At 53.1% G+C, this 109,745-nt stretch carries 128 protein-coding genes, 1 tRNA gene, 1 other RNA gene, 2 pseudogenes and 2 CRISPR repeat arrays (2 of these 134 only partly in view); of the genes and pseudogenes, 99 read left to right on the top strand and 33 right to left on the bottom strand.

Annotation, left to right across the window (positions count from 1 at the left end; genetic code table 11):
• Nucleotides 1–241 carry the beginning of an NAD-dependent epimerase/dehydratase family protein gene (locus GAH_RS02225; RefSeq protein WP_048094491.1) on the bottom strand. Its footprint begins 686 nt before the window's first position, so the window shows 241 of its 927 coding nt (coding positions 1–241); its start codon is at nt 239–241; its stop codon lies off the left edge, out of view.
• Between the two features lie 109 nt (nt 242–350).
• On the opposite strand from GAH_RS02225, the gene GAH_RS02220 reads away from it, so the two are divergent.
• The 3 genes from GAH_RS02220 (at nt 351) to rnpB (ending at nt 1,234) form a co-directional block, all read left to right on the top strand.
• Entirely contained in the window at nt 351–575 is a 225-nt protein-coding gene (locus GAH_RS02220) for an LSM domain-containing protein (RefSeq protein WP_048094490.1), read from the top strand.
• A 2-nt stretch (nt 576–577) separates the two neighbouring features.
• Nucleotides 578–937, top strand: a complete 360-nt coding sequence (locus GAH_RS02215; protein WP_048094489.1) for a helix-turn-helix transcriptional regulator — start codon at nt 578–580, stop codon at nt 935–937.
• A gap of 49 nt (nt 938–986) precedes the next feature.
• Nucleotides 987–1,234: RNase P RNA component (gene rnpB, locus GAH_RS10500), an RNA gene on the top strand.
• 340 nt (nt 1,235–1,574) lie between these two features.
• Here rnpB and GAH_RS10275 read toward each other — a convergent pair.
• Nucleotides 1,575–1,742: a type II toxin-antitoxin system HicB family antitoxin gene (locus tag GAH_RS10275; protein ID WP_179944076.1), complete on the bottom strand. Its 168-nt coding sequence runs from the start codon at nt 1,740–1,742 to the stop codon at nt 1,575–1,577.
• A 167-nt stretch (nt 1,743–1,909) separates the two neighbouring features.
• On the opposite strand from GAH_RS10275, the gene GAH_RS02210 reads away from it, so the two are divergent.
• The gene (locus GAH_RS02210) at nt 1,910–2,218 is read left to right on the top strand and encodes a hypothetical protein (RefSeq protein WP_048094488.1); all 309 of its coding nucleotides are present in this window, start codon (nt 1,910–1,912) and stop codon (nt 2,216–2,218) included.
• A 51-nt stretch (nt 2,219–2,269) separates the two neighbouring features.
• Nucleotides 2,270–2,812 carry a cysteine hydrolase family protein gene (locus GAH_RS02205; RefSeq protein ID WP_048094487.1) on the top strand — a complete coding sequence of 181 codons (543 nt, stop codon included), beginning with the start codon at nt 2,270–2,272 and terminating at the stop codon, nt 2,810–2,812.
• Here GAH_RS02205 and GAH_RS10640 read toward each other — a convergent pair.
• Both GAH_RS10640 and GAH_RS02200 read right to left on the bottom strand, forming a co-directional pair.
• A complete protein-coding gene (locus tag GAH_RS10640) occupies nt 2,778–2,969 on the bottom strand; it encodes a hypothetical protein (protein ID WP_156967364.1) in 192 nt (63 codons plus the stop codon). The genes GAH_RS02205 and GAH_RS10640 overlap by 35 nt on opposite strands.
• 72 nt (nt 2,970–3,041) lie before the next feature.
• Nucleotides 3,042–3,773, bottom strand: coding sequence for a hypothetical protein (locus tag GAH_RS02200; protein WP_156967363.1), 732 nt, complete (start codon nt 3,771–3,773; stop codon nt 3,042–3,044).
• Between the two features lie 177 nt (nt 3,774–3,950).
• Here GAH_RS02200 and GAH_RS02195 point away from each other — a divergent pair, with 177 nt between their 5' ends.
• From GAH_RS02195 to GAH_RS02175, 5 genes are all read left to right on the top strand, one after another.
• On the top strand, nt 3,951–4,409 hold the full coding sequence (locus GAH_RS02195; protein ID WP_156967362.1) for a hypothetical protein: 459 nt from the start codon (nt 3,951–3,953) through the stop codon (nt 4,407–4,409).
• Nucleotides 4,410–4,481: 72 nt separating this feature from the next.
• On the top strand, nt 4,482–4,703 hold the full coding sequence (locus tag GAH_RS02190) for an antitoxin VapB family protein (protein WP_048094484.1): 222 nt from the start codon (nt 4,482–4,484) through the stop codon (nt 4,701–4,703).
• Nucleotides 4,693–5,109: a type II toxin-antitoxin system VapC family toxin gene (locus tag GAH_RS02185; RefSeq protein ID WP_156967361.1), complete on the top strand. Its 417-nt coding sequence runs from the start codon at nt 4,693–4,695 to the stop codon at nt 5,107–5,109. Before GAH_RS02190 ends, GAH_RS02185 begins: the two co-directional genes overlap by 11 nt.
• Nucleotides 5,110–5,377: 268 nt before the next feature.
• Nucleotides 5,378–6,574, top strand: coding sequence for an ammonium transporter (locus tag GAH_RS02180; RefSeq protein ID WP_048094482.1), 1,197 nt, complete (start codon nt 5,378–5,380; stop codon nt 6,572–6,574).
• A 9-nt stretch (nt 6,575–6,583) separates the two neighbouring features.
• Nucleotides 6,584–6,913 carry a P-II family nitrogen regulator gene (locus tag GAH_RS02175; RefSeq protein WP_048094481.1) on the top strand — a complete coding sequence of 110 codons (330 nt, stop codon included), beginning with the start codon at nt 6,584–6,586 and terminating at the stop codon, nt 6,911–6,913.
• Here GAH_RS02175 and queD read toward each other — a convergent pair.
• From queD to queC, 3 genes are read right to left on the bottom strand one after another with little or no spacing between them, the layout of a single operon-like run.
• Nucleotides 6,903–7,238 (bottom strand): 6-carboxytetrahydropterin synthase QueD, encoded by a 336-nt coding sequence (gene queD, locus GAH_RS02170; protein WP_048094480.1) that lies wholly within the window; start codon nt 7,236–7,238, stop codon nt 6,903–6,905. The two genes, GAH_RS02175 and queD, sit on opposite strands and share 11 nt — an antisense overlap.
• A complete protein-coding gene (locus GAH_RS02165; protein ID WP_048094479.1) occupies nt 7,239–7,916 on the bottom strand; it encodes a 7-carboxy-7-deazaguanine synthase QueE in 678 nt (225 codons plus the stop codon). It abuts the gene before it with no gap.
• Nucleotides 7,900–8,628: a 7-cyano-7-deazaguanine synthase QueC gene (queC, locus tag GAH_RS02160; protein ID WP_048094478.1), complete on the bottom strand. Its 729-nt coding sequence runs from the start codon at nt 8,626–8,628 to the stop codon at nt 7,900–7,902. Before queC ends, GAH_RS02165 begins: the two co-directional genes overlap by 17 nt.
• A 145-nt stretch (nt 8,629–8,773) precedes the next feature.
• Here queC and cas6 point away from each other — a divergent pair, with 145 nt between their 5' ends.
• The 5 genes from cas6 to GAH_RS02135 are packed head-to-tail and all read left to right on the top strand — an operon-like array spanning nt 8,774 to nt 14,835.
• Nucleotides 8,774–9,499: a CRISPR-associated endoribonuclease Cas6 gene (cas6, locus tag GAH_RS02155; RefSeq protein ID WP_048094477.1), complete on the top strand. Its 726-nt coding sequence runs from the start codon at nt 8,774–8,776 to the stop codon at nt 9,497–9,499.
• Entirely contained in the window at nt 9,496–10,941 is a 1,446-nt protein-coding gene (gene cas8a1 / locus GAH_RS02150; protein ID WP_048094476.1) for a type I-B CRISPR-associated protein Cas8b1/Cst1, read from the top strand. The genes cas6 and cas8a1 overlap by 4 nt, the downstream gene beginning before the upstream one ends.
• On the top strand, nt 10,938–11,999 hold the full coding sequence (cas7i, locus tag GAH_RS02145) for a type I-B CRISPR-associated protein Cas7/Cst2/DevR (RefSeq protein ID WP_048094475.1): 1,062 nt from the start codon (nt 10,938–10,940) through the stop codon (nt 11,997–11,999). The genes cas8a1 and cas7i overlap by 4 nt, the downstream gene beginning before the upstream one ends.
• Before the next feature lie 3 nt (nt 12,000–12,002).
• Nucleotides 12,003–12,650 carry a type I-B CRISPR-associated protein Cas5b gene (gene cas5b / locus GAH_RS02140; RefSeq protein WP_048094474.1) on the top strand — a complete coding sequence of 216 codons (648 nt, stop codon included), beginning with the start codon at nt 12,003–12,005 and terminating at the stop codon, nt 12,648–12,650.
• Complete coding sequence (locus tag GAH_RS02135) at nt 12,625–14,835, top strand: CRISPR-associated helicase/endonuclease Cas3 (protein ID WP_048094473.1); 2,211 nt, start codon at nt 12,625–12,627, stop codon at nt 14,833–14,835. Before cas5b ends, GAH_RS02135 begins: the two co-directional genes overlap by 26 nt.
• A 234-nt stretch (nt 14,836–15,069) precedes the next feature.
• Here GAH_RS02135 and cas2 read toward each other — a convergent pair whose 3' ends face one another.
• From cas2 to GAH_RS02110, 5 genes are all read right to left on the bottom strand, one after another.
• On the bottom strand, nt 15,070–15,333 hold the full coding sequence (cas2, locus tag GAH_RS02130) for a CRISPR-associated endonuclease Cas2 (RefSeq protein ID WP_048094472.1): 264 nt from the start codon (nt 15,331–15,333) through the stop codon (nt 15,070–15,072).
• Between the two features lies 1 nt (nt 15,334).
• Entirely contained in the window at nt 15,335–16,303 is a 969-nt protein-coding gene (cas1b, locus tag GAH_RS02125; protein WP_048094471.1) for a type I-B CRISPR-associated endonuclease Cas1b, read from the bottom strand.
• Nucleotides 16,304–16,312: 9 nt separating this feature from the next.
• The gene (cas4, locus tag GAH_RS02120; protein WP_048094470.1) at nt 16,313–16,810 is read right to left on the bottom strand and encodes a CRISPR-associated protein Cas4; all 498 of its coding nucleotides are present in this window, start codon (nt 16,808–16,810) and stop codon (nt 16,313–16,315) included.
• 399 nt (nt 16,811–17,209) lie between these two features.
• Nucleotides 17,210–17,910: a CRISPR direct-repeat array (repeat unit 30 nt; unit sequence GTTAAAATCAGACTAAGATAGGATTGAAAG).
• A gap of 70 nt (nt 17,911–17,980) precedes the next feature.
• Nucleotides 17,981–18,367, bottom strand: a complete 387-nt coding sequence (locus tag GAH_RS02115; protein ID WP_048094469.1) for a type II toxin-antitoxin system VapC family toxin — start codon at nt 18,365–18,367, stop codon at nt 17,981–17,983.
• The gene (locus tag GAH_RS02110; RefSeq protein WP_048094468.1) at nt 18,364–18,573 is read right to left on the bottom strand and encodes an antitoxin VapB family protein; all 210 of its coding nucleotides are present in this window, start codon (nt 18,571–18,573) and stop codon (nt 18,364–18,366) included. The genes GAH_RS02115 and GAH_RS02110 overlap by 4 nt, the downstream gene beginning before the upstream one ends.
• A gap of 207 nt (nt 18,574–18,780) precedes the next feature.
• On the opposite strand from GAH_RS02110, the gene GAH_RS02105 reads away from it, so the two are divergent.
• Together GAH_RS02105 and GAH_RS02100 are read left to right on the top strand one after the other, a co-directional pair.
• Nucleotides 18,781–20,142: a pyridoxal phosphate-dependent decarboxylase family protein gene (locus tag GAH_RS02105; protein ID WP_048094467.1), complete on the top strand. Its 1,362-nt coding sequence runs from the start codon at nt 18,781–18,783 to the stop codon at nt 20,140–20,142.
• Complete coding sequence (locus GAH_RS02100; RefSeq protein WP_048094466.1) at nt 20,130–21,299, top strand: MFS transporter; 1,170 nt, start codon at nt 20,130–20,132, stop codon at nt 21,297–21,299. Before GAH_RS02105 ends, GAH_RS02100 begins: the two co-directional genes overlap by 13 nt.
• A 5-nt stretch (nt 21,300–21,304) precedes the next feature.
• Here the strand turns inward: GAH_RS02100 and GAH_RS02095 are convergent, their stop codons facing one another.
• Genes GAH_RS02095 through GAH_RS02085 form a run of 3 tightly spaced genes read right to left on the bottom strand, consistent with a single transcriptional unit; the run spans nt 21,305 to nt 26,164 of the window.
• A complete protein-coding gene (locus tag GAH_RS02095) occupies nt 21,305–22,552 on the bottom strand; it encodes an acyl-CoA dehydrogenase family protein (protein WP_048094465.1) in 1,248 nt (415 codons plus the stop codon).
• Nucleotides 22,553–22,554: 2 nt separating this feature from the next.
• Nucleotides 22,555–24,024, bottom strand: coding sequence for an AMP-binding protein (locus GAH_RS02090; protein WP_048094464.1), 1,470 nt, complete (start codon nt 24,022–24,024; stop codon nt 22,555–22,557).
• A gap of 52 nt (nt 24,025–24,076) precedes the next feature.
• Complete coding sequence (locus tag GAH_RS02085; protein ID WP_048094463.1) at nt 24,077–26,164, bottom strand: ATP-dependent DNA helicase; 2,088 nt, start codon at nt 26,162–26,164, stop codon at nt 24,077–24,079.
• A 78-nt stretch (nt 26,165–26,242) separates the two neighbouring features.
• On the opposite strand from GAH_RS02085, the gene GAH_RS10270 reads away from it, so the two are divergent.
• A complete protein-coding gene (locus tag GAH_RS10270; RefSeq protein WP_169745333.1) occupies nt 26,243–26,671 on the top strand; it encodes a thioredoxin family protein in 429 nt (142 codons plus the stop codon).
• 96 nt (nt 26,672–26,767) lie between these two features.
• Nucleotides 26,768–27,838 (top strand): sn-glycerol-1-phosphate dehydrogenase, encoded by a 1,071-nt coding sequence (locus GAH_RS02075; protein WP_394298885.1) that lies wholly within the window; start codon nt 26,768–26,770, stop codon nt 27,836–27,838.
• Here GAH_RS02075 and GAH_RS02070 read toward each other — a convergent pair.
• The 5 genes from GAH_RS02070 to GAH_RS02050 form a co-directional block, all read right to left on the bottom strand.
• Complete coding sequence (locus GAH_RS02070; RefSeq protein ID WP_048094462.1) at nt 27,835–28,320, bottom strand: cysteine-rich small domain-containing protein; 486 nt, start codon at nt 28,318–28,320, stop codon at nt 27,835–27,837. The two genes, GAH_RS02075 and GAH_RS02070, sit on opposite strands and share 4 nt — an antisense overlap.
• Nucleotides 28,317–29,177 carry a damage-control phosphatase gene (locus GAH_RS02065; protein WP_048096670.1) on the bottom strand — a complete coding sequence of 287 codons (861 nt, stop codon included), beginning with the start codon at nt 29,175–29,177 and terminating at the stop codon, nt 28,317–28,319. The genes GAH_RS02070 and GAH_RS02065 overlap by 4 nt, the downstream gene beginning before the upstream one ends.
• Before the next feature lie 2 nt (nt 29,178–29,179).
• Complete coding sequence (gyrB, locus tag GAH_RS02060) at nt 29,180–31,042, bottom strand: DNA topoisomerase (ATP-hydrolyzing) subunit B (protein ID WP_048094461.1); 1,863 nt, start codon at nt 31,040–31,042, stop codon at nt 29,180–29,182.
• A 69-nt stretch (nt 31,043–31,111) separates the two neighbouring features.
• The gene (locus tag GAH_RS02055; RefSeq protein WP_048094460.1) at nt 31,112–32,923 is read right to left on the bottom strand and encodes an aldehyde ferredoxin oxidoreductase N-terminal domain-containing protein; all 1,812 of its coding nucleotides are present in this window, start codon (nt 32,921–32,923) and stop codon (nt 31,112–31,114) included.
• A 27-nt stretch (nt 32,924–32,950) separates the two neighbouring features.
• Nucleotides 32,951–33,619, bottom strand: coding sequence for a DUF4350 domain-containing protein (locus tag GAH_RS02050; RefSeq protein ID WP_048094459.1), 669 nt, complete (start codon nt 33,617–33,619; stop codon nt 32,951–32,953).
• Between the two features lie 111 nt (nt 33,620–33,730).
• Here GAH_RS02050 and GAH_RS02045 point away from each other — a divergent pair, with 111 nt between their 5' ends.
• The 6 genes from GAH_RS02045 to speE are packed head-to-tail and all read left to right on the top strand — an operon-like array spanning nt 33,731 to nt 37,603.
• Nucleotides 33,731–34,360 carry a LolA family protein gene (locus GAH_RS02045; protein WP_156967360.1) on the top strand — a complete coding sequence of 210 codons (630 nt, stop codon included), beginning with the start codon at nt 33,731–33,733 and terminating at the stop codon, nt 34,358–34,360.
• 13 nt (nt 34,361–34,373) lie between these two features.
• Nucleotides 34,374–34,556, top strand: coding sequence for a hypothetical protein (locus tag GAH_RS02040; RefSeq protein ID WP_048094457.1), 183 nt, complete (start codon nt 34,374–34,376; stop codon nt 34,554–34,556).
• Between the two features lie 9 nt (nt 34,557–34,565).
• Nucleotides 34,566–35,285 carry a pyrroline-5-carboxylate reductase family protein gene (locus GAH_RS02035; protein ID WP_048094456.1) on the top strand — a complete coding sequence of 240 codons (720 nt, stop codon included), beginning with the start codon at nt 34,566–34,568 and terminating at the stop codon, nt 35,283–35,285.
• Nucleotides 35,282–35,821 (top strand): HDIG domain-containing metalloprotein, encoded by a 540-nt coding sequence (locus tag GAH_RS02030; RefSeq protein WP_048094455.1) that lies wholly within the window; start codon nt 35,282–35,284, stop codon nt 35,819–35,821. The genes GAH_RS02035 and GAH_RS02030 overlap by 4 nt, the downstream gene beginning before the upstream one ends.
• A 38-nt stretch (nt 35,822–35,859) precedes the next feature.
• A complete protein-coding gene (locus GAH_RS02025; protein ID WP_048094454.1) occupies nt 35,860–36,693 on the top strand; it encodes a DMT family transporter in 834 nt (277 codons plus the stop codon).
• Nucleotides 36,694–36,718: 25 nt separating this feature from the next.
• Nucleotides 36,719–37,603: a polyamine aminopropyltransferase gene (gene speE, locus GAH_RS02020; RefSeq protein ID WP_245604053.1), complete on the top strand. Its 885-nt coding sequence runs from the start codon at nt 36,719–36,721 to the stop codon at nt 37,601–37,603.
• Here speE and GAH_RS02015 read toward each other — a convergent pair.
• Both GAH_RS02015 and GAH_RS02010 read right to left on the bottom strand, forming a co-directional pair.
• The gene (locus tag GAH_RS02015; RefSeq protein WP_048094452.1) at nt 37,600–38,340 is read right to left on the bottom strand and encodes a tRNA (adenine-N1)-methyltransferase; all 741 of its coding nucleotides are present in this window, start codon (nt 38,338–38,340) and stop codon (nt 37,600–37,602) included. The two genes, speE and GAH_RS02015, sit on opposite strands and share 4 nt — an antisense overlap.
• Complete coding sequence (locus GAH_RS02010) at nt 38,337–38,666, bottom strand: nascent polypeptide-associated complex protein (protein ID WP_048094451.1); 330 nt, start codon at nt 38,664–38,666, stop codon at nt 38,337–38,339. The genes GAH_RS02015 and GAH_RS02010 overlap by 4 nt, the downstream gene beginning before the upstream one ends.
• 136 nt (nt 38,667–38,802) lie before the next feature.
• On the opposite strand from GAH_RS02010, the gene GAH_RS02005 reads away from it, so the two are divergent.
• From GAH_RS02005 to GAH_RS01985, 5 genes are all read left to right on the top strand, one after another.
• Nucleotides 38,803–40,923: an ABC transporter substrate-binding protein gene (locus GAH_RS02005; RefSeq protein ID WP_048094450.1), complete on the top strand. Its 2,121-nt coding sequence runs from the start codon at nt 38,803–38,805 to the stop codon at nt 40,921–40,923.
• Between the two features lie 113 nt (nt 40,924–41,036).
• Complete coding sequence (locus tag GAH_RS02000; protein ID WP_048094449.1) at nt 41,037–42,038, top strand: ABC transporter permease; 1,002 nt, start codon at nt 41,037–41,039, stop codon at nt 42,036–42,038.
• Between the two features lie 9 nt (nt 42,039–42,047).
• Nucleotides 42,048–43,154, top strand: a complete 1,107-nt coding sequence (locus tag GAH_RS01995; protein ID WP_048094448.1) for an ABC transporter permease — start codon at nt 42,048–42,050, stop codon at nt 43,152–43,154.
• Nucleotides 43,147–44,130, top strand: a complete 984-nt coding sequence (locus GAH_RS01990) for an ABC transporter ATP-binding protein (protein ID WP_048094447.1) — start codon at nt 43,147–43,149, stop codon at nt 44,128–44,130. Before GAH_RS01995 ends, GAH_RS01990 begins: the two co-directional genes overlap by 8 nt.
• A gap of 1 nt (nt 44,131) precedes the next feature.
• Nucleotides 44,132–45,091: an ABC transporter ATP-binding protein gene (locus GAH_RS01985; protein WP_048094446.1), complete on the top strand. Its 960-nt coding sequence runs from the start codon at nt 44,132–44,134 to the stop codon at nt 45,089–45,091.
• Here the strand turns inward: GAH_RS01985 and GAH_RS10265 are convergent.
• Complete coding sequence (locus GAH_RS10265) at nt 45,085–45,612, bottom strand: hypothetical protein (RefSeq protein ID WP_052747720.1); 528 nt, start codon at nt 45,610–45,612, stop codon at nt 45,085–45,087. The two genes, GAH_RS01985 and GAH_RS10265, sit on opposite strands and share 7 nt — an antisense overlap.
• 100 nt (nt 45,613–45,712) lie before the next feature.
• Between GAH_RS10265 and GAH_RS01975 the strand changes: the two genes are divergently transcribed.
• The 6 genes and pseudogenes from GAH_RS01975 to GAH_RS11100 form a co-directional block, all read left to right on the top strand.
• Nucleotides 45,713–45,784 (top strand) — tRNA-Arg (locus GAH_RS01975).
• Between the two features lie 284 nt (nt 45,785–46,068).
• Entirely contained in the window at nt 46,069–48,342 is a 2,274-nt protein-coding gene (locus GAH_RS01970; protein ID WP_156967359.1) for a C13 family peptidase, read from the top strand.
• A 5-nt stretch (nt 48,343–48,347) separates the two neighbouring features.
• On the top strand, nt 48,348–49,643 hold the full coding sequence (locus GAH_RS01965; protein WP_048094444.1) for a transglutaminase-like domain-containing protein: 1,296 nt from the start codon (nt 48,348–48,350) through the stop codon (nt 49,641–49,643).
• 88 nt (nt 49,644–49,731) lie between these two features.
• Nucleotides 49,732–49,935 (top strand): antitoxin family protein, encoded by a 204-nt coding sequence (locus tag GAH_RS01960; protein ID WP_048094443.1) that lies wholly within the window; start codon nt 49,732–49,734, stop codon nt 49,933–49,935.
• Nucleotides 49,898–50,230, top strand: a pseudogene (locus GAH_RS01955) (hypothetical protein); the annotation flags it as partial. The gene GAH_RS01960 and the pseudogene GAH_RS01955, both read left to right, overlap by 38 nt.
• A 6-nt stretch (nt 50,231–50,236) precedes the next feature.
• Nucleotides 50,237–50,384 (top strand): annotated as a pseudogene (locus GAH_RS11100) (PIN domain-containing protein); the annotation flags it as partial.
• A 15-nt stretch (nt 50,385–50,399) separates the two neighbouring features.
• Here the strand turns inward: GAH_RS11100 and hisB are convergent.
• Both hisB and hisA read right to left on the bottom strand, forming a co-directional pair.
• The gene (gene hisB, locus GAH_RS01950) at nt 50,400–50,954 is read right to left on the bottom strand and encodes an imidazoleglycerol-phosphate dehydratase HisB (RefSeq protein WP_048094441.1); all 555 of its coding nucleotides are present in this window, start codon (nt 50,952–50,954) and stop codon (nt 50,400–50,402) included.
• Between the two features lies 1 nt (nt 50,955).
• On the bottom strand, nt 50,956–51,666 hold the full coding sequence (gene hisA / locus GAH_RS01945; RefSeq protein WP_048094440.1) for a 1-(5-phosphoribosyl)-5-[(5-phosphoribosylamino)methylideneamino]imidazole-4-carboxamide isomerase: 711 nt from the start codon (nt 51,664–51,666) through the stop codon (nt 50,956–50,958).
• A 309-nt stretch (nt 51,667–51,975) separates the two neighbouring features.
• Between hisA and GAH_RS01940 the strand changes: the two genes are divergently transcribed.
• The 31 genes from GAH_RS01940 to GAH_RS01790 are packed head-to-tail and all read left to right on the top strand — an operon-like array spanning nt 51,976 to nt 70,462.
• Nucleotides 51,976–52,749 (top strand): putative RNA uridine N3 methyltransferase, encoded by a 774-nt coding sequence (locus GAH_RS01940; protein ID WP_048094439.1) that lies wholly within the window; start codon nt 51,976–51,978, stop codon nt 52,747–52,749.
• Nucleotides 52,746–53,735, top strand: coding sequence for a 50S ribosomal protein L3 (locus GAH_RS01935; RefSeq protein WP_048094438.1), 990 nt, complete (start codon nt 52,746–52,748; stop codon nt 53,733–53,735). The genes GAH_RS01940 and GAH_RS01935 overlap by 4 nt, the downstream gene beginning before the upstream one ends.
• 5 nt (nt 53,736–53,740) lie before the next feature.
• Complete coding sequence (rpl4p, locus tag GAH_RS01930) at nt 53,741–54,496, top strand: 50S ribosomal protein L4 (RefSeq protein ID WP_048096668.1); 756 nt, start codon at nt 53,741–53,743, stop codon at nt 54,494–54,496.
• Nucleotides 54,493–54,738 (top strand): 50S ribosomal protein L23, encoded by a 246-nt coding sequence (locus GAH_RS01925; RefSeq protein WP_048094437.1) that lies wholly within the window; start codon nt 54,493–54,495, stop codon nt 54,736–54,738. The genes rpl4p and GAH_RS01925 overlap by 4 nt, the downstream gene beginning before the upstream one ends.
• A gap of 10 nt (nt 54,739–54,748) precedes the next feature.
• On the top strand, nt 54,749–55,462 hold the full coding sequence (locus tag GAH_RS01920; RefSeq protein WP_048094436.1) for a 50S ribosomal protein L2: 714 nt from the start codon (nt 54,749–54,751) through the stop codon (nt 55,460–55,462).
• Between the two features lie 2 nt (nt 55,463–55,464).
• Nucleotides 55,465–55,866: a 30S ribosomal protein S19 gene (gene rpsS, locus GAH_RS01915; RefSeq protein ID WP_048094435.1), complete on the top strand. Its 402-nt coding sequence runs from the start codon at nt 55,465–55,467 to the stop codon at nt 55,864–55,866.
• A 5-nt stretch (nt 55,867–55,871) separates the two neighbouring features.
• Complete coding sequence (gene rplV, locus GAH_RS01910) at nt 55,872–56,333, top strand: 50S ribosomal protein L22 (RefSeq protein WP_048094434.1); 462 nt, start codon at nt 55,872–55,874, stop codon at nt 56,331–56,333.
• A complete protein-coding gene (locus tag GAH_RS01905) occupies nt 56,333–57,037 on the top strand; it encodes a 30S ribosomal protein S3 (RefSeq protein WP_048094433.1) in 705 nt (234 codons plus the stop codon). The genes rplV and GAH_RS01905 overlap by 1 nt, the downstream gene beginning before the upstream one ends.
• Complete coding sequence (gene rpmC, locus GAH_RS01900; RefSeq protein ID WP_048094432.1) at nt 57,012–57,203, top strand: 50S ribosomal protein L29; 192 nt, start codon at nt 57,012–57,014, stop codon at nt 57,201–57,203. The genes GAH_RS01905 and rpmC overlap by 26 nt, the downstream gene beginning before the upstream one ends.
• A gap of 2 nt (nt 57,204–57,205) precedes the next feature.
• Nucleotides 57,206–57,478, top strand: coding sequence for a ribonuclease P component 1 family protein (locus tag GAH_RS01895; RefSeq protein WP_052747719.1), 273 nt, complete (start codon nt 57,206–57,208; stop codon nt 57,476–57,478).
• Between the two features lie 5 nt (nt 57,479–57,483).
• Nucleotides 57,484–57,807 (top strand): 30S ribosomal protein S17, encoded by a 324-nt coding sequence (locus GAH_RS01890; RefSeq protein WP_048096666.1) that lies wholly within the window; start codon nt 57,484–57,486, stop codon nt 57,805–57,807.
• Complete coding sequence (locus GAH_RS01885) at nt 57,804–58,202, top strand: 50S ribosomal protein L14 (protein WP_048094431.1); 399 nt, start codon at nt 57,804–57,806, stop codon at nt 58,200–58,202. The genes GAH_RS01890 and GAH_RS01885 overlap by 4 nt, the downstream gene beginning before the upstream one ends.
• 10 nt (nt 58,203–58,212) lie before the next feature.
• Nucleotides 58,213–58,560, top strand: coding sequence for a 50S ribosomal protein L24 (gene rplX, locus GAH_RS01880; RefSeq protein WP_048096665.1), 348 nt, complete (start codon nt 58,213–58,215; stop codon nt 58,558–58,560).
• 4 nt (nt 58,561–58,564) lie between these two features.
• Nucleotides 58,565–59,263: a 30S ribosomal protein S4e gene (locus GAH_RS10635; protein ID WP_048094430.1), complete on the top strand. Its 699-nt coding sequence runs from the start codon at nt 58,565–58,567 to the stop codon at nt 59,261–59,263.
• 3 nt (nt 59,264–59,266) lie between these two features.
• Nucleotides 59,267–59,767, top strand: a complete 501-nt coding sequence (locus GAH_RS10630; protein WP_048094429.1) for a 50S ribosomal protein L5 — start codon at nt 59,267–59,269, stop codon at nt 59,765–59,767.
• Nucleotides 59,768–59,769: 2 nt separating this feature from the next.
• Nucleotides 59,770–59,925 (top strand): 30S ribosomal protein S14, encoded by a 156-nt coding sequence (locus tag GAH_RS01865; protein ID WP_048094428.1) that lies wholly within the window; start codon nt 59,770–59,772, stop codon nt 59,923–59,925.
• 10 nt (nt 59,926–59,935) lie between these two features.
• Nucleotides 59,936–60,325, top strand: coding sequence for a 30S ribosomal protein S8 (locus GAH_RS01860; protein WP_048094427.1), 390 nt, complete (start codon nt 59,936–59,938; stop codon nt 60,323–60,325).
• A 10-nt stretch (nt 60,326–60,335) separates the two neighbouring features.
• Entirely contained in the window at nt 60,336–60,872 is a 537-nt protein-coding gene (locus GAH_RS01855) for a 50S ribosomal protein L6 (RefSeq protein ID WP_048096664.1), read from the top strand.
• Between the two features lie 10 nt (nt 60,873–60,882).
• Complete coding sequence (locus GAH_RS01850) at nt 60,883–61,293, top strand: 50S ribosomal protein L32e (protein ID WP_048094426.1); 411 nt, start codon at nt 60,883–60,885, stop codon at nt 61,291–61,293.
• Between the two features lie 5 nt (nt 61,294–61,298).
• Entirely contained in the window at nt 61,299–61,745 is a 447-nt protein-coding gene (locus tag GAH_RS01845) for a 50S ribosomal protein L19e (RefSeq protein ID WP_048096663.1), read from the top strand.
• Between the two features lie 5 nt (nt 61,746–61,750).
• The gene (locus tag GAH_RS01840; protein ID WP_048096661.1) at nt 61,751–62,308 is read left to right on the top strand and encodes a 50S ribosomal protein L18; all 558 of its coding nucleotides are present in this window, start codon (nt 61,751–61,753) and stop codon (nt 62,306–62,308) included.
• A 4-nt stretch (nt 62,309–62,312) separates the two neighbouring features.
• A complete protein-coding gene (locus GAH_RS01835; protein WP_048094425.1) occupies nt 62,313–62,903 on the top strand; it encodes a 30S ribosomal protein S5 in 591 nt (196 codons plus the stop codon).
• Between the two features lie 5 nt (nt 62,904–62,908).
• On the top strand, nt 62,909–63,370 hold the full coding sequence (locus tag GAH_RS01830; RefSeq protein WP_048096659.1) for a 50S ribosomal protein L30: 462 nt from the start codon (nt 62,909–62,911) through the stop codon (nt 63,368–63,370).
• The gene (locus tag GAH_RS01825) at nt 63,370–63,909 is read left to right on the top strand and encodes an uL15 family ribosomal protein (protein WP_245604052.1); all 540 of its coding nucleotides are present in this window, start codon (nt 63,370–63,372) and stop codon (nt 63,907–63,909) included. Before GAH_RS01830 ends, GAH_RS01825 begins: the two co-directional genes overlap by 1 nt.
• A gap of 28 nt (nt 63,910–63,937) precedes the next feature.
• Nucleotides 63,938–65,416, top strand: a complete 1,479-nt coding sequence (secY, locus tag GAH_RS01820; protein ID WP_048094424.1) for a preprotein translocase subunit SecY — start codon at nt 63,938–63,940, stop codon at nt 65,414–65,416.
• Nucleotides 65,416–65,997, top strand: coding sequence for a DUF106 domain-containing protein (locus tag GAH_RS01815; RefSeq protein WP_048094423.1), 582 nt, complete (start codon nt 65,416–65,418; stop codon nt 65,995–65,997). The genes secY and GAH_RS01815 overlap by 1 nt, the downstream gene beginning before the upstream one ends.
• 11 nt (nt 65,998–66,008) lie before the next feature.
• The gene (gene cmk / locus GAH_RS01810) at nt 66,009–66,563 is read left to right on the top strand and encodes a (d)CMP kinase (protein ID WP_048094422.1); all 555 of its coding nucleotides are present in this window, start codon (nt 66,009–66,011) and stop codon (nt 66,561–66,563) included.
• Nucleotides 66,529–67,539, top strand: coding sequence for an RNA-guided pseudouridylation complex pseudouridine synthase subunit Cbf5 (locus GAH_RS01805; protein ID WP_048094421.1), 1,011 nt, complete (start codon nt 66,529–66,531; stop codon nt 67,537–67,539). The genes cmk and GAH_RS01805 overlap by 35 nt, the downstream gene beginning before the upstream one ends.
• A 49-nt stretch (nt 67,540–67,588) precedes the next feature.
• Nucleotides 67,589–68,326 (top strand): DNA polymerase sliding clamp, encoded by a 738-nt coding sequence (locus tag GAH_RS01800; RefSeq protein WP_048094420.1) that lies wholly within the window; start codon nt 67,589–67,591, stop codon nt 68,324–68,326.
• Nucleotides 68,323–69,462, top strand: a complete 1,140-nt coding sequence (locus GAH_RS01795; protein WP_084632236.1) for a DNA primase large subunit PriL — start codon at nt 68,323–68,325, stop codon at nt 69,460–69,462. The genes GAH_RS01800 and GAH_RS01795 overlap by 4 nt, the downstream gene beginning before the upstream one ends.
• On the top strand, nt 69,428–70,462 hold the full coding sequence (locus GAH_RS01790; protein WP_048094418.1) for an mRNA surveillance protein pelota: 1,035 nt from the start codon (nt 69,428–69,430) through the stop codon (nt 70,460–70,462). The genes GAH_RS01795 and GAH_RS01790 overlap by 35 nt, the downstream gene beginning before the upstream one ends.
• Nucleotides 70,463–70,493: 31 nt before the next feature.
• Here GAH_RS01790 and GAH_RS01785 read toward each other — a convergent pair whose 3' ends face one another.
• Both GAH_RS01785 and fbp read right to left on the bottom strand, forming a co-directional pair.
• Nucleotides 70,494–71,693 (bottom strand): hypothetical protein, encoded by a 1,200-nt coding sequence (locus GAH_RS01785; RefSeq protein ID WP_048094417.1) that lies wholly within the window; start codon nt 71,691–71,693, stop codon nt 70,494–70,496.
• Between the two features lie 85 nt (nt 71,694–71,778).
• On the bottom strand, nt 71,779–72,894 hold the full coding sequence (gene fbp / locus GAH_RS01780) for a fructose-1,6-bisphosphate aldolase/phosphatase (protein ID WP_048094416.1): 1,116 nt from the start codon (nt 72,892–72,894) through the stop codon (nt 71,779–71,781).
• 99 nt (nt 72,895–72,993) lie between these two features.
• Here fbp and GAH_RS01775 point away from each other — a divergent pair, with 99 nt between their 5' ends.
• Nucleotides 72,994–73,728, top strand: a complete 735-nt coding sequence (locus GAH_RS01775) for an ATPase domain-containing protein (RefSeq protein ID WP_048096655.1) — start codon at nt 72,994–72,996, stop codon at nt 73,726–73,728.
• Here GAH_RS01775 and pscS read toward each other — a convergent pair.
• Both pscS and GAH_RS01765 read right to left on the bottom strand, forming a co-directional pair.
• A complete protein-coding gene (gene pscS / locus GAH_RS01770; RefSeq protein WP_048094415.1) occupies nt 73,725–74,849 on the bottom strand; it encodes an O-phospho-L-seryl-tRNA:Cys-tRNA synthase in 1,125 nt (374 codons plus the stop codon). The genes GAH_RS01775 and pscS overlap by 4 nt on opposite strands.
• A gap of 12 nt (nt 74,850–74,861) precedes the next feature.
• Complete coding sequence (locus GAH_RS01765) at nt 74,862–75,152, bottom strand: hypothetical protein (RefSeq protein ID WP_048094414.1); 291 nt, start codon at nt 75,150–75,152, stop codon at nt 74,862–74,864.
• A gap of 48 nt (nt 75,153–75,200) precedes the next feature.
• On the opposite strand from GAH_RS01765, the gene GAH_RS01760 reads away from it, so the two are divergent.
• Nucleotides 75,201–76,340 (top strand): geranylgeranyl reductase family protein, encoded by a 1,140-nt coding sequence (locus GAH_RS01760; protein ID WP_048094413.1) that lies wholly within the window; start codon nt 75,201–75,203, stop codon nt 76,338–76,340.
• On the opposite strand, the gene GAH_RS01755 is transcribed toward GAH_RS01760, so the two are convergent.
• Nucleotides 76,341–77,072 carry a hypothetical protein gene (locus tag GAH_RS01755; RefSeq protein WP_156967357.1) on the bottom strand — a complete coding sequence of 244 codons (732 nt, stop codon included), beginning with the start codon at nt 77,070–77,072 and terminating at the stop codon, nt 76,341–76,343.
• A 129-nt stretch (nt 77,073–77,201) separates the two neighbouring features.
• Between GAH_RS01755 and GAH_RS11010 the strand changes: the two genes are divergently transcribed.
• From GAH_RS11010 to GAH_RS01685, 15 genes are all read left to right on the top strand, one after another.
• On the top strand, nt 77,202–77,333 hold the full coding sequence (locus GAH_RS11010; RefSeq protein WP_281173931.1) for a hypothetical protein: 132 nt from the start codon (nt 77,202–77,204) through the stop codon (nt 77,331–77,333).
• Between the two features lie 80 nt (nt 77,334–77,413).
• Nucleotides 77,414–77,875: an ArsR family transcriptional regulator gene (locus GAH_RS01750; RefSeq protein WP_245604050.1), complete on the top strand. Its 462-nt coding sequence runs from the start codon at nt 77,414–77,416 to the stop codon at nt 77,873–77,875.
• Nucleotides 77,868–79,079: a M20 family metallo-hydrolase gene (locus GAH_RS01745; protein WP_048094410.1), complete on the top strand. Its 1,212-nt coding sequence runs from the start codon at nt 77,868–77,870 to the stop codon at nt 79,077–79,079. The genes GAH_RS01750 and GAH_RS01745 overlap by 8 nt, the downstream gene beginning before the upstream one ends.
• 9 nt (nt 79,080–79,088) lie before the next feature.
• Nucleotides 79,089–80,249: a TIGR04053 family radical SAM/SPASM domain-containing protein gene (locus tag GAH_RS01740; protein ID WP_048094409.1), complete on the top strand. Its 1,161-nt coding sequence runs from the start codon at nt 79,089–79,091 to the stop codon at nt 80,247–80,249.
• A gap of 96 nt (nt 80,250–80,345) precedes the next feature.
• Entirely contained in the window at nt 80,346–80,798 is a 453-nt protein-coding gene (locus tag GAH_RS01735) for a hypothetical protein (protein WP_048094408.1), read from the top strand.
• A complete protein-coding gene (locus tag GAH_RS01730) occupies nt 80,795–81,094 on the top strand; it encodes an NADH-quinone oxidoreductase subunit K (protein WP_048094407.1) in 300 nt (99 codons plus the stop codon). The genes GAH_RS01735 and GAH_RS01730 overlap by 4 nt, the downstream gene beginning before the upstream one ends.
• The gene (locus tag GAH_RS01725; protein WP_048094406.1) at nt 81,091–82,512 is read left to right on the top strand and encodes a complex I subunit 5 family protein; all 1,422 of its coding nucleotides are present in this window, start codon (nt 81,091–81,093) and stop codon (nt 82,510–82,512) included. The genes GAH_RS01730 and GAH_RS01725 overlap by 4 nt, the downstream gene beginning before the upstream one ends.
• Nucleotides 82,512–84,449: an NADH-quinone oxidoreductase subunit 5 family protein gene (locus GAH_RS01720; RefSeq protein WP_084632234.1), complete on the top strand. Its 1,938-nt coding sequence runs from the start codon at nt 82,512–82,514 to the stop codon at nt 84,447–84,449. Before GAH_RS01725 ends, GAH_RS01720 begins: the two co-directional genes overlap by 1 nt.
• Entirely contained in the window at nt 84,450–85,673 is a 1,224-nt protein-coding gene (locus tag GAH_RS01715; RefSeq protein WP_048094405.1) for a proton-conducting transporter transmembrane domain-containing protein, read from the top strand.
• Nucleotide 85,674: 1 nt separating this feature from the next.
• Nucleotides 85,675–86,037: an NADH-quinone oxidoreductase subunit A gene (ndhC, locus tag GAH_RS01710; RefSeq protein WP_048094404.1), complete on the top strand. Its 363-nt coding sequence runs from the start codon at nt 85,675–85,677 to the stop codon at nt 86,035–86,037.
• Complete coding sequence (gene nuoB / locus GAH_RS01705; RefSeq protein WP_052747718.1) at nt 86,030–87,121, top strand: NADH-quinone oxidoreductase subunit NuoB; 1,092 nt, start codon at nt 86,030–86,032, stop codon at nt 87,119–87,121. Before ndhC ends, nuoB begins: the two co-directional genes overlap by 8 nt.
• A complete protein-coding gene (locus tag GAH_RS01700; protein ID WP_052747717.1) occupies nt 87,118–88,353 on the top strand; it encodes an NADH-quinone oxidoreductase subunit D in 1,236 nt (411 codons plus the stop codon). Before nuoB ends, GAH_RS01700 begins: the two co-directional genes overlap by 4 nt.
• A gap of 11 nt (nt 88,354–88,364) precedes the next feature.
• Nucleotides 88,365–89,480, top strand: coding sequence for an NADH-quinone oxidoreductase subunit NuoH (nuoH, locus tag GAH_RS01695; protein WP_048094403.1), 1,116 nt, complete (start codon nt 88,365–88,367; stop codon nt 89,478–89,480).
• The gene (locus GAH_RS01690) at nt 89,465–90,211 is read left to right on the top strand and encodes a 4Fe-4S binding protein (RefSeq protein ID WP_048094402.1); all 747 of its coding nucleotides are present in this window, start codon (nt 89,465–89,467) and stop codon (nt 90,209–90,211) included. Before nuoH ends, GAH_RS01690 begins: the two co-directional genes overlap by 16 nt.
• Nucleotides 90,208–91,311 (top strand): Coenzyme F420 hydrogenase/dehydrogenase, beta subunit C-terminal domain, encoded by a 1,104-nt coding sequence (locus tag GAH_RS01685; RefSeq protein WP_048094401.1) that lies wholly within the window; start codon nt 90,208–90,210, stop codon nt 91,309–91,311. The genes GAH_RS01690 and GAH_RS01685 overlap by 4 nt, the downstream gene beginning before the upstream one ends.
• 118 nt (nt 91,312–91,429) lie before the next feature.
• Here GAH_RS01685 and GAH_RS01680 read toward each other — a convergent pair whose 3' ends face one another.
• Entirely contained in the window at nt 91,430–92,173 is a 744-nt protein-coding gene (locus GAH_RS01680; protein ID WP_048094400.1) for a Nif3-like dinuclear metal center hexameric protein, read from the bottom strand.
• A gap of 102 nt (nt 92,174–92,275) precedes the next feature.
• On the opposite strand from GAH_RS01680, the gene GAH_RS01675 reads away from it, so the two are divergent.
• From GAH_RS01675 to GAH_RS01630, 10 genes are all read left to right on the top strand, one after another.
• Nucleotides 92,276–92,545 (top strand): iron-sulfur cluster assembly protein, encoded by a 270-nt coding sequence (locus GAH_RS01675; RefSeq protein ID WP_052747716.1) that lies wholly within the window; start codon nt 92,276–92,278, stop codon nt 92,543–92,545.
• Nucleotides 92,546–92,550: 5 nt separating this feature from the next.
• Nucleotides 92,551–92,754 (top strand): DUF2249 domain-containing protein, encoded by a 204-nt coding sequence (locus GAH_RS01670; RefSeq protein WP_156967356.1) that lies wholly within the window; start codon nt 92,551–92,553, stop codon nt 92,752–92,754.
• Entirely contained in the window at nt 92,755–93,903 is a 1,149-nt protein-coding gene (locus GAH_RS01665) for a heme-copper oxidase family protein (RefSeq protein ID WP_048094397.1), read from the top strand.
• A 43-nt stretch (nt 93,904–93,946) separates the two neighbouring features.
• Complete coding sequence (locus GAH_RS01660; protein ID WP_048094396.1) at nt 93,947–94,243, top strand: YkgJ family cysteine cluster protein; 297 nt, start codon at nt 93,947–93,949, stop codon at nt 94,241–94,243.
• A gap of 76 nt (nt 94,244–94,319) precedes the next feature.
• Nucleotides 94,320–95,549, top strand: a complete 1,230-nt coding sequence (locus GAH_RS01655; RefSeq protein ID WP_048094395.1) for an MFS transporter — start codon at nt 94,320–94,322, stop codon at nt 95,547–95,549.
• A gap of 13 nt (nt 95,550–95,562) precedes the next feature.
• Entirely contained in the window at nt 95,563–97,218 is a 1,656-nt protein-coding gene (locus GAH_RS01650; protein ID WP_048094394.1) for a thiamine pyrophosphate-binding protein, read from the top strand.
• Nucleotides 97,218–98,183, top strand: a complete 966-nt coding sequence (locus tag GAH_RS01645) for an NAD-dependent epimerase/dehydratase family protein (protein WP_048094393.1) — start codon at nt 97,218–97,220, stop codon at nt 98,181–98,183. Before GAH_RS01650 ends, GAH_RS01645 begins: the two co-directional genes overlap by 1 nt.
• Entirely contained in the window at nt 98,180–99,085 is a 906-nt protein-coding gene (locus GAH_RS01640; protein ID WP_048094392.1) for a 3-hydroxyacyl-CoA dehydrogenase family protein, read from the top strand. The genes GAH_RS01645 and GAH_RS01640 overlap by 4 nt, the downstream gene beginning before the upstream one ends.
• 7 nt (nt 99,086–99,092) lie before the next feature.
• Nucleotides 99,093–99,836, top strand: a complete 744-nt coding sequence (locus tag GAH_RS01635) for a TSUP family transporter (RefSeq protein ID WP_245604046.1) — start codon at nt 99,093–99,095, stop codon at nt 99,834–99,836.
• Nucleotides 99,833–101,002, top strand: a complete 1,170-nt coding sequence (locus tag GAH_RS01630) for an iron-containing alcohol dehydrogenase family protein (protein WP_048094391.1) — start codon at nt 99,833–99,835, stop codon at nt 101,000–101,002. Before GAH_RS01635 ends, GAH_RS01630 begins: the two co-directional genes overlap by 4 nt.
• Here GAH_RS01630 and GAH_RS01625 read toward each other — a convergent pair.
• The gene (locus GAH_RS01625; RefSeq protein WP_048094390.1) at nt 100,965–101,552 is read right to left on the bottom strand and encodes a hypothetical protein; all 588 of its coding nucleotides are present in this window, start codon (nt 101,550–101,552) and stop codon (nt 100,965–100,967) included. The two genes, GAH_RS01630 and GAH_RS01625, sit on opposite strands and share 38 nt — an antisense overlap.
• A gap of 93 nt (nt 101,553–101,645) precedes the next feature.
• Between GAH_RS01625 and GAH_RS01620 the strand changes: the two genes are divergently transcribed.
• Genes GAH_RS01620 through GAH_RS01605 form a run of 4 tightly spaced genes read left to right on the top strand, consistent with a single transcriptional unit; the run spans nt 101,646 to nt 106,699 of the window.
• Nucleotides 101,646–102,182: a TetR/AcrR family transcriptional regulator gene (locus GAH_RS01620; protein ID WP_048094389.1), complete on the top strand. Its 537-nt coding sequence runs from the start codon at nt 101,646–101,648 to the stop codon at nt 102,180–102,182.
• Nucleotides 102,179–103,657: a COG1361 S-layer family protein gene (locus GAH_RS01615; protein ID WP_048094388.1), complete on the top strand. Its 1,479-nt coding sequence runs from the start codon at nt 102,179–102,181 to the stop codon at nt 103,655–103,657. Before GAH_RS01620 ends, GAH_RS01615 begins: the two co-directional genes overlap by 4 nt.
• Complete coding sequence (locus GAH_RS01610; RefSeq protein WP_048096646.1) at nt 103,654–104,358, top strand: ABC transporter ATP-binding protein; 705 nt, start codon at nt 103,654–103,656, stop codon at nt 104,356–104,358. The genes GAH_RS01615 and GAH_RS01610 overlap by 4 nt, the downstream gene beginning before the upstream one ends.
• Nucleotide 104,359: 1 nt before the next feature.
• Entirely contained in the window at nt 104,360–106,699 is a 2,340-nt protein-coding gene (locus tag GAH_RS01605) for an ABC transporter permease (protein WP_048094387.1), read from the top strand.
• Between the two features lie 331 nt (nt 106,700–107,030).
• On the opposite strand, the gene GAH_RS01600 is transcribed toward GAH_RS01605, so the two are convergent.
• Entirely contained in the window at nt 107,031–107,459 is a 429-nt protein-coding gene (locus tag GAH_RS01600; RefSeq protein ID WP_048094386.1) for a hypothetical protein, read from the bottom strand.
• Between the two features lie 196 nt (nt 107,460–107,655).
• Between GAH_RS01600 and GAH_RS01595 the strand changes: the two genes are divergently transcribed.
• Nucleotides 107,656–108,843: a zinc ribbon domain-containing protein gene (locus GAH_RS01595; RefSeq protein WP_156967355.1), complete on the top strand. Its 1,188-nt coding sequence runs from the start codon at nt 107,656–107,658 to the stop codon at nt 108,841–108,843.
• 538 nt (nt 108,844–109,381) lie between these two features.
• Nucleotides 109,382–109,745: direct repeats of the CRISPR family, unit length 30 nt; unit sequence GTTCAGGGAGAAACAAGGAGAGGGTGGAGC; it runs 408 nt beyond the window's last position.

Genomic DNA, 109,745 nt, shown 5'->3' with positions numbered 1-109,745 from the left:
GGTATGACAGCCTGACATCCGGGTTGGCGGCTATGTGCCAGACCTCCTCAACACCTTTAACGGCGTTCAGGGCATCGTCCAAGCGCCTCAGATCACCCTCAACAAATTCCGCATCTTCGTTAACGAAAGAAGGATTTCCGGATGATAAATTGTCTATAATCCTGACCTCGTTACCTCTTTCGATGAGTGCGTCGACTATGTGGCTTCCTATGAATCCTGCTCCTCCCGTGACCAGTATCATGCTTCAAAATCTGGAAAGGTATATATACTATTTTTGATAAATGGTAGGTCTGCTTAGAGGCGTTATTTCGCTCTAAAATAAAAAATAATGACAGAAAGAGGTGATGCGGGTGCTTCCGAACCAGATGGTCAAGTCAATGGTCGGCAAAATGGTTAGAGTGGAGATGAAGGGTGAGGAGAACAGCCTTGTGGGCAAGCTGGAGAGTGTTGACGACTACATGAACCTCCACCTCTCCAACGCAATAGAGTACAAAGGCGAGGAGAAGGTGAGGGTTCTGGGAGACATAGTGCTCAGAGGAAACAACGTGATTCTCATCCAGCCGTTTGAGGATTGAAGATGGAGATTAGGGACCAGATCCTCAAGCTTCTCGAGGAAAAGGGAGCAATTCTTCAGAAGGATCTGTGGAAGGAGCTCAACATAGACAGCAGCAAGTGCTCAAGGATTCTCAGGAAGCTTGAGAAGGAGGGGCTCATAAAGAGACTGGAGATAGTCGTGGACGGCGTCAAGACATTCAAGATAGTCCCAGCCGACGCAGAGGAGGAAGAGGAGGAAGAGCTCACTCTGATGGAAATAATGCAGAGGTACGAGGACATCACCGGCCTGCCTCCATGCTTCGGCTGCAGGGTCTACGACTGTGAGCCATCGGACTGCATAAAAATCGAGGTCTGGTTCCTGAGAAAGGCGACGCTCGGCTGAGGTCGGGACAACTTTTTTATATTACTTCCGCTCAAGACTCTTTTTGGGGGAGCGGCGGAGGGCAGCTTCCCGCTGTGCGGGAGGAAAGTCCCCCCACCGCTGATGGCGGGACGCCGCAAGGCGTCGTGCCGAGAGGCACGGCAACGGAACAGAAACGTCACTCCTGCAGGGTAATGCGAGGAAGCCGGAAGGCCGAGATCACCTGCGGGAGTTGAAACGGCCGTCCCCGCCGGTGCAAGGCATGTGCCGCTCAGACGGATGCTGCCTGAAACAGAAGGGGGCTTACTACCGCCACTCCCCCGGTATCTCAATTTTTAATAAGCTGATTTTGCTTGGTTTGCGAGTCGATATTTCTGCAATTCTTTTATTTTTCCGGCTTCTCCGGATGTCTTAATGTCTAAGCTGCCAGTAGTGTCTTACAATGATGTCATAAGGGCTTTATCAAAAGCTGGATTCGTTTACGCACCAAAAAGAGGTAAGATAGCCACATTGCCATGTATAAAGTAGATAACGCAGGAAAAACGAGATTGATAATCATTCCGAGGAAATTAAACAAGGAGGAATTTCTGGAACTCCTCAGATAGTAACTTCAAATGTTGTTACAAACTTTTTACTGAAAACAGCTTCGAATTTGTCGTCAGGATATGCCAAGTTCTTTTGCATTCTCGATGTATAGCTCTACAGCTTCTTTTAGATTTTCCAGAGCCTCCTCTATCGTATCTCCACAGCTCGCAACCTCAAGCTCAGGGCATTTTGAAACGTACTGATATCCTTCCCTCCTTACCAGAGCTGTTAGTGTTGTCACGATAGATGTTCTGGTTTTGGTACTTTATAAACTGTTGTCTTCGGCAAAAGCTTCATGAAACGTGGAAAAGTTTTGCTGGGCAGTAGAGGATTTGGGATTACCTGTAGGTGCATGTCTTCGCTTCCTAAAGGAGGAAATTATTATATTTTCGCGTTTTGAATAGTATTATGGAATCGCTCAGATCCAGTTTTGCAGTCCTTCTGGAGAGCTTCGAGTTCTCGTCCGATGTTGAGGAGAGAATCCGGCTCCTCAGAGCGGCTGTTGGAAAGCTGGAGAACATCTTCTACGGGACGGAGAAGGAGGACGTTTACAGGGATGTCCTCAGGAGGCTAAAGCTCAGGCTCAAGGAGCTGAGAGCTCAGATGGGCTCCTTCAACCTTGACTTCGAGGAGTGGAGGGTGCTGATGGACACACTCGACGAGATGAGGGACGAGGTTGAGAGGATCGCCGTGAAGGAGGCAGTCGTGGAGAAGTAGATCGAACATGTGTTCGACAGATTTTTAATCTCCTCTCTCAATTCAGATAGTATGAGGTCTGCCCTCGTCGTTGTGGACATGCAGAAGGATTTCTGCTATCCAGATGGAAAGCTCTTTGGAGGAGAGCACCTCTCGAGCATATTCGAGCCAACCGCAAGGGCAGTCAGCGAGACGAGGAAGAAAATGCCGGTAATCTTCACCCAGGACTGGCACAGGAAGGACGATCCAGAGTTCGAGATATGGCCCGAGCACTGCGTCGCAAATACTGAAGGGGCTGAGATAATAGACGAGCTTGAGGTGAGGGAAGAGGATTACATCGTCAGGAAGCGCAGGTACTCGGCTTTCTTCGGCACCGACCTCGATCTAACACTCAGAGAGCTTGGCATTGAAAAGCTATACCTCACGGGAGTCCTGACGAACATCTGCGTCCTGCACACTGCTGGAGATGCTGTGCTCAGGGGCTACAAGGTTGCGGTGATAAAGGACTGCACCGCGGCACTGAACGACTACGATTACGAGTACGCTTTGAAGCACATGGAAAACGTCTTCAGCGCGGAGATCATAACCTTGAGCGACTTCTTGCAAGGGTTGTGATTGCTGCGAAGGCTGTGGAGATTAGGAGCGAGTAGGATATGCTGAGCCCTGCATAATGCAGCACGAGAAACGCGAGGGCAAAGCTCATTATTGCTGTTCCCGCAATTGATGAGCGCTGGAGGCTTGTGGTCAGTGCTTTTTTCTCTCTTTCATCCATGTCCATGCTTTTCGCTCGGGAGCATATAAGCCTGTCCTTTTGTGTTTCGCTTGGCATTCACTTGTCGACTCTTCACTTTCTTGAAAATCGCTTCCATGCGAGTGCTATCAGTGCGGCAACAGAAGCTGCGAACCTTGCTGCAAAGTATGCTGCAAAAACCCCTGCACCAAGTGGAGCGAGAATGCACCACCACAAGGGGACTTCGGAGATCAGGTAGGCGGATGCGAGGGCTCTGGGGTTTCTGTTCACCGAGTACGAGTATGAAAACGCAGCTCCAAAGAACAGGATGTCCCACAGGTTCCAGTATCCAGAAACGAGCGGTAAGTTGTAGTTGATCGTGAACAGCAGGAAGGATGCGGCGATACCGGTTTTTCCTCCAAACAGCTCGTATGCTGCTGAGTGGTAGATGTAGGCGACGATTATGCTGAAAATTCCCCAGTAGAGTACAGCAAAGGCTGGGATTACGGTGCTCCACTTGTCTATGAAGCTAGGCTTCGCATCGACAAACATCCGCTCCGGGCCGGAGGTCAGCATTATTGCCAGGGGAATTGCGTTTCCCACAGCGAGAAGGGTGAGGACGTGGATTAGGCTGCTCGCAAAATCCGATGAATCTGCATGGCTGAGCTGACTTTTCAGGAAAATCCTTGAGATCATCCAGAGTACTGCGAGCAGGAGCAGTGCCTCAATCAGCTTTGCTTCCACACCGGGGTTAGGTGTGAGGCTGTGAAGAGCAAGTGAGGTGGCGTAAGATGTGATCGTAATGGTTACGAGGTACCCACAGGCTCTCGGTTTTGTTACCTTCAAAAAGAACACCCCACTTGAAAAAGCTCAGTGGACGTAAAAATATGTTCTGGAGAGTGTGTTCAGGTTGCAGTTTCGCATTTCGCGGCTCTTTTGTGGTAATAGGGATTAAAATTTGAACTGTGTTTTAGAGCAAAAGTTAATATAATACGCTTGGTTGTATCTATCTAAGGTGTGTGGATGGAGCGAATCGCCGCACTGCTGCTTCTGGTGGTCGCTGGAGTCATCGCAGGCCTTGCCGTGCATGATATGGTAAGATCAGAGAAGGAACCTCCATCAATCAGTTCTGAAAACCTTTCTTGGGTGTGTAACAGTTCAGATGGGCAGATAATATATGGAGATCTTCCAAATTTCAGAAGCGAGGAAGACAGGCAGGAGTGGCTGGCGAAGCTTGATACTCTCGGAAAATCTATCAGGGAGAATGGACTGTTAGCCCAGCATTTCTACCCAAATGGGCCGGTAATTTCCTACGGTTTCGACTACAGAGGGTATTTTGTGGTCGCTTTGGAGAACTGTTCGAAAATTGAAAAACACGAACTGGATGCAATCTATGAAATAATCAACAGGGAGGCTGGGAAACTTGGGATAGAAAATATTCCCGTTCTTTTCAGGTTTGAAGGTGTTCCGGTTGCTGAATAGATGTTGGATTTGTTAGATTTTTATTTTTGCATGTTCGGAAATGTTAAGTACACGTAAGTGCATGTAAATAATATGGCCCACAAAACCCTTACGATATCGGAAGAGGCGTACAACACTCTCAAGAGACTCAAAAAGGAGGGAGAGTCCTTCAGTGACGTCATTCTTAGAATAACCAAGGGAGCAAGATTGCTGGAATATCTGGAGGCCAATGAGTTCTCTGAGGATCTGATAAAAAGCATAGAGGATGTTTACAAAGACAGAGAGCTAATCAGGGGCAGAGACATTGAAATCTGACGTGGGTGGTTTGATGGTGTGTCTCGAAACAGATTTTCTTGTTGCTCTGCTGAGAAAGGACCAAAGTGCCTTGGATAAGTTAAAAAGCTTGGTTGAGGGTGGAGAAAGGCTTTCTACTACTCCTGTAAATGCTGCTGAGCTGTTCAAGGGAGTATACATGTCCAAAAACGTTGAGGATAATCTCAGGAAAGTTCGCGGCTTGTTGGCGAGAATAGACATTCTTGAGTTCAATCTTGTGGCATCTGATATCTATGGCAGAATAGTTTCGGAACTTGGAAGAAGGGGTGAGCGTGTAGGTGAAATGGATGTTCTCATTGCCAGCATAGCTCTGGCCCATAATGAGAGAGTTTTGACAAGAAACACAAAACACTTTGGCAGAATACGGGAACTGGAAGTGGAGTCGTGATAAAATTAAGTTTTTAAAGGATGGGCAGCCTCAGCCTCTCCCCTCTCATCACCTGTCAGATCGCCCATCATTCATCATTGGCCTACTACTCTCATCCGGTGCGGAAATTAATACCTTTTGGAATGTCTGGGTTTAAGATGGTTCACAATTCTGCTGCACTTTTTAAAATTTTTTAGAAAATTTGGGATAATTTCTTAAATTTTCAGAAGATTTTCCGTTTTTTATTAAATATATTTTAATAGTGCGGCGAGAAACAAGCTTCGAGGTGATGCACGTGGACAGCGGAGATACTGCCTGGCTCCTCGTCTCAACGGCGATGGTCATGCTGATGGTGCCGGGAGTCGGGCTTTTCTATGCGGGAATGGTGAGGAGGAAGAACGCGGTTTCAATGCTCTCGCTGTCATTCGTGGCCTTGGCTGTTGTGAGCCTTCAGTGGGTGCTGCTGGGCTACACGCTCTCGTTTAGCAGCGATGTTCTGGGTTTTGTCGGAGATCTGAGCTGGCTTGGCCTGAGAGGGGTTTCCGGAGATTCCGGCAGCATACCCTCGCTGCTGTTCGTTGCCTTCCAGCTTACGTTTGCAGCGGTAACCCTCGCGATACTATCGAGCGGAGTGGCGGAGAGGGTGAAGCTCAGCTCGTTCATGGTTTTCGGGCTGCTGTGGACAACGCTCGTCTACGACCCGCTCGCCCACTGGGTGTGGGGCGGAGGGTGGCTTGCGAAGCTCGGAGCGCTGGACTTCGCTGGAGGAACTGTGGTGCACATAAGCTCCGGGTTCTCTGCACTGGCTCTTGCCTTCGTTGTCGGCAAGAGACTGGGCTACGAGGAGCACAGCATAACTCCTCACAACATACCGATGACCATGCTCGGCACCGCGCTGCTGTGGTTCGGGTGGTTCGGCTTCAACGCCGGAAGTGCTCTATCTGCTGGAGAGAGTGCGGCGAACGCACTGCTTGTGACAAATACGGCCGCAGCATCAGGAGCAATAGCATGGCTGATTGCGAGCTGGCTTCACGACAAGCCCAGCGCCCTCGGAATGGTGAGCGGCGCAATAGCGGGGCTGGTGGCGATAACTCCCGCCGCAGGCTATGTGGATTCCATTTCCGCGATGGCCATTGGCGGATTAGCAGGTGCGCTCTGCTACGGAGCAATGCTCTTCAGGGTGCGCATGAGGTGGGACGAAAGCCTCGATGCATGGGCGGTGCATGGAATTGGAGGAGTGTGGGGCGCTCTGGCAACGGGAATCTTCGCCATGGAGAGTGTTGGTGGATACAGCGGTCTGCTCTACGGGAATACCGACCAGTTCGTCGCGCAGGTCATCGCCACGGCATCAGCAATACTTTATGCGTTCGCTGTAACACTTGTTCTGGCGAAGGCCGTCGACATGGCGATGGGGCTGAGGGTAGCGCAGGAGGAGGAATACGTCGGGCTGGACATCTCCCAGCACGGTGAGCGAGCATACGCGTGAGGTGGTAGCATGAAGATGGTTGTGGCGGTAATACGACCGGAGAGAGTCGAGCACGTCCTTGATTCACTGGAAAGGCATGCCTTCGTTGCCCTGACTCTCACGGAGGTGAAGGGGAGGGGCGAGCAGAAGGGAATCCAGCTTCAGTTCCGTGGAAGGACTGTTGAGGTGGACATGCTGGAGAAGGTCAAGCTGGAGGTCGTTGTTGAGGACGATGAGGTGGAAAAGGCTATGGAAGCGATAACCTCTGCTGCGAGGACCGGAAAAATTGGAGACGGCAGGATATTCGTCGTTCCGGTTGAAAAGAGCGTGAGGATAAGGACGGGCGAGGTCAGGCAGTGAGCTCTGCCCACTTGTCCTCGCTCTCGTACACTCTGACCCTCACGACGTTCAAACTCCTTTCCCTCAATTTTTTGAAGATCTCCACGCAGATGTTCTCAGACGTCGGAACCTCTATTATCTCGTTCAGTATCCTGTGGTCGAACTCGCTCAGGATTTCTCTCAGCAGCTTTTTCAGGTCGTAGAAGTCCATCACCATTCCGTCCTCCTTGACCTCGCCCTCAATCTCCACCTCAACCATGAAGTTGTGCCCGTGCAGTCTCCCGCACTTCTCGTGCCCCGGAATTGAGTGGGCGGCGCTGAACTTCTCTTTAACTCCGATTCTCATTCATCTCACCCCTAAGTACTTGTGAACCTGAGGGATCACCCTCGTGTCGGCAAGCTCCAGCATCTTCTCCTGAAGCTTTAAAATGTTTCTCACATCCGAACCAAACACGGGCTGCAGGACGAAGCAGCGAACGTAGTCTGAGATTCCCTCAGCCCTTGCCATGACATCCTCAAAGTCGAATTGCTCTGGCAGGACGATCTTGGCGAAGGTCACTCTCTCCTTCGAGTCCCTCAGAATCCTGAACGTCTCGACTGTTCTCTCGTATATTTCCTCGTAGCCAGCTCTCAGCGCTTCTCTCACCTTAAGATCTCCCGCCACTATGTCAACGTGTTTCAGCTTTCTGGCCTCTTCGGGCAGGGACATGTTGGACTCGAGGTAGAACGTCCTCGTCTTTTCCAGCCCGGATATGAAATCCGCATAGAGCAGCGGCTCCCCTCCGGTGAACGAGACGGAGTGAATGCTCGTAGCAGAGTCTATGACCCTCTGAACGTAATCTATGCCAACAGGGTTCTCAAGCTCCCTTCCGCTCGCATAGTCCACACATTTTTCAGAGTACTGGGTGTCGCAGTAGTAGCAGTCGAGATTGCAGCCCGAGAACCTGACGAAGAGCTGTCTTACCCCGCAGAAAATGCCCTCTCCCTGTATCGAGTAGAAGATCTCGCTAATGTTTGCCCTCATGCTCCCTCTTCTTCTCCTCGTAGGCTTTAACGGCCCTACCCCACTCATCATCGCTGAGCAGCGGGTCTTTTGCGTTGTTCAGCAGAAACGCCTCAGTTCTTTCCAGACACGTTCCGCACTCGAGGCACGGCCTCTCTCCACCTTCGTAGCAGCTCCACGTGAGCTCGTAGGGAACTCCAAGCCTCAGCCCGAGCCCGACTATCTCGTCCTTGGTCATGTCCACGAATGGGGCCCTAATCTCGACAGGCGTCCAGAGGTTTGCGAGGTAAACTGCTGTATCCAGAGCTTTGACGAACTCCTTCCTGCAGTCCGGGTAGATGCTGTAGTCGCTTCTGTGGGCTGCGTAGTAAACCTCTCCCGCCCCAATCTTCACCGCATATCCAGCGGCTATGGACAGCATTATCATGTTCCTGTTGGGGACTATGGTCTGTCTTTGCACGTCCTCGCTGTAGAACGCCTTGGGCACCTCATCGCTCCCGGTTAGCGCTCCCGCGGAAATGAGGTCGTGAATTGTGGAGATGTCCACGACTCTGTGGCTCACAGTACCCCTTTCCCTTGCCTTTTCCGCTATCAGCCCAGCGTGTTCTATCTCCTTCGAGTGCTTCTGCCCGTAGTTGAACGTGAGAGCGTGAACCTCGTAACCCTTATCCAAGAGCCAGTAGAGGAGGGTTGAGCTGTCTATTCCCCCGCTGAGTATGAGGACGGCTTTCATTGCTTGGAGTTTTTGGAAAGTGCAAATTAATTTATCCCTGTTGTTTCATTCAGTGAAACGGGAAAGCACTTAACCTCCATATAGAAATATTTTACTTTCACACGTAGCAAAAAATTTTTATTAGTTTACTTTGGTAATTTGCTTAATGCGGATTAAGATCGGGCTGACCGCCCGCGAGAAAAACTTCACAATTGACCTGAACTACAACTATCATCTTGCCTCCGCAATTTACAGGGCGATCGAGAGGGCCAACCCAACCCTTTCACTCGAGCTCCACAGTCCATCCAGACCCAAGCTTTTCACCTTCAGCAGGCTCCTCGTTCCCGGCAGGAAGTTCCGGATTTCTGGAGAGAGGATGCATGTTTTCGGAGAGGAGCTTGCTTTCTTCTTCTCCACACCGAGGACGGATGTGGCCGAGGCGTTTGTAGAGGGAATTCTCTCGAAACCGGAATTCAGAATCTCGGGGGTGGATTTCGTAGTATCTGAGGTAAGGATCGTTCCGGAAAGGGAGATCGGCAGCAAAGCGAGGTTCATCACTCTAAGCCCGATAAACGTCTCGACAGTCGAGAGCAAGAACGGCAGAAAGAGAATTCTTGATCTATATCCGGATGATGAGAGGTTCTATGCAATTTTACAGCAGAACCTTGTGAAGAAGTACATTGAGTTCTACCGCAGAACTCCAGAAAACGTGGAGCTTGAAATAAAACCCCTGAATGTTAAGGCAAAAAGGATCAGGATAAAGAACACATTTCACCGCTGTGTTGAGATGGTTTTCGAGGCTAAAGGGAGCAAGGAGCTGCTGGAGATGGGATACTGGGCGGGATTCGGTGGTAAGAATTCAATGGGGCTCGGGATGGTGAAGGTGGTATGAGTGGCGTTAACTTAACTAGAGAGCAATCTGAAAAAAGAACTCAATCAGGTAGTTTATTTTATTGGACAGGCCATCCGTTTGTAGATGCAGGGTTGGTTGCGATTTTACTAATTGCTGGAAAAAAGAAGCCCGAAGACCTCACTGTAGAAGATGTAGAAAAAGCAATAAGCTTTGCTGCTGAACTTTATGCAACAAAAGAATGGAGTACGAAATACATTCATGGAATGATCTTCCCAAACAGTGGAATATTAATGGCAAATCCAAGTATGGGCAAAAAGAGGTCACCGACATCTATTGCTGAAAATTTACAGAGTATTTTTGAAGAGCTTAAGTCCAGCGATAATGATTCTCCTACATGCGTTCTGTGTGGGAGGCGACCAGCCTACTCAAAGAAGGATATTTATCTTTCAGTATTCCCATTACTTGGGACTGGTGGTGTTCCAAACTTTTTCCACTCTGCAAATCTCCGTGGAGCAGACATCTGTGCTCATTGTGTTTTTTTAGCGCAATTCATGCCACTTATATCTTACAGACTTTCGAGAGTTTTGGTAATACATGCTTACCCATATGAACTGATGCTAGAGCTCTCCAAAGAAGCTCTTGAAGATATAAAGAAAAGTAAACTTGCTTCTCAGGCGAGGGGATTTAGACGACCGGAAAACTTTCTTTTCCATCTTGTTGGAGAAGTAACAAGAAAAATGGAAAGTTCCGAGTTCTGGGAAAACGCTTCAGTAACTCTTTATTACTTTATATGCAACAACCAGAACCAAATTTTAGATTTAATTCACATTCCAACTCCTGTACTAAGATTTGTGGCTTATGCTAATTACATTGATCCAATGGGTTGGAAACGTATTGTTGCGATGGGTTGGAGAGTGCTGCCCGACGAAAACGACTTTGACAAATTCGAGCGTGAAAGACGAAATGTAGTGTATTCAAGGCTTTTAAACAACGAAAGCATCCTCTCATATTTTTACAATTCAAAAGAAAGAAAAGTAAATACAAACTGGAATCTTTTGGCTTTTTACTGTCAGGAGGTGTTGGGTTTGGATGAGAAAATTCTGGAATTTGTAAAAGATGTTGGTGATAGAATTGTAGAGACAATAGGGATGCTTCCAGACCACAAACTTGATGACGAAGTGAGGAGCTTAGAACGAGCTGAGAAGTTATACCAATTCGAGGCATTTTTCATTCGCATCGAGAAACTTCGACAAAATCTCGGTATTGATAAGCCATTGATGACATTCGATGAATTTGCGAGAATTCTCATGGCTTATGGGGAAGATGTAAGCATCTCTTGGAAGACTGTAAAGAATTTGCTGCTGTTCCGCATTTATGAGAAACTTCATGACAGGTTAATGAAATCTGCTGAGTTAGATAAAATCGAGGAGTTTGGAGCTGATGAAAGTGAATATTCAATCTATGGAGGTGGTAACGAATGAAGTTTGCTGTAGGTATGGTTTTGATTGATGCGCCGCATTCGGCTTTGAACATGCTCGGCATAGACGAGAGTCTCCCAGAGAGAACTGTGACTAGGGTTAAGAGGCTGAGGAAAGGTGGCCTATCTTATCCTTATGTTTCGCCACAAGCATGGCGTTACTGGTGGAGAAAGACGCTTTCAGAACACTTTGGCTGGACCCTCTCACCGTTGTTCAGAGAAGAGAAACAAGTATTCACTGCGGCAAATCCTATAGTGTTTCCTGATGATGATGTCTTTGGATACATGAGAGCTTTTAAGAAAGGAAATGTAAATATTACTGTAACAAGAATGTCTCCTTTGAAGAACACGCCGTTAATTTCCCTCTTTCCTGATAGAAGCTCGATTACTGCTGATGAAGGTTATGCATCAAGGCATGAAGGAGACCCGGTTCCGTACACACAGGAGTTTTACTCTACAGTCCTGAAAGGTGCTTTTTCACTGGATCTTGACGCTGTTGGAAGATTCACCATGGTTGATAAAGCCGGTTTCAAAAATCTGTTAAATGTAGGTGAAATTCCAAAAAGTCTGAGTGAAGTGAAGAGTGAGTATGAAGCACTCATATCTAAAGCAAAAGAAATCAAAGCTGAGATTAGTGAAAAAGAATTGATAATGCCAAAAGAAATCAGAAAGAAACGAGCAAGCGAGACGATCAAAGCCCTTCGTTATATTTTCGGTGGTGCTAAGCAGACTCAATATCTGACGGACATAACGCCAAAATTCATCATTATGGCAATGTTTGATGGTGGTATAAATCCGTTCATAAGCGACATAGTGTATGAAGAAAGAGGGGAGATAAAATTCGATTCTGAAGCTTTAATTTCAAGGATTCTCGAGTTCAATGACATCCTCAACCCGAAAAAACTGTTCATTGGGAAAGACAAAGGGTTTATGAGAGGGTGGGAAGACGAGTTGAAGAAAGTCAGAGACTCTCTTGATAAAAATGGAATTAAAGTAGTGATTGCGAGTGTTGGAGACGCAATTGAAAAGTTTGCCAAAGAAATTGAAGCTTACTATGGTTGATTTATGATACGCGTAAAAATAAAAAGCTGGACTGCAAGCTTCAGGTATCCGACGTTTCAGTCGGGCTATCAGCCCACATTGCCAGTTCCACCGCTATCAACGATTCAGGGCATATTGTCTGCTGCGAGAGGCGAAGTAGTGTCTTTCACCGAAATTCCTTTTGTTGGATACGTCTTCAAGAGTGGAGGCAGGGGGGTCGATCTGGAGAGAATATATGCATTGGGGAAAACCGAAACTGATGTAATAAAGCGAGAGGTGCTGTTTGACAACACACTATACCTCTACCTACCTGATGAGTGGGAAAACTACTTCAGACGGCCGAGATATCAGCTATTGCTTGGACGTTCAAGTGACATGGCCACGGTAGAAAGTGTAGAGAAAGTTAAACTTGAAGAAAAAACTAATGTTCCTGTTGGTGGAACTATTGTTCCAGCAACTTCTGGTTTACCGGGTTTGGTTCATGCACTCCCAGTAGAATTCGACTACTCAACAATTCCAAGGAGGGCAAGGATGGCGAGACCATTTACCGTTCTACCATTTCCAAGAAATAATGCTCAGAGGAAAAGACAAACATATGGTGGTAAGTTGCTTTACGACTCCGAGATAAACATTGGAGTATGGATCTATGAAGGTCTGCATGGCAAAGTTTAACCCAAATGATTTTCTTGAATGCCATATCAACGACGCTCTCAATGTGATGAAGAGTCTGAAAGAGGTATTTCCATGGATTTCTGATGTGCACGAAAACTTTTGGGAACTTCTTTTTTATTCCATTTTATTACACGATCTTGGAAAGTGTTCGATAGGATTTCAAAAAGCTGGAGCAAAAGGAAAAATCTGGGGATACAGACATGAAATTCTTTCAACGGCGTTTACTCAGTTTTTGGATTATTTTGAAAATGAAAGAAATTTGATTGCGCTGTCCATTTTAACTCACCATAAATATCTTTCTGAACTTCCTGTGCCAACCAAAGTTGAAAAATTTGTATGGAGAAGTTATCTCGAAAAAATTGATGAACTCCTTGTAAATTCCGACTATATTGACGAAGTCCTCGTGCCTAAAGTTCCCTATTGGGAAATCTACGTTTTTGGAAAACCTCTCGGAAAGCTTAGGCTCTCGGATAAATGGATTGAAGATATCAAGGAATATGATTTTGATGGATTGCTAAACTGGTATGATCAAAATTGGAAGAGATATAGGAAGGAATTAATTTTTCTCAAGGGTTTGCTGAATGCATGTGATCACCTTTCCTCCGCGGGCGAGAACTCAGTGAAACTTCTTCCGACCATATCCGAGACTTTGGCACTCACTATTCCAAGAGATGCATGGAGATCATTACAGAAACAGGCAATTCAAGTCAAAGGCAATCTTTTACTTAGGGCACCTACTGGATATGGGAAAACTGAAGCTGCTTTATTATGGGCAGATGCTAATGGCCATCACAGCGGAAATAGAATTTCAAATAGAATTTTTTATGTCCTGCCTTATAAAGCAAGCATTAATGCGATGTATGATCGTATGCTGGAGTATTTTAAGAACCCTGAATTAGTTGGAGTTTTACATAGTTCGTCTTCTTATTATCTTTATGCTTCGAATCTTGAATATCAGCGTCTTTCAAGCCTGTACAGAAAAATATTTACTCCTCTTAAAGTGACAACCCCATTTCAAATAATGAAGGCATTCTTTGGTGTTGGTTTCTTTGAAATGGCTTTGAGTGAGCTAAAAAACGCTTTGCTAATTTTTGATGAAATACATGCATATGAATCAAATATTCTGGGTATCATCTTGGCAATGTTGGAAATGCTGAGTGAGTACAAAACGAAAGCATTGGTTATGTCTGCTACCCTGCCAGACTTTGTCGAAGATCTCTTTATCGAACTTCTGAAACCCGAGAAGTTAAAAATTTCGAAGATGGAGGCTGATCGCTTCATAAGACATCGAATTAAAATTGTTGAAGGGAACATGGAGAGTAATATTCAAACCTTTGCTCAGGAATTTAAAGAGAACGGTCTTACGCCCGCGCTAATAGCATGCAATACTGTAGATAGGGCAGTTGAGACTTACAAATACCTCAAAAATCATGGTTATAAAGTTATGCTTCTTCACAGCCGGTTTACTTATGGGGATAGAGAGAGCCTTGAAAGACAGCTGAAAGGGGATTTGGGGAGTTATGATTTTGTAGTGGCAACGCAGGTGGTTGAAGTATCTTTAGATGTAAGTTTCAAGACCATTCTTTCAGAACCAGCCCCTCTCGATGCTCTTATTCAGCGATTTGGGAGAGTTAACCGACAGGGATGGAAAGAAAAGAGAATTGCTGATGTATTTGTTTTGACGAAGGGTTCTGAAAATGATAAGAAAATTTACGAACCTTATGATGTTGTGAAACATAGTGTTAAAATTTTAAAAAGTTTGGATGGAGAGGCTCTCAGGGAATCGCTTATCTCAGACCTTGTGAGTGAGGCTTATTCAGAAGTAACGGACAAACTCGTTGGCGAAATAAATAATTACAAACAAATTGCTCTTGAATTGTTTGAAGGTCTTCAACCTCTCAAAAAGACCGAAAGCGAGCAACAGTTTTACAGAATGTTTCAGGGTTTGGAAGTTGTTCCGATTAGATTTGCTAATAAAGCTATTGAATTGATCGAGCATGGAAGAGGTATTGAAGTTTATCGGTATCTGATACCCCTTCCCTATTGGAAGTATTATGCTCTCAAAAACAAATTCGGAGAGATTCTCAGCTATGACAGAAACCATCGAATACTGATTGCCGACCTAAAATATAGCCAAGATGTTGGACTTTTGGACGAAATTGAACAATCTGCAGAGGTAATTTAGTTTGTGGGCAACATCTTTGTGTTAAGGCTTTGTGAGGAACCCTATTCTACTAACTCGAGGGAAAGAGCGCTAAGCACAGCAAGCTGAAAATTCTAATTCCATAGCAGGTTTGTTGAAGTGTGTTTAGGTAAGAAGTAAAACGTTAAAGTTTCTATTTTCTCTTACTGTTGCCATAACCGTTAATATGATTTGTTGTGAGCTAGTATGTAGTTTACTAAGGTGCCGTTTTAGTTATCAGATCACCTCCTCCATGCTGCTCTTCTCCACACCAATAACCTCCCTCTTCATAGCATCAGCGCTCCTCAGCCTGTAAATCACGATCATGTCCTCGTCTTCATCTATGATCTTCTTCAGCCCCATCTTTATCTCCTCGAGGTCGGCGGGGGTAATCTCTCCCTCAAAAAGCGAGTTCTGGATCCAGTTTAGGTGCTGCCTCAGAAACTTCTTTACCCTGTTCACCCTCTCCACGTTCACGTCGTAGGCTATGATCACATACACGCTACCACCACATCACGAACGGCCTGTATTTCTCGGCGTTGAGGATGTGCTTCACGAGCTTGTAGCACTCCAGCCTTATCAGTCTCTGATAGGAAACGTTCCTCTTCAGCTTTCTGTGCTTTACCGTCTTTTCGAGCCTCTCGTTGAACGCCTTGACGAACTTCTTCCTGCCGTTCTCGTTGAGCAGAACCCCGTTAAAGCGATCGTCGAAGTCGCTTTCCGTCACCACCTTCCTGTTGACGAGGTTGAACACAAGCCTGTCAACTATCACGGGCTTGAACAGCTCCGCTATGTCCAGTGCGAGGCTGAACCTTCTCTCTAGGGGTTCGTGCAGGAAGCTTATTGCAGGGTGGAGCTGGGTGTGGTAGATTTCCGAAAGAACTGCAGAATACAGCAGCGAGTTGCCGAAGCTGATCATCGCGTTCGCCTCATTTTCCGGAGGCTGCCTGCTCCTCCTTTCAAACTTCATGTTCTTCAGGATGGTGTCGAATTTTGAATAGTAGGCGTTCCTCGCTATGGCCTCTGCACCCATCACCTCGTCAATCTTCTCAGCCTCGGAGAGTGCCTGTAGCGCTGAAATAACTTCTGTATCGTCCTCGCCGTTCTTTCTCAGCACCCTCGCCATGTTCATTATGCTTCCCTCAACGAAAGCCTTGGCCAGATAGAGTCTTTTGTCCCGATCGAGGTAATGCTCGGCCTGCCTCACCACGACCTCTCCAGAAACGAGGCTTTCCCGAGGGTAAAACGACCCCTCGTAAAAGCCATACCTGTTGAAGAAGTGGACGCAAACTCCTTCCTTTGCGAGGTAGGAGAGGGCCTTGGACGTGACGGTCAGGGAGCCAAGGGCGTAGATGGCATATATCGCGCTGATGGGGATCGGCCTTCTCCCCTCCTCATTTTCGAAGTATATCGTGTTCTCTTTCCTCTTGAGCTTGCCGTCCGAGACAATGTAGAAGTTCTTCCTCCTCATTCCAACCCCTCACGTGAAGCAGAACTCGAAATACGCGCACTTCCTGCAGTGCTTCTTATAAACAGGCCTTGGCATCTCCCCATTCACAACGCGTGGGATATCATCCAGAACGCTCTCCATCTCCCTCGCGGAACTCTCGTCGAGTATAACTTCCACGTTTTTCCTCTGCTTTGGATAGCTCAGCTTCCCAACAGCCCTTATCCCGAGCTTGGACAGGTAGTAGAGGTAGTACAGGAGCTGGTAGTAGCTGGCCTTCTCGAACGCTCTGCTCTTTTTCACCTCCCTTATCTCGACCACATCTCCCTTCCTCACCGCGTCTATCGCAATGGGCCCGATCCTGATCTCCTTCTCATCTCTGTCGAAAACACTCCTGTGAATGAGCTTTCCCAGCTTTACAGCATCGCTCTCGTTCTCCATGCCCACATTGTGGCTGAAAAGCCAGAGCTTGGTCTTGCAGACGAAGTAGTAGTTTACCTGCACTCCTCTTATGTACATTTCATCTATCATTTATCTGCAATGGTTTTTGAGAAGATAAAAGATTTTTGCTGTTAAAGAACAATTTGTGGGGTTTGGAAGAGAATGCTGCAGTTTTCAGGGTTCGGTGTCCATTTTACCATCTGCTTTTTCGTTTTACAGTCGTGCTCGTTTATGCAGCGCAGTTAATTATTTTTCGATTGGGGGATTTTTGGTTTGTTCTTAGTTCGCTTTTAGTAGTGTCTCAGAAAATTGTACAGACTCTCTGGGGCCATATAGAGCGTCATTTATTTGCGAAATACGATATAAACGCAAAGGTGCTTTCCGCAGATCTTTATATACTTCATACACCACTCAACTTTCGCTGCAGTATTTAAACTGAAAAAGGCGGGAGAAAGCGTTTTATAGGGATCGAGAGGAATATTAGCGGTAGTTAAAATCAGACTAAGATAGGATTGAAAGGAGTACAAGCAGGAGAACCAGAGCTACCTCGTCAACGGTTAAAATCAGACTAAGATAGGATTGAAAGCCGTTCACACCACTGGAGAAGCACGAGACGCTGAACATGTTAAAATCAGACTAAGATAGGATTGAAAGCAATACAGGCTTGAAGCTTAGTTTTAGCCTCTGAAAAGTTAAAATCAGACTAAGATAGGATTGAAAGGAGTTCAGGTTCCTTGACGAATTCGTGACCAAGCTGAGTTAAAATCAGACTAAGATAGGATTGAAAGCGACGATTCCTGATGAGACCACCGCACCAACTGGAGTGTTAAAATCAGACTAAGATAGGATTGAAAGACTTGACTCTGCGATGAAAAGGGTTGACACACTCGAGCGTTAAAATCAGACTAAGATAGGATTGAAAGATCTTTTAAAGGCTGCTGAAGTTCTCGGGTACGTTCGTTAAAATCAGACTAAGATAGGATTGAAAGCTCCCTGTCGAGGGAGTTTTCAGGAACGAAGACGTAGTTAAAATCAGACTAAGATAGGATTGAAAGATCACTCTGATTGGGGACGAATATGTCGCATCAGCTATGTTAAAATCAGACTAAGATAGGATTGAAAGGCGAGTCGTTGAGCAGATCCTCCCCAGCCGAGTACATGTTAAAATCAGACTAAGATAGGATTGAAAGACGCTCCAGCCCACTCTCCAAGCAGGGTATCAATATGTTAAACTCCACCCAGATTAAAATTTGGGAATTGTCAGAGAATAACAACCTCAAGCCCCTCTATTTTTGTGAAGTGCTTGTCTCTTGTCAGCAATCTGGCACCATGTCTTTTTGCTGTGCCTGCTATCAGAGCGTCTAAGGGCGGGATTTCAAATCCTTTTTTCTTTGATTCAGTGTAAATCTCCGCAGAGAGTCTTGCGGCTTTAGAGTCAAAGCTCAGAACTTCTACAGACTTTTCAAGTGCTTCAATAACTTTAATCTCCTTCTTTCTTTTGCCGCTGAGAAAAATCCCATGCCAGATCTCGAATAGAGATATTGAGGTTATGCAGATCTCTTCTCCCTCGATTTTGGACTCGATGTCTGATGAGCTCACATCCTCTCGGAGAATGTCAACAAGGATGTTGGTATCGAGGCATATCATTCGAGACTCCTCCTGATCTCCTCGTTAAGCTTCTTTCTTGATGCAATTATTGTTTCAGCTGTCTCTCTGCTGAGAGTTCCAGAGAACTCTCTGATGGACGATTTTTTGATCAACCTTCTGATAACTTCACTGAAACTTTCATCGTCTCTTTTCAGTGACTTGAGCATGTCATAAACATCATCTGAGATTGAAATTACCTTTGTCATAATATTTGTGTAGGCGTATGCATTTATTTAAGACTTGCCTTCAACCTTTACGGATTTACAGATAGTCACTTTAAAAGTAGGGTGCGATTAGGACATTGTACTGGCTCAGCAAGACTCAGAACAATCTCTTACTGTAACCCTCTTTTTTGTGCAAATATGCACAAGTTTCTGGACAAACCTTATATCCTGGATTTATCAGCATTTTTCATGACACATGTTCTCGAACTTCTTGCAGAGATTGAGAGGCAGGATTTGAACCCCTACACGGGGAGGCTGTTTGCTTACGTTTACGAAACCGGGGATGAGGAACTCAAGAGGGTTGCCAAGGAGGCGCTGCTCAGGTTCTACGACAAGAACATTCTGGACTTCACGGTTTTCAGGAGTGCGATTTACTTCGAAAAGGAGCTCGTCTCGTTCTGCAGGGGGTTGATGAACGCTGGAGAAGGTGTGGTCGGGAGCTACACCTACGGTGGGACTGAGAGCATAATGCTCGCAGTCAAGGCTGCGAGGGATCACTTCAGGAAAGAGCATGGGAGCTCTGAGGTTCCAGAGCTCGTGGTTCCGGTGACCATCCACCCCTCCTTCTACAAGGCCGCCCACTACCTCAGGCTGAGGGTGAGGAGGATTGGCATAGATGAGAGCAGGAAGGCTGACGTGGAGGAGCTGAAGGAGGCGGTTGGGGGGAAGACGGCTCTGATAGCGCTATCCGCACCAAACTGGCCTTACGGGACGGTGGATCCTGTAAGTGATGTGGCCGAAATTGCCTCAGACTCAGGCACCCTGCTTCACGTTGATGCGTGTCTCGGCGGGTTCGCACTGCCGTTCTTCGAGAAAATTGGGGAGAGCATCCCCAAATTCGACTTCAGGGTGGATGGAGTAACCTCGATATCGATGGACGCTCACAAGTACGGCTACTCTCCGAAGGGAGCTTCGGTGGTGCTCTTTAGAAATGAGGAGCTCAAGAAGCACTCGATGTACGTGGACGTGACGTCTCCGGGGTACATATTCGTGAACACGGCCGTGCTCTCCACGAGATCAGTGGGGCCGCTTGCCGCAGCATGGGCGGTGATGAAGTACCTCGGGGAGGATGGCTATGTCAGGCTCGCAAAGAAGATCCTGTCGGCAAGGAGGAAGATGCTGAGGGGCCTTGAGGAGCTCGGGTTCAGGCCAATAGCCCCGGTGGAGTCCATGGTTCTCACCATGTCCAGCGAGGAAGTCGATCTGCTCGGCTTTGTAACGGCGATGAGGGAGAGGGGGTGGCACTTCCACCTCCAGAAGGGGCTTGCTGAATACGGCGTCCCTCCAAACATCCACATGACCCTCTCACCCATACACGATCAGGTTGCTGATGAGTTTCTGGAGGATGCTGAGAGGTGTGTGGGCGAGAGGAGTGGGATAAGCCTCGAGAGCATGATAGAGCTCGCCCAGAGGGGAGACCTCTCCTCAATCCTCAGGGACTTCGAGGAGGGCAGGATTGACTCGAGCATAGTTCCCATGCTCCTCGAGGGCATACCTGCGGAGATAGCCGAGGAGATCGTGAAGCAGATTGTTGTAGGGTGGTACAGTTGAGGAAACCCGCCCTGATCGCGGGCTTCATTCTGACGGTCTTCGCCTCTCAGGCCATCTGGGTAACGTTCTCTCCGGTCGTGACCCACGTCGCGGAGGAGCTCGGCACTTCCGTGGAGTTCGTGGGCTATTTGGCCGTCACCTATCCCCTCTTTTTCCTTCTCCTAACAATGCCCTCCGGGATTCTGCTCGACAGGAACTTTAAGCTCTGGCTGATCTTCGGCGCAGCCCTTACCTTTCTTGCAGGAGCAGGGAGGCTCCTGAACCTGAGCTCGTACTACTGGCTCCTGATTTGCCAGCTCTTCGGAGCCGTAGGCCAGCCCTTCCTGCTGAACGCATTCGTACCGCTCGCCACGAGGATTGACGAGAGCAGGAGGGCCCTGCTCGTCTCAGTCTTCAGCCTGTCGATGTACCTCGGCACGATATTCGCCCTGATCGCGGGAGTCGAGCTTTACAGGGCTGGGGGGCTCGCGTTCCTCTCACTTCCGGCAGCGCTGATCTCCACCGCAGGCATCGCGCTGATGCTCTTCAGCATATCCACGGTTCCGGAGATTTCTGGGGTTGAGGTGAGGGCTAGCCTCGCATCCGTTCTCAGGAGGAGGGATCTGTGGGTCATCGGCATACTCCTCGGGCTTGGAGTGGCAGCTTTCGACAACCTCGCAACGTGGCTTCAGCCGGCTCTCAGGTCTGTGGGGCTCGAGGGCATAGCTGGGGATGCCGTGGCGGTGTCAATAATCGCGGGTCTCATTGGCGTGGCGTTCATCCCCGACAGGATCTCGAGGATGCAGGCGAGAACGAGGTACATGAGAACGATAATCCCCGTTATTGCAGTGCTCTTCATAATCCTGACGTTCTCTGTGAGCTCAATCCTCCTCTTCGCCTTCCTCGCCATAGCTGGCTTCCTGATGCTCCCCGCCTACCCCATAATAATGGACTGGATAGGCAGGTTCCATGAAAAGGCCGTCCACGGGAGTGCGGCGGGCTTCGTCGGCCTTGTAAGCAGGGCTATCTCTGTAGCGCTGATGTTCCTCGCGACATCGTTCATCTACAGCGCAAGGGCTTACTTCGCCTTCCTGACTGCAGTGATTCTGCTCGCGATGCTATTCGCCCTGATGCTGCCGAAGGATGAGGAGCTTGAAAAAAGGGATTTAGAGGTATGATAACCTCACTCATAAACTTTTTCGAACTCTTTGTACCAGTCCATCGCATCCTTCTCGTAGTCTCTGTCACTTGATGGAAGGTTCAGCATCTTGTATGCCTCGTGCTGGATGAGGAGCTTCATTATCTCGTTGCTCCCCGTCCATATCGGGGCGAGGCGCATGTCCCTGAGCATCCTCTCCACGGGGTAGACTTGAGTGTACCCTATCCCTCCGAGAATCTGCATCGCGTGATTGACGATCTCCCATCCAAACTCTGTTGCGAGGTACTTCGCCTCGCTCACGAGCCTTCTGGGGTCCATCTGGCTTTTTCCAGCGTCATATTCGTCAACAGCCCTCGCGGCCGTGTAAACCAGCGCCCTCGCAGCGTCAAGCTTCGCCACACTCTCGGCTACCCTGAAGCTCACGCCCTGAAACTCCCTTATCATCCTGCCAAACGCCTTCCTCTTGGCCGAGTACCTCATCGCCACCTCTATTGCGGCCCTCGCAAGCCCCACCGCACCTGCGGCTGAGGTGAGCCTCTCCGGAATCATCATCCTGTTGAATATCTTTCTGGCTCCATTCACCTCTCCGATCCTGTACTCATCCGGCACCTCGAGGTTGTTGAAGGCTATTCTTGCTGTCCCCATGCCCCTGAACCCCATGAGGTTGTGCAGATCCTCGATCTCGACTCCCATGTCCCCCTCAACCAGAAATGCTGTCAGGGCCTTGTGTCCTGGGGCGTTTGGATCAGTCCTCGCGTAGATGAGGTAAAAGTCGGCGACCTTTCCTCCGGCTATGAACCTCTTCACGCCGTTCAGTATCCACTTGTTCCCCTTCTTCTCCGCCCTCGTCGTCGTGCCGAAGAAGTCGCTTCCTCCCCTCGGCTCCGTGAGGCCCTCAGCGGATATCTTCTTGCCCTTAATTATCGGCTTTAGGAACTCCTCCTTCTGCCACTCCTGGCCGAAGCGGTATATCGCCTCGCCGACAATGCTCACCATGGAGTAAGAGCACGCAAGCCCGTTTCCCAGCACGCCAACCTCTTCAACGGCAACGCTCTCGGCAAGCCACGTCAAGCCTCTTCCTCCATACTCCTCCGGGAACCTCAGCCCGAGAAGTCCCCTCTTGCCCGCCTCTCTGACAAACTCGAAGGGGTAATCGATCTCATCTCTGTCCATCTTCCTCAGAAGCTCCGGATCCACGGAGTTGACGAACCTCTTTACCTCCTCCCTGAGTTCGGCTATCCCATCATCCAGCAGAAAGTTGTTCTCCAGCAACTTTACCACCCCAGTTTATTCTTGAGTTCGAGTTTACTTATTTTTCCCGTGCTCGTTAACGGCATATCCTCAACAAACACGATGTCGTCCGGAATCCACCACTTGGCAATCCTGCCCTCCTCAGCAGCTTTCCTCAGGTGCTCGAGCACCTCCTCCTTGCTCGCTCTCTGGGCATCAAACGGCTTTATCACCGCAACTGGCCTCTCATCCCACTTCTCGTTCTTCCTGCCTATCACCGCCACGAACTCAACCCACTGCACCTCGGAAATCACGCTCTCGAGGATGCTTGTCGGAATCCACTCCCCACCGCTCTTTATGGCATCCTTGAACCTGTCAAGTATCTTGATTCCCCCGTCCGGCATCTCCACTCCTATGTCGCCCGTGATGAACCACCCGTCCTCGGTGTAGCTTTGCCTCGTCTTCTCCTCATCCTTGTAGTATCCCATCGGGAGCCATGGTGCCTTGAACAGTATCTCGCCTATCTCAGAGCTCTCGAACCTCCTTATCCGGAACCTCGCGAAGGGTACCGGGTGGGTTATCTCCCTTATCATCTCCTCGCTTGTTGTGTACTCCGTGAACACGGCTATCGAGGCGGCGAGCATGTCAGTGGCACCGTATATCGTGGTGAATCGAATCCCCCTCTCCCTCATCTTGTCAGCAAGCCTCCGAGTAACCGCGCTGCCACCAACAAGCACCTTCACGCCTCCAAAGTTCTCGTCAGATTCGATGAGCATGTGGATCATGGTCGGCACGGCGTTTATCCACGTGGCCCCCTCCTCTTTGATCTTTCTGACAGCTTCGGCAGGCTCGAACCTCCCGCCGAGAACGAGCTTGAGGCCGAGGTAGGGTGCTATGAGAACCGAACCCCACGAGACTATGTGGTACATCGGTATCTGCGGAAACATCACGTCACTCCTCTCAAGCTTCGCCGGGGTCTCGTGCATTGCAAGCTGATGTGCTATGCTTAAGGCACCGTCTATGAACTTACCGTGGGTGTACTTGACCGCCTTTGGCAGCCCGGTGGTTCCGCTGGTGAACATTATCACCGCGTCATCGTCCTCGTTGACTTCCTCTTCAGCCTCCTCTCCCTTTCCAACCTCATCAATGCTCATCTTCACACCATCGAACTTCCCTGCGAGGGCGGAGAAGTCGTCGGAGTATATCAGATACCTGACATCGGCCTTCTCGAGTGTGTAGAATATCTGCTCAGGGGGCAGCCTTATGTTCACCGGGTAGATTATCCCTCCGGCCATGGGAATCGCGTAGACGAGCTCCATGAAGCGCAGAGTGTTCCAGTCCGCGACTGCAACAACCTCGCCCTTCTTCAGCCCAAGCTCGTCCTTAAGCCACCCTACCGTCCTCTTCACATCCTCAAAAAAGTCCCGGTAATTGGTCCTCCTCTCAGGACCGACAATCTCAGCGCTTGGATAGAGCTTCGAGGCTCTCTCCACAATGTATCCGAAGGTTCTCATGTATTCAGGCGATTTCCAACCTATTTATAATTTACTATAATGACAGATTTCCTCACCTGCGGTGCTCCGCGAGAACTCTCTCCACTATCCTCTTCCCTATCAGCCTCTCCGCCACACTCCTCTTCTCCACCAGATCGTCCAGGCTCTTTATCCCGGCGTTGTACAGCTTCCTCGCCCTCTTCCTTCCTATCCACTTGAGCTTCACGAGCTCGACGAGCTCCTCCCTCACTCCGTGCCTTATCCTCTCTCCGAGTCTCCCGACCTCCACAGAGAGCCCGTTTCCGTGGTGCTCCATAATTCTTTCGAGCGCGTGGAACAGCCATTCTGCGGTCTCAACAACCCTCCTCAGATCTCCGGGCGCGATGCCGTACTTTGAGCATATCACGTCCTCATCCCTCTCGTTCACCCAGTCGTGGAGGCACAGGGCGGTCTTGAACTCCCTCAGGAACCAGTCGTACTCGGAGGAGTAGTAGGAGGGGAAGTATGTGAGCTCGTCCCTGAACGCGTAGGCTTCCTCCTCCACCCACTCGTCGCTCTTTCTGAGGTAGAGGAGCTCCATGTCTGGAGTTCTGCAGATCAGGTGCAGCAGGGCCATTTCAGTCAGGTTGTCAAACCTCCTCGCGGCCTCCTTGAATATGTACCCGGTGAGCGGGTCAATGTACAGCCTTGAGATCAGGTCACCAATTTCGGTCGCCACGATCGTGCCGTCTGACCTCACGAACCCCCACTTCTCCAGCTGCAGGACGATCCTCTGGATCTCCCATCTCATCGTGAACTCGTTCTGGTAGGCGAAGAAGGTTGAGGAGAAGAAGTCCTCAATCCCCTCGAGCGTGTTGGCTATCCCCTCTGCTATCACAGAGAGGGTGTGGAACCTGAGGTGGTTCTCGCTGCCGAGCTTGGACGTGACCTTCTCCGGCTCTCCAAGAACGAACCTCTCCATCATCTCAACTGCCTCGTTCCTCGTTTTGGCGACTATCAGTGCCTCCCCGTAGCTGTCGAGGCCCGGTCTTCCAGCTCTGCCGGCCATCTGCTTGTACTCGCTCACCTTTATGAACACGCTGCCCATTCCAGACTCATACCTGCGAATACCCTTGACTATCACCCTCCTCGCCGGCAGGTTCACTCCTGCAGCAAGAGTCGGGGTGGCGCATATCACCTTCACCCTCCTCTCCCTGAACGCCCTCTCGATCAGCTCCCTCTGGTAGTTCAGCAGCCCCGCGTGGTGGAAGGCCGAGCCGTACCTCACACACCTCGCGAGCCTCTGGCTCATCTCCCCCTCGTTCTCGATCAGCACCTCCTCTGCGAGGTCCGAGCAATCTTCGGCGTAATCCCTGACGACCGAAGAGAGCTTTTCGGCAAGCGACTCAGCATTCCTCCTCGTGGACTCAAAGATGAGAACCTGTCCCCCCTCCTCGAGCGTCTCCTTCACAACGCTCTCCACGTTTCTGCCAGCCTTGACTTCGATCACACCTCCCTCATTCAGCTTCAGGATCTTTCCCGGGTAGAAAACCCCCTCATAGAGCGGTATGGGTCTCCACTCACTCTCAACAAGCTCCGCGTTCAACCACTCCGCGATCTCGTCCGCGTTGGGGATGGTTGCCGAGAGGGCGAGGATCCTGAGGGAGGGGTTGATTTTTCTTAGCTTGGCCACGAGAACCTCTATGACCGCACCCCTCTTGGCCGAGTCTATTAAATGGGCTTCGTCTATCACGAGCATGCTTATGTTCCTTATCCACCCGGCCTGATTCCTCACAAGCGAGTCTGCCTTCTCGCTGGTTGTGACGATTATGTCAGCATTGCCCAACCACTCGTCCCTGCTGTCGTAGTCTCCCGTTGATATCCCAACCTCAACGCCTATGTCGCTCCACTTCCTGAACTCCCTGTACTTCTCGCTTGCAAGGGCCTTGAGAGGGACGGTGTACAGGCACTTCCCGCCCCTGATCACCTCGTGGATCATGGCAAGCTCGGCGATGAGGGTTTTCCCGCTCGCAGTAGGTATGGCGATCACCATGTTCCTGCCCGAGAAAAGCCCCCTCCTGACTGCCTCCTCCTGAGGGGGATACAGCTTCGAGATTCCCCTTTCCTTCAGAAGCTCCACGGCATAGCTGGAAATGTGCTCCTTAAGCTCGTCCACCTGCATCTCTCACTACCTTCTGTGCTTTTTCAGGTGTTCTCCAAAACGCAAAAAAGCTTTATGCTGGTTAAATCATTCAGGCTCATGGACAACAGGCTCATCTACGGCGCTATAATTGCGGCCGGAGTTGTGCTCATTCTCTACGGTCTCCTCCCCAACTCAGGTGGCTTTGATGAGAGCAGGTGGTACTCATTCGACAAGGCTTTTGAGGTCGCGAAGAAGGAGAACAAGAGCGTTCTGGTCTTCGTGGCTTCTCCAACCTGCGTCTGGTGTGAGAGGATGAAGAGCGACGTGTTCAGCGACCCGGAGGTGATGGAGAGACTCGAGACCAAATACGTCCCCGCCTACGTTGACACCACGAAGGACAGGGAGGCTGTTATGCAGATAGCCGCGCTTTTTGGAGGGGACTTCGCCACGCCAGCGTTCATAATCTACTCACCTTCAGGAAAGCCCGTTGACGGGTGGGTTGGATACATGCCGAAGCAGGACTTTCTTAGGAGAATCGGTGTTTAGCAATTCCCCCAAAACTTTTTATTGAGCCGCACCGAATTTTTTACGTTAACCGTATTCTCACTGCGGTTCCCTTTCTCACTTCTGGAGGTGGGAGTGTTGAGAAGGTACAGGAGGAAATATCTCAAGCTCGCAGAGTTGCCAAGCCTTGTTGAGATTAGCGAAAATGCGAGAAAGAACGTTGAGAAGGTGATAATGGAGTTTGACCTGTCAAGCGTCATTCTGATTTCCGGAAGGACGAGCTACGAGATGGTGGGACAGAAGATTCACGAGAAAATCTCGGACTATGTTGTGGATGTTTTCTATGTCGAGAAGGCGAGGATGGAGGAGGTAAGGAGGATCGAGTTCAACTTGGGTTACACGGATGTGGACTCGGTGATAGGCATTGGCGGTGGGAAGGTCCTCGATGTTGGCAAGGTTCTCGCATCCGAGCTGAACGTGGCGTACATCAGCATCCCAACTGTGGCATCACACGACGGCATAGCCTCCCCAGTGGCGAGCTTCAAGGAGGAGAACAGGCCCATCTCCATCTCCACCAACCCCCCGACAGCAGTCCTCGCAGACCTGACGATTCTCAGGAAGAGTCCCGTCAGGTACCTCAGGTCGGGCTACGGCGATCTGATATCCAACATCACCGCCGTGAAGGACTGGATACTGGCGAAGGAGAAGGTCGACGAGGAGTACAACGAGGTAGCGGCATCAATGGCTGTGATGCCAGCAAACCTAATGCTCACAACAGCCAACCTCGACATAGGAAACATCAAGCACCTGGAGATGCTCATCAGGGGCCTCATCCTGAGCGGAGTGTCCATAAGCCTCGTTGGTTCGAGCAGGCCTGCAAGCGGGGCCGAGCACAAGTTCAGCCACGCCCTTGACTACCTCGGCCACGGAAATGGGCTTCACGGGGAGCAGGTCGGGATTGGAGCGATAATAATGGAGTACCTCCACCAAAAGCACTACGGAATCGGGGACTGGGAGAGGATAAAGCAGTCACTCGAGAAGGTTCAGGCCCCAACGACGGCGAAGGAGATTGGCCTTACGAGGGAGCAGGTTCTTGAGGCGCTGATGTTCGCCAAGAAGATAAGGAGGAAGAGGTACACGATACTCGAGGACGTTGATCCGTCCAAGGAGGAGTTCGAGCTCGTCCTCGAGAAAACTGGAGTGGCTTAGCGAACGGGAAGCAGGACTCCTCTCTTTCCCCTAAGCTCCCCGCACCTTCCCCTTTCAACCTGCTTTATCTCGAAGCCGTCCAGAACCACGAGGTAGCACTCCTCACCGTCGTCACTTCTGTAGATGGTGTAGCTCTCCCCGATTTCCCTTCCTCTAACATCCCCGAAAAGGAACTCCTGCAGTATCTCGTTGTAGAACCTCCAGTCTCCTTCTGCAAGAACCTGAAACGGGTAGCTTGACAGGATACCCTTCAGCTCCTCGGCGTTCTCCTTTTTGTGGATGAACTCGCACCTCAGGCAGCTCCAGACTCTATCGTCCTTCAGCATTCCACCAGTTTCGTGAATCAGGCAGGGGTAGAACGGGCAGAAGCAGAAGGAGCAGTCCTGTCCCTCAAAGTGGCACGGGTAGTACTCGCAGTCCCCCTTTTCAATGCCAGTGAGCGTCTGGAACAGCTCTTGGAGTGTTCTCTCCCTCAGGCTCATCTCAGCATCGCCACCATGTCTCCAACCCTGACACCCACATCCCTCGCCACCGGCTCGCACTTGGCCTTGAGCAGGAAGGCTATGCTGTCAAAGCTGCCCTCCGAGAGGCACTCGTAGTTCGCCATGCCCTTCGAGATTATGATGTCGGCGCTCTCCATCCTCTCCCTCGTATCTTCTGGAAGCTCCTCCTCGATTATCCCAATCGCCCCCTGCCCATTGGTCAGGATCTCGTCTGCCACCTCATCTATCCCGGCAAACCTCGCGTCCTCGATAGTCGCATCGCTCAGAACAGGCCTGCCTCTCACGACAAAGCTCACCCTGCCTTCCAGCCTCTTTATCTCCTCCACCAGCAGCCTGTCGAGGACGATCTCTCCGGCGTTGTCAGCGAGGTACACAACCCTCCCCCTGCAGAGGTGCCTTATCTCGTCGACATCATCAATCGCAAGCCCCCTCCTGAACTCCCTCTCGAAGTACTCCCTGAAGTTGCTGTCGTTCACCTCGTGCCCGAGAACCCCGTAGTCGAAGCTGTTGCCTATAATGCTTGCCACCACAGCGTTTCTGAACCTGTCCCCCCTCTCCACGTACCTCCTCGCGAGGGGCAGGATTCTCGCAGTCTCCTCATTCGCTCTCCTCTTCAGCTCCCTGTACGGGTCGTCATTGTCCAGCATCCTGTAGACCATCCTGTGAACTCTTGTAGAGGCGATGGCGTTCACCTCTCTCCTCCTGAACTCCTCGAGGATCATCTCCATGGCCCTCTCGATTATCCTGCCTATCTTCTCCTCATCATCGCTGACCATCCTGCACTCCTGGTATATCCTGTTGAGGAGGCACGCCGGACACTTTGCTGACATCCTCATGGTCACACGTCCAGATTCCTCACTTCCTTGGAGTGCTCGATTATGAACTTCCTCCTGTCCTCCACGTCCTCCCCCATGAGGACGGTTATCAGCTCCTCGGCCATCGAGGCGTCCTCGATCGTAACCTTGATGAGGATCCTGTTCTGGGGGTTCATGGTCGTCTCCCACAGCTGCTCCGGGTTCATCTCTCCCAGACCCTTGTACCTCTGCACCTCGGCATCGCCAATCCTCTTCAGCAGATCCTCAAGCTCGCTGTCGGAGTAGACGTAGTACGTCTTCTTCCCTTTCTTCACCCTGTAGAGGGGTGGCTGGGCTATGTAGAGGTGCCCGTACTCGATCAGTGGCTTCATGTAGCGGTAGAAGAACGTCAGGAGTAGGGTTCTTATGTGGGCGCCATCCACGTCCGCGTCGGTCATGATGATGACCTTCCCGTACCTTATCCTGTTGATGTCGAAGTCCTTGCCCATGCCAGCACCTATGGCCGAGATTATGGCCTTGACCTCCTCATTCTTGAGAACCTTCATCAGCCCGGCCTTCTCAACGTTGATTATCTTCCCCCTGATGGGGAGTATGGCCTGAAACCTCCTGTCCCTCGCCTGCTTCGCTGAGCCGCCAGCGGATTCTCCCTCAACGATGAACAGCTCCCTCTCAGCAGGATTTCTGGAGGAGCAGTCCGCCAGCTTTCCGGGGAGAGTTGCGACCTCGCTCTTCTTCTTCACGAGCTCCCTCGCCCTCTTTGCAGCCTCCCTCGCCCTCCTCGTAGTCTGGCACTTCTCGATGATCTTTGAGGCTGAATCGGGGTTCTCCTCCATCCACTCCAGAACCCTCCTGTAGACAACACTCTCGACTGCGGTTTTGACCTCACTGTTGCTCAGCTTGGTTTTGGTCTGCCCCTCGAACTGTGGCTCTGGAACCTTGACCGAGATTATGGCCGTGAGCCCCTCTCTGACGTCCAAACCTGTTATTGGCGTATACTTCTTGATGTGCTTCCTTCCATACTCGTTTATGGCCCTCGTCAGCCCTGCCCTGAACCCGACAACGTGCGTCCCGCCCTCGTCGTTGTGTATGTTGTTGGCATACCCCAAAACAACCTCGTGGTCGGTGTCGGTGAACTGCAGGGCGATCTCAATCTCAACGTCGTTCACCTTCTCGTGGATGTAAATCGGCTCGTGCAGCTTGGTCTTTCCCTTGTTCAGGAGCTTTATGTAGTCCAGAATGCCGTTCTCGGAGTAGAAGACCTCCCTCTTGTTCTTCCTCTCGTCAATGAGTTCTATCCTGACACCCTTTGTAAGGAACGCCAGCTCCTTGAGCCTGTGGGCGACTATGTCGTACCTGAACTCTGTGGTCTCGAATATCTCCTCGTCAGGCTTGAATCTGACGAGCGTCCCGGTCTCATTCGTCTCTCCAACGACTTTCAGCTCCGTTACAGGCTTTCCCCTCTCGTACCTCTGGTAGTACACCTTTCCGTTCCTCTTCACATACACTTCAAGCCACTCCGAGAGAGCGTTGACGACCGAGATTCCCACCCCGTGCAGACCTCCTGACACCTTGTAGGCCTTCTTGCTGAACTTTCCTCCTGCGTGGAGCTTCGTCATCACTATCTCGAGCGCCGACTTGCCGAGGCGGTGCCTTTCTGTTGGTATCCCTCTCCCGTTGTCCTCAACACTCGCACTCCCATCTTCGTGGAGCACGACCTTTATCCTGTCGCAGTATCCTGCGAGGGCCTCATCTATCGCGTTGTCCACGACCTCCCAGAGAAGGTGGTGAAGCCCGCGGATACCTATTCCGCCAATGTACATTCCGGGCCTCTTTCTCACAGCCTCGAGATCGCTAAGAACCTCTATATGCTCCGCTGAGTACTCCATACCGTCACCTCAGGTTGAGAGAAGCATGATGGAGAAAATAGGGCGGAAGGCTTTAAAAACTTACTTGAGCTAAGGGCAGCCTCCCTCTCCCCATCCCCTCATCCTGTAGTACTGCCTGAGCATCTCCACGACGTCCTCGTAGCTGTAAACCCTGCCCGTGAGGTAGTCTCTCCACACCTTTTCGCCCTCCCACGTTCTGAGCGGCTCGAAGAACTTTTTGGGGGGCAAGTCGTCTTCAAAGCTGTAGCCCTCCGAGCAGTTGAGCTTCCTTGCGAGGGTGAAGGCCCTCCCTCCCGCCTCGACTATCTCCTGCCCGCTCGCCTCTATTCCGGTGGCATTGGAGAAGAGTTTGGAGAGCATGTCCACGTTCAGGCTCCTCGCTATGCTCTCCCTCCTGCAAAGGGCAAGGCCGTTCAGGGCCCAGAGCCAGTTCTCAGCAGCGAGCGTGAAGAGGGCAGGGTTGAAGCCGTCTCTGAACGTCTCGGCTATCAGCTCCTCGCTCGCGCCTATGCTCCTCATGTACCTCTCGATGCTCTCCTTCCTTCTCCCCGGGAGCACGGTGATGGTGACAGGCCCCTCCTGAGCCCCTCGCGGGTTGGTCAGAAGGCCGAATGCCTCGCTCCCGGAAGCCACCCTCGGGTCGAACAGGGGCTCCATCTTCTTTATGAAGTAGTCCTCGAACTCGTACCTCTCCTTCAGACCGTCAATCCCCTTGGCGAGCAGCTCTCCAATGCCCTCCTGCTTAGTAGTCTTCTCCATGAGCTCGATAACGGATTTTGCGCTCCTTTCGATGTCCACGTCAGCTTTGCCCTCCTCCTTCAGGGTGGCGAGGATGTCGAAGAGCTCCGCGAACATCATCGCATCTATTCCCAGCCTGTTGGCGACATCGTGGCAGAGAACAGCCTTCTCCGCGCTCTCAACCCCGCACTTGACTCCGAACTCGTAGGCAACGCCGAGGTAGAGGGATGCGGGGGTGACCACCTCTCTTCCATCCACCTCGGCCTTCAGAATCGCCTTGCATGGTGACGGACAGCCATGGCAGCCGGTGCTCCTGAGCTTAATCTCCTTCAAATACTTCTCCACTCCAAACTCCTTCGCTGTGCCCTCGTCAACGGCCTCGCTCTTCATCCTCCTTGCCAGATACCCGTGCTTCGCCCAGCTGTCCCACGCGGCCATTATACCCATCTCCGCGTAGATCTTGGTCACCTTGTCCCTCATCACGCTCTCCCTGAACTCCTTCACGGCCTCTCTGAAGCCATCTTCGTTCGCTATCTCTGCTTTTCCGGTCCCTCCAACCCTTATCGCCTTCAGGTTCTTGCTGCCCATCACAGCCCCGAGTCCAGCTTTGCCGAGGTGGTGTATGCCGTCTATCAGCGCGAGAGCGTATCTGACGAGGTTCTCTCCAGCCTGCCCTATTGTGAGAACGCTCCTTCCCTTCTCCTTCAGCAGCTCGTAGCTCTCAAGCGCATCCTTCCCCCAGAAGCCGGCATCTCTGATCTCCACCTCTCCGTCGAAAACGTCTATCCACACAGGCTTATCCGCTCTGCCCCTTATCACGATGAAGTCGAACCCTGCCCTCTTCATGTCCCTCGCGAACGCCCCTCCCCCGACGGAAGGGCCATACGTGCGGTTCAGTGGATTCTTCGTGACCGCAACAACCTTCGTCGCACCCGGAACGGGCGTGTTGGCGAGAATTCCTGCCGAGAAAACTATGAAGTTGTCCTCGCTTAGCGGGTCGAAATCTCCCGAGAGGGAGTCTGCGATTTCGTATGCGATTCCTATGGTTCCGAGCCACCTCTCGTATCTCTCCGGTTCGATTTCGTGAACCTCATGTCTCCTTTCAGCGAGATCTATTTCGAGCATCCTGCCAGTAAAGCTCATAATTTAAAATTTGAAAAGCGGGAAAATTTAACCTTTGCCATTCTTCAGTATGAACTCGGCGAGGTTCTCAACGAATTTCAGGTTGTCTGCGCTGTCTATGTATGTGTCCATGAAAGCAGCGTCATCGCCTATGAGTATCACGTAGCCTTCTCCAAACCTCTTCATCCCCACCACTCCCTTCTCTTCGCCCGAGAGCCTGATGACGCTCTTATCCTCAACGAAAACTGGATTGCTAACTCTGAACGCCCCGTAAAGAACTATGCTCTCCACATCTCTGGATAGCTCGGTTTCAACAGAAGGGATGGCCTTAACGACGTTGTGCTCTATCGGGCTCGTGTCAGCGCTCATGCCGAACGCCTTAAGCAGCGGCATCAGGTTGGTGGGAGGGATGTGGATCATGATCACCAGCACCCCGCCACCCTTCACAAAGTCCACAATCTCCCTCTCGTAAACCCTGTGCGCCGGCCCTGTGAGGATGTATGCCCTCGCATCTCCGAGATCGTCAATACCTCCTTCAACAACCTCCAGCCCCTTTTCTGTGAACACGCCCTTCATCTTCTCGAAGCTCGAGAATATTGGTCTGTGCTGCGTGTCGAAAACAACCTTGGCCTCCTGTTTGTCCGCGCATCCGGACGAGAGCAGGGCGGGGATTGTGAGAGCGATCAGGATCACGAAAGCGAGCGTTCTTGAACCCATGGCTTCGGTTTGAATTCTGTGAATTTAAGTTTTTTTCTCGTAAGCTATGGTTAAGAAACCTAACCTAAGCTAAGGCGAAAAGATTTTTATCTTTCAATCCATGACTTATGTATGCGAAAAACTTTGCCCATCCTGCTCGTCACCTCCCTGCTCCTCCTCATGTGCGCTCAGGAGGATGAGAGAGCGATTATCGAGAACGTGGAGAAGAGGCTCGAGTCCGTTAATTCTTACAGGATCGTGGGGAGGATTAACTGGAGCGTGGGGAATGAGAGCGGCAGCTTCGAGTTCAGGATGTACTTCGTGAAGCCGGACAGGATGAGGCTGGAGCAGAACTCGTCCGTTATTGTCGTAAACGGCTCCGAGAGGTGGATGTGCGACGACAGGCACGTTTTTCACTCAAACAGGGGTGAAGATGAGGCGGTGGACTTCTTCACCCACTACCTCGAGCTGATGAAGCGGCAGGAGGGCAGGGTGTCTGGGTACGAGACCGTGCTCGGCAGAAACTGTGTTGTGATCGAGTTTGAAAAAGAAAATACTGCCGAATGGGTTGAGAGGGTCTGGGTGGACAGGAATGAGTGGTACATCGTGAGGGCTGAGGTGGGGGCGGTGCTTGAAACTCCTGAGGGCAACGTCACGGCCAAACAGACGGTCGAGGTGCTTGAGGTTGAGTTCAATCCCGATCTCAGCCCATCCCTCTTCATGCCGTGCGGCGATGCAAGGAAAGCGATATATCTCTCCTGAGACCAGTTTCGTTATGGTGATTTTCAGGTTCGTGGAGGATGGGAAAGAGGTTGAGGTTGATGCTGAGAGGGCGGTTGAATACGCCAGTAAGCTTTATGAAAGCGGAATGGTTCTTCTCTATGATAACTCGGCCATCAGGCCTGAGGAAGCTGCGGATAAGGAAGTGGTCGAGGTTATGGGTTTCGTGTGCGATTGAGGTGAAAGCATGAAGGTTGCGGTAATAGGTGCTGGAAATCTGGGCACTGCCATTATCAGAAACGCTGTGAGGAACGCTGAAGTAATAGCGGTCAGGAGGAGGAAGGATCTGTTTCCCGAGATTGAGGGTGTTGAGGTGGTCTCTGAGATTGAGGCTGCGAAAGACGCGAACATATTCGTCGTCACCCTCAAGCCCTCCGTCTTCAGGAAGAACATGGAGCTAATCGGGAGCGTGGCGAAGGGCAAGCCGCTCATAAGCTTCGCTGCAGGGGTGAAGCTGGAGGAGATGCTCAGGCACATAGACAACCCCTTCAGGGCGATGACGAACCTTGCAATCGAGAGGAGAGGGGTGGTCGCCTGCTATCCTCCCGAAACCGCGGAGCACCTCAGGTTCCTTGAGGCTGACTTCATATTCTGCGAGGATGAGAGGGAGCTGGAGGCCATGACCTCCTTCCTCGGAAGCTCCCCGGCAATACTGGCCAAGCTGATAAACGCGTTTGTGCTTTCCGCGATTCATCAGGGGGTTGGCTACGACAACGCCAGAAAAGCAGCCATCTCAGCCTTCGAGGCAGCATCCTACCTCTACGAGAAGTACGGGCTTGAGGAGGTTGTGAGGAAGGTCGCTACGCCGGGTGGCACGACCGCTGAGGGTCTCAGGAAGGTTGTTGATGCTGAAAAGGCATTGATTGACTCTCTCATAGCTGCGAGCAGGAGGGCTGATGAACTTTGAGCGAACTCGAGCTTCTGAAGAAGTACGTTAAGGACGAGAAGCTGATAAAGCACTGCCTCGCCACTGCGGCGGTGATGAGGGGCATAGCGAGGGAGCTTGGGGAGGACGAAGACTTGTGGTGGAGGATCGGGATTCTGCACGACATCGACTACGAGCTTGTTGGGGAGGACATGGAGAGGCACGGCGAGGTTGGGGCTGAGATACTCAGGAAGGAGGGTTACGGGGAGATTGCAGACGTTGTTGCGAGGCACAACCACATGAGACACGGGATGAATTACGAGGAACCGGTTGAGGTGGCTTTGCAGGCTGCGGACAGTGTTTCCGGCCTGATCATAGCCTGCGCCCTCGTCAAGGGCGGGAAGATCACCGAGGTGACTCCAAAGACTGTGAAGAAGAAGTTCAAGGAGAAGAGCTTTGCAGCTGGTTGCGACAGGGACAGGATAAGGCTGATTGAGAAGCTAATGCCGCTGGAGAAGCTCTACGAGGTTGGAATAAAAAGTTTGCAGGAGATAAAGGACGACCTCGGCCTCAGCTAACACGCGCTAATTTTTTTACTCCCTTCCTCTGAGATTTCATGGTGATTCTCGGCATAGCACTCGCTCTGCTTTCAGCCATCTGCTGGGGAGCCGGAGGTGTGGTTTTCAAGCTCGGACTGAGAAATGTTAGCGAGTACTCCGGAAACCTCATCAGGAGCTCGTTCGCGGTTCTCTTTCTCCTGCCTCTCGTGCTGGTGAACGGCATAGAGCCCCTCAACCTGAAGCTCGTCCTGCTGCTCATCTTCTCCACCATCTTTTCATTCTTCATAGGGGATCTGCTCTACTTCAACGCCCTCAGGAACTCCCCCGTCAGCTACGCCCTGCCGCTTGCCTCCACATATCCCGTCTTTGTGGCGGTGATGGACAACCTTCTTTACGGCTATGCTGTCACGGCCAACGTAATAGCAGCATCTCTCCTCACTCTCCTCGCGGTGATCGCACTTCCTAAGGAAGGCGGGAAGTTCACGCTGAAAAGCCTCACGGCCCTGTTCGCATCCCTCTCGTGGGCAATCTCCATAGTCACCCTCGACTACCTGACCGACCACCTCTCTCCGGTAACTCTCGCCTTTCTCAGGCTTTTGCTGAACTCGGCGATGCTGTACGCGATGGTCAGGAGGTTTGAGGTTGACAGGAACACCCTCGTCTACATGGGCCTGCTCGGGGGCCTGATCTCGGTCACGGGGATACTCTCCTTCGTGACGTCGGTGAGCCTGATAGGGAGCAACATGGTCTCGCCCATCTCCGCCACCTCCCCGGTAATAGGTGCGATGGTCGGAAAGGTATTTCTTAAGGAAAAGCTTACCCTCAGGCACGGGATTGCGATGGCGTTGGTCTTCACATCCGTCATCGTCCTCTCGCTACAGCCCCGATGATGACTACTCCCGCCACTGAGGTGTGATGACAAGTCGCCAATCTGAGGGGCATGATTTAAATCCTGAAGGGAGTGTGGCTGGCATGGAGTGGTTCGAGGAGCTCTACGGCAACACGGGGATAAAGATAAGGGTTCGTGAAAAGATGGTGGACTTCCACAGCAGATACCAGCACATTCAGGTCTTTGACACCTACGATTTTGGAAAGATGCTCGTTCTTGACGGCAAAATCCAGCTCACCGAGAGGGACGAGCCATTCTATCACGAAATGCTCGTTCACGTTCCCATGTTCTCACACCCAAGTCCGAAGAAGGTTCTGATTGTTGGAGGCGGAGATGGGGGTAGCCTGAGAGAGGTGCTGAAGCACGATGTTGACGATGTCGTGGTGGTGGAGCTGGACGAGGAGGTGGTCAGGGTTTCGAGAGAGTTCATCGGCATTGACCGCGGAGCCTTTGACGACCCTCGAGTGACCCTGCTGATCGAGGACGGGATAGAGTTTGTGAGGAATGCGGGAGAGAGGTTCGACGTTATGATCGTTGACGGCACCGACCCCAACCCCTACAGCGAGCACATAATCTCCGAGGAGTTTTACAAAATGTGCAGGAAGATTTCTGAGATCTTCGCCACCCAGAGCCAGTCCCCTTTCGTTCAGCAGGACTACTTCTCCACAATGCTCAGAAACATCTCGAGGGTTATGGACGTGAGGGTTTACGTGAACTTCGTTCCCACCTACCCTCTCGGCCTGTGGAGCTACATGCTCCACTCTCCCAGCTTCCCGGATCTGGAGGAGCTGAGAAGGAGGTTTGAGGAGAGGAAGGTGGAGGTCGTACACTACAACCCAGAACTGCACGTTGCAAGCTTCGCCCTGCCGGAATGGCTGAAAATGGTTGTGGAGAAAGCCTTGAAGGGCTAAATCTTCCTGCCCACGACAATGAAGCCCGTGTGGAATATGTCTGTGAAGGGCCTCGTCCCGACCCTCCTGAACTCGAGGTTCACCTTTATCAGCTCGAAGCTCTCAACGTCTCTGAACCCCACCTCGAGCATCCTCTCGTAGACAGCCTTGGTCTGTTCGATGTAGGGGTTGTAGACCGCAAGAAAGCCCGCTTCTCTCAGAATTCTGTAGGCAACGGGCACCATCTCCACGTCGTTCTTCATGTCCAGAAACACGAGGTCGAACTCCCTCTTAAAGCCCTCGGCCACCTCAACCGCATCCCCGACAATCTGGTGAATGTTCTTCAAACCAGCCATCCTGAAGTTCTCCCTCGCAACCTCAGCGAACTCGGGTCTCTTCTCCACTGTTACAACCTCTCCGTACTTGTTGAAGTATGCGAAGTAGGCTGCTGTAACTCCACTCCCAGTTCCTGCGTCGAGGATGAGAGAGTCGGGCTGCAGGCCGGTGTGCGCGATAATCATCCCTATGTCCTTGGGCATCACGGGTGTGGCCTTCTTCCTGAAGAGCCTGAAGAAGTCTGCAGCGCTGAAGGGGAGGATCTTGAACTCCACGCCGAGATGGCTTGTGACAGAATCGCCGTACCTCTTCTCTTTTAGCTCGTCGAGCCTGACTATCCCCTTGTGGGTGTGGAGCTCTCCCTCGAACTCGTTCACGAGGTAGAAGTTCCTCCCGCTCTTCAGAACTACCGGAGGTCTCATTCTTCCGTGAGCTTCATCAGAGCCTCTGCTATGTCTCCCTTCGCCTCCTCCAGAGCCTTCCTTGCCTCTTCCCTGCTAACTCCAGCCTGCTCCGCAACGAGCTCAACGTCTTCATCGCTTATGACGATCCTCTCCCTGACCTCGTAGTTCCCGGATATCTGGAACGTCTCAACTCCTTTAGCGGTTATCCTCACAACTGACGGGTTTTTGAAGACCCACTCCTCCCCCTTCGTGACTATGATGACCTCCTCGGCCTCCACTTCGTCCATCTCTATACCCATCTGCTTCATCATCTTCTTCATCTGCTTGGGGTTCATCGGCATCATTGGTCTGGACTCTGGCAGGGGAATTAAAAAAGGTAATGGTGTTTGCTTCGCTTTGGCAAGGAGGAACTCTTAAATATTTGTTATTATAAATTTCCTCCGAAGTTGTTGAGGGTTGTTATTGAGAGGTGGATGTAAGATGAGAAAGATTGTATTGGTGCTCTTCGTGCTTGTGGCACTGGGGCTGGTATTTGCAGGCTGTACACAGCAGCAAGAGAAGCCTGCAGCGACACCAACACCGACTCCCGAGAAGACAGCAACTCCCGCGCCAACGGAGACTCCCTCGATACCGGAGGGCGTGAGGATTGTTGAGACTGAGAAGTACTACGTGATCGTTGGAGAGAAGGGTAAAGTTGAGAGTGTGAGCGCTCCGGGTGGCAAGAAGGTCATAAGGGTTAGCTACGTGGTTGACGAGGAGAACACCCCGAGCATCGAGGAACTCATGGAGAAGGGTCTCGGATTTGGAGCAATAAACCCCGCCTTCTGGAGGGACACCGCCTTTGACGCACTTGTGAAGGCTGCAAGGAAGGAGACCAACCCGGAGATAAGGACAGCACTCTTCGAGGCCATGTACATAATTGCCAACGACGAGTCACCGCTCCTGACATTCGGACAGAACAAGCAGCTGAGAGTCTACTGGAGCTGGCTTGAGGGCAGGTACTACCACCCGACCCTTGCCGAGAGGTACGACCTGCTCTGGGAGGATCCGAACGCACCGTCCATCGAGATCGGTGTCAAGGACTACGTGAACGATCCGAACACCTATGTCATAGGAACCATCGGCTGGCCAGAGAGCTTCGATCCGGCAACGACCTACGAGACATTCGGATGGGAGATCTGGCACCAGATTGGCGACACGCTCGTGACCTACTGGAAGGAGGAGACTGAGGAGGTCTCGCCCGACCTCGCCGTTGCCTGGGCACACAACGAGGACGGCACGGAGTGGTACTTCGTCATCAGGGGAGGAGTTGTCGCTTATGATCCTTGGAATGACAAGACATACCCGATAGATGCCACAGACGTTGCGTTCAGCATCTGGAGGGTCAAGAGGATCGGCCACTCCGTCAGCTGGATGCTCGACTTTGTTGACGTTGACAACTCCACCGCCATGACCGAGGAGGAGTTCAAGAACGTGCTCGCCAATGAGAAGCTCTACGCCGAGTTCAAGGGCAAGGCAGGAGAGGTCAAGTCCCTTGACGAGCTGCTGAACATGTTCGGATACAGCGGCGAGACGGCAGGAGTCTACAAGCTCAAGCTCCCGGAGCCGTACTCACCGATACTCGGAATTCTGGCAGATCCGTTCCTGTCTGTGCTTCCAATGGAGTACCTGCTTGGAGACAAGTATGAGGAGGCACTGCAGGCATCGGACAACGGCAAGAACCCGTCTGCCTGGGAGGCTTACGTCAGCGAGGGTAAAGAAGATGCTACCCACCAGCTGATGCACCAGAAGCCGGTTGGAACCGGGCCGTACTACATCGCCGAGTACGAGGAGAACAGCTACATAGTTGCGAAGAAGAACCCGTACTACTGGGGCAAGTCGCTCTGGGATGAGATGTATTCTGGCGGAGACAAGGCAATGCACGACACCGTGATCTGGATCATAAACAACGACGCCGTCTCGAGGGTCAACCTCTTCAAGACCGGAACGGTTGACGTCGTTGCCCTCCCGCCGGAGAGGCTCGAGGACGCCAAGGGACTCACCCTCGAGGGCTATGAGTCAGTGGTGAAGACCGACCTGCTGCAGCCCGTTATAACCTACGGTGTCTTCAACACCTACAAGGAGCCGTTCAACAACAAGCTCGTCAGGGAAGCGCTGGCTTACGCGACGCCATACGACACGATATCCAAGAACGTCTACTCCGGACTGCTTGAGAGGAACTACGCGGCAATTCCGAAGGGATGGCCAGGCTACACGGAGTACGGAATCAAGAAGTACACGTTCGACATGAACAAGGCCAAGGAGCTCATCGAGAAGTCTGGCATCGATCCAACCAAGTACTCCATCGAGATAACGTACAACACCGGTAACTCCGCGAGAGAGAAGATCGCGACGCTCCTGCAGAACACCTGGAGCCAGCTCGGATTCCAGGTCACCGTAAACGGACTCGAGTGGCCAGTGTACCTCAGCAAGGGTGAGCACGGACAGTTCGACTTCTACATAATCGGATGGGTGCCGGACTACCTTGACACCGACAACTGGGTCGGACCGCTCTACTACGGAGCCACCGCCTTCAAGGAGGTGACCGTAACGGTTGAGTAATCTTTCCAAATTTTTTTATTTTTGTGTCTTGGCTTGCTATTTGCTCCCAAGTGGCAATAATAAAGCTTTATAAACCTGGCATTTAGTAGCACAAAAACTCCGGAGGTCGAGAGATGGCAGAGCTGAAAAAGTTTCTCGTCAGAAGGCTGCTCACGTTTATCCCCACGATAATTGGCGTCACCTTCATCGTTTTCATAATTGCCTACGCGATCCCTGCCGACCCTGCAAGGGCGTGGGCCGGTGGAGAGAAGGCGAGCCAGAAGGCCATAGAGATGATAAGGGAGCAGTACCACATGGACGATCCGTGGTATGTTCAGTACGTGTTCCTCGTCAAGGGTCTGCTGAAGAACGAGATAATAGATCCGAGAACATCAAACCCCGTGATGGACGACATTGCCAAGCGTTTCCCGGTCACTTTTCAGCTCGCCCTGTTTGCCTACTTCTTCGTTCTCCTGATAGGCATCCCCCTCGGGATCCTGTCGGCGATTAAGAAGGATACGGTGATAGACACGTTCGTAAGAGTATTCGCCCTCTTCGGCGTCTCAACCCCTGTTTTCTGGCTCGGTTACATTCTCATTTACGTGTTCTTCGTTCAGCACAGGATCATAACCCTTGCCGGGGTGCCTCCATCCCCCGACACGACGATAACGGGCATTCCGATCATCGACTCCCTCCTCACCGGAAACTTCGAGCTCGTAAAGCAGCACGTGAGCAGGTTCTGGCTTCCCGGCTTCGTTCTGGGCTTCATGGGGGCGGGCGTTGTCGCGAGGTTCGTCAGGAACTCGTTCCTCGAGGCGATGAGTGGGGACTATATAGAGTTTCTCAAGGCCAAGGGCGTTCCGAAGATGAGGATCTACAGGCACGCCCTCAAAAACGCCCTCGTTCCTGTTGTCACGGTTCTCGGACTTCAGTTTGGAGGACTTCTGAGCGGAGCACCCATAACCGAGACGGTCTTCGGCCTTCCGGGGATAGGGCTTTACGCGATATTTGCCATAAGCGCCCTCGACTTTCCCGCAATAGTTGCTGTCACGTTCGTTTTCGCCATAATCTACGTCATAGCCAATCTTATCGTGGATGTCGTCTACGCGCTGATAGACCCGAGGGTGAGGTACTGAGGTGGTGAAATGGAGGAGTATCAGAGAAAGCTGCTGGACAGGGTTTCGGACAAGGTCATAGACCTCGTGGTCTTTCTGATCTCCCTCTTCAGAAAGGGCTGGAGGGAGAAGAACAGGTCGAGGATCTCAGAGTGGAGGCTAATGTTCTACGCCCTCAACAGGAGCCCAATTGGTGTTGCCGGCCTGTTCATAGTCCTGATCTTCACATTCATAGGTATATTCGGGCCGATGATCGCCCCGTACAAGTACAACTACTTCCCCATATTCGAGAATCCGGATACCTACCTATCGCCTCCGGGCAAGTACTACCTGCTTGGCTCCGATCATTACGGAAGAGACCTCCTGAGCCTTCTTCTGCAGGGCGCGAGGACGTCACTCGTTATTGCGATAATCGTCATCTCCATCGGCGTGCCCATAGGCATAACCCTCGGGCTCATAGCCGGATACTTCGGTGGAAAGGTGGACGAGTTCATAATGAGATTCACGGACGTGTTTCTCGCCTTCCCACCCCTCATCCTCGCCATTGCCTTCGCTGCCGTCCTTCCTGAGAGGCTGTCTGACCTGATACAGACCAACGCCTACCTGAGGGACTTTCTGCTGTGGGTGTTCGCCCTCGACAGGAGAGAGGCCGGAAACATCAGCAGGCTGCTTGCGGTCATAATCGCCCTTGCAATCGTCTGGTGGCCGGGGTACGCCAGAATAACGAGGGGATCTACTCTCACCGAGAGGGAAGCGCTATACGTTGAGGCTGCAAGGGCTATAGGCCTCCCGTCCAGAAAGATAATGGCAGGACACGTGCTCCCCAACATCCTCGGGCCCATTCTGGTTTACGTGACCCTCGATTTCGGAAGCGTCGTTTTGACCGAGGCTGGTTTAAGCTTCCTCGGGCTCGGAGCGACACCTCCAATAGCCGACTGGGGCAGAATCGTCTACGACGGCTCTCAGTTCTTCCCGAACGCTTGGTGGCTGATTATCTTTCCGGGACTCGTGGTCATGCTCAACGTCCTCGGCTGGAACCTGCTGGGAGACTCGCTGAGAGACATCCTCGATCCGAAGCTAAGGAGGAGCATAGAGTTCAAGGTGAAGAAGACCGAGAAGGTGAGTGAAAATGAGTGAGAAGCTTCTCGAGGTTAGGAACCTCACGGTTCACTTTTACACCTACGCCGGAGTCGTGAAGGCCATAGAGGACGTGTCGTTTGATGTTTACACCGGCGAAACGTTCGCCCTTGTTGGTGAGACAGGATGCGGTAAGAGTGTGACGAGCAGGGCGATTACCAAGCTCATAGAGTCACCCGGAAGAATCGTGGGAGGGAAGGTGTACTTCTACAGGAACGGTGAGAGGCTCGAGCTCCTCGGAATGAGCGATGAGGAGATAAGGGACATCAGGGGCAAGGACATCGCCTACATCTTTCAGGATCCCCAGTCCTCCCTCGATCCCCTCTACACCGTCGGGTATCAGGTAAGCGAGGCAATGTATGTGCACGGGAGGGTGAGAACGATAAAGGACGGAATTGTCAGGGCGATAGACATACTCAGGAGGGTTCTGATCCCCGATCCCGAGAGGAGGGTTAAGAACTACCCGCACGAGCTCAGCGGAGGCATGAAGCAGAGGGTGGTCATAGGCTCGGGCATCGCCAACGACCCAAAGCTGCTGATCGCCGACGAGCCCACAACCGCTCTTGATGTCACAGTGCAGGCGCAGATCCTCGAGCTCCTGAAGAAGATGAAAAGGGAGTACGGGCTTTCGGTGCTGCTAATCACCCACGACATGGGTATAGTTGCGGACATGGCTGATCGAGTTGCGGTGATGTACGCCGGGAAGATCGTTGAGCTCTCGGATGTTTACACTATATTCAACAGACCAATGCATCCTTACACCATCGGTCTGCTGAAGTCCGTTCCTAACCCGCTCAAGAAGGTCGACAGGCTTGAGACGATTCCGGGAGTTGTTCCCAACCTGATAAACCCGCCGTCCGGGTGCAGGTTCCACCCGAGGTGCAGCAGGGCGAGCGAGATCTGCAGGTCGAGGGTTCCCGAGCTTGAGGAGCTGGAGGAAGGGCACTTTGTCGCGTGCCACAACCCGGGTGAGTGAGATGACCGAGCTGCTGGAGGTTAGGGAGCTGAGGAAGTACTTCCCCGTGAAGGGCATATTCTTCACCAAAGGCCATGTTAAGGCTGTGGATGGGGTGAGCTTCTCGATAAAGAAGGGAGAGACATTTGGTCTCGTCGGGGAGTCTGGGTGTGGCAAGACGACGGTTGGGAGGACAATCCTCAGGCTGATCGAGCCCGACTCCGGGGAGATTGTGTTTGAGGGCAAGAACGTAGTCGAGATGGGCGGTAAGGAGCTCCTGTGGTTCAGGAGAAAGGCTCAGATAATGTTTCAGGATCCGTACTCCTCGCTCAACCCGAGGAAGACTGTCTTTCAGATTGTCATCGAGCCCGTGAGGCACTACGGTATTGACGTGGGTGATCCGGAAGAGTTTGTGGTGAGGCTGCTTGAGAGGGTGGGCCTAAACGAGATGCACCTGTATCGCTATCCCCACGAGTTCAGCGGCGGGCAGAGGCAGAGGATTGCCCTCGCAAGGATACTCTCCGTGAATCCGGACTTCATAGTCCTCGACGAGCCAACTTCAGCTTTGGACGTTTCCGTGCAGGCCAACATCCTCAACATGCTCAGGGACATACAGAGGGAGATGGATCTCACCTACCTGTTCATCAGCCACGATCTGGCGGTTGTTGAGTACATGAGCCACAGGATAGGGGTGATGTACCTCGGAAAGCTTGTTGAGGTTGGTGATGCGGAGAGAATATTCGCAGAACCCCTCCACCCGTACACCAAGGCGCTGTTCTCGGCAATTCCCGTCCCCGATCCTGAATACGAGAGGGGTAAGAAGGTAGAACAGCTTGTGGGCGAACCGCCAAGCCCGATAGACCCGCCGTCCGGGTGTAGATTCCACCCGAGGTGCAGGTACGCCATGGACGTGTGCAGGGAGAAGGAACCTCCGTTGAAGGACATGGGTGGCGACAGGAGCGTTGCCTGCTGGCTTTACTGAATCAGCTCCAGAAACCTTTTTTTAAATCCCTCGTCAACCTCGAGTAGTTCCGAGTATACCGGGTCTGCAGGGCGCTGCTCCTCAACCGTCAGGTTCAGGTATCCTGTTTTGCCGAGATGCCCGCTCTTGCTGACCTTTTTCAGAATCTCCAGCGACATCCTTAGCTCCCTCTCCCTTTTCGCGAGCACCTCGTCCTCTGCAATCTTCCTCGAATGTCCTCTGGGGATGAGGAGGATTCTCGCGAGAGACCACCTGCCCATCTTCTTCGCCCTTTCCGATCTCACCGACCTCAGGTCTTCCTCCACCGATTTCCTCAAACTTCTGAAGAGCTCGAGAAGCTCCTGAGGTGAGATAGCTACGCTCAACACCTCCCCTTCCGGCCTCTCACCAACCTCAGCCCGTATCAGCGCGGAAACCCTGAACTTCTCCGAGAGGTAGGGGGGAAAGTGCGCATCCACCCAGAACACTCTTCCCTCAACCTCGAACATGTGGTGGGGAACTGACAGGATTCTGCGGCTCACGGGAGAAGGTGTCGCGCAGCGGATATTACCTTTTCCCACCTCGCCAAGCTTCACATGAAAAGGTTCATATTACTGAGTCTGAGAGGTTCTACCGCAAGCGGCCCCCGTAGGGTAGTGGACATCCTGAGGGTCTCCGGAACCCTCGACCCGGGTTCGATTCCCGGCGGGGGCGCTACTCAATAAGTCATGGTTTCCTCTGAACGCTCTCCATCTGTTCGTGTGGTATTGGCTCCATAGAGGTGGCCGTCCAGCGGCTGTTCACTTCTGACTGCTTGAGTTGTATTATGTGAGCACATTGGTTTTTTGTTGAGCCTTATGATTATAATTTTGAGATAGCAAGCTCCTTTTATTGGATGTTTTTAGTTCTAATTTCTAATTTATCTGTTCCAAAATCGAACAAACTCGAAACTCTTAAATACTATGAATTTCACACTGTGAAAAATTGGGGTGCCATGGATGAGAGGTATTGTTTTGTTTATCGCTTCTGCAATTCTCCTTGTTAGCTTGGCAGGTGTTGGAAACGCTGAGTATGACCCTCCCGGCCCTCCTGCGGTTGAGGTGAGGGTGTGGCTGCTCAGCTTCACACCTCTCGACAACTTCGATGATGGGTGGAACGGCAAGTCCGACATTCGCTTCGAAGCCACTGGCAGTGCGAAGGATGGGCAGGGCTACTACACCTACTTTGAGTACGATCATGACACTGTGAGCGGAAAGATCGTTCCGAAGAGCAAGGAGGGCAAGGAGGTCATGCAGATTCTTTACAGGGTGCGAGAGTGCTGGCCTGTGGATCTGGAGGTTGAGATCAAGGCCACGGACGTGGACAACCCGCCAGTCGATCCCGACGATTATCTCGGCAGTGCGAAGTTCACGGTTGACAAAACGCTGAAAAAGAGGTTTTACAGCGTCGTGATTCCGGGGAAGTTCGTTGTGAACGTTTACGTTGAGGCTGTGCCTGTTAAGGAGGATTCAGACAAGTGCTCTTACTTCTTCGATCAGCCTGAGACGAAGTCGAGCAGCATTGTTACGAAGAGTGGAGCCAACATCTACGACTTCGAGCTTGCCAACATGCTCAAGATGTGGATAGCCGAGAAGGGGTTTGCCAACATGCTCATCTTCTTCCAGCAGTGCTTTGGGGGAGGAATGACTGACGACATTCTGAAGAAGATCGATGGTGATATTGCAGTTGTATCTGCTGCGAAGCATGATGAGGTTGCCTACGGCTACAACGAGTCGAGTGTGGGCGTGAAGGTAGATCCGTTTTCGAGGGAAGTAATTGAGGGACTCAAGAGCGGAAAGTCTGCGAAGGAGATTGCCAGAAATGTGGAGAAAAAGGACGAGTATGGCGTGTATGCGAATAAAAGGTACAATGGATATGTGGACAAGAGAAGCGAGCACACCCAGTACAAGGCTAAGGGTGAGGGGGACAAGGTGCGGCTTGGGAAGAATGCCGATGGGAGTGAGGTGAAGAGCAAGCACGCGATAGTCTTCGCCGGAGACCCCGACGACACCTACGACTGGACTGAGATTAAGGGCTTCGTGGACATGCTGAAGGGACAGGGCTTCTCTGATGAGGACATCGTTGTGCTGGCAGGCTCAGGGAGAAGCGCTGCCAATCCCTATGTGGATGGGCCCGGAACGAAGCAGGCCTTGTGGAACGCCATAAAGGATCTCTCCGGGAAGATGAACAAGGATGAGCAGCTTGTGATCTTCGTCACGGATCACGGCAACCTTGAGAAGACGGAAAAGGCACTCGATCTGCTCATAAATGACCCGGTAAAGCAGCCAGTCCCGGTTAAAAACGAGGAGCTGGAGAATGAGGATGTGTGGATTCTCGATGAGGACTTTCTGGAAGTTCTGAACACCACAGACGACAACGTGCCCTACATCAGCCTGATGATCCTACCGCCAACGGAAATAATCGAGGAGGATCTGACTTACGAGTTTCTGGGGAACGTCACACTCCATCTGAACGAATTCGAGCTCGAACCGGAGATAATCGAGCCTGTTTACGCTCTTGACGAATTGCCAGACCTTGACGCATACGAGGTAGTCTTTCCAATCTATGACGAAGGAATTCTGGGCAGGGAGAACGTCATAGAGCTGTCCTTCGACCAGCCGGAGATGTTCAGACCGTTCACCGTCGAGATGCTGTTAATATCCACGGGCAGCATCCCGAGGGTGATAGACGCTGAAAAGCCGGTTGTGGAAGAGCCACCCCGTCCAGAGCTGGTGCTGGAGCTCACTCCCGTCTTTGACGTGGCGAACGAAACCCTGATTCTCTCCGACAGCCCCATCCTGAGTGAGGACGAGATTTCGGAGCTGATCGCCTCGGGAGACCTGTTCGCCCTGATGGTTGAGAAGAAGGACTGGTACAACAACAACACGCATCTGGTTCCGGGGTTCGTGAAGGACTGGCTCGGCAACACGAGGGTGAACGTGGAGATCCTGATGGACGATGGCAGCGTGATGGACATCTACATGGTTGTGGAGAACGCCTACATAAACGAATTCGAGAAGGGGAAGCTGAACGACGCCACTGCGAGAGCGAGTTTGAGCGAGGAGACTGTGAGGAGAATCATAAGCTCCGACGACCCCGTGGCAGAGGTTCAGAAGGCCTACAGCAACGGGGAGATCCAGTACTCAGGTGTGGGCTTTGTGGAGAGCGTCAAGGTTGAGGTCGTGAAGGTCATCGTGAAGATCTACTTCATCATAAGCGACCTTCTGGGATGATGTGAATGAAAACCCCCTCATTTATTATTCTCTCCCTCCTGCTCCTCAGCATACTCTCACTCGGCTGCAGCGAGGATGAGAAGAACGTTCAGGGAGATGTTCAGGGAAGCGTGGACAGAATTGCGGAGCTTATTAGCGCTGCAGACAGAAGCGTCGAGGAGAGCATGCAAGCTATAATCAACGACGATTACGATGGTGCGAGAAACTCTGCAATAATGGCTAAGGAGTACGTGAGCGAGGCGAGGAAGGTGTACGGGGAGGTAAAGCCCCATCTCAGCGACGAAGACGCCAAATTCCTCGGAACGCTCATTGAGTATGAGGACAGGTGGGCGACCCTCTCCTACAAGACGGCAAACGTCAGGGAGCTCGGAAGCTCCCTCCTTGACAAAATGCTTGATGAAAGCGCAGAGCTTGCACTTCCGAAGGTCGAACTCCTTGAAAGGGCCTACAGAGAAAATGCCGACGACTGGAAGGGGCTTGCGGATTTTTTGAACGCAAATCTCAACACCCTGCAGAGGGCTGGGATTGACGAGGCTGAGGTTGAGACGATCTACGCCCTCTCCAGCGCAACTCAGCAGCTTGCCGACACCCTCTCTGAGTACAGGGAAAACCTCGTGTCTCAGGTTGAGGGCTACACACCCCTTGCTGAGAGGGAAATCGTCAGCGAGGAAAGCACGAGCTCTGAGCTGATCCCCGACAGCGTTGCAGAATTCTTCGAGAGCTTTGATGCTGACAGGAACGGGAAGCTCAGCATTGGGGAGGCTCAGGAGTTTTTCTACTGGGTGGAGAACAACGTTGCCTACAGGTATGACGATGAGGAGGCTGAAAACACGATTGTCGGGCTTGAGGTGGGTGACGGCAGGGAAGGGAAAGATTACAGGCAGACTCCAGCCGAGACGCTCAGCGAAAAAGCTGGAGATTGCGAGGACATGGCGACGCTTGAGGTAGCATTTTACAGACACTTCGGCATTGAAGCATACGTGGTTGGAGTGGATACATCAGTTCCCGGCATCGTCGATCACGCTGCGGCAATCGTCAGAATAGGTGACAACGCTGAGGCTTTCAGAGAAACCCTCGGAAACCTGCTCTACTACGAGCTTGAAGGGGCGAGGGACGTTTACGGGAACGAGATCTCTCCGGGAGTCTACATGATTGTGGACAACTCCTATTCTGGCGCTTTCGGATACATCAGTGGGGGCGTAGAGGAGGGAACGTTCACAATCTACTGCATAATCCCGCTTGAAAGGGGCTATGGAGAGGAGTGGAGCGGAATAGTTGAGAAGTGCGTGAGCATGGATTAATGTTGTAAATTGAATTGATGCAAACACACCATTTTTCCAAAAGTTTGAAAGAAAGAATTTTAAAATTAAAACGACAAATTCTGATTTAATGCCTAAAGTAGTTGAAGCCGTTTATGAGAATGGAGTTCTTAGACTCCTCGAAAAAGTAAATCTAAAAGAAGGAGAAAAAATCAAGGTAGAAATAAAGAGGGAGATAGACCACCTTAAAGGGAAATACGGAAAAATGAAGGGAGATGAACTGCTAAAGCTGAGGGATGAAATTCATGACAGAAGAACACATTTTCGTGGATAGCTCAGCCTTTTTGGCTTTTTTTGTAGATGGTGTGGATGTTTTTGAAAGGATTGATGCTTTGCTGGTTACATCAACGAATGTCATTGAAGAGGTCGTGTACGTGCTTGTGAAAATAAAGGCGAGTGATGTGACCGGAATTGAAAAGCACTACGATCTCCTGCGCCACCTTAGAGAGAATCCAAACATTACAGTGGAAATAGCAAAGGAGGTTATTTCTGATGTTTCGAGTGTTCTCGACTACTGGGAGATTAAAGTCTTGCCTCCTGCAACGTATCAAGAGATGTTTGATGCAACCACGGCTTACGGTTTACTTCCAAATGACGCTCTTATAGCCGCAACCTGCAAGCACTACGGCAATAAAGAAAATAGCCACTTTCGACGATGACTTCAAAAAGGTCGACTTCCTCGAAATAGTGGATATCAGATACAATCCAACGCTACGGCTGTAGTGCTTTTGCAGGGGGTCAATCCAGCGCTCCCTTCGTACTCCTCACGTCCTCAGCTTCTCTAAGAGCCTGCCTCAATGCCAGAGCGAGGGCCTTGAATGCGCTCTCTATCTTGTGGTGCTCGTTCCTTCCCTTCACCTGCAGGTACACGTTCACTCCAGAGTTTCTGCAGAAGGTGTCGAGGAAGTGGAGCACATTCTCTCCCCTTATCCTGGCATCTCCAAACTCGCCTTCGAGGACGAAGTAGCCCCTTCCGCTGACATCCACTCCGCAAATCGCAACGCTCTCGTCCATGGGAACGATGGCCGAGCCAAATCTGGAAATCTTTTTCCCCTCAATTGCCTTTCTGAACGCCCTTCCGAGAGCTATTGCCACATCCTCCACGGTGTGGTGCTCGTCAACATGCAGGTCTCCTCTGGCCTTGACCTCAAGCCCAATTCCCGAGTGGAACGCGAGGCTTGTGAGCATGTGGTCGAGGAAGCCTATTCCAGTATCTATCGCAATCTCTCCACCCTCGAGGGAGAGCTTGACCACAACCTCAACCTCTTTCGTTTTCCTCTCAACCCTGACCATCTCAATCCTCCTCCAAACTTAGGAGCTCCTCAAATCTGAGCTTTCCTGTGTAGAGGGCACTCCCCACAACCACCCCAGCCGCACCAACATTCTTAACCTTTTCCACGTCCTCCTTGCTCGTTATCCCTCCCGACACTATCACCGGCTTATCTGTGGACTCCACGACCCGCCTTACTGCCACTTCATCAATCCCCCTCATCAGCCCCTCGACGTCCACGTTGGTGAAGAGAAAGCTGACATCAAGGTCTGAGTACATTTTCATAACCTCTACGGGGCTCAGACAGGTGTTCTTCTTCCAGCCCCGCACGACCACATTCCCTCCCCTCGAGTCAACCGCCACCATGATTCTCTTTGGGTACTCCTCTGCCAGCCTCCTGACCTCGTCCGACCTCTCTATCGCCATCGTCCCTACTATGACCCTCTCCACTCCAAGGTCGAGCAGCCTTCTTGCCGTCTCGGCGTCCCTTATCCCCCCTCCGACCTGCACCTCTGCAAGCTCCGAGATCTCCAGTATCACATCTTCGTGGGCAAGCCTTCCCTTAAAGCTCCCGCTCAGGTCTACCACATGCAGAACTCTCGCTCCTTTTTCAACCCACGACCTCGCAACGATCACCGGATCGTCGCCTTCGAAAATCACGTCATCCTCTTTACCCTGTCTGAGCTGAACGCACTTCCCGTCCTTGATATCGACGGCCGGAATGACCCTGAACATCCGGACTCAGTCTGCGAAAATAAATAAAAAAGTTTTCGTCAAAAAACGACTCAGTACTTTATTTTCGGCTTCCTGTACTTCTTCCTCGGCGCATTCAGGAGCTCCTCAAATTCCTCATCGCTCAGAGGCTTGAAATCGTCAAACTCGTCGAACCTCTTCCTGCCCTTCAAGCCCGATCTGCCCCTCTTTTCCGTTTTTTGTCAGAACATGGTGCTGAATCAATATTTAACCTTTTTGTTCCGCTGAGGGCTCTCTCACATCTGCTGCGGGTAGGAGGATTTTTAAGGCCCTGCCGTCAAGGGACTGGGGATGGAGATAGCAATACCGTCAAGCTCGCTCATAAATGAGAGGGACGAGAAGATAAAGGTGTACAAGATCGGGATGATAGCGAGGGCTGCAGCCATTTTCAGGGTGAAGGTGATTCACATCTACAAAGATCCGGCCCTCGACGAGAGCGGGCTGATCAGGGAGGTTCTGGAGTATCTGGAAACCCCCCAGTACCTGCGGAAGTACCTGTTTCCCATAAAGGGGTCTCTCAGGTACGCAGGGGTTCTCCCCCCACTCCGCATCCCATCCCATAAGCCAAAAGATTTAAAAATCGGTGAAGTGAGAGAGGGGGTAATCGTCAGGGTTGCTCCTGACGGCACCGCGTGGGCTGATATCGGAATGAAAGCCCTGGCCCTCTACCGCGGAAAGGCCAAGGAGAGGGCCCGCGTGACCGTCAGGGTCTGTTCGAAGAAGCCGTTGGTGGTAGAAGACGCCCAGCCCGAGGGGTACTGGGGATACCGGGTCAGGAAGGCCCGGCTTGAGGATCTGGTGAAGAGAAGGGACGCGGTGGTAACGTCCCGTCGGGGGAAGGTCCCCGAACCGGTAGAGGTTGCGCGCAAGGGACTGCTGATATTCGGCAGTCCAAGTGAGGGCGTGCACGAAATAGCTGAAAGGCTCGGAGTGAGCCTGAATGGAGTGGATGTGTGGAACATGTTCCCAGATCAGGGTACTCAGACCGTGAGGCTTGAGGAAGCGGTAATGGGGAGCCTTGCGATAACAAACTATCTGAGGTATGTTGAGGGTGGTATAAGATGAAGGAACACAGGCCAAGAAGGGGTTCGCTGGGGTTTTCTCCCAGAAAGAGAGCGTCCAGCATCATTCCAAGGATAAGGGCTTGGCCCGTAACCAGTGAGGTCAAGGCACTTGGCTTTGCCGGGTATAAGGCGGGAATGACGCATGTTGTGATGGTTGATGATAGGAAGAACTCCCCGACGTACGGAGAGGAGATAGTGGTGCCGGTGACCGTTATAGAGACTCCGCCGCTGAAGGTCATGGGAGTCAGGGTTTACAGGAAGACACAGTACGGCCTGCAGATAGCCGGAGAGGTCTGGGCCACCAACCTCGACGAGCACCTTGCGAGGAGGCTCAACCTGCCCAAGAACGGCAAGGATCCTGAGGAGCTCAAGCAGATCGAGGACATCGCGGAGGTCAGGCTGATAACGTACACCCAGCCCTACAGGATAACCGGTGTTCCCAAGAAGGTTCCGGACGTTATGGAGCAGAAGGTCGGGGGAGATGCGGCTGAGGCCCTCGACTACGCGATATCCAAGCTCGGCGGGGAGATAAAGGTCTCAGAGGTTTTCGGCGAGGGGGCGTTCATCGACGTACTGAGCATAACCAAGGGCAAGGGCTTTCAGGGGCCTGTCAAGAGGTGGGGAGTCATCACGCTCAACGCAAAGCACGCGAGGAGCAGCAAGCACAGGAGGGTCGGAACACTCGGTCCGTGGAACCCCCACCACGTCAGGTGGACAGTTCCGCAGGCAGGTCAGATGGGCTTCCACCAGAGGACGGAGTACAACAAGAGGATACTGAAGATTGGAGAAAATGGGGAGGAGATAACCCCGGACGGCGGGTTCCCGCACTACGGCGTCGTCAGGAACGAGTACGTGCTCGTCGCTGGGAGCGTTCCCGGGCCTGTGAAGAGGCTTGTCAGGATGAGGGACGCGATAAGGCCGCCGTTCGAGCAGTATGAGGGCGTCAACCTCATTTACGTCAGCACATCCTCCAAGCAGGGTAGGTGATGATGATGAAGGCTAACGTTTACGGTCTCAATGGCGAGGTTGTGGAGGAGATCGAGCTTCCAGCTGCATTCAGCGAGGAATTCAGACCGGACATAATTAGGAAGGCAGTTCACGCAATACAGAGCCACAGGAGGCAGCCCTACGGCCCCAACCCGCTTGCCGGGACAAACTACGCTGCCGAGAACTGGGGACCGGGACACGGATACGCGAGAGTGCCGAGGTGGAAGATCGGCAGCAGGGCTGTTAAGGTTCCTCAGGCTGTTGGTGGAAGGAGAGCCCACCCACCAAAGGTTCAGAAGAAGTGGGAGGAGAAGATCAACAGGAAGGAGATGAGGAAGGCCCTCAGGTCGGCACTTGCGGCAACGGTGAATGCGGAGATCGTGAGGCAGAGGAACCACGTTTTTGAGGGAGACCTTCCCAAGATTGTCGTGGACGACTTCGAGGGGATCAAGAGAACCAAGGAGGTCGTGGATGTCCTCAAGGCTCTTGGAGTCTATCAGGATGTAGAGAGGGCAAAGGAGAGGAAAAGGGTCAGGGCCGGAAAGGGCAAGATGAGGGGCAGAAGGTACAAGATGAAGAAGAGCGTGCTCATAGTAACCGGAAATGACTCCGACGTGCTGAAAGCGGCGAAGAACCTTCCCGGCGTTGACGTTGTGGCTGCAAGGAACCTGAATGTCGAGCTGCTCGCTCCGGGCGGGCATGCTGGAAGGCTCGTTGTCTATACCAAGTCCGCGATAAACTATCTGGGGGAGTGGTTATGATCCTGAAGGCGTTTCTCATCACGGAAAAGAGCACAATGCTTCTGGAGAAGAACGTTCTCACGGCGATAGTTGACATCAGGGCCAACAAGAAGCAGATCGCTAAGGAAGTGGAGAAGAGATTCGGCGTTGAGGTTGAAAAGGTGAACACTCTGATAACCCCCAAGGGTGAGAAGAAGGCGTACATCAAGCTGAAGCCAGAGTATTCGGCTGAAGAGCTGCTTTCAAATCTGGGTGTGTTCTGAGGTGGTCTGAATGGGTAAGAGAATAATCTCCCAGAACAGGGGAAGGGGAACTCCCACTTACAGAGCCCCGTCTCACAAGTATAAGGCTGACGTAAGGCACCTGAAGTTCGGAGATGGAGTGATTGAGGCGAAGATTGAGGATGTGGTCCACGATCCTGCAAGGAACGGGCCGCTGTTCCTCGTGAGGCTGCCCAACGGCAGGAAGGAGTACGTTCTCGCCGTGGAGGGCAAGGGAGTCGGAGACACGATAAAGGCTGGAGAGAGCGTGGAAATTGATGTGGGCAACATAACTCTCCTCAGAAACATCCCCGAGGGAACGCCGGTCTGCAACATTGAGAGCGTTCCGGGGGATGGTGGAAAGTTTGCGAGGGCGAGTGGCACCTACGCGTTCGTTGTCGCTCATGAAGAGGACAGGGTTCTCGTTCAATTGCCATCGGGCACGATGAAGTGGTTCCACCCCAACTGCAGGGCCATGATCGGAGTTGTGGCCGGAGCGGGAAGGACGGACAAGCCGTTTGTCAAGGCCGGAAAGAAGTTCCACAAGATGAAGAGCAAGGCTGCCAAGTGGCCGAGGGTCAGAGGTGTTGCGATGAACGCAGTTGACCACCCGTTCGGTGGTGGTAAGCACCAGCACGTTGGAAGGCCCAAGACTGTAAGCAGGAACGCTCCTCCGGGCAGGAAGGTTGGTAGTATTGCTGCAAGAAGAACGGGTGTGAGGCGATAGTTATGGCGATGAAGGGTAAGGTTATCAGGCCGAAGGAGTTCAGGTATCGCGGTTACACGCTTGAGGAGCTCCAGAACATGCCTCTCGACAGGTTTGCGGAGCTCCTGCCTGCGAGAGAGAGGAGGAAGATAAAGAGGGGCTTCACCGAGCAGGAGGAGAAGCTGCTGAGGAAGCTCAGGAAGAAGGGACAGGCGAGGACCCACTGCAGGGACATGGTGGTTCTGCCCGAGATGGTGGGCAAGGTAATCTTCGTGCACAACGGCAAGGAGTTCGTGAGGGTGGAAGTGAAGCCAGAGATGATCGGTCACAGGCTTGGCGAATTCGCCCAGACGAGGAGGTTCGAGAAGCACTCCGGGCCTGGTGTTGGAGCTACGAGGAGCAGTAAATTCGTGCCGCTGAAGTGATGCCTATGGCGAGGGTGAAGTACGCTTACCAGCCGAAGGATGAGCTGAACGCCGCGAAGGCGATGGGCTACGAGATGGACATAAGCTTCAAGCACGCCGTCGAGATATGCAGGGCGATCAAGGGGAAGAAGATCGATGACGCAATAGCCTACCTTGAGGACGTGGTTGCGATGAAGAAGGCGGTGCCTTTCAGGAACCACAAGAAGAAGGTGGCCCACAGGAAGGGACTCGAGAAGTGGTATGCTGGTAGATACCCGGTAAAGGCCTCGAAGGCAATAATCAAGGTGCTGAAGAACCTCAAGGCCAACGCCGAGTACAAGGGGCTTGAGGTGAACAGGCTCATCATAACCCACGCACAGGCCAAGAAGGGCAGGGTGATCAAGAGGTACATGCCGAGGGCGTATGGTAGAGCCACGCCGAGGTTTAAGGTTCTGACAACTGTAGAAGTTGTGGCCGAGGTGCGATAATGGCGGTGGAGAGGAAGTTTGTTGAGGAGAGGGTTAGGAAGCTCAGGGTCAAGGAATGGATAGTTGATGAGGTCAGGAACGCAGGGTTCGGAGGCATCGACATAGTAAGGACTCCCCTTGGCACGCAGGTGACGCTGTTCGTAGAGAGGCCGGGCCTCGTCATCGGAAGGGGAGGAAGGAGAATCAGGAAGCTCACAGAGAAGCTCAAGGAGTTCGGCCTCGACAACCCGCAGGTTGCAGTTGACGAGATAGAGAAGCCGGAGTTCAACGCACAGCTCATGGCCTCATTGCTTGCAAGAGCCCTTGAGAGGGGCTGGTACTTCAGGAAAGCTGGCTACAGGTTCCTCTACAGGATCATGGAGTCCGGAGCCAAGGGATGTGAGATCGAGATAAGCGGCAAGCTCACGAGCGAGAGGGCGAGGACTGAGAAGTTCGTTGCCGGCACGATAGTGCACACGGGAGAGCCGGCGGAGAGCATGGTGAACGAGGGATTCGACATAGCGATCAAGAAGCTTGGAGTTTACGGAGTGAGGGTCAGGATAATCCCGCCCGACGTGGAGCTCCCGGATGAGATTCACGTGAAGGACGTTGACCTCAAGAAGGAAGAGCAGGTCGAGCAGCAGGTTGAGCAACCTCAGGAACAGGAGCAGCAGGAGAAGGAGGTGAAGGAGAGTGAAGATGCAGGAGATCAGGGAAATGAGTAAGGAGGAGAAGCTAAAAAAATTGACGGAGCTGGAGAACGAGCTGCTGAGGCTGAGAACGCTGGTGAGGAGCGGAGGAGCACTCGAGAACCCCGGCCAGATAAGGGCTGTGAGAAAGGACATCGCCAGAATAAAGCTCGCGCTCAGAGAAGAAGGCTACAAGGTATAAAGGTGCTGGCGAGGGACTGGATAGGTCTGAGAGTGGAGGTTATGGAAAGTCCCAATCCATGTGAAGTGGGCCTGAAGGGCGTGGTGGTCGACGAGACCATGAACACCCTCAGAATTGAGACAGAGAGGGGCGTGAAGGTGGTTGCGAAGATGCACAGGGTGTTTGCGGTGGAGATTGACGGCAGAAGGTACAGGGTGGATGGAAGGCTGATAGCCTTCAGGCCCGAGGAGAGGATAATGAAGGGTATGATGCTCGTTAACAGGATAAAAGGGTGATCGGTATGAGGGATATCGGAATTAATGTTAAGGCTCCTGAGAAGGAATGCACGGACAAGAACTGTCCCTTCCACGGTAACCTCTCCGTGAGAGGTCAGATATTCAGGGGCAGGGTTGTGAAGACGTACGAGAAGTCTGCGGTAATCGAGAGGGAGCTGATAAGGTACGTGCCGAAGTACGAGAGGTACCTGAAGAAGAGGAGCAAGATGCATGCTCACAATCCTCCGTGCATTGACGCGAAGCCGGGCGACATCGTAACGATCGCGGAGTGCAGGCCGATTAGCAAGACCAAGAGCTTTGTTATAGTGGAGAAGGTGGTGGAAGAATGAGGGCGAAGAAGGCTGTCGTTCCGAGGGCTTTGCCGACCGGAGCGAGGCTCGTGTGCGCAGACAACACGGGTGCGAGGGAGCTCGAGATCATTGCGGTGAAGGGGTACAAGGGCGTCAGGAGGAGGTACCCTGCTGCAGGAGTTGGAGACATAGTGGTCGTCTCCGTGAAGAAGGGTGCCCCGGACATCAGGAAGCAGGTTCACTATGCGGTGATTGTCAGGCAGAGGAAGGAGTACCGCAGGCCTGACGGAACGAGGGTCAAGTTCGAGGACAACGCTGCCGTAATCACCGATCCAAACGGCAACCCGAAGGGCAGCGAGATAAGAGGGCCGGTTGCGAGGGAGGCGGCTGAGAGGTTCAGCAAAATCGGCTCAATAGCCACCATAATCGTGTGAGGTGATCGGGATGTCTAAGCAGCCGAGGAAGCAGAGGAAGAGGATCTACACCGCGAAGCTCCACCAGAGGCACAGGTTCCTGCATGCAACCCTCTCCAAGGAGCTCAGGGAGAAGTACGGCAAGAGGTCGATTAGGGTCAGGAAGGGTGACAAGGTCAAGGTGATGAGGGGCAGCTACGCCGGCCACACGGGCAAGGTGCTCGAGGTGGACATGAAGAAGCTCAGGATTTACGTTGATGGTGTTGTCGTGAAGAAGGCCGACGGAACTGAGGTTGCGATGCCCGTGCATCCGTCAAACGTCATGATCGTCGAGCTTGGGGAGGAGGACGAGGTTAGAGAAAAAATCCTCAAGAGGTGATTGAATGCATCAGAAGAGATTAAGCGCCCCGAGAACCTACAAGGTTCCCAGAAAGGTTAAGAAGTGGATAGTCAAGCCCTCACCGGGCCCTCACGATAAAGATGCGGTTCCGCTGCTCGTCATCGTGAGGGACTTCCTCGAGCTTGCCGACACGGCGAGAGAGGCGAGGAGGGTAATTGCGAAGGGAGAGATATTGGTTGATGGAGTGGTCAGGAAGGACTACAAGTTCCCCGTTGGGCTGTTCGACATAATCAGCGTCCCGAAGATGGAGCTCAACTACAGGATAGTTTTCGACGAGAAGGGCAGGTATGTGCCCATAGAGGTTGAGGATCACGACAGGAAGCTCTACAGAATCAACAACAAGACAATCGTCAAGGGCGGCAAGGTTCAGCTCAACCTTTTCGACGGCACCAACATCCTCGCGAGCAACGAGTACAAGACGAAGGACAGCATACTCCTCAAGATCCCCGAGAAGGAGATCCTCCAGCACCTCAAGTTTGAAGAGGGTGCGCTCGTGATGGTCACCGGTGGAACCCATGCCGGTGAAATCGGGAGGCTGAAGAGCTACAAGGTCGTCAGGGGTTCTGCACCGAACCTCGTCACGATCGAGATCGACGGGAAGGAGTACACCACAATCGAGCAGTACATCTTCGTCGTTGGCTCGAAGGATGATGAGAAGCCTGTGATTGACCTGGGGGTGTAGTGAATGAACCCAATGAGGGAGGTGCTGATTGACAAGGTCGTGATCAACATCGGCGTTGGAGAGAGCGGAGAGAGGCAGAAGAAGGCCCTCCAGCTCCTTGAGGAGCTGACCGGCAAAACGCCCACCTCAACCTATGCCAAGAAGACGATAAGGAACTTCGGCATCAGGAAGGGAGAGGCCATCGGAGCCAAGGTGACCCTGAGGGGAGATGACGCCCTCGAGTTCCTCAAGAGGGCGCTCGTGGTCAAGGAGAACAGGCTCAGCGCGAGGCAGATCGGAGACGGCTACTTTTCCTTCGGAATTCAGGAGCACATAGACCTCCCGGGTGTTGAGTACGACCCTGACATGGGTATATTCGGCATGGACGTGACGGTCTCGCTTAAGAGGAGGGGCTACAGGGTTGCGAGGAGGAAGATTGCAAAGAGCAAGGTTGGTAAGGCTCATCGCGTTACAAAGCAGGATACCATAGAATTTCTCAAATCGTTGGGTGTGGAGGTTGAATGATTATGGCGAAGGAAAGAACAAAGAAGTTTGGTAGGAACGCTAACCCGTGCAGGAGATGCGGAAGGAAGAGGGGAGTGGTCAGGAAGTATGGCCTTTACCTCTGCAGGCAGTGTTTCAGAGAGGTAGCCAAGGAGCTCGGGTTTAAGAAGTACTGGTGAGGTGGTGGCGATGCAGAGCGATACTCTCTCAAACGCGATGTCAGCGATAAAGAACGCGGAGCTCGTGGGAAAGCACAGGGTTGAGATAAGGCCGGCCTCGAAGCTCATAGGTAAGGTCCTGAACGTGATGAAGGAGTACGGCTACATCAAGGGGTTCGAGGTGAAGGACGACCACAAGGGTGGAGTGATAATCGTTGAGCTCAGCGGCAGGATAAACGACTGCGGAGCAGTCAGGCCGAGGTTCTCGGTTAAGAGGACTGAGTACGAGAGGTTCGAGAAGAGGTACCTGCCGGCGAGGGACTTCGGGATACTCATCGTCTCAACTACAGAGGGAGTGATGTCCCAGAAAGAGGCCATGGAGAGGGGACTCGGAGGAGTCCTGCTCGCTTACGTCTACTGAGGTGGTGGACATGGAGGAGAGGTTTGTAGAGATTCCAGAAAACGTCACCCTCGAGATCTCAGGAGATAGCGTTAGCGGTTACACCATCAAGGTATCGGGCCCGAAGGGCGAGAACGAGAGGTTCCTCAAGTACAGGGGCGTTTTCATCGAGAAGGTGGACAGCAAGGTCAGGGTTTACACGCCGGAGAAGAAGTCGAAGGTAAAGGCGATGGTGGGGACATTCGCGGCGCACATCAACAACCTGATCAGGGGGGTTACCGAGGGCTTCGAGTACAAGCTCAAGATCCTCTACTCTCACTTCCCGATGAAGGTGAGGGTCGAGGGTAGGGAGGTTGTGATCGAGAACTTCCTCGGAGAGAAGCACCCCAGGAGGGTCAAGATATTCGGAAGGGCAGAGGTCAAGATATCCGGCAACGAGATCATCGTGAGCGGAATTGACAAGGAGGAGTGCGGACAGACGGCAGCAAATCTGGAGCAGGCGACGAAAAAGAAGAATCTGGATGTGAGGGTGTTCCAGGACGGTATTTACATAGTGGAGAAACCGTGAGGTGGTATGGATGAATCCAAACCTTCCGAAAGAAAAGGTCAGGCTTCTCAGGCTCAGGAGGAGGCTCAAGTCGAGGAAGCCCGAGTTCAGACACTTTGAGGCTCACAAGAAGCTCAGGCTGAGAGACCTTGGCTGGAGGAGGCCAAGAGGCAGGCACAACAAGTGGAGGGAGAGGTACGGCGGAAAGTGGAGTGGCAGAATCCTCCCGAGCCCTGGATTCTCATCTCCAAAGGCCGTCAGGGGGCTGCACCCCTCTGGATACGAGGAGGTGCTCGTGTTCAGCGTTAAAGACCTTGAGAAAGTAAACCCCGAAACGCAGGCGATCAGGATCTCCTCGAAGGTCGGGATGAAGAAGAGGCTCATGATTGAGGAGAAGGCAAAGGAGATGGGTTTGAAGATACTTAATCCCGTGCAAAGGTGATCGGAATGAATCTGAAGTTTCAGAGGGAGATGGCGGCCAAAATCCTTGAGTGTGGCGTTAACAGGGTCTGGCTCGACCCCAACGCGCTTGACGAGATAGCGAGCGCCGCAACTAAGGATGATGTGAGGGAGCTGATCGAGAGAGGGCTGATAAAGAGGAAGCCCGTCAAGGGCATCAGCAGGGCGAGGATCAACAAGAGGAAGGCTCAGAGGAGAAAGGGAAGGAGAAGGGGTCACGGCAGGAGAAAGGGAAGGGCTACAGCCAGAATGCCGAGGAAGAGGCAGTGGATAATGAGGATCAGGGCGCTCAGGAAGAGGCTCAGGAAGCTCAAGGAGGAGGGCGTTATTGACAGCAGAACATACAGGATGCTCTACAGGAAGGCCAAGGGTGGTGAGTTCAGGAGCGTGGCTCACCTCAACCAGTATATGGAGGCCCACGGGCTGCTGAGGTGATACAGATGGCGAGAGGACCGAGGTATAGGGTTCCGTACAGGAGGAGGAGAGAGGGCAAGACCAACTACAGGAAGAGGCTCAAGCTTCTGCTCTCAAGAAAGCCGAGGCTCGTTGTGAGGGTCACGAACAGGAGGGTAATCGCTCAGGTTGTCGAGTACCACCCGGATGGGGACAGGACTTTGGTGTATGCTGACTCAAAGGAGCTCGAGAAGTTCGGATGGAAGGGTGACCTGAACAACACGCCTGCAGCTTATCTAACCGGCCTCCTCGTCGGAAAGAAGGCGAGAGAGGCAGGAATTGAGGAGGCAATACTGGACATCGGCCTCAGGACACCGTCGAGGGGTGCGAGGGTGTTTGCTGTGCTCAAGGGCGCAGTTGAGGCTGGGCTCGAGGTGCCGCACAGCGAGGAGATACTGCCAGACGAGTCGAGGCTCAGGGGAGAGCATATCGCATCATACTACGAGCAGAACTCGGAGAGGTTCTCGGAGTACGAGAAGAGAGGACTGAAGCCTTCAGACCTGCCAGATCATGTTGATGAGGTAAAATCCAAGATAATGGGGTGATTGAATGGAGTGGACGCCAAGAACAAGACTCGGAAGACTGGTTGCTGAGGGGAAGATCAAGACCATAGACGAGGCGATCGCAAGCGGTCTGCCGATCAAAGAGCCGGAGATAGTTGACATCCTGCTCCCGGATCTGGAGGATGAGGTTCTGGAGATCAACCTCGTTCAGAGGATGACTGACAGCGGCAGGAGGCTCAAGTTTAGGGTGACCGCCGTTGTGGGCAACAGGAAGGGGTACGTTGGCATAGGTGTCGGCAAGGCAAGTCAGGTTGCCCCGGCAATACAGAAGGCCATCAGGAATGCGAAGATAAATATATTCAAGGTGAACATGGGCTGCGGATCCTGGGAGTGCGGATGTGGTGGAGACCACAGCATTCCCGCAAAGGTTTCTGGTTCTGCAGGGAGTGTCAGGGTCACGCTGATTCCCGGGCCCAAGGGACTCGGCCTTGTCGCAGGAGACGTGGCGAAGAAGGTTCTCGAGCTTGCGGGCGTTAGGGATGTCTGGACGTTCACAAGGGGGCAGACCAAGACGACGATAAACTTCGCCAAGGCCACGTTCGAGGCTCTCAAGCAGACCGTATATCTCAAGAGGTGATTGTGATGTTTGCCGTAATCAGGCTCAGGGGAGAGGTTGACGTTCACAGGAAGATTAAGGAGACTCTGAAGCTCCTCAGGCTCCACAAGAAATACCACTGCGTTGTCGTTCCCGACACACCCTCGTACAGGGGAATGCTTCAGGTCGTCAAGGACTATGTGGCATACGGAGAGATAGACGCAGAGACGCTCGCGCTCTTGCTCAGAAACAGGGGCAGGCTCACGGGCAACAGGAGGCTCACGGACGAATACGTCAAGGAGACCACGGGCTACGAGAGCATAGAGGAGTTCGCGAAAGCGGTGATCGAGGGCAAGGCAAGCCTGAGGGACATACCGGAGCTCAAGCCGGTCTTCAGGCTTCACCCGCCGAGGGGTGGGCTGAAGAGCATAAAGTGGCACTACGGCTACGGAGGAGATTTGGGGTACCACGGTAAGGACATATCCAAGCTGATTTACAAGATGAGGTGATGCCAATGCCGAAAAAGAAGGTCAAGAAGTATAGGGGATCAAGGACGTGCGGCGGAGGAAGTGCCAAGAAGAGGAGGGGTGCTGGACACAGAGGCGGCAGGGGAAATGCTGGTGTGCTGAAGCACAAGTACCTCAGGACGATAAAGCTCGTCAAGGAGGGCAAGTACGAGATCGGAAAGAGCGGCTTCACGAGGCCGAAGGTTGTGACGAGGGAGTACAAGCTCCTGAGGGAGCTCAAGGAGAGGCTGATCGAGCTCAAGGCTGTTGGCGCGATTGACGACTACCTCTACGCGTACTTCAAGGCGAGACCCGAGATAAATGTTGGCGACATAAATGCTGTGGCAGACAGGCTCGTGGAAAACGGGCTTGCGGAGAAGGATGGTGACGTCTACAGGATCAACCTCGCCGACATAGGTTACTACAGGCTCCTCGGAAGCGGAAAGGTGGACAAGAAGCTCCACATCGTTGTGGAGTACGCCACGCCAAAGGCCATCGAGAAGGTTGAGAGCGCTGGAGGCAAGGTTGAGGTTGCTGAATAACCTTTAAAATTTATTTTGGGGGGTTCAAATGGTAGATCAGGTGCTCAGGGCACTGCAGCCTTACTTTGAGAGGATACCGAGCGTATCGAGACCGGTAGGTCATGTTCCCTTCAACCAGAAGCTGATGTGGACGATCGCGGTTCTGCTGCTTTATTTCGTTCTCTCCAACGTTCCCGTTTTCGGTCTCGATCCAAGCTCCATAGACATATTCCAGCAGTACAGGGCCCTCTTTGCCGGGGCCACTGGTTCAATCATCGCTCTCGGTATTGGGCCAATCGTCACGGCCAGCATCATTCTCCAGCTGCTTGTTGGTGCTGGCATAATCAAGCTCGATCTCACCAATCCGGATGACAGGGCGGCCTATCAGGACTTCCAGAGGTTTCTCGTCTTCGTGATGATCGCTCTCGAGGCCCTCCCGCAGATACTCGGTGGATTTCTAAAGCCCAATCCCGTCATAGCCGAGCAGCTTGGTGTCTCGCTCAGCTTCATCGCGTTCCTCATATTCATCCAGCTCTTTATCGGTGGTGTCCTCATCGTTTACATGGACGAGGTTGTGTCGAAGTGGGGTATCGGCAGCGGTGTCTCACTCTTCATCCTTGCCGGAATTGCCCAGTCCATAATAACCGGTCTCTTCAACTGGGTCACTCCGCCAAACGCTCAGATGCCGGCAGGCATAATCCCGAGGTGGTTCTGGATAGCCCAGAACTACGGCATCGATGCGCTGCTCTCTGCAGATGGGCTTGCGTTCCTGATGATTCAGGGTGGTCTTCTCGCCCTTATGACGACCGTCGCCATCATCCTGCTCGTCGTCTACGCTGAGGGAACGAGGGTTGAGATCCCGCTCGCTCACGCTGCGGTTAGGGGTGCGAGGGGCAGGTTCCCGATAAAGCTCATATACGCCAGCGTTCTGCCCATGATCTTCGTCAGGGCACTTCAGGCCAACATCCAGATTATCGGTATGGTGCTCTACAACCGCGGAATAACGATCTTCGGAGAGTACGTGGGAAGCCAGCCGATAAGCGGGATAATGTACCTGATCTCTCCGGTCAGAAGCCCTTACGACTGGGTGCCATCGCTGGTGAAGTCTAACCCGTACTTCGCTGACCTGCCCACGTGGATGATTGGCCTGCATCTGCTCATAGACGCGCTGATACTGATAGCCGGAGGCATCCTCTTCGCCGTCTTCTGGGTTGAGACGAGCGGAATGGACGCCAAGACCGTGGCGAACCAGATAGCGAGGAGCGGAATGCAGGTTCCGGGGTTCAGGAGGAGCCCGCAGGTTCTTGAGAGGATCCTGCAGAGGTACATCCCGAAGGTGACGATAATAGGCGGTGCTCTCATCGGCATCCTCACGCTCGTCGCCAACATGCTCGGAACCATAGGAAACGTCAGCGGCACTGGGCTTTTGCTTGCGGTGAGCATAGCCTACAGGTTCTACCAGGACCTCGCCAAGGAGCAGCTCACGGAGATGCACCCCATGATCAGAAGAGTGCTCGGTGAGGAGTGATGAAGGACATCCTCAAGAATTTTTTGAGGGCCCTCGGAATTACAATTTTTATCGGCATCTTCGTGAGCCACGACTTCAGAACAGCGCTCGGAAACCTCCTCGCTCCGGTTTTTGACCCCCTCTACGCGAAGGTTGGCGTGCTGTACACGGTTATGATCCTTGCATTCATAACAGCCGGATACAGCACCCTCATTCAGAAGCTGACAGTCGATTACAAGAAGCTTAAGGAGATCCAGCAGAAGGTCATGGAGTTCAACAAGGAGTACAGCGACGCAGTCAAGAAGAACAACCAGGAGAAGCTCAAGAGGCTCGAGAAGGAGAGGGAGGAGGTTATGAGGCTCCAGTCCCAGCTCATGAGCATGCAGTTCGACCCAATGTTCTACACTGTCGTCGTCACGATCCCGATATTCATGTGGATGTACCACATCTCCACTCTCAATCCGGTGGTGAACGTTCCGTTTGCCGGCGAGATTCACGTCGGTCAGTTCTACCTGATATTCCCTTGGTGGATCTGGTGGTACATGTTCAACTCCATAGCGTTCGGCCAGATCGTAAGAAAAATTCTTAAAGTGGGACAGTAAACTGCAGGGAAATGAGGATAACAATCTCTGGTCCTCCGGGTAGCGGAACCACGACGGTAGCGAGGAAGCTGGCCGAGAAACTTGGATTTCCGATGATTTCTGCGGGAGAGATTTTCAGGAGGCTCGCAAGAGAGCACGGCATGAGCCTCGAGGAGTTCAGCAGGTATGCGGAGAACAATCCCGACATAGACAACCTCGTGGATCAGAGGCAGAAGGAGGAGGCTATGAGGCACGAGAATGCGGTCGTGGAGGGCAGACTCTCCGGATGGATGGTGCCTGCGGAGCTGAAGGTCTGGATTTACGCAGACGAGGAAGTGAGGTATCAGAGGATCGCGAGGAGGGAGAAGAAACCTTTAGAGGTGGTTAAGGCGGAGACGAGGCTTAGAGAAGAGATTGAGAAGAGGAGGTACCTCAAGATCTACGGCATAGACATCGAGGACAAGCGCCTGTACCACCTGATGATCAACTCCGGCAGGTTTAATGCCGAGCAGATAGTTGAGATAATCTTGAGGGCTGTGGAGCTGATAGGGGATGAGGAACAGGATAATTCCAAGGAAAAACTTTGAGGACGTATTCTACGTCAAGGAGGAGGGTGAGCCGGGGGAGCATGGCATTTACCCCTACAACCGCCCCATCCGTGACTACATCCGCAAGGGCATGGTCTGCATTGACAAGCCGATGGGCCCGAGCAGCCACGAGGTCGTGGTTTGGGTGAGAAAGATCCTCGAGGTTGAGAAGACCGGCCACACGGGCACCCTCGATCCAAGGGTCACGGGAGTGCTGCCAGTAATGATCGAGGACGGGACGAAGCTCGTCAAGTACCTGCAGGAGTCCGACAAGGAATATGTCACCCTCATGCACCTCCACGGAGACGCGAGGAAAGAGGACATAGAGAGAGTGATGGGGAAGTTTGTTGGTAAGATCTACCAGAGGCCGCCCCTGAAAAGTGCGGTCAAGAAGAGGCTCAGGGTCAGGGAGGTAAAGGAGATCGAAATCCTCGAGATTGACGGGAGAGACGTGCTGTTCAGGGTTCTGTGTGAGGCGGGCACGTACATCAGGAAGCTGTGCGTTGACATCGGTGAGGTGCTCGGCACCGGGGCGCACATGCAGGAGCTGAGGAGGACGAGGACGGGAATCTTCGATGAGAGCAGAGCATACACCCTGCACGACCTTCTCGACGCTTACGTGTTCTGGAAGGAGGACGGGGAGGAGAAGTACCTCAGGGAGATCGTGATGCCGATGGAGGAGGCTGCCAAGACCATGAAGAAGGTGGTTGTGAAGGACACGGCAGTGGATGCCATATGCCACGGAGCACCACTAACGGCAAAGGGCATACACTACGTGGAGAAGACGATAGAGCCCGGAGACGTGATTGCCCTTTTCACCCTGAAGAGCGAGCTTGTGGCGATAGCGAGGGCAAAAATTGGGGCGGAGGACATGCTGAAGGTTAGGCGCGGCGTGGTGGCCGAAACCCTCAGAGTGATTATGGAAAGGGGCACGTATCCGTCATACTGGAAGGGGAGGGCTGAGAAACAAATTTAAGAAAAATATAAATAATATTCCGCTTAATTACTCCCAGAAGGTGGTAACGATGATTGATGTCATTATGGATGGCGATGTGCTGAAATCCATCACGAGGGCGATGGTGGCCCTCGTCAGCGAGGCCAGATTCCACTTTAAGGAGGAGGGAATTCACTCGAGGGCTGTGGATCCCGCAAACGTTGCCATGGTCATCGTTGACGTCTCAAGGGAAAACCTCGAGGCCTACAGCATCGACGAGGAGAAGACTGTTGGTGTTGATGTGAACAGGGTCTACGACATAGCGAAGAGCATAAAGAAGAACGAGCTCGTGGAGCTGAAGATTGAGGACGATGCATCGCTGAAGGTCAAGTTCGGCAGCGTCGAGTACAGCGTGGCCCTCATAGATCCGTCTGCCATCAGAAAGGAGCCCAAGATCCCGAACCTCGAGCTTCCGGCGAAAATCGTTCTTGATGCTGGGGAGTTCAAGAAGGCCATAGCTGCGGCTGACAAAATAAGCGACCACGTCGTCTTCAGGAGCGACTCCACGGGCTTTTACATCGAGGCTGAGGGAGACGTGGACAGGATCGTCTTCCACATGAGCGAGGCTGAGCTCATCGAGTTCAACAGGGCCGAGGCGAGGAGCATGTTCAGCGTTGAGTACCTCAAGGAGTTCGTGAAGGTTGCGGGAACTGGGGACTTGCTCACAATACACCTTGGCACGAACTACCCGGTCAGGCTTGTTTTTGAAACGGCCGACGGTAAGGCGAGGGTCGAGTACATTCTGGCCCCGAGAATAGAGGCCGAATGAGGTTACTTCCCATTCTACCTTTCATTTTGGACTACCCCTTTCTGAGACCTGCCAAGTTTCTCGCCGAGAACATTCAGAGGGGAATGGTCTTCAATGCGGCTCTCGAGAGGGCAGAGGAGATTCTCGAGTCTCTGCTTAAACGGGGCCACTACGAGTTCAAACCGGAGGACAAGCCCTTCTACTGCTCCGCGTGCGACAAGGTGTGCAGAGACGCGTGTGACAGGGATGCGATAGCCGAGGACTTTCTCTGGGACAGGTGCAACCTCTGCGGCGAGTGCTTTCTTAGGTGCGACTACTCCATAAGCCCGGAGAGCTACAGGGAGATGGAGATAAGGGCGAAGGTGTCCGTCTATTCGTACATCATGATGCGCTCTGCAATCTCGAGAGCGGGAGAGGGTGTGAGGAGGAGGTTCGCAACCTCTCTCGCGAGATCCTACAGGCATGCGATGGAGAGTGATCAGAGCGAGATTCTGCCCGAGATTCTCGCCTCCAACTTCTCGATTAAGATCATTAAGAACGAGAGCCTGTGGGTGCACGTTTCCGACTACCTGAAAGCCGCGTCGAGGATAAAGAGCCCCGAGTGGAAGCTGGTTTCGAGAAACCTCAGGAGGGGGTACGTGGAGCTCGACGCTCTGGGGTTTTACAGGGTCGTGGAGGAGAGGATGAGGGACGCGTTCTTCGAACCCTTCACCATAGAAATTGAGGGGCTGGAGAGCCTGATGAACATCGTCACGGAGTACGAGCTGAGCAGAAAGGCCGGCAGGATCGAGGGGGTCAAGGACTTCGACCTGTTCCCTCCCTGCATGAGGAAGATTGTCGCCGATCTAAAGGATTCGGCCAACGTTCCCCACACCGCGAGGTTTGCCATAACGACCTTCATGCTCAACGTCGGCTACAGCGTGGAGGAGGTGCTCGACCTGTTCAGAAACGCCCCGGACTTCGACGAGGAGAAGGCGAGGTACCAGATAGAGCACATAGCCGGCCAGAGGGGGGCAGGCAAAGAATACGACGTACCCTCGTGCTCGACCATGAAAACCTACCACAACTGCGTTGCGGAGTGTGGGGTGAGGCACCCCATGGAGCTTTACAGGAGGAGGCTGTATGAGGGTCGTGGAAGAAAGGCTGAAGGGAAGTGAGGGAGAGATAAAGCTCATCCCCGAGTCTGTGGAGGATCTCTGGCACCTGAAGTACATAATTGAGCCCGGTGATGTGGTCTTCTCTCTCACGAAGAGGGCGAGCGAGAGCAGCGACAAGCTGAGGAGCGACAAGCAGATGGTGACGGTGAGGCTGGGAATTCAGGTTGAGAGGGTGGAGTTCCACAAGTTTGCCAACAGGCTCAGGATCACTGGCAGGATAGTTGCCGGAGTGGAGGACTCGGGGTATCACACCCTGAACATCACCGAGGGAAAGGAACTCAGCATAATAAAGGAGAGGTGGAGCGACGAGCAGCTTGAGAGGATAAAAACTGCGGTTGAGAGCTCAAACAGACCAGAGGTGCTGATTCTGACGATAGAGGAGGGTGAAGCATCTCTGGGCATTCTGAGGCAGTGGGGCGTTGACGAGGTTGCGGTTGTGAAGGGGAGCTACGGGAAGGACAGGGGGAACAGCAGGAGGGAGTTCTTTGGGGAGGTTTACTCGGTTCTTAAGGGCTATGACTTTGGCTATCTGGTCATAGCGGGCCCGGGCTTCACGAAGAACGACTTCTACGAGTTCCTGAAGGAGAAGGACCCGGAGATGGCAGATAAGGCCATACTCACGGACACATCATCCATAGGCGTCAGGGGGTTCCTAGAGGTGCTGAAGAGGGGGGTGGTTGACAGAATCGTGGGCGAGCTCAGGATCAAGAAGGACGCGGAGTACATGGACATGCTCCTCGAGGAGATCGCGAAGGACGGAAAGGCAGTCTATGGCATTGATGAGGTGAAGAGGGCGTACGAGTACGGAGCACTTGAGGTTCTGCTGGTCGCAGACGAGTTTTTAAGGCAGGAGAGGGAGAAGTGGGACATTGACAGCTTTCTGAGGGATGTAGAGAATATGGGGGCCAAGGTAGTCATAATGAGCTCCGAGTTCGAGCCGGGAAAGAGGCTGATGGCTCTTGGGGGGATTGCAGGTCTGCTGAGATTCAGTATAGGGTGAAGAGTCCTTCAGGCTCCTTTTTTTAAGCACTTCAGTCGGAGACCCTGAGCGAGGCCGAGTAGACCTCATCCACCACGGTTATTGTGACATCAATGCGCTCTGGCAACTCTATATCTCTATGGCCCTTGCCGCCATGATGTCCCCACCCCTCGTCAACTGCTCCTGAAACGGACACAGGCAGCTGCAGGTATCCGTCCGGATTCGTGCGCCATGTGGTGTTGACCGTCACAGTGTCATCCTCGAAAACGTACTCGATTGTGACCTCTGCATCTGCGTTTGGATACTTGGTGTACCCTGTGAAGTACACCAGCGATGTCACGATACCATCGTCCACCTTCAGCGTGCTGGAGATGTCAATTTCCTTTGTTGAATCGCCATTTTCTATCTCATCGTACGTGCCGTCCCCCTTGCTTATTTTCAGCACTCCAACCTCCTTGTTCAAAGCGCTGGAAACGTTTTTGAGGTACTCATTCCTCTCTCCTTCTCCTGCCATCCCGAGAACGAAGGTAACGTTGTCCATCTGAACGAGAACTCTGTTCTCACCCTTGGAGAAAGTCACGGTTGCAAAATCCTTCTCCCCAAACGTCTCGTTGAGGTACTCGAGGTACCACCTGTAGTCGGGGCTAATCACCTTCACCTCAAGTGTGATCGACCCGCTTCTCTCCATTTTCGCCCCGCGCATAGTTATGGTCTGGGGGCTGTTGATGTTCTCATTTCTGAGGTCGAGAATAATCAGCCTCACCTCATCGTCTCCTGAGATGTACTCATCGGAGATCCTCGTTCCTCCACTGTTCGAGAGCGCGAAATACTCCCCGCATATGTATGCCTCTTTAGATGGCTTCAGGTAGATGTAGTTTGGATCGAACTCGAGAACCGTCAGGTCAAAGCTCCTCGTCTCTCCATCAACTGTCAGGTTCACCTTCCCGATCCGTTTGGCCAGTATGGAGCTTGAGGTAACCTCCGGAGTGAAAAGGAGGGGGTATTTCGGATACCTCATAACCGGGTCGAATCTCGCTACAGCCTCGCCATAGTTTATCGCCTCGAGAACCTTTTCGTGAAATCCGCCGAACTCGTAATGGAGCTTTGAGTAGTGATCTCCTTCAGCATTTTTAAGCCATGCAGGAACGAAAAACTGCTGAACGACCCCAATTCCTCCAACAATTATCGCAAAAGCGAGCACGAGTCCGAGTACCGGGGACACGGCAGCCTCATCAGGTTTCGGTATCTTCATTGCAAGTTGTATTTTATAAATTGAAATTAAAAAACTTGTTGCATCTCATCATGGGAAAAAATGGAGGTTGATGTGGTGCTGCGGGCTATTCTATGCTCTCGAACCTGTCCTTCAGCCTGTCCATGACCTTTGGCAGCGTCGTGTACTCCATGTCTTCCATTGGCAGGCGGTGGGGCTCGAAGGGGCCGTGTCTCCTCATGTACTCAGCTATCTCAACAGCCTTCTGTCTGGTGTAGTCGTAGGCCGGATCGTCGAAGAGGTCGACAGGCCCAACGAGCCTTCCGTTGGCAAGCTGAAAGCCAGCGGCAATAACCCTCGGCGGGCCGTCAAACCTCGTGCACTTCGAGTAGTTGAATGGCACAGGCATCAGCGGGCCGTTGTGGGAACCTCGCATCCACCCGCTGACGAGGTGCGGGAACGCGAATGGCTCGAGAACCTCTCCGACTGCAGGCAGCCCGCTCTGTGCTCTGACAAGCGCGACTGGATCATCCTTGCCCACATACTCTCCGGCAATCTGGTAGAGCTTCTCCGTGCTGATGACCGCGACAGGCTCGTCTGCCGGAAGCTTTCCTCCCTCCTTCGGGAATACCCTCTTGATGACAAACCTTGACTTGGCCCCTATGAGCGCGAGGATGTCGTACATCTCCTCAGGAGCCCTCATCAGCACCTTCTTGTGCTCGTAGATGTCCCATATCTCGAAGACAAATCCGTTGTGGAGGTTCGGATCGATAACTAAGCCGGCGGTGTTGAAAGGATCGGCAAACATCCTGAATATTGGCAGATTGAACGCTCCGGGCTCGGTCTTGTCCATCATGAACGCGATTACTGGCTCCGCCCCCCTCTCTGTGAACTCCATCTCCGCAACTCCCGGGCCCATTCCCCTGACGTTCCCCGAGAACGCATCGCTCAGCAGATCCTGACCGGCTCCGTAGAGCTTGAGATCCTTGGCGATGGCAGTCGCCTTCTCGAACGTGTCCCAGGCAAGCTTGTGGATCTCCTCGTTGTCAACCCCCTTCGTGTGGGTCATGACAAGTTCGAGGTCGTCCCCAGCTCTGAAGACTCTGAAGTCTATTATGAGCCCGCTATCCTTCGCGTTCTGCAGGTTCTCCTCAGCAGCCTTTATAAGCTCGTCAGCAACAGTCACGTGCCCCGGCAAACCGCCAACGTCTGCCTTAATCAAACTAACAGTAATCTTGCTCATGGTTCGTAAGTGGTTTTGATGTTTTTTAAGTTTTCAGGTTAATTTTATATACTTGATTATCATAATGGGGTGAGGTATCATTACTTTCATGATGAGGGGATGACCATGCTGGAGAGGTGTCCGACGGGAATTCCGGGGTTTGACGAGCTCTGTGACGGGGGCCTGATAAGGGACAGGAGCTACCTGATAGCGGGCCCTTCGGGTAGCGGAAAGACGATATTTGCAATGCAGTTCCTGTACAACGGCGCCAAGGAGTACAACGAGCCGGGCATATTCATAGCGACGGAGGAGAGGCCGCAGAACCTCAGGGAGAACTTCTCGGTCTTCGGCTGGGATCTGGAGAAGCTCGAGGAAGAGAACATGCTCGCAATAATCGATGCCACTTCGGCCAAAATCGGGCTGCCGACTGATGAGAAGTACGTGGACGTAAGACCCTTCGACACGAGGAGCCTGATAGACAACATAATCACGATTCAGGACGAGATAGGAGCTTTGAGGGCTGCACTCGACTCCACGACTGCAATGGGGTTCGCGATGCAGGATCCGTCGAAGTTCAGGGTGGAGCTGCTCAAGATCTCAACCACGCTGGAGATCCTCGGGCTCACCACGATAATGACGGCTGAAGTTATCGAGAGCGGAATGATCTCTAGGTTCGGGGTTGAGAACTTCGTCACTGAGGGTACGATTGTTCTGTACTACACCAGAAGCGAGAACGTAAGGATAAGGAGCCTTGAGATCTACAAGATGAGGGGAACGAATCACAGCAAGAAAATCCACCCATACGACATAACGTCCGAGGGGATCATCGTCCACTCGAGGGAGGAGATGTTTTAGCCAGAGTACTTGTTTATTATTTCCTCGAAGCTGTCAAGCACGTACCTAAGCTCATCTCTGGTGAGGCCGTACGTGGATAGCTTGAAGTGTCTCGTCAGTCCCGGCTTTATTCCGTGAATTCTCCTTTTCTTCAGCTCTCTGTACAGGAAGAACCTGCCGTCCTTGGCCTTCTTTGAGATCTCGTACAGCGGTGGAGCCTCGAAGAACATCAGGTCGTGGTTGTGAGGCTTCTCGCCCAGCTGGATCATGCCGAGATCCTCCATCTTTCTGGAGAACCACCTTGCCTTCTCCACCTCCTCGTCCCACCTCTTCACCCTCCTTGCCACGTAATCGAACGAGGCCATGAGGGTCATCACCGCCACGCCCCTTGCCGTGCATCCGAGGAATTCGATCTCCTTGTTCCTGTACCTCTCCGACTTCCTCGTTATTCTATCTGCAAAGTCCTCGTTGAATCCGAGAACTCCAACCGGCCCTGCGGAGGCCATGGACTTGTGCCCGCTCCCGACGATGAAGTTGCCACCCAGCTCCTTCAGGCTGACCGGCATCCTTCCGACAGCGTAGGCTCCGTTCACGAGGAGCGGAACGTCGTAGCTCTCGCAGATTCTGGCTATCTTCCTCACATCTGGCAGGTTTCCGTAGTTGCCGTCAGGGTACGTTATGAGGGCGAGCCTGACATTCCCTCGCTTGGCGACATCATCCAGAACCTCCGCAAACCTCTCGGGAGTCACTCTGAACTCCGGGTACTCGCTGTTCTCGACGAGGGCTATCCTGTATCCCGCTCTCTCAGCCGCAACGTAGCTCGAGTAGTGGGCGTTGCCGTCCATCACTATCCACTCCTCCCCTTTTCCCCTCAGAGCGTGCATCACCGCGTACTTTGCTTCCCTCGCGCCGTTGGTTATCCTCGAGTACTCGGTTCCGAGGAATTCGGGGAGGAGCTTGCTGACAAACGTCCTGATGGGTGGGGTTTTTATCTCGAAAAGCGATCCCGTGCAGAAGTCGCAGACCGAATACCCGTCTCCCCACTCCACGAGCACCCTCTTCGCATCCTCGCTCAGCCTCCCTCCGGTCTGCAGGGGGTCAATGTTCACGAACCCCTTGGTCTGCCTCTCGTAGAATGCCACCCCCTATCACCTCTACTTCCTCTTGATCGTAAACCTCTTGAAGCCGGGAGAGGTTAGTGCGACGCACCAGTACTCGATCTCCTCCCTCGCATCCTCATCGAAAACCTCAAGCCCGGATTCGGAGAGCAGTCCTGCGAGCTCACCTTCAACCACGAACCTGACGTCCCTGCTGCCTATCTCTATCTCAAGAGGGCCGTCCATTATGACGAGACAGTCGCCCCTCTCGACACACCTCTCCCTCATTATGACCCTCAGAGCGGGCTTTACCTCAAGAATTCTTCTCAGAGTTCCCTGCCATTCCACGCACAGAGTCTGACGAAAAATTAAAAACCTTTCTCTCCAGCCAGTCCCATGGACTATGACGTTGTGGTTGCTGGAGTCGGCATCGCCGGTGCGTTCACCCTGTATCACCTCTCAGATGAAGTGAGGGCTGTTGGCATCGACAAGAGGGAGAGGCTCGGCTATCCTGTTGAGTGCGGAGAGATAGTCCCTTCAAAAAAGGAGATGGAGATCCTGCTCCCCGAGCTTGACGATTACTCGATATTCGAGATTCCTGAAAGGTTTGCGGTCAACAGAACCAAGAGGTTCGAGTTCGTGCTCCCAAACGGGAAGAGCATAGACGTGGAGTTCGACATGCTCGTTCTTGACAGGGCGAGGATGATTCAGACCATCGCCGAGGAGTCGGGGAAGGAGCTCATGCTTGGGGAGAGGTTCGACTATCGCGACGGCGTGGTCGTTGGGGACAAGAGAGTTAATGGGAAGGTGATCGTCGCGAGCGATGGCGCGAACTCGGTCATAAGGAGGAGGATGGGGGTTGGGGGATTCGAGGTGTCTCCTGCAAAGCAGTACGTGATGGAGGGCTTTGAGGGCGATGAAGACACGATTTACATGTATGTGGGGAAGAAGATATGCGCGGGCGGGTATGCGTGGATAATCCCTAAGGGTAATGGTATAGCCAACGTGGGCGTCGGCTTCAGGCCGGAGTTTGCTGAGAAGGGAGATACCATACACAAAGCGCTGGACAGGTTCGTGAAGGAGTGGCCCCACAGCAGCGAGATGCTGAGGAAGGCGAGGGTAATTAGCAAAATTGGTGCAGTAGTGCCGGTCGACAGACCCCTCGACAGAACAGTCCACGGGAACGTGCTGTTCGTGGGAGATTCGGCGAGCATGGTCATAAGCCACGTCGGTGCGGGCATACCAACGTCAATGGTCGCAGGAAAGATTGCCGGAGAGGTGATCTCCCAGCACCTCAGGGAGGGCCTGCCCCTCGAGAGCTACGACTTCAGGTGGAGGAGGGTCATGCTCAGCGCCATGGAAAGCGGGTACTACATCAAGAGGCTCTGGGACAGAATGGCCGAGAGTGATGAGAGAGTCATCAGGTACTTCAAACTCGTCTCGAAAAGGGATATGGCAGCAATCCTCCGCTCGAGGGTGCCGGCGAAGGTGATGCTGGCGGGCATTCTGATGCCCGTTCTGAACAGAATTCTGTGATCATTTCATCCCGATATTCCTTTTTATCGCTCTTCCGAGCTCGGAGAGCGTGTGGTTCATGAGTATCGCGTGTCCGGCGAGCATTATGTTGCAGATGACTATTATGCACCCCTGAGTCACCTTGGAGAGCATGGCGAAGCCAAAGAGCGTGAGGGCAAGGTTAAGCTTGAAGATGAAGGGGTAGAAGTCTATGTTCTCCAGAAGGTGCCCCCTCTTCAGGAGCCCGAGGTAGTTTAGCTGGAGGTAGAGGAGGTAGAGGGCGAGGAAGATGGACACAACGAACACTCCGCTGAGCGCGATGGAGATGTGCGTTGCCAGAACTGTGAACTCGCTTCTGAGCACGTTCAGGTACATCCAGAAGACTGCAAGTCCCTGAACGAGGAGCAGGTTTGGCAGGTTGATCTGGGGAACGAGCATCTTGAAGTGCTTGTGGCTCGCAAAGAGGATGTAGGTGGAGAGCAGTGCTGGAAAGAGGTAGAGGATGTTGATCACCTCAAATGCCTTCATCGTAATCATTCCGCCCCCGCTGAGGTAAAGCGCGAGGTTTATGGTCTCAAAGACTGAGAGGATAAGGTAGATTACGGTTATCACGATAAAGGAGATGAGTATCCTCATCGCGTATCTGTTCAGCTCATGCTCGACCACTTTCTTCCTGTTTCCGGCTGAATTCAGCATTGTCGTGTTGTAGAGGGTCAGGAACGCCAGAAGCATGGCGAGATATAGTTCGAGCATCGTTCCAGCATTTATCAGACCCAACATAAACTTTTTGGTCATTTCGTAAAATCTAAAAACGTTTTGGGGCAGGGCTTGGCCATTATTATGGGGAAAAGGTATTTATTGTTATGCTGTCACTCTCTAAGCATGGTCTTAGGATTCGAGCAGGAGACCGATTACGCTGATTACGACGAGACCATGGATGAGTTCGACGTCCTCTTTGCCATATCCATCCTTGTTTCAGTCTTCGTGTTCGCCCTGATTTCCCTTCAGTCCTGATCTTCACAGTCATCGGATATTTCCCAGCATAAAATATAAATTCAATGCATCCGGAACGTAGCGGGGGGAGAAAAATGAGCATGGAGAAGTTGTTCCTGCACGAAAAGGCGGTTGAGGTTCTCGTCAAGATATATGAGGCGGAGAAAAACGGAGATTATGCTTATCCCCTGAGCATCTCCCGTGAGGTCGGTTCTCCTTACAGCTACATATCCAAGGTTCTCGGCGTTTTTGAGGAGAATGCCCTGATCGAGAGCGAGTTTGAGGGAAGAATACGAAAGGTGAGGCTGACGGAAGAGGGCAAGAGGGTGGCGGAACTCCTCATAGAGCTCAAGAAGCTTCTCAGCAGGGACTTTGTTGTAAGAAAGAAGGTTAAGATGCTTGAAAGCGCGATTCACGGGCTCAACGGCCAGCGCGGTGAGGACGTGCTGAAGATGCTCTTGCCTGTGAAGGCCGAGCTTGAGAGAATCGAGACCCGGGACTCCGAGGCCATGGAGAAGATAAGGCACTTGCGGGCACAGGTAGAGGAGATTCTGAATGGCTGACATACTCGAGAGGCTCGGGGAGATAGACGGCTACCGCGACAGAGCCGTCGAGTATCTCTCGAGGCTCATAGAGATCAGGGCTCTCTCCCCCGAGAACGGTGGGGAGGGTGAGTGGGACAAGGCCGAGTACATCCAGTCCCTCCTCGATTTTGCCGACAGCGTTGAGAGGTATGACGCTGAAGATGAGAGGGCGAAGAACGGCCTCAGGCCAAACATCGTGGCGAGGATCAACGGGAGGAGCAGGAGAACCCTGTGGGTCGTGAGCCACATGGATGTCGTGCCAGAGGGGGATCTGAGTCTCTGGGAGAGCGACCCGTTCACACCTCGCATTGAGGGGGACAGGGTTTACGGCAGGGGAGCTGAAGACAACGGTCAGGCGATAGTCTCCACAATACTGGCAGGGATGTTTCTTGCCGAGCACAGGCCCGAGCTGACGTTCGGGATTGTGTTCGTCTCCGACGAGGAGACCGGCAGCAGGTACGGGATCAGGCACCTCCTTCAGCAGGGAATCTTTAAAGAAGGAGACCTCTTCCTTGTTCCCGACACAGGCAGTCCGGATGGCAGCCTGATCGAGGTTGCTGAGAAGAACATCCTCTGGCTTAAGCTCGAGATCCACGGAAAGCAGGGGCATGCTTCGAGACCCGACATGTTCTTCAACGCCAGCAGGAGGGCGATGAAGATTGTCCTCGAGCTCGACAAAATGCTCCACGAGAGGTTTAACGCGAGGAACGACCTTTTCGAGCCACCCTACTCAACCTTCGAGCCCACCAAGAGGGAGAAGAACGTGGACAACCCAAACACGATCCCCGGGCTCGATGTGAGCTACCTGGACTGCAGGGTTCTGCCCCAGTACTCCAACGAGGAAGTTATCGGGCTTGTGAGGGACTTCCTCAGGAGGAAGGAAGAAGAGGACGGATACCCGTGCAGGCTCGAGGTTGTCCAGAACGAGAGCAGCCCGCCCACGCCCGAAAACAGCGAGATCGTGGTGAGGCTGAAGAAGGCGCTGAAGGTTGCGAGGAACATCGATGCCAAGCTGATAGGCATTGGTGGCAACACCTGTGCCTCCTTTTTCAGGAAGGCCGGATTCGAGACTGCGGTGTGGAGCACCCTCGATGGTAAGGCTCATGAGCCGAACGAGTACGCTAAGGTGTCCAACATAATCGAGGATGCCAAGGTGTTTGCCCTCCTCGCCCACGACCTCTGAGGTGGTTGCATGTTCTACGACATCACGAAGAAGCCCTTCATAATATTCTGGGAGCTGACGAGAGCGTGCATGCTCGCCTGCAAGCACTGCAGGGCGAAGGCGATAAGGAAGAGGCATCCTGACGAGCTGACGACAGAGGAGGCGTTTGGCGTTGTTGATCAGATCACGGAGTTCGGGCAGCCATATCCGCTCATCGTCTTCACGGGTGGAGACCCTCTGATGAGGGAGGATGTCTTCGACATCGTCGAGTACGCCACAAGCAAGGGGATAAGGGCTGCTATAGCGTTCAGCGGAACCAAGCTCGCCACGAGGGAGAGGCTTGAGAGGCTAAAGGACGCGGGCATTTCGAGGATAGCCATAAGTCTGGATGGGAGCACGCCCGAGATCCACGACCACTTCAGGGGAGTTACGGGCACGTTCGAGACGAGTCTTGAGATCATCGAGACCGCGAGGGAGCTTGACATCTCCCGCCAGATAAACACGACCGTGACCACATTCAACATCAAGGATTTGCCCAACATAGCGAGGATAGGAATAGAAAACGAAGTGGCCCTCTGGGACGTCTTCTTCGTCGTTCCCACCGGAAGGGCGAAGGCGGAGTACATGCCCACCGCACAGGAGTTTGAGGACGTGCTGAACTGGCTGTATGATGTATCAAGAAAAACACCGCTGAACGTGAAGAGCTCCGCGGCAACCCACCTCAGAAGGGTCGAGTACATGAGGGACAGGGGAGAGTATGACTTAGGGCATGGCGAGCTCTACCATGAGCTGATGAAGGAGCTTGAGAACCTCCCTCAGGGAGAATCGAAGGAGATTGTTGCTGGCGCACATGGGAGGAGCGTGGCGAGGGACGGGATACGCAGGATGATGGGGATAACGGATGGGAGGGGAATGTTCTTCATAAGCCACATCGGCGAGGTTTACCCCAGCGGCTTTCTCCCGATCATCGCAGGAAACGTCAGGGAAACCACTCTCAAGGAGATATACATGAACTCCAGGGTCTTTACCGAGCTCAAAAATCCGGACATGCTTAAGGGGAAGTGCGGCAGGTGCGAGTTCCGCTACATCTGCGGTGGGAGCAGGGCGAGGGCCTACGCGATGACAGGTGACTATCTCGCCGCAGAGCCGAGGTGCATCTACAGGCCAAGGGGCGGAGAGGTGGTTCGGTAGCCCGAAATTTTTTCGAATTATCATGATTTTTAGTAACAATAAAATTATTCGATAAATTTAGCAAAGCTTATTAATCATTAATTTTAGTCCGCAGGTATGGATGTTGTTGTCGTCGCTTTACTCTCAATACTTGCGATAGTTTTCGGAATAGGAGCGTGGGTTTCCAGAGATAATTTCTACTCAGCGATATACATGTCGGCAGTGATGCTCAGCGTAGGAGGCATCTTCGCCCTTCACGGGATCCACTCAGTCTTCGTGCTGATAGCGTTCATATTCATAGGCGCCATAGGCATAATCACCGTTGCACTGGCAGCGACGTACAGGTTCATCGAGCCGAGGCAGGTGAGCGAGAAGTGGCTAATCGTTGCAGAGCTCGTTGCTGTTCTGCTTGCGGTGACCGTTGGCCTCAACACGTTCATGGCCGGCGAGTTCAGCGACGCCTTTGACAGGGTTCTCTCAGACTACCTCGTGCTCGTCACGTTTCTCGTCGTCCTCACCGCCCTGCTGATGCTTTCTGCCGTAAGCATGTTGAGGAGGGATAGCGCATGATAGAGACCGGAGCGTCACTTGCACTGCTGGTTGTGGGGTACCTGATAGCCACGTCTGCAAAGGACGTGATAAGGCTGCTGATTTCCCTCGAGCTGATGTTCTCGGCCGTTTTCCTCTCCCTCGTCCCCCTGTTCACGAATCCAGCCATGGTGGCCGAGGGTAATGCCATAGCGATTCTGACCGTCTTCACCAGTGCCGGAGAGCTGCTCATACTAATCTCGGCCATAATCTTCCTCGACAGGAAGTTCAGGTCAACGAGCATTGAGACGGTAACGAAAGGAGGGGATGCCCTGTGATTGAGGCCATATTCATTCCGGTAATCGCCATAGCAATAGCGCCTTTCATAAGGGGAAAGGGGGCCGCGTACCTGTCAGCCCTCACATTTCTGGCATCGTTCGTCTTCATTCTTGCCGATCTTGTGGCTCAGAGGAACTACACCGCTCTGCTATTCAACGCCCTTGAGCCGGTTGGCAAGATATACTTGCTGGGCGACACGATAAGCCACGCTTTTGGCTTCACCATAGCAATCGTCTCCGCGATGGTTGCCCTCTACTCATACCCCTACATGAAGCACAGGTTTGAGGAGATGGAGCTCGACAGCGACAGGGAGTTCAGGAAGTACTGGTTCCTCTACAACCTCTACGCGGCATCGATGCTCTGGCTGGTTTACGCCGGAAACCTGCTGCTCATCTACGTGTTCTTCGAGATTTCCCTCATTGCCTCGTTCCTTCTGATCTACTACTACGGCTACGGCAACAGGGTCTGGGTCGCGCTGCTCTACTTCGTGTGGGCCAATATCGCGGGTGTTCTCGCCCTTGTTGGCTTCCTGATGGTGGGCTTCGACAACGGAACCATGGCCCTCGACGGAATAGCGAGCGTGAGCATGCTCGCGTGGCTCCTGATATTCCTCGGAATGATCGTGAAGCTCCCGGGACTTGGCCCGCACGTGTGGCTGCCCTGGGCCCACGCGGAAGCCCCAACCCCTGTTAGTGCCCTGCTAAGTCCCCTCACCGTCGGTCTTGCGGCCTTCATCCTGATCAGGGTGTATCTGGTAGACCCGAGCTTCATTCTCGCCTACAGGTGGGAGATTTTCCTGTACGGTGTTCTAACGAGCGTTGTTGCAGGCTTTGCTGTCTTCAAGCAGACTGACCACAAGAAGCTCCTCGCATACTCTACAGTTTCTCAGATGGGCTACATACTCATAGCCTTCGCCCTCGGCACGGCTGGAATAGTCGGAGTCGTGATCCAGTACATCTCCCACGCCTTCGGTAAGTCCATCTTGTTCATGAGCGCGGGAGCGATCATAGCCGCATACCACGGCCTGAGAGATGTGGAGAAGATGGGTGGGCTGCACGAGCAGATCCCCACAATCGCAAACGCCGCGCTGCTCGGCTTCATGAACCTCAGCGGAATACTCGCGATAGGCATGATCGGGGAGTTCTTCATCCTGAAGGGGCTTGTCGACACCTTTGGCCTCAGCCTTGACGCTATACTGCTCGTTGTGTTCGTCTTCATAATCTCCGGACTTTACAGCTTCTACACGATGAAGAGGATCTACTACGGCAAGGTCAAGGACTACGAGAAGGTCAAGCTGAGCAGGCTCCTCGACACACCGCTCTACGTGATTGGTGCGCTTTCGATACTCTTCATACTGCCACCGCTGGCGACGTGGTTTGTTGATGCTGTTGTGACGTTCTTAGGAGGTGGGCTGTAATGGAAGCCGGAGCCATTCCCGAGCTTATGGAACTTCACCTCAACCCAGTCATCTGGCTCGCGCTGTTCTTCACACCCATACTCGCGAGCTTCCCGATAGCATACATCTGGCCTCAGAGGCAGGACGAGTTCGCAAGGAAGCTGCCGATGCTCAGCGTCTTCGGACTGTTCGTGTCCTTCATCATAACGCTCTTCATACTCTTCAACGTTGAGGAGGGTAGGTACGTCTATCCCTGGCTCCCAACGCTTGGGATAAACTTCGTATTCGTCGTTGACTACCTCAGCAAGTACATGGGAGCACTGACCGGCTTCATCGCCTTCATAATCGGAGTCTACGGCCTCGAGTACATGAAGGAGGACTACAGGCTTGGCTGGTACTGGTTCTTCTTCAACCTCTTCACCGCCTCGATGCTCCTTGTCGTTTACAGCGACAACCTCTTCATGCTCCTCATTGGCTGGGAGGGCCTCGGAATAGCCTCTTGGGGCCTGATCGGCCACTGGTTCAGGGATGATGACGAGCTCAGCTACGTCGGTGTTCTGAACAGAACTGTTGGCCCGCTCAAGATGTTCTGGAGCCCGAGCACCGGCGGATGGAGAGCCATCTCGACGATCAGGGTTGGAGACATGCCGATGTTTCTGGCAGTCGCGGCCATCTACGCCCTCACCGGCTCCCTCGACATATCCCAGATCCACTGGGAGCAGCTCTTCGAGAGTATTGGGACGGTGGGCACAATCATCCTGCTCATAGCGTTCCTCATGGGCCCCTTCACGAAGTCAGCCCAGCTCCCCTTCAGCGAGTGGCTGATGACGGCCATGACCGGTCCAACCACGGTCTCCGCGCTCCTCCACTCTGCGACGATGGTTGCCGCGGGAACCTATCTCTTCATGAGGCTTAGCTGGTACGTGCAGCCCTGGAACATCCACCTGCCCGGTGTCGAGGTGATCTACCTCTTCGTCCTGTTCCTCGGGCTTGTGAGCAGCCTTTACGGGGCTCTCGTGGCCCTTGCGAGCAGGGAGAGGAAGGTTCTGCTTGCCGCTTCGACCATGTCCAGCCTTGGCCTGATGTTCGCTGCTGCAGCAGCAAGCAAGTGGGTGGGGCTGTTCGCGATAATAGTGGCGTTCTGGTACCTCATAACCCACGCGTTCGCCAAGGCGACGCTCTTCCTCGTCGCAGGCCACATAATCCACGAGACCCACGACAGGTTCCTTGGCGGTGACAGGGAGGTATTCAACAAGATGAAGGTCACGGCAATAGTCACTCTCTTCGCCACAGTGGTGCTCGCGGGAATTCCGCCCCTCACGGCTTACTGGGTCAAGTCTGCCATGGACGAGGTGCTGCACGAGCTCATCCACGAGGTCAACGCGCTGCCGCTGATAATGCTCGTGACAATCTCGGCCATATACTCGGCATTCCTCGCCAAGTTCTTCGCCCTGAACTTCTGGAAGGGCAGGCACGTTCACCTCCACCTGCACGGCGGAGGGATAATGAAGACGGCGTACAGCCTCATGGTGTCGATGCTGCTCGTGCTGCTCGCGGTAATAATGCTCGGAATTGACGAGCACGCTGGAGAGTTCGTGCACGCGGGGCTTGCTACAACGTCGTTCATGGTGGGAACGCTCGTCCTCGTGACTTACGTTATAGGATTCATCAAGCCCGAGCACGAGTCCAAGGTCGGACAGGTGCTCTACGACAGGTTCTACATGATGGCACTCAACGACTACATAGTGCCCAAGATAGGCTGGGCGATTGCGTGGGTGGTCGACATCTTCAACAGGGCGGTTGACTTCTTCACCCACACGTTCATACCGGGACTGTTCGAGGCCCTGTCGTACGGTGTCAGGGTGATTCAGAACGGAAGCCTCGAGAGGTATGCCAAGATTGTGGTTAGCGCGGTGCTGGTGGTACTCGTTGCTGTATCTGTGGCGGGGTGGTTGTAAATGGAGCTCGCGATAATCTCTCTGCTCATACTTGCGGTAAGCGGAGCGCTTTCGGTGAAGCAGAAGTACATAGGGCTGGCAGGAGCGCTGATAAGCGTACTGATAATGACCGTCAACAACCCCCTCCTGCTGATGGTTCTTGTGGTGGCGCTGATAAACCTCGCCTCCCTTGACCTCATGAGGGGGTTCCTCAGGGGCGTGGACTACACCCTCGTAGGTTTAATATTCGTTGCGACCGTCTACGCCTTTTACTCCCAGAGCCTCGCGTTCCTGCTGACGATGTTTGTGGTTGCAAGCGTGCCGACGTACATGCTCGTGATGGCCAGCGACAAGGAAGTGAGGATGGATGTTGGCATAAAGTACATAACGTTCATGGTCATCGCCACGGTCCTCTTCCTCATAGGCGCGGTGCTCATGGTTCACGCCAGCGCCACGGCAAGCTCCACTCTCTACTATGTCGGCTTCGCCATGCTGCTCGTAGGACTTGCCATAGAGGTTGGTGCAGCGCCCTTCCACGAGTGGGTTCCCGATGTGTTCGATACTGCCGATCCAATTCCGATCTCAATTATAGCGAGCGTCGCGAAGTTTGTGCCCTTCGTCGTCACGTACAAGATAATCTACTCAACCTACGATGGTGGAATCGGAGTGATACTGCTCATAGGCATAATAGCCGTGGTCTCGATGCTCGTCGGGAACATAGGAGCCCTGACGTCCAACAAGCCCGCCAGAATTCTGGCCTACTCGACTGTGGCCAACATGGGCTACATAATCGCGACCCTCGCGGTAATCGGGAAGGAGGAGTTCGTATACCTTGCCTTCGCCGGAGCGATGCTTCAGCTGCTGACCAACTCGTTCGGAAAGATTGGCTTCTTCGTGGGGATAAAGGAGAAGTCAATGCCGACGGTGGAAACCTACCTCCTCGCCCTCTCGTTCATCGGCCTCCCACCGCTCATGGGGTTCTGGGGCAAGCTCTACATAGTCGCGTCGCTCGTCTACGCGAACCTTATTTGGCTCGCCGTTATACTCGTCCTGAACTCCGCAATGTCCGTGCCGTATTACGTCAGGCTGATAAGGCTGTTTGAGGGGAGCAGCGGTTACAGGAAGGTTGCCGGATACCTGATCACCGTGACTGCAGTCCTCATGCTGATGACAGTGGTTCCGCCGAACTGGATAGTGGAGTCCAGCAGGATTCTGATGAACTACCTGCCAATCGGAGGTGTGTGAGATGGATGAGGTCATCGTGGTTGGATTCGTTATAATCCTCAGCGTGGTAGTTGACGTTGTAATCTACGGGCTCTCAAGGATACTGCCGAAGAGGAACCCCACGGAGCTCAAGTACCTCAGGTGGGAGTCCGGAAATATCTCGGTCGGACTGCCGAAGTACACCCTGCCGATGCAGTACTACGGTTTTGTCGTCCTCTTTATGGCCTTCGAGCCAATAGTGGTGCTCCTGCTGCTGTTCGCAGCATTCCCGGGGCTCGACTACCTGAAGTTCCTCGCAATCTCCATGATCGCTCTCCTACCCGGATTCTACTTTGCGTATCGCATAGCCTATGATGCTGCCAACAGGAGGGATGTGTATGGATGAGATGATCGAATTCCTGCATAAGGGTCCTCTCGCACCGATAAAGAAGTGGGGGACTAAGTGGAGTATCTGGCCAACTCACCTCGTTACCGCGTGCTGCGGTGTTGAACTGGCACACGCCTTTGCAAGCGGCTACGATGGAGAGAGACTTGGCGTTCTGAACTTCGGAATGGCCAGACAGACGAACTGCATCGTTGTTGAGGGTGCGATAACGAGGAAGATGGCGAGAGTGCTCAAGATGACCTACGAGCAGATGCCTGATCCGAAGTTCGTCATAGTGATGGGCGTCTGCGGAATAAAGGGCGGCCTGTTCTGGAACGGCTACCACATGGTGAAGCCGTTCGAGGTCGTTCCTGTGAAGTACTTCGCTCCCGGATGTCCGCCAACGCCTGAGTCGCTTCTGAGGTGCTTCAGGGCACTTCAGGACGAAATCGTAACTGGAGAGGCGAAGAACACCATCGTTTATCCGATCCTCCGGAGGGAGGAGGTCGAGGGCGAGAAGAAGAGGAAGAAGAGGCCCAAGAGGGTTCCGCCCTCCCCCAAGTATGTGGCCGAGAATCCGTCCGTTGTTGTGGACATAGACAGGAGCGAGAAGTGGAAGGAGGGCGAGGAGCTCAGAAAGCAGGTCTCCGACATCCTCGGAGAGCTTGCCAAGAAGGTGACGATTACCGGCAGGTACAGGATAAGCGCGAGGGTGGAGAAGGACGACTTCGTGGAAGCTGGAAAGAGGATGCTCGAAGCTGGCTTCGACCACGTGAAGTCTGTAAACGTTATCGATGTTCCGCACGAGAACAAGTTCATAGTTGAGTATACGGTCTCGAGCTACCTCAAGCCCGAGTTTGTCAGGCTGCTCGTCACCCTTGTTTCGGAAATTGACAGGGAGGACGCTATGTTCCCGAGCATGATCGAGGTGTGGCCCTCAGCCGACTACCTTGAGAGAGAGCTGCACGACCTCTTCGGCGTGTGGTTCGATGGCAATCCGTGGATGGGCAAGAACTTCCTCTTGGCGCCAGACACGCCAAAGAACCCGCTCAGGAAGGACTTCAAGCTTGAGCCCGAGGTCTACGTGGGAGGTGATGGAAAGTGAAGGAGTATGCAATTGACGTCCCAGTGACGCCGCCCAAGGAGTACGAGGCCTACTTCGTCCCTGTTCCAAAGGAGTTTCTGGAAGACGCTTACAAGAGCGACGACTTCGTGGTCTTCACGGGCCCGCAGCACGGTGGAAGCGGGCACATGAGGCTGATCGTCAGGGTGAAGGGAGACTTCATCGAGGAGGTCATTCCTGATCCCGGCTACGTGCACAGATCCATGGAGAAGCTTGCAGAGACGAAGCTCTACATCCAGAACATCCCGCTCTTCGAGAGGCCGTCCATAATCGACTTTGGAAACTACAACCTCGGCTACGTGAGGGCGATAGAGGAGGCCCTCGACATTGAGGTGCCCGAGAGGGCAAAGTACATCAGAACTCTCCTCGCCGAACTCGGAAGGGTCGGAACTCACCTCTACGATGCGGGAATCCTTGCGGTCTTCCTTGGCCACACTACTGGCTTCATGTGGCCTTTTGCCCTGAGAGAGTTCATAATCGAGATATTCATGAGGATCACCGGGACGAGGATAACCGGTTCGTTTATAGTCCCTGGAGGTGTCAGGAGGGACATAGACCAGAAAACGCTTGACATGATAAAGAGGATGACCTACGCGATGGAGAACAGGCTCAAGAAGTTCGAGAGGGTGTTCATAAAGAACCCCACGACCATAGCGAGGCTGAGGGAGGTTGGTGTCCTCACGAGGGAGGAGGCGGTCAGGTACGGAGTCGTCGGCCCCTTCGTCAGGGCATCTGGGGTAGAATACGATGTGAGGAAGATCGAGCCATATGAGGCGTATGAGGAAATCGACTGGGAGATGGTGATGGGCTACGACGGAGATGGTTACACGAGGTTCCTCGTCAGAGTTGAGGAGGTTGCCCAGAGTCTCTCGATGATAAGGCAGCTCGTTGACAACATGCCGGAGGGAGATGTGCTGAGCGACGACATAATTGCATTCGACAAGAAGGACATAAGGGGCAGCTTCTTCGAGGCCTACGCGGACATGGTCCTGCCCGAGGGAGAGTACACGACCCTGACGGAGTCTGCGAGAGGAACGCTGCTGTTCTCCATAATCAGCGACGGCGAGTCGACGACGCCTTACAGGGTGAGGATAGTCACTCCGGGGTGGATGTACCTGAAGGGCTTCATGGAAGCGTGCAAGGGACACAGGCTCGCAGACCTGCAGGCGATTTACGGGAGCTTCGGGTACTTCCCGCCCGAGGCCGATAGGTGAGGTGGTGAGAAATGGCTGAAGAGAATGTGGTTTTCATACTCCTCGAGAAGATCCTGAGCACATTCACCAAGAACCTCGTGAACATACCGGCGATAAACCCGCTTGTGGAAAGGCTGCTCGACATACCCTTCCTCAACGTCCTCGTCGCGTTCCTGCTGTGGAAGCCCATATTTCACGTTCTGATACTCCCAGGGATGATTGGCCTGACTCTCGTTCTGCTGTTCATAATCTACTTCGAGAGGAAGATAACTGCGAGAGTTCAGTGGAGGGTCGGGCCGAAGGAGGTGTCGAGGAGGACAGGAGGAGTCATACAGGCCCTCGCGGACGGTATGAGGTACTTCTTCCAGGAGGTCATAGTCCACAGGGATGCGCACGCGTTCTACTTCCTGCAGTTCCCGCTCATCTCGTTCCTACCTGTGCTCCTACCCCTCCTGTTCCTGCCGGCTGGAGGAACGTATGGGATCAAGAGCCTCTACGCCATTCCGATAGCAATGGCGCTCATCTCCCTGATCCCAGTCTTCATAATCGCGATGGGGTGGGCATCAAACAGCAAGTTCGCCTACATCGGAAGCGTGAGAGAGGCCTTCATGTACTTCGCCTACGAGATTCCGTTCATACTCGCAGTGGTTGCGATGATACTGATCTACCAGACCGCAGACCCGTTCGAGATCGTCGCCAAGCAGAGCATTCCCGGAGTGTTCATCAATCCGATAGCTTTCCTCGCGTTCTTCATAACTGTCCTCATAGCCACGTCGAGGCTCCCCTTCGACATACCTGAGGCCGATCAGGAGGTCGCGTTCGGGCCGTATGTTGAGTACTCCGGAATCCTCTTCGGTTTGACGATGATGCTCCCGTACGAGAAGCTCTACCTCCTGTCAATGCTCTCGGTGATACTGTTCTTCGGCGGGTGGAACGGGCCTGCAATAGCACCGCTCGGCGACCTCGCTCCGGTCATCTGGCTCTACATAAAGACGATCGTATTCATGTGCGTCGTCTCCCTTGCGAGATCAATCTACGCGAGGTACAGGCTTGACCAGACGCTGAAGATGGGGTGGAGCGTGATAATGTCAATGGCGCTGATAGCTCTGTTCATATCAGCGGGGTGGGTGGCATGGTTAAGGTTGTGAAACCTCCCGAGAAGAATCTGGTTAGGAGCGCTATAGGCCATCTGAGGGCAATCACCGAGGTGGCGAAGGAGGTTGTGAACCCGGGCACGATCACCATTCACTACCCGAGGGAGAGAAGGAAGCTGCCGGACAACTTCAGGGGCATAATCCTCTTTGAAAAGGAGGACTGCATAAGCTGCTTCAGGTGCGCCCACATATGTCCTGCGAACGCGATTCAGATGTACCCCGACGACAAGGGCAGGTACTACCCGGGTGTTGACTACGCAAAGTGCATCCTCTGCCACTTCTGCGTTGACTCCTGCCCTACTGCGGCACTCAAGCCGTCGAAGATCCACGACGTGGCGTTCAAGGACGTTGAGTCGATGGAGGTAACTCCCGATCAGATGGAGAACGTGCCCGAGGTCGTGAGGGAGGACGAGAAGACGGTCGAGTACGACTTCGAGGGCGACATAAAGCTGATAAAGAGGAAGGAGAGGGAAGAACTCACGGTGGAGTTCGACAAGCCGGACAGACCGAAGTTCTACGCGATTCCGGAGAACCCGGAGAACTGCATAGGGTGCAGGCTGTGCATGTTCTCCTGTCCCGTTGATGCGATATCCTCAAAGCTTGAGGGAACGAAGGTCTCGCTCACAACAGACTTCGAGAAGTGCACCGGGTGCGGCATCTGCGTGAGGATCTGCCCGACCGAGGTTCTCGTTCTCGCTCCGGTCAGGGAGGAGGTGAGCAAATGACGATTCCTAAGGGATGGGTCAGCATAGACTTCAAGGAGCTCGAGGATCTGCCGTGTTTGAGGTACGCTGAGAAGCCGGACAGGTCAAGCAGCTACAGGCTGCTCAAGGAAAAGGTTGTGGATGCCGGGATATGCAGCCACTGCGGAACGTGCACTATCTGTCCCGTTGACCTGATAATCCTCGAGGACAGACCCGTGGACTTCGACCCGAAGAAGGGGTGCATGGGCTGCGGTGTGTGCGTTGCAGTCTGCCCGAGGTACAACTACCAGCCCATAAGCGGCCTTGGAGAGTACATTGAGGCGGTTGCGGGCAAGTCCAAGAGGTTCGTCGGGCAGGACGGTGCCATGGTCTCGGAGTTCATGGCGACCGCACTGGAGATGGGCGAGATAGAGGTCGCCCTCTTTGTCGCGAGGGACGAGATGTTCAGGCCATACGTCGTGCACGTCAGAACCCCCGACGAGCTTCTCGACCAGCGCATTACGGGTACGAAGTACAGCTACGCGAACGTCATGCCGGAGCTCCACAGGATAATCAGGAGGGTTGACAGCGTCGGCATAATCGGCACGCCCTGCATGATCTCAGGCCTCAGGAAGCTTCAGGAGAAGGTTCCCCTCTACAAGAAGAAGGTCAAGCTTGCGGTCGGGCTGTTCTGCACTGAGAACTTCTACTGGCACGAGCTTTACGACTTCCTGAAGGAGAGGGGTGCTGACCTGAAGAACGCGGTCAAGACCGACATCAAGAAGGGCAACTTCATAGTCACGTTCAAAGACGGCTCCGAGTTCACGATCTCTGTCAAGGAGATGGAGGAGATAGTCCCGAGCGGATGTCACGTCTGTCAGGACTTCTCAGCGATAGAGGCCGACGTGAGCGTCGGAAGTGTTGGGAGCAAGGCCGGGTTCTCGACCGTGCTCATAAGGAGCGAGACCGCAAAGAAGATCTACGACTACATGCTCGAGAAGGGCTACATAGAAACTGCAGAGGCGAAGCTGAACATCGTGCAGAAGCTCTGCGACTTCAAGGTCAAGATCCACCCATACAACCCGAAGACCGAGGAGTGCGAGGCCGAGGAAGGGAAGGCTGAAGAGGAGAAGAAGGAGTAAATTTTTTATCCCCTTTTTGCCATATTTCTCTTACCCGCCGTTCTCTTACCCGCCGTTGCGGCCAGAGGCAGCTCTGGCTATGCGATGAAGGGCCGTCGGCAAGCCGCCAATTACACTTTTACAGCTCTGTTGGTATGTCTATGAACTCCACGTCAAGGCCGAGCTCACTCTCAACAACATTCATAAGCGCCTTCAGACCGAGGGTCTCGCTGCTGTAGTGTCCCAGATAGATCACGTTCATCCCGGCGTCTCTGGCGGTGTGGTATGCAGCATGCTCCACCTCTCCAGTTATCAGCAGATCCACCTGAGCCCTCACAGCCTCCTCTATGTAGCCCGCACCCCTCCCAGACACCGCAGCGACCTTCTCCACCAGATCCTCACCAAACTTCATGTAGCCCACGTCCCCAAACCTCTCCTCGAGTTTTTCGAGGATGTCCTCGAACTCCTCGCTGGTGTAGCCGGCAAACCCTATCTTCACTCCTCTGTAATCTCCAAACTCCTCCTCGGGCTCGATTCCGAGGCTCCTCAGAATCATCGCGTTGTTCCCTATCTCTGGATGGGCGTCGAGAGGTATGTGAGCCGCGTACAGCGAGATCTCATTCTCGAGCAGGAACTTCAGCCTCTCTTTCACAAGCCCTGTAACCCTCTCTATGCCGTTCCAGATTATGCCGTGGTGGCAGACAAGCATGTCTGCCTCAACCTCAACCGCGTACATGAAGCTCTGCATTGAGGCATCAACTGCGAAAGCGATTCTCTCAACACTCTCGCCTCCCTCAACCTGAAGCCCGTTAACGCTGGAGTCAGGATAGGAGTTTATCCTCAGGTAATCGTCCAGAAAGCTCACCACGTGCTGAAGCTCCATGCACTCCCATAATTCCCGGCAGTTAAAAACCTATCTGAAATTCTTAGGGGTTAGTCCTATATATCACCTGCAACTTAACATTGACTGAGGTGAAGGAAATTGGTGGATGAGCAGCAGGTTATCGAAAAGCTCAGGAAGGTTATGGATCCCCACACGAGGCAGAGCGTGTGGGACATGGGTCTGATAGAGGATCTGAAGGTTGAGGGTAACGAAGTGAACCTCACGTTCCGCCCCTCATCGCCCTTCTGCCCGATCGGTCAGCAGCTTGCCTTCGCGATAAAGAGGAGCGTCGAGGAGCTCGGAGTGAAGGCGAAGGTCAAGGTTGTTGGTTATGTGAAGGAGAAGGAGCTCAACGAGGTTCTGGGGAAGTGAGTGCTGTGACTGAGAGGCTGGACGTTCGCGGCCTCCCGCATCCCGAGAGGCCACCCCTCATAATGCAGAAGCTGAAGGAGCACGGAGAGGTAGAGATCATCGTGGAGGTCGAGCCAAAGCCACTCATGACGATGCTGAAGCAGCAGGGGTACGAGTTCGAGTCCAGATTTGACGGGGAGAAGTGGATAGTCAGGATCTGGAGGGAGTGAATGGCTCCGGTTGCGTGGAGGAATCTGCCTCTCAGGTTTCTGTACTTCGGGCTCTTTTACCTGATCATTTCCGCTTTCTTGGGAATTCTCAATGTCTTTGGATATTCCTTCAAACCCGTCCATTCCCACCTGATGCTCGCAGGCTTCGTCAGCCTGACGATAGTGGGGTCGATGTACCAGCTCGTTCCCACGGTTACGGGCACTGAGCTCAGGATGAGGGGTGTTGCGGAGCTCAGCTTCTACCTGCTGAACGCAGGTCTTGTAATGCTTCTGGCGGCATTCTTTGGTGTCTTTCCGTTCAGCATCTCGGGGGCTGTGTATTTCCTCGGAGCTCTGGCGTTTGCTGCCGTTGTTTTCGTCACGCTGCTCGACATGAAGCTCAGGAGCGTGGCAGTGCCGTTCTTCGGGGCAGCTATTCTGTTCCACCTCGCCGGAATACTCTACGCCACCCTCGGGTTCATCGGGACAATCCCCTTCAGGGTTGCGGTTCACAACCACCTGCTCACGGCAGGCTGGATCGGCCTCACCACGTTCGGAGGCCTTTACGAGCTCTTTCCGATGCTGGCCCTGAGAAAGCTCAGGAGTCAGAGTGCTGCGTGGTTCACGTTTCCTCTCGCAACTCTCTCGCTCGTTGTTATGCTCTACGGTCTGCAGAGCGGACAGGAAAGCCTTGTCTCTGCCGGTGGGGCTGGCTATGCGGCGTCCTTTGTTTTGATGGTCGTGAACCTGCTTGCAACGCTTGCAAGCAAGTCCGACACCCCAGCCCCCCTCGACATAAGCGTGAAGTTCTTCGTTCCGGCACTCTTCTTCGGCCTCGCGGGAATCTTCGTCGGCCTGATGAGTGTCGAGAGGTTCCTGCACTCCCACCTGATGCTGGTGGGCTGGATAACCCTGACGATAATAGGCGCTGAGTACCACATAATCCCGATGATCACCTGGATGGAAAAGTACTCTGAGAAGCTTGGAATTGAGGACGTGCCCATGATAGGTGACCTCTTCAATCTCAGGCTTGGAGAGGTGTTGCTCGCTCTCTCGGTAATCGGAACGGTCATGCTCCTTCTCCCGCAGGTCAGGGCTCTTGGTGGAGTGCTGCTGCTTGCAGTCTTTGTAGCCTTCTCCTACGACATGGTCATGGTTCAGAGGAGATGAGCCGGGAAAGAGCTTTAATTTGTTTTCATCTCTTTTAATTTCGATGTCCTGCAGACACTGCGGGAAGTGCTGCGTTGAGATGGGGACCAAGATATACGCAACCCCCGACGACATAAAGAGGTGGATGAGGGAGGGAAGAACCGACATCCTCAAACACGTCTTCGTCTACCACTACTACGACCTCCTCGAGGGGGAGAAGATCGAGGGAGGGGAGGTATGGTTCGACGAGCATGGCAACAGGCTTGAGCGGTGCCCCTTCATCGTGGAGAGGAATGGGAAGGTGTACTGCGGGATTCACGAGACAAAACCCCAGCAGTGCAGGGAGTACAGGTGCTGGTGATATTGCCCATTCCATCAACACGAGTGTGCAGGATTTTGCATAAATTTTTTAATCATTAAAAATTTAGAACTGGGTTATGGAGGTTAACGCCCGCGGGCACGTGCACTTTACGAGGAACGAGAAGATCATAGTTCTCATCGCCGCTGCAATAGGCTGGAGCCACGATGCTGTTGGCCTAACGCTTCTCAACTTTCTGGCAGAGCCGATAATGAAGGAGTTCGGAGTCTCGACGCTCGAGGTGGGGTTCGTTTTTTCCGCCCAGTACATCCTCTGCATTTTTGGTGCGATGCTGTTCGGGGAGCTGGGGGACAGGTTCGGGAGGAAGAACGCCCTCATTCTGTCGATTCTGTGGGTCGTGGTGTTCAGCGTCCTCTCCGCTTTAGCACCAAACTTCTGGACTCTCGCAGCCCTGAGGCTGATATCGGGCATGGGTGTGACGTGGGGGCTCGCGTTCACATACATCTCCGAGGTCTACTCTCCCAAGAGGAGAGGGCTGTTTGGCGGAATCATCCACGCGACCTTCATCTTCGGCTTCATAATCTCCGCCCTTTCTGTCTCCTACATCTACCCGCTCTACGGCTGGAGGGCCTGCTTCCTCGTGACTCTCTACCCGATACCTTTCCTGATACTCTTCGCCCGCTACCTTCCGGAATCGAGGATATGGGAGAAGCACTCCGCCGAGGAAGAGGTCAGCAAGATGAAGCTGAAGGAGATACTCGGGAACCGCTACTACCTGAAGCTAATGATCCTGAGCACGTTCCTCTTCTGGCTTGCTGAATTTGCCTACCACGCGATAGTTGACTGGTCGCCCACCTTCATAATCAGGCAGTTCAACTATCCCCCAGAAGAGGCGAGCAAGCTGGTTATGAAGATCTCCCTTGTCGCGCTCATCATCCTGCCGTTCGTCGGGCTCATAAGCGACTACATCGGAAGGAGGCTGAGCTTCGCAGCATCTGCCCTTCTCGGCCTGCTTGGATGTTTGATGCTGGGCTACTTCACTCTGGTTGACTTCAACCCCTCTATGGCGATGCTGAGCCTGTTCATAATCCCGCTGGGCTTCGGATCTCACGCCCTCTTTGGAGTCTGGAGCAGCGAGCTGTTTCCTACGAAGTACCGCGCAACCGCAACGTCGGTGATATTCAGCGTTGCGAGGGGCCTGTCGTTCGGGGGGTTCATAGTCGGGTACATCGCAACCTTCGCGGAGCTCATCTACGGAATGCTTCTCGGCGGAATAGCCTTCGCGCTAATGGTAATCCTTCCGTGGCTCCTGCCCGAGACAAAGGGCAGGGAGCTTGAGGACTTTTAAGGGGGTGAATTGTGTGGAAGCTTCAGAGCTTGTTGCAAAGGTGATTGTGAACGAGGGAGTAAGGAGCGTGTTCGCACTTCCGAGCGGTGAGATTCTTCCCCTGTGCGAGCATCTGAGGGATGAAGGAGTGAATGTAATCTTCGCGAGGCACGAGCAGGCTGTGGGGAATATGGCCGAGGGCTACGCGAGGGTTACGAGAAATGCCGGGGTTGCGATAGTTCCGACCGGCCCGGGGCTCGCGAGCCTAATGCCCGCTCTGGCGCAGGCCTACTACTCGGGAAGCCCCATTGTCGCCATCTCAGGTCACTCGAAGTTCGAGAACCTCGACAGGAACGCGTTTGAGGAGATTGAAGGGGCGAGGTGGGTTGAGAGGTACGTGAAGTGGTCGAAGATGCCCATCTTTCCGGAAAGGCTCCACGAGTACGTGCAGGAGGCCTTCAGGCACGCGCTGAGCGGGAAGTTCGGGCCGGCTTTACTCGAGATTCCGAAGGATGTGCTGAACGCCGAGGTTGAGAACGATGTTGAGCTCGCTCCACCGGAGAGGTACAGGTACACCGGTAGGATAGTGTGCGAGAGCAGGTTCTTTGATAGAGCAATTGAGATGCTGAACTCTGCAGAAAAGCCGGTAATTGTTGCGGGAAGCGGGGTTTACTGGTCTGGGGCTGAGGAGGAGCTGAGGATGCTGGCCGAGAGACTCTCGATTCCCGTGGCGGTTAACGGGATGGCTTTTGGCACAATACCAACCACCCATCCCCTCTACGCTGGCCCAGCGCCGGGCAACGTGCTTTTGAAGGAGGCGGATCTGGTCATGGTGATCGGAACGAGGCTCGATGATTTCCTCGGCTTTGGTGTGGGCCTGTTTTCGGATGAGGCGAGGATCATTCAGGTGGACATAGACTGGAGCCAGATAGGGAAGAACAGGTACGTGGATCTGGGAGTTGTCAGCGATGCCAAAGCATTCCTGAGCGGGCTGCTGGAGAGAGCGAATGGGATAAAGAGGTTTGATTACTGGGCTAAGGAGTTCGGGGAGATGGCCAAGGGCATGATGGAGATGCTTGTCAGGCCAGCCTCCGAAAACGGAATGCTGAAGCCTCAGGAGATGATGCTCGAACTCTCGAGCCTCATTACGAGAGACGACATAGTGGTTCTGGATGGTGGAGAGACCACAGCGTGGGGACTGCTGCTTCTGAAGGCAGAGAGGGCTGGGAACGTCTTCAACTCTCAGGGGGAGCTCGGCCACCTCGGAGCTGGGGTGCCGATGGGAATAGCAGCGAAGTCGGCATTTCCCGAGAAGAGGGTCTTCGTGGTCACGGGAGATGGGAGCTTCCTGTTCAACGGCGTGGAGATAGAGACGGCGGTGAGACATGAGCTGCCGATAATCGTCATAGTCGCCAACGACAGCGCGTGGGGGATGGTGTGCCACACCCGGTACCTTTCAACGGGCTCCAAGGAGAGGGCCTGCTTTGGAACGCTGCTCAACGAGAACGCGAGGTACGACAAGTTCGCAGAGAGCCTCGGAGCTTATGGAGAGCTGGTGGAGAAGAAGGGCGAGCTCACCGAGGCGATCAGGAGGGCTGTCGAGTCGGGGATGCCTGCGGTGATAGACGTGCGCATCTCCCGTGAGGAGATGTCCCCGCTTGCCTACATGCTCTCGGGAGTTGAGGGCTGATGGCAGTCCTCATCACCGGAGGAACCGGCTTTCTCGGCTCATTTCTGGCGAGGGAGCTCTGCGATAGAGGTGAGAGGCCGATTCTGATGGACTTGCGCTTAGACCTGACGAGGCTGAGGGGATACGAGGACAGGGTGGATCTGGTTGAGGGTAACGTCACGTCTTGGGCAGATCTGGCCGAGGTCTTCAAGACCCACGAGATTGATGCTGTTGTTCATACGGCAGCAGACCTGTCGCTCAGGGCCGAGAGGTCGAGGATCGAGTCCTTCAGGACGAACGTTGAGGCGACTTTGAATGTCCTCGAGCTGTCACGGATGTTTGATGTCGATAGAGTTGTTTTCACGAGCAGCCTCTCCGTCTTTGGCCTGAGGAGCATGCCCGTCAGCGAAACCTCTTTCAGAGACCCGGCCACGTTCTACGGGGTGACGAAGGCGTGCTCGGAGATAGTCGGCTCGTACTATGCGAGCTCTCACGGTCTCGACTTCTCTGCGGTGAGGTTCCCGATCATCACAGGGCCCTACAGAAGGGGCGAGGGTGCTTCGGTTACGATCTCGTCCCTCATCGACAGTGCGGTGCTCGAAGGCAAGGGGGTCGTGAGGCTCCCTCTGGAGACCAGAATTCCGCTCCTCTATGTCAGGGATGCCGCAAGGCTACTCAGGCTTCTAATCAGCCACAACGGAAAGCTCAGGGACATCTACATCGTGGGCGGTGTGGTTGTCTCGGTTGGAGAGCTCGTTAGCAGCCTGAAGAGGGTGGTTCCAGACGCTATTGTTGAGAATGAGGTGGATGATGCTTCGATGAGGATAGCGGGGGAGTGGGCTGCTTTGACTGAACTCGCCCTCAGGGAGAGGATGGTCGAGAGGTTTGGAAGGATCGAGGATGTGGGCTGGCAGATCGAGTTCGACAGCGCTGAGAAGATGGTAAAGGACCACGTGGAAACCCTAAAAAGAGAGGTGGGAGCGTGAGGGCGCTTGTGGTTGGGGCCGGCCTGATGGGGCAGGGCATAGCGGTCGAAGTTAGCAGGGGAGTTGAGGAGGTTGTGCTCTGCGACGTGAGCGAGGATGCGCTGGAGAGGGCGAGGAGGGGAATAGAGCTCTCACTGAAAACCCTCGAGAAGCACGGAATGGCGGACAGGAGCGTCCTGAACAGGATAACGTTCACGACGAGGATCGAGGATGGTGACGCTGCAGACATCGCCTTTGAGGCAGTTCCGGAGGATGTGGAGCTGAAGGGCAGGGTTCTGAGGGACATCGAGGCTGTTGTAGGTGAGAACGCGCCAGTCTGCACGAACACGTCCATCATCAGGGTGAGCGACCTTGCCGGGTTTCTGGAGAGGAAGAAGAGATTTCTTGGGGTTCACTGGATGAACCCGCCCCACGTGATGCCCCTCGTTGAGGTTGTGACGTCCAGATATACTGACGAAGGTGTTGCGGGCAGGGTTGCGGAGTTTCTGAGGGGCATAGGGAAGAGGGTGGTGGTCTGCAGGGAGCAGTCTGCCGTGAACAGGTTCAGCGCAGCCGTGCTTGCTGAGGCGGAGAGGATGATGGAGAGCGACGGCATGTCGTTCGAGGAAATAGACACGGTGTGGAGGTACCACCTCGGAATACTGTACACGCTCTTCGGTCCCCTCGGAAACCTCGACTACGTGGGCCTCGACACGATTTTGCTCGTCTCAAAGTACCTCAGCTCCACGGGGGAGAGGATAGCGATCCCCGACTGGCTCGTAGAGAAGGTGGAGAGGGGAGAGCTCGGGGTAAAGACCGGCAGGGGGATTTACAGCTACGACAGGGATCAGTCGGAGATGCTCGTCGAGAGGATAGAGAAGATACTCGGGATGCTCAGATTCCTCAGAACACTGGAAGGGTGACCTGCAGGTGGAGGGAGGAATGGACACCTATGCGCTTGTGCTTCTCTTCCCACTCGTCTTTCTGGCCTTCAACGTCCGCGTCGTCACGGGCTTTGGAAGCGCGATCCTGCTCTCCCCTCTCCTGTCGAACCTTCTTCCTCCCAAGGACGTGGTGGTTCTGATGATCCTGCTCGAGTCCCTGATAAACTTAAACTTCCTGCTCAGGGAGAGGCTCACGCTAAGACTGGGAGAGGTTTATGCAGGGGGGTTTGCTGGAATAATGGCGGGAATGGCACTGTTTGGTGCCCTCTCGCAGAGGCTGATTGGGCTCGGAATAGGGGCGGGAATGGCTGCCCTTTCGGCCCTCATGATGAGAGGTGTGAGGTTTGAGGTCAGAAGGGAAAGGCCGCTGCTGTTCTTCTCTGGCCTCATCAGCGGGCTGATGGGAGTTCTCACCGGGGTCAACGGACCGCAAATAGTTCTCGCCCTGAGCAATCAGGGTTACGATGCGAAGTTCATAAGATCCTTCATAATCGCGTACCTGATCATCATTGACACGCTCATCCTGCTCCTCTTCATCGCTCTTGGGTACATGAGCTGGGAGATCGTCAGGATCTTCGCCATCCTCTCGCCTGCCGTTTTCCTCGCACATCTAACTGGCAGGAGGCTGCTCGGGAGGATGGACAGCCACAGTCTCAGGAAAGCGGTTCTGTCGGTCGTCCTTGCATCCTCGCTCGTGCTTGTGGTGAGATACTCGGGGGTGTGGGCTTGAGGTTCAGAGTCTCGTCGGTCAGAGACGTAATCTTCGGGTGGAATGCCATCGAAGAGCTCGAGGAGATTGCCGGGAGGTTTGGAGGAAAGGCGATCATCATCACCGGAAGGAACGTTGGAAGGCAAGTGGTTCCGAAGCACGTGCTTCCACAGCTTGAGGGGGTGCATGTGGACGTCTGGAGTAGTGTAACGCCAGAACCGGATGAAAGGCTGGTGGAGATGGCGAGGAAAGCGGTAAGGGATGGGAGGTACGATGTGGTGATCGGCGTGGGCGGTGGAAGCGCTCTGGACGTGGCAAAGCTCGCAGCAGGCTTATCCCACTCCGACAAACCTCTATCAGAGTTTTCCGGTGCTGAGGTGTCGGAAAGGGAATACGGGCTTGTTCTGTGCCCGACAACGGCCGGAACTGGCTCGGAGGTGACAAATCTCGCGGTCGTGAAGCTTGAGGGCTCTGAGGTCAGGAGGGTGTTTGAGGGCAGCGCGCTTCAGGCCGACGTTGCGATAGTTGACCCCCAGCTAACGCTATCGTTACCAAAGTCCGTAACGGTAAGCTCGGGTCTTGATGCGCTGTGTCATGCGATCGAGTCCCTCGTCTCGCTCGTCTCTAACCCATTCACCGAGATGCTGTCCATGAGGGCCATGGAGTATGCTGTAGAAAGCCTACCGCTCGTCCCGTCTGAGAACAGCAGGGATGGTAGGGAGAGGATGTCCCTCGCCTCACTCTTTGCCGGAATGGCGATAAACAACGCTGGGACGGTCCTCGGCCACGCCCTCGGCTATGCTCATGCCCCGCTTCACGGCAAACCTCACGGCATCTCCGTCGCTGTTACTATGCCGTACGTCCTGCAGTACAACTCCTTCGCCTGTTCGGAAAAGCATGCCACGATTGCAAGAGCTTTCGGAGCGAATGCTGACGAGAGGGATGTGAGAAACGTGGCAATAGCTGTTGGCAGGGTGTTTGCAGAGTTTTTGGACGAGCTGGGAGTTCCGTCAAACCTCTCCGAGCTTGGTGTGACCGAGAGGGACATTCCTTCAATCGTCGAGAGGACGTTTGCGAGTGAGAAGCACGTCCTCAGAAATCCGAGACCTGTGAGGAGGAAGGAGCTGTTCGCTCTGCTGGAGAAGGCAATCACGGGCGATCTGGACGATCCTGACTTCTCCTCCTGAATATCACGGAGAAGCCGTTCACGGTTACTGCATCAACCGTCATCTCGTAGTCTCCGGAGTAGTACTTCTCGTAGACGAACCTGACGAGCCCGAGGTGGATTTCCGAGACCCTGATGCTCCTCATGTCGTGGTAGAAAACGAAGTTTATGCTCTTTCCGAGCCTCTCTATCTCCACGTGCTCCGCTCTGTTCAGAATGAGCCACAGCCTCCTCAGGCTCTCCAGAAACTCCTCAAGTCCCAGCTCGCTAAGCGGCTTTTTCGTGAGGTACTTTATGGCCATCTCGATCATGCTCTCCCTCACAGCCCTCTCAGGCACTCCTTCAGCGAGCCCCGTGTAGTGATCCTTCGCACAGACCGTGAAGTTCAGCTCCCTGACGAACTTCAGCAGAAGGAGGTCGTCCTCGGTTATGCTCTCTCCTCCTGAGTCCGTGAACAGCTTTTCCACGGCAGCCTCTATCACCCCGCTGACCGTCCTGTACCTCTCCCTCAGCTCCTCTATCTTTCTCTGGGTCTCTGGGGAGACTGTGGTGTGGAGCCTGAGCTTTCGCATGGCCTTTCTCGGAACGCATAGGCTTAAACTTTGTGGCGTCTCATGAGGGAGGTAAAAAAATTTAAATAATCTGACTGACCAGTCAGTCAAATAATGGATGCGAGAGTTGCCATACTCGAGGCGGCCCTCAGGCTCTACACGTCCAAACCGCCCCATGCCGTGACGATGGATGAGGTTGCGAGGGAGGCGGGCGTGTCCAAGGGTACGGTTTTCTACCACTTTGGGAGCAAGGACGGGCTTGAGAAGGAGCTGGTGAGGTACTCCGTGGAAAAGTACTTCTCATGGGTTTTTGAGGAGTCGAGAGATGAAGAAGTGCTGGAGAGGATAGTCCGAGAGTCGCTGAGAGTTGCGAGGGAAAATCCGAAGCTCACAATGCTGTGGTACTATGTCTTCGAGAAGGAGCTTTTCTCAGGCGATACGGCGTTCACAAAGGCGCTCTATGATGAGATGCTTGGATTCATAACGGGGCTTTTCGAGGAGATGGGCGTGAAAAGGCCGAGGGAAACGGCAGTGGTTTTCATGGCGATGCTCGATGGTGTTTACGTTTACTCTCTCTTCGTCCCAAATCTCGACCTTGACGAGATTGGAGAAGTTATTATTGAATTCGTGAAAGGGAGGTGCAGAAAGTGAGGTCTGGAATGCTGTTTCTGATTTTGGTTATACTTGCGGAACTGTTTGTGGGCGCAGTTTCAGCACAGCCGGTGCTGTCTCTGAATTACAGCACTCTGCCTGAAGCTCCATCGCCGGGAGACATCTTCGTGCTGCAGATCGTCGTTGTAAATTCGGGATATGCGATCAGGGATGCGAAGCTGACCGTGTCGGAAAATGAAGATGATCTGGCGATAATCTCGGATGGAAAGGAGGTTTCGTATCTGACCATCAACCTCGGAGACGTCGCTGGCTCTGCCCTGACGTCGGTCAAGCTGAGGGCAGATGAAGAGGGTGTGTATCAGGTGAAGGTCAGGCTCAGCTACAACTACGGAACCGGGAGCTTGGAAGAGGTGGTTCCAGTAGTTGTCGTTGACAGGCCGTCGATGGTTGTTGAAAACGTAGTCCAGCCGGTGATAGAGCCCGGTGGATGTGGAAAGGTCACCTTTGAAGTGAAGAACAGTGGAGGGGTGGCAAGGAACGTCGTGGCAACCCTCTCAGCTCCAGACGGGTTTGTTGTCGAAACATCGAGGATGAGCTTTGACAGATGGGGTGGTGAGGAGGTCAGGAGTTTGAGCTTCAACATCTCGGCAAGCGAGGATGTCTCAGTTGGAGTTTATCCCGCAAACCTGATCTTCAGCTTCACCGACAGGCTGGGGAACGCCTATCGGGAGGAGATTCAGTTCGCCATCGTTGTTGAGGGGAGGGCTGAGATTTCCTTCTCAGGCTTTACGACAGCTCCGGAGAGAATCTATCCTGATGATGACTTTGTTCTGAGCCTGACCTTGGAAAATACGGGAAAGGATGAGGCGAGGAACGTTTTGCTGACTCTGAGCTATCCTGATGTTTTCTCTGGAGAAAAGGAGGCATTTCTGGGAACGCTGAAGAGGGGAGAGAAGGCGAGCGTGGACTTCAAGTTAAAAGCAGGCAAAGATGCTGAAAGCGGAAGCTACCCCTTCAGGCTCACCGTGAGGTATGCTGATGATAGTGGAGAGATGGAGAGGAGCTTCGACTTCTCAATCTTTGTTGATGAGCTCGGAGTTATAAGCCTCGATGTCTCGGGGCTCTACTTCTCTCCGAGAAAGGTGACACCATCGTCAGAGTTCACCCTCTCCTTACAAATTGAGAACTCCGGAAAGCAGGATGCAAGGGCTGTGGCAGTAAAGCTCATCCTGCCGGAGGGATTCGATGGGAAGAACCAGTACTTCATAGGCACGCTCGAAAAGGGAGATTCGGCAACATCGACATTCGACCTCGTAGCCCCGGACAGGCCGGGCGAGTACAAGATTAAGGCCGTGATAACGTACATGGACTCCAAGCTTGACAGGTATAGTGTTGAGAAGGAGTTCTCAGTCTACGTGTTTCCGGGAGAGAGCAGAATGGAGGAAATAGTGGCTCTTGCTTTGCTGATTGTGCTACTGACTGGAGGGTACCTGTGGAGGAGGAAAACCAGATGAGCGAGCTGCTGAAGCTCGTTGATGTATGGAAGACTTACAGAATGGGTGCCGTAGATGTGCATGCACTTCGGGGAATAGACTTGGAGGTTAAGAGGGGGGAGTTTGTTGTCGTTCTTGGCCCCTCAGGCTCGGGCAAGACAACACTGCTGAATCTGGTTGGAGGAATTGACACCCCCACGAGAGGGGACATCCTCTTCAACGGCATCAACGTGTCCTCGCTGAGTGAGGAGGAGCTTACAATGCACAGAAGGAGAAATGTGGGGTTCATCTTCCAGTTTTTTAACCTGATCCCGACTCTCACCGCGAGAGAGAATGTGATGCTCGCCGCAGAGCTCGTGGAGAACCCGAGGGATGTGGATGAGGTTCTCGAAATAGTCGGGCTGAAAGACAGATCAGAGCACTTCCCATCGGAGCTGAGTGGAGGACAGCAGCAGAGAGTTGCAATAGCGAGGGCGCTCGTAAAGAACCCTCCTCTCATTCTGGCGGATGAGCCAACAGGTAGCCTTGACTTCGAAACTGGAAAGATGGTTCTGGGAGTCATGAGGAGGATAAATCGGGATGAGGGCGTGACATTCATCCTTGTGACCCACAACTCGGTCATTTCTGAGATGGCTGACAGGGTAATCCACCTCAGGGATGGTAAAGTTGCGAGGGTCATTGTGAATGAGGAGCCTAAGGAGCCGGAAGAGCTGGCGTGGTAGCATGAGCATCGCAAGGATTCTCAGCCTGAAGGCATTCAGGGACCTCAAGGCCCAGAAGTGGCAGTTCATGGCCGTGGTCTTTCTGGTCTTTCTTGGTGTAGCTTTATACACGTCGTTCTACATGTCCTACCTCAATCTGGGAAAAACGTATGACAGGTTCTACGAAAAAACCAACTTTGAGGATCTTGCGGTAATACTCAACCCCTCCTCTCCTGCGCCAGCCAGTCTTCTGTCTGAGGTGAGGAAGATTGACGGAGTTGAGGAGGTTTATGGCAGAATTGTCCATTATGCCACGTTTGAAAGGGAGGGCAGCAGAATAACCCTCAAGCTGCTGTCCCTGCCAGAGAAGCTTGAAGTAAACAGGCTCGTAATTGTCGAGGGCAGGTATCCTGAGCCTGAAGAAAAAGCTGCTGTCATCCTGAAGAAGTTTGCCGACTACCACGGCATAAAGGTTGGGGAGAGTATTTCTGTGGACATCGGCGGGAGAAGGGTGAACCTCAAGGTTGTAGGTCTTGCATTCTCTCCTGAGTTCATATGGATTGTGGAGTCCGGAAGCTGGATCACAACTCCCAAGACGTTTGGGGTAGCCTATGTTCCGCAGAAAGTGCTTGAAGACACTCTTGGGATAGGCAGCGCGGTGAGTGAGGTTCACGTTACAGTTTACGACGACAGCAGGGTGGATGAGGTGCTGAACAGGGTTACGGAAATCTTCGCAGACTACGGCATTTCCGCCAGCTACAAGAGAGAAGACCAGCCCAGCAACAAACTCGTCAAGATGGATCTCGATGGATTCAGAGAGCTCTCGTTCATGTTTCCGAGCTTCTTTCTCTTCGTTTCCGCATTAATGGTCTATGTGCTGCTTTCAAGGGTGGTCAGGGAACAGACAGGGAGCATAGCAGTTATGAGAGCCCTCGGTTACAGCAGAAAAGACATCCTGCTGCACTACCTGACCCACTCTGCAGTTATAGGCGTGGTGGGGTCTCTCACAGGGGTGGCTGGAGGGTACCTAATCTCAATTTTCATGACTGCTGAGTACACAAAGCTGCTGAACGTCCCGTTTTACGTTGCGGAAGTTCATGGAGACGTGATGCTGCAGGGTCTGGCGATAGGCCTGATCGTTCCGCTTGTTGCGGGAATTTCGACGGCCTATGCAGCGTCGAAGATAGATCCGGCTATAGCCATGAGAGGCGTGAGTGAGGACGCAAAGAGGATCAGGCTTGATAGGGTTTTCGAGCTCTTGGGCAGAATCTCGATGCTCACGAAGCTATCTCTCAGAAACATCTTCAGAAGCCCGCGGAGAGCCGCTTACTCCCTGCTTGGAGTGGCGGCCAGCGTAACTCTAATTCTGGCGTCGATGGTCTTCTTGGATGCCAACGACTTTGCTATATCAACTCAATTCGACAGGATCACGACCTATGACATGAAGATTTACACGTCTGATCCAGAGGTTTACAGGGCTGTTAAGAACATGCCGGAGGTTCAGGAGGTTGCCAAGGTAATTGAGACCTGGATAGTCTTTGAGAAAGGCGGAGTGACCAAAAGCTCGACCCTGTATGCTATCGGGCACGATCAGGGTCTTCTTAACCTCTATGATGCTGGGGGAAGGCAGCACCACCCTCCGCCCAAGGGCATTGTTATGCCTAAAGTAATTGCATCGAAGCTCAGCGTGGCCGAAGAGGAAAGCCTGAAAGCCCTCACTGAGTTTGGCAGGATGAATGTCAGGGTGTCGGAGATCTACAACCAGCCCCTAACCGCAGCATGCTATGCCGACATCCTCCACTTCTCCAAAAAGGCAGGCATTGAATTCAACGCTCTCCTTGTTAAATTCAGGCCGGGATTTGAGGAGCAGGGGAAGGGCAGGATTTCGGATATGGATGGCATAAGAACGGACTCGATAGACGACCTCAGGGAGTATGTGGATGAGATAATGACCTTCTTCTACGTCTTCATATACTTCACCCTTCTATTTGGCGCATCTCTCGGTTTCGCGTCAATATTCAACACCACGATGATTAACGTCCTTGAGAGGAGGCGAGAGATCGCCACTCTCAGAATGCTCGGCTACACAACCAGAGAGATCGCTTTCAGCCTGCTGATAGAGGTTGTAGTTATCGGTGTGATAGGGATAGTGGTCGGAATTCCCCTTGGATACCTCGCGGCGAAACTGCTCTTTCAGTCATTCCAGAGCGAGATGTACTACATGCCGTTCGTAATCTATCCGAGGACGTATATTCTGACGGCAGCTGTCACGTTCGTCGTTCTCCTCGCCTCCCTTATTCCGGGAGTGAGGTATGTGGCGAGAATGGAGATTGAGAAGGTGACGAAAGAGATGGTGAGCTGAGCTTGATTTTTTTTGGGTAAGTCGAGTGGAATGAAAAGCTTAGCTTGGCCACGATCCATAATACAATGCTAATGATGAATCTGAATGAAAACTGATGTTGAAATAAAGAAGGTGGATAGTAGCGGAGACTGGTTCCTCTCTCAGAATGAGAGATTGTGGAGCACCATAAAAAGCTGAAGAAGAGTGATATTTTCAGAGTTTATGCGAAAATAATGAGATGTGAAAAGGATGCATTTGAGCCACACATCGTGGCGGGGTTAATCTTCTTACCACGGCACGAAAAAAGCGGAGCTCAGAAAAAAAGAGTAAAAAGCTGGGATAAGTCGTAACCTTACTTACCCCTCACGAGCCTCTCCACGACCACCCTCATCTTTGGGTTCAGTCTGTAAACTCCTTTTTCCACATCAGGCTCGAGGGCCTGTTCGTTTTCTCCGACGAGCCCCTCCCTCCGGGCTTTAGTATTTAACCCGGCAATGGGGCCCCTTAAGTCACCAACATCTCCTCTAAGGTCGTCCATTGACACCTCGTCTGAGTCCCTGAAGTGTTCGAGGATTCTCCTCTGCTTGTCCGTGAGTTCCCTGATGAACTTCTCGATCTTCGCGTCGTCTATCCTCTTTATGTCAAACCTGACTCCGAGCTCTGCCAGCGCCGTAAAGTGCTTCTCGACCTCTCCCGCCTTGTCAGCAGGGACCGTAGCTACGAACTCGTAAGCGCCCACCACTACCCTTCGGATGACCCCATCTTTTATGTCCGCTCTCATAGTGTTGTATGTGTGAGTTATGTTACTTAAACTTTTTTGAATCATCGTATGTAACTAAGATAGATATGAACTGAGATAGTCAATGACGTTATTCACAAAATGGGCATATATGTGTAGAATTGTGATTTAAATTTCAGGGACTCCTAAGGTCTAAATACTTCCATGCAGATAGGATGTGCTGAGGGGAGGTGAGCGCGTGAGTGGGCGAGGCAGGAGCTCGGGAGAGAATTACAGGGCAATAACGCTTAGGCTTGAGCCAACTAAGAAACAAAAAAGACTCCTTGAACGAAATCTTCAGACTGTTGTGAAAATGCTTGAGATCTCCCGATACGAATTCCAGAAGCAGATATACCACAAATTTAAGGAAGAGCAGTTTGACGTGTCGTCGAGACTGCTTGACTTAATGGTTCAGAGGATCTCTAAGAGCCTTATGTCCAACAAAGTGCTACCACTTGACGAAAGAAACTACAAGTTCGTGAATCCTAGTGGGAGAGGCTGGTTCATTGAAGTTCTCTTAAGGAGCGCAAAAGGAAGGTCGAGAAAAGAGGCAAAAGAGCTGATCCCAATATGCAGAACTGACAACAAGTATTACTCGGACATAATAGACGGCACTGCGTATCCGGCCGTGATATATCAGCAGGGTGATGACTACTTCCTAACAGTCACAATTCCCGTTGAGAAGAGGTGGGAGGATGAGAGGCCAGTAGTCGTCATAGGTATAGACCTCAACCAGAGGAAGCACGCCGCCTCGCTCTACAACCCAGAAACGGGCAGGTTCGAGTGGAACACGTTCTTCGACCTCGAGCCCGTGGATAGAAAAATAAAGGAGATCCAGAGAAAAATCAGTCAGATCCAGAGAGGGAGGAAGCCCACTGAGCTGACGGAGGAAGAGCGGGAGCAGATCAACAAGCTTTACGAGAGGATCAGGAAGGTTATTGACAAGGGCCACGGAGACTTCATCCGGAAGCTGTTGGAGGTCGCCGATGCCTACTGGGAAAAGGGCTACGATGTCGTGTTCGCGGTGGAGGAGCTGAAGGGCATCACGAAGAGAGCTGGAAAGGATTACGCCCCGTTCAACAGGTGGCTCCACTCCCAGTGGTGCTACAGGAGGTTTGGGATCCTCTTGGACAGCCGTCAGTACGAGGTTGTGGAGGTGAGTCCAGCGTACACCTCGAAGCTCTGCCACAGGTGTGGGAGCGAGGTTAAGATTCACGGAAAGCACAAGAGGCTGATAACGTGCCCGTCCTGCGGGCTAAAGGACTTCAGCAGAGACCTGAACTCCGCGAGGAACATCGCCATTAAGGCTTACAAGGAGTTTTACGCAAAAAGGGCAAAAGATGCCGGTAACGTGGAGATGGAGGCAGATGCGGGGATTGCCGGATAGTTTGAGAGGACATTTTGGGAGCAACACTTTCCGCAAAACCCAATAGAAGCCCGGCACTGCGATAGTAAGCACCCACTATTCTATTCTTCTTTCGCGGATTGTGGTGGCAGGATTTTTATTTTGCCACTCTTCCCTGCCGAAGATTCTTTGATTGCAGATCGTAGCTGGAAATGATCTCAAATGGCCGAAATCTCCCCCAAATAAAAGTCGCGTGAGGGCTGGCTCGCATGCACCACCGGGGTTTTGATGCAGTTTTACTTCTTGTGCAAAAATCATCTCCAAGACCTCTTGGAGGTGTTTGGCGCTACCGCTGACCCCTCGTAACCTATAAATACTCCCTCCACCCTATTCTACTCCGAGCCCTACCCAGTGGGAGGGCACCCGTCCGCAGGCTCCCCGGACGGTTCGATGACTCCGCCGTGGGGCTGGCGGTGACGCAGTGCGGAACCGTCCCCACACGGCGAGAGGAGGTAAAAGATGAGCTCCCTGCGGGGGGTGATGCTCGGCAGTGATAACAGGGCTGACGGAATTACTGGTGGTTCAGGGAGAAACAAGGAGAGGGTGGAGCTCATCATCTTCCCGTACAACGAGTGCAACCTCGCGTGCGTTCAGGGAGAAACAAGGAGAGGGTGGAGCGTTCGAGACGCTGAGAGACAATCAGATTAACATTGGGTTCAGGGAGAAACAAGGAGAGGGTGGAGCATCTGCTCGTGCTCCTCATAAACCGTGACATCGTATCGTTCAGGGAGAAACAAGGAGAGGGTGGAGCAATAAGCTGTTCTGACTTTTATTATCTCTTTTTTGCATTGTTCAGGGAGAAACAAGGAGAGGGTGGAGCTGAATAGTGAGAACTGGTATCTCGCTTATATGAAGTGTGTTCAGGGAGAAACAAGGAGAGGGTG

The organism is Geoglobus ahangari (genome assembly GCF_001006045.1).
Taxonomy (GTDB): Archaea; Halobacteriota; Archaeoglobi; order Archaeoglobales; family Archaeoglobaceae; genus Geoglobus; species Geoglobus ahangari.
This window is presented reverse-complemented; position numbering and strand designations above follow the sequence as displayed.

Excerpts from the sequence above, each read along its gene's own strand:
- GAH_RS02215 (WP_048094489.1), top strand. The coding sequence starts at position 578 with ATGGAGATTAGGGACCAGATCCTCAAGCTTCTCGAGGAAAAGGGAGCA.
- GAH_RS02210 (WP_048094488.1), top strand. The coding sequence starts at position 1,910 with ATGGAATCGCTCAGATCCAGTTTTGCAGTCCTTCTGGAGAGCTTCGAG.
- GAH_RS02205 (WP_048094487.1), top strand. The coding sequence starts at position 2,270 with ATGAGGTCTGCCCTCGTCGTTGTGGACATGCAGAAGGATTTCTGCTAT.
- GAH_RS10640 (WP_156967364.1), bottom strand. The coding sequence starts at position 2,969 with ATGGATGAAAGAGAGAAAAAAGCACTGACCACAAGCCTCCAGCGCTCA.
- GAH_RS02195 (WP_156967362.1), top strand. The coding sequence starts at position 3,951 with ATGGAGCGAATCGCCGCACTGCTGCTTCTGGTGGTCGCTGGAGTCATC.
- GAH_RS02190 (WP_048094484.1), top strand. The coding sequence starts at position 4,482 with ATGGCCCACAAAACCCTTACGATATCGGAAGAGGCGTACAACACTCTC.
- GAH_RS02180 (WP_048094482.1), top strand. The coding sequence starts at position 5,378 with ATGCACGTGGACAGCGGAGATACTGCCTGGCTCCTCGTCTCAACGGCG.
- GAH_RS02175 (WP_048094481.1), top strand. The coding sequence starts at position 6,584 with ATGAAGATGGTTGTGGCGGTAATACGACCGGAGAGAGTCGAGCACGTC.
- queD (WP_048094480.1), bottom strand. The coding sequence starts at position 7,238 with ATGAGAATCGGAGTTAAAGAGAAGTTCAGCGCCGCCCACTCAATTCCG.
- GAH_RS02165 (WP_048094479.1), bottom strand. The coding sequence starts at position 7,916 with ATGAGGGCAAACATTAGCGAGATCTTCTACTCGATACAGGGAGAGGGC.
- queC (WP_048094478.1), bottom strand. The coding sequence starts at position 8,628 with ATGAAAGCCGTCCTCATACTCAGCGGGGGAATAGACAGCTCAACCCTC.
- cas6 (WP_048094477.1), top strand. The coding sequence starts at position 8,774 with ATGCGGATTAAGATCGGGCTGACCGCCCGCGAGAAAAACTTCACAATT.
- cas8a1 (WP_048094476.1), top strand. The coding sequence starts at position 9,496 with ATGAGTGGCGTTAACTTAACTAGAGAGCAATCTGAAAAAAGAACTCAA.
- cas7i (WP_048094475.1), top strand. The coding sequence starts at position 10,938 with ATGAAGTTTGCTGTAGGTATGGTTTTGATTGATGCGCCGCATTCGGCT.
- cas5b (WP_048094474.1), top strand. The coding sequence starts at position 12,003 with ATGATACGCGTAAAAATAAAAAGCTGGACTGCAAGCTTCAGGTATCCG.
- GAH_RS02135 (WP_048094473.1), top strand. The coding sequence starts at position 12,625 with ATGAAGGTCTGCATGGCAAAGTTTAACCCAAATGATTTTCTTGAATGC.
- cas1b (WP_048094471.1), bottom strand. The coding sequence starts at position 16,303 with ATGAGGAGGAAGAACTTCTACATTGTCTCGGACGGCAAGCTCAAGAGG.
- cas4 (WP_048094470.1), bottom strand. The coding sequence starts at position 16,810 with ATGATAGATGAAATGTACATAAGAGGAGTGCAGGTAAACTACTACTTC.
- GAH_RS02115 (WP_048094469.1), bottom strand. The coding sequence starts at position 18,367 with ATGATATGCCTCGATACCAACATCCTTGTTGACATTCTCCGAGAGGAT.
- GAH_RS02110 (WP_048094468.1), bottom strand. The coding sequence starts at position 18,573 with ATGACAAAGGTAATTTCAATCTCAGATGATGTTTATGACATGCTCAAG.
- GAH_RS02105 (WP_048094467.1), top strand. The coding sequence starts at position 18,781 with ATGACACATGTTCTCGAACTTCTTGCAGAGATTGAGAGGCAGGATTTG.
- GAH_RS02090 (WP_048094464.1), bottom strand. The coding sequence starts at position 24,024 with ATGAGAACCTTCGGATACATTGTGGAGAGAGCCTCGAAGCTCTATCCA.
- GAH_RS02085 (WP_048094463.1), bottom strand. The coding sequence starts at position 26,164 with ATGCAGGTGGACGAGCTTAAGGAGCACATTTCCAGCTATGCCGTGGAG.
- GAH_RS10270 (WP_169745333.1), top strand. The coding sequence starts at position 26,243 with ATGGACAACAGGCTCATCTACGGCGCTATAATTGCGGCCGGAGTTGTG.
- GAH_RS02070 (WP_048094462.1), bottom strand. The coding sequence starts at position 28,320 with ATGAGCCTGAGGGAGAGAACACTCCAAGAGCTGTTCCAGACGCTCACT.
- GAH_RS02065 (WP_048096670.1), bottom strand. The coding sequence starts at position 29,177 with ATGAGGATGTCAGCAAAGTGTCCGGCGTGCCTCCTCAACAGGATATAC.
- gyrB (WP_048094461.1), bottom strand. The coding sequence starts at position 31,042 with ATGGAGTACTCAGCGGAGCATATAGAGGTTCTTAGCGATCTCGAGGCT.
- GAH_RS02055 (WP_048094460.1), bottom strand. The coding sequence starts at position 32,923 with ATGAGCTTTACTGGCAGGATGCTCGAAATAGATCTCGCTGAAAGGAGA.
- GAH_RS02050 (WP_048094459.1), bottom strand. The coding sequence starts at position 33,619 with ATGGGTTCAAGAACGCTCGCTTTCGTGATCCTGATCGCTCTCACAATC.
- GAH_RS02045 (WP_156967360.1), top strand. The coding sequence starts at position 33,731 with ATGCGAAAAACTTTGCCCATCCTGCTCGTCACCTCCCTGCTCCTCCTC.
- GAH_RS02040 (WP_048094457.1), top strand. The coding sequence starts at position 34,374 with ATGGTGATTTTCAGGTTCGTGGAGGATGGGAAAGAGGTTGAGGTTGAT.
- GAH_RS02035 (WP_048094456.1), top strand. The coding sequence starts at position 34,566 with ATGAAGGTTGCGGTAATAGGTGCTGGAAATCTGGGCACTGCCATTATC.
- GAH_RS02025 (WP_048094454.1), top strand. The coding sequence starts at position 35,860 with ATGGTGATTCTCGGCATAGCACTCGCTCTGCTTTCAGCCATCTGCTGG.
- speE (WP_245604053.1), top strand. The coding sequence starts at position 36,719 with ATGACAAGTCGCCAATCTGAGGGGCATGATTTAAATCCTGAAGGGAGT.
- GAH_RS02015 (WP_048094452.1), bottom strand. The coding sequence starts at position 38,340 with ATGAGACCTCCGGTAGTTCTGAAGAGCGGGAGGAACTTCTACCTCGTG.
- GAH_RS02010 (WP_048094451.1), bottom strand. The coding sequence starts at position 38,666 with ATGATGCCGATGAACCCCAAGCAGATGAAGAAGATGATGAAGCAGATG.
- GAH_RS02005 (WP_048094450.1), top strand. The coding sequence starts at position 38,803 with ATGAGAAAGATTGTATTGGTGCTCTTCGTGCTTGTGGCACTGGGGCTG.
- GAH_RS02000 (WP_048094449.1), top strand. The coding sequence starts at position 41,037 with ATGGCAGAGCTGAAAAAGTTTCTCGTCAGAAGGCTGCTCACGTTTATC.
- GAH_RS01995 (WP_048094448.1), top strand. The coding sequence starts at position 42,048 with ATGGAGGAGTATCAGAGAAAGCTGCTGGACAGGGTTTCGGACAAGGTC.
- GAH_RS01990 (WP_048094447.1), top strand. The coding sequence starts at position 43,147 with ATGAGTGAGAAGCTTCTCGAGGTTAGGAACCTCACGGTTCACTTTTAC.
- GAH_RS01985 (WP_048094446.1), top strand. The coding sequence starts at position 44,132 with ATGACCGAGCTGCTGGAGGTTAGGGAGCTGAGGAAGTACTTCCCCGTG.
- GAH_RS01970 (WP_156967359.1), top strand. The coding sequence starts at position 46,069 with ATGAGAGGTATTGTTTTGTTTATCGCTTCTGCAATTCTCCTTGTTAGC.
- GAH_RS01965 (WP_048094444.1), top strand. The coding sequence starts at position 48,348 with ATGAAAACCCCCTCATTTATTATTCTCTCCCTCCTGCTCCTCAGCATA.
- GAH_RS01960 (WP_048094443.1), top strand. The coding sequence starts at position 49,732 with ATGCCTAAAGTAGTTGAAGCCGTTTATGAGAATGGAGTTCTTAGACTC.
- hisB (WP_048094441.1), bottom strand. The coding sequence starts at position 50,954 with ATGGTCAGGGTTGAGAGGAAAACGAAAGAGGTTGAGGTTGTGGTCAAG.
- hisA (WP_048094440.1), bottom strand. The coding sequence starts at position 51,666 with ATGTTCAGGGTCATTCCGGCCGTCGATATCAAGGACGGGAAGTGCGTT.
- GAH_RS01940 (WP_048094439.1), top strand. The coding sequence starts at position 51,976 with ATGGAGATAGCAATACCGTCAAGCTCGCTCATAAATGAGAGGGACGAG.
- GAH_RS01935 (WP_048094438.1), top strand. The coding sequence starts at position 52,746 with ATGAAGGAACACAGGCCAAGAAGGGGTTCGCTGGGGTTTTCTCCCAGA.
- rpl4p (WP_048096668.1), top strand. The coding sequence starts at position 53,741 with ATGAAGGCTAACGTTTACGGTCTCAATGGCGAGGTTGTGGAGGAGATC.
- GAH_RS01925 (WP_048094437.1), top strand. The coding sequence starts at position 54,493 with ATGATCCTGAAGGCGTTTCTCATCACGGAAAAGAGCACAATGCTTCTG.
- GAH_RS01920 (WP_048094436.1), top strand. The coding sequence starts at position 54,749 with ATGGGTAAGAGAATAATCTCCCAGAACAGGGGAAGGGGAACTCCCACT.
- rpsS (WP_048094435.1), top strand. The coding sequence starts at position 55,465 with ATGGCGATGAAGGGTAAGGTTATCAGGCCGAAGGAGTTCAGGTATCGC.
- rplV (WP_048094434.1), top strand. The coding sequence starts at position 55,872 with ATGGCGAGGGTGAAGTACGCTTACCAGCCGAAGGATGAGCTGAACGCC.
- GAH_RS01905 (WP_048094433.1), top strand. The coding sequence starts at position 56,333 with ATGGCGGTGGAGAGGAAGTTTGTTGAGGAGAGGGTTAGGAAGCTCAGG.
- rpmC (WP_048094432.1), top strand. The coding sequence starts at position 57,012 with ATGCAGGAGATCAGGGAAATGAGTAAGGAGGAGAAGCTAAAAAAATTG.
- GAH_RS01890 (WP_048096666.1), top strand. The coding sequence starts at position 57,484 with ATGAGGGATATCGGAATTAATGTTAAGGCTCCTGAGAAGGAATGCACG.
- GAH_RS01885 (WP_048094431.1), top strand. The coding sequence starts at position 57,804 with ATGAGGGCGAAGAAGGCTGTCGTTCCGAGGGCTTTGCCGACCGGAGCG.
- rplX (WP_048096665.1), top strand. The coding sequence starts at position 58,213 with ATGTCTAAGCAGCCGAGGAAGCAGAGGAAGAGGATCTACACCGCGAAG.
- GAH_RS10635 (WP_048094430.1), top strand. The coding sequence starts at position 58,565 with ATGCATCAGAAGAGATTAAGCGCCCCGAGAACCTACAAGGTTCCCAGA.
- GAH_RS10630 (WP_048094429.1), top strand. The coding sequence starts at position 59,267 with ATGAACCCAATGAGGGAGGTGCTGATTGACAAGGTCGTGATCAACATC.
- GAH_RS01865 (WP_048094428.1), top strand. The coding sequence starts at position 59,770 with ATGGCGAAGGAAAGAACAAAGAAGTTTGGTAGGAACGCTAACCCGTGC.
- GAH_RS01860 (WP_048094427.1), top strand. The coding sequence starts at position 59,936 with ATGCAGAGCGATACTCTCTCAAACGCGATGTCAGCGATAAAGAACGCG.
- GAH_RS01855 (WP_048096664.1), top strand. The coding sequence starts at position 60,336 with ATGGAGGAGAGGTTTGTAGAGATTCCAGAAAACGTCACCCTCGAGATC.
- GAH_RS01850 (WP_048094426.1), top strand. The coding sequence starts at position 60,883 with ATGAATCCAAACCTTCCGAAAGAAAAGGTCAGGCTTCTCAGGCTCAGG.
- GAH_RS01845 (WP_048096663.1), top strand. The coding sequence starts at position 61,299 with ATGAATCTGAAGTTTCAGAGGGAGATGGCGGCCAAAATCCTTGAGTGT.
- GAH_RS01840 (WP_048096661.1), top strand. The coding sequence starts at position 61,751 with ATGGCGAGAGGACCGAGGTATAGGGTTCCGTACAGGAGGAGGAGAGAG.
- GAH_RS01835 (WP_048094425.1), top strand. The coding sequence starts at position 62,313 with ATGGAGTGGACGCCAAGAACAAGACTCGGAAGACTGGTTGCTGAGGGG.
- GAH_RS01830 (WP_048096659.1), top strand. The coding sequence starts at position 62,909 with ATGTTTGCCGTAATCAGGCTCAGGGGAGAGGTTGACGTTCACAGGAAG.
- GAH_RS01825 (WP_245604052.1), top strand. The coding sequence starts at position 63,370 with ATGCCAATGCCGAAAAAGAAGGTCAAGAAGTATAGGGGATCAAGGACG.
- secY (WP_048094424.1), top strand. The coding sequence starts at position 63,938 with ATGGTAGATCAGGTGCTCAGGGCACTGCAGCCTTACTTTGAGAGGATA.
- GAH_RS01815 (WP_048094423.1), top strand. The coding sequence starts at position 65,416 with ATGAAGGACATCCTCAAGAATTTTTTGAGGGCCCTCGGAATTACAATT.
- cmk (WP_048094422.1), top strand. The coding sequence starts at position 66,009 with ATGAGGATAACAATCTCTGGTCCTCCGGGTAGCGGAACCACGACGGTA.
- GAH_RS01805 (WP_048094421.1), top strand. The coding sequence starts at position 66,529 with ATGAGGAACAGGATAATTCCAAGGAAAAACTTTGAGGACGTATTCTAC.
- GAH_RS01800 (WP_048094420.1), top strand. The coding sequence starts at position 67,589 with ATGATTGATGTCATTATGGATGGCGATGTGCTGAAATCCATCACGAGG.
- GAH_RS01795 (WP_084632236.1), top strand. The coding sequence starts at position 68,323 with ATGAGGTTACTTCCCATTCTACCTTTCATTTTGGACTACCCCTTTCTG.
- GAH_RS01790 (WP_048094418.1), top strand. The coding sequence starts at position 69,428 with ATGAGGGTCGTGGAAGAAAGGCTGAAGGGAAGTGAGGGAGAGATAAAG.
- GAH_RS01785 (WP_048094417.1), bottom strand. The coding sequence starts at position 71,693 with ATGAAGATACCGAAACCTGATGAGGCTGCCGTGTCCCCGGTACTCGGA.
- fbp (WP_048094416.1), bottom strand. The coding sequence starts at position 72,894 with ATGAGCAAGATTACTGTTAGTTTGATTAAGGCAGACGTTGGCGGTTTG.
- GAH_RS01775 (WP_048096655.1), top strand. The coding sequence starts at position 72,994 with ATGACCATGCTGGAGAGGTGTCCGACGGGAATTCCGGGGTTTGACGAG.
- GAH_RS01760 (WP_048094413.1), top strand. The coding sequence starts at position 75,201 with ATGGACTATGACGTTGTGGTTGCTGGAGTCGGCATCGCCGGTGCGTTC.
- GAH_RS01755 (WP_156967357.1), bottom strand. The coding sequence starts at position 77,072 with ATGCTCGAACTATATCTCGCCATGCTTCTGGCGTTCCTGACCCTCTAC.
- GAH_RS11010 (WP_281173931.1), top strand. The coding sequence starts at position 77,202 with ATGGTCTTAGGATTCGAGCAGGAGACCGATTACGCTGATTACGACGAG.
- GAH_RS01750 (WP_245604050.1), top strand. The coding sequence starts at position 77,414 with ATGGAGAAGTTGTTCCTGCACGAAAAGGCGGTTGAGGTTCTCGTCAAG.
- GAH_RS01745 (WP_048094410.1), top strand. The coding sequence starts at position 77,868 with ATGGCTGACATACTCGAGAGGCTCGGGGAGATAGACGGCTACCGCGAC.
- GAH_RS01740 (WP_048094409.1), top strand. The coding sequence starts at position 79,089 with ATGTTCTACGACATCACGAAGAAGCCCTTCATAATATTCTGGGAGCTG.
- GAH_RS01735 (WP_048094408.1), top strand. The coding sequence starts at position 80,346 with ATGGATGTTGTTGTCGTCGCTTTACTCTCAATACTTGCGATAGTTTTC.
- GAH_RS01730 (WP_048094407.1), top strand. The coding sequence starts at position 80,795 with ATGATAGAGACCGGAGCGTCACTTGCACTGCTGGTTGTGGGGTACCTG.
- GAH_RS01720 (WP_084632234.1), top strand. The coding sequence starts at position 82,512 with ATGGAAGCCGGAGCCATTCCCGAGCTTATGGAACTTCACCTCAACCCA.
- GAH_RS01715 (WP_048094405.1), top strand. The coding sequence starts at position 84,450 with ATGGAGCTCGCGATAATCTCTCTGCTCATACTTGCGGTAAGCGGAGCG.
- ndhC (WP_048094404.1), top strand. The coding sequence starts at position 85,675 with ATGGATGAGGTCATCGTGGTTGGATTCGTTATAATCCTCAGCGTGGTA.
- nuoB (WP_052747718.1), top strand. The coding sequence starts at position 86,030 with ATGGATGAGATGATCGAATTCCTGCATAAGGGTCCTCTCGCACCGATA.
- nuoH (WP_048094403.1), top strand. The coding sequence starts at position 88,365 with ATGGCTGAAGAGAATGTGGTTTTCATACTCCTCGAGAAGATCCTGAGC.
- GAH_RS01690 (WP_048094402.1), top strand. The coding sequence starts at position 89,465 with ATGGTTAAGGTTGTGAAACCTCCCGAGAAGAATCTGGTTAGGAGCGCT.
- GAH_RS01685 (WP_048094401.1), top strand. The coding sequence starts at position 90,208 with ATGACGATTCCTAAGGGATGGGTCAGCATAGACTTCAAGGAGCTCGAG.
- GAH_RS01680 (WP_048094400.1), bottom strand. The coding sequence starts at position 92,173 with ATGGAGCTTCAGCACGTGGTGAGCTTTCTGGACGATTACCTGAGGATA.
- GAH_RS01665 (WP_048094397.1), top strand. The coding sequence starts at position 92,755 with ATGGCTCCGGTTGCGTGGAGGAATCTGCCTCTCAGGTTTCTGTACTTC.
- GAH_RS01660 (WP_048094396.1), top strand. The coding sequence starts at position 93,947 with ATGTCCTGCAGACACTGCGGGAAGTGCTGCGTTGAGATGGGGACCAAG.
- GAH_RS01655 (WP_048094395.1), top strand. The coding sequence starts at position 94,320 with ATGGAGGTTAACGCCCGCGGGCACGTGCACTTTACGAGGAACGAGAAG.
- GAH_RS01645 (WP_048094393.1), top strand. The coding sequence starts at position 97,218 with ATGGCAGTCCTCATCACCGGAGGAACCGGCTTTCTCGGCTCATTTCTG.
- GAH_RS01625 (WP_048094390.1), bottom strand. The coding sequence starts at position 101,552 with ATGCGAAAGCTCAGGCTCCACACCACAGTCTCCCCAGAGACCCAGAGA.
- GAH_RS01620 (WP_048094389.1), top strand. The coding sequence starts at position 101,646 with ATGGATGCGAGAGTTGCCATACTCGAGGCGGCCCTCAGGCTCTACACG.
- GAH_RS01610 (WP_048096646.1), top strand. The coding sequence starts at position 103,654 with ATGAGCGAGCTGCTGAAGCTCGTTGATGTATGGAAGACTTACAGAATG.
- GAH_RS01605 (WP_048094387.1), top strand. The coding sequence starts at position 104,360 with ATGAGCATCGCAAGGATTCTCAGCCTGAAGGCATTCAGGGACCTCAAG.
- GAH_RS01600 (WP_048094386.1), bottom strand. The coding sequence starts at position 107,459 with ATGAGAGCGGACATAAAAGATGGGGTCATCCGAAGGGTAGTGGTGGGC.